This window comes from Verrucosispora sp. NA02020 (assembly GCF_013364215.1).
GTDB lineage: Bacteria > Actinomycetota > Actinomycetes > Mycobacteriales > Micromonosporaceae > Micromonospora.
Genome location: NZ_CP054923.1, coordinates 4,130,982 through 4,245,551 on the forward strand (window position 1 = coordinate 4,130,982; position 114,570 = coordinate 4,245,551).

Below are 114,570 nucleotides of genomic sequence, written 5' to 3' on the forward strand. Positions count from 1 at the left end.
CCGGAGATCTCGGACGAGGAGGACTTCACGGGTCTGTTGGCGCTGTCGGGTGCGGGGGTGCCGGAGGTGTACGGGTACTGGGGTGAGTTGGGTGGTGCGGCGCGGGCGCGTGAGTTGGGTGCGGTGGGTGCGGGTGGGGATCTGTTCGCGGACGGGGCGTTGGGGTCGCGGACGGCGCACGTGTCGGCGGCGTACGTGGACGGGGAGGGGTGTGGTCACGGGTATCTGACGGCGGAGCAGGTTCGTGATCATTTGTTGGACTGTGCGGCGCACGGGATGCAGGGCGGGTTCCATGCGATCGGGGATGCGGCGATCTCGACGGTGTTGGCGGGGTTCGCGGGGGCGGCGCAGAAGCTGGGTACGGAGCGGGTGCGTGCGGCGCGGCATCGGATCGAGCATGCGGAGATCGTGGATCGGCGGTTGATCGCGGGGTTCGTGGAGTTCGGGGTGGTGGCGTCGATGCAGCCGGCGTTCGACCGGTTGTGGGGTGGTGCGGGTCGGATGTACGAGGCGCGGTTGGGGTTGGCGCGGTCGTTGGCGTCGAATCCGATGGGGGCGATGCACGGGGTGGGGGTGGCGTTGGCGTTCGGGTCGGATTCGCCGGTGACGCCGTTGGATCCGTGGGGGTCGGTGCGGGCGGCGGTGGCGCATCACAACCCGGTGCAGCGGATGAGTGTGCGGGCGGCGTTCGCGGCGCATTCGCGGGGTGGTTGGCGGGCGGTGCATCGGGACAGCGAGGGGGTGTTGGCGTTGGGGGCGCCGGCGACGTTCGCGGTGTGGTCGTCGTCGGCGGGGGTGCAGCGGGGGTTGCCGGTGTTGGTGGCTGAGGATCCGCAGCAGGATCCGCTGCCGTTGCCGGTGTGCCGGGCGACGGTGTTGCGCGGTGAGGTGATCTATGAGGAAGGGTTGTCGTGACTGAGGTGGGTGGCTTCGCGGCCGGCAAGTTGGATCTGGACCCGGTGGTGGTGGCGCGGGCGCGGGAGTTGGCGCGGCGGGTCGGGCAGCCGGTGGTGGAGTTGGCGCGGGGGCACACCACGGTGTCGGTGGAGCGTGCGGTGTTGCGGTTGGCCGGGGTGACGGGGGCTGATCCGGACGGTATTCCGTGGGTGAACCGGTTGGTGGACGCGGTGGTGGCGGATGTGGGGTTGGGGCACGGGGTGGCGGTGCCGGTGTTCGAGGCGTTGGCGCGGGAGAAGGTCTCGGATGTGACGTTGCTGGCGCAGCAGGCGGCGGCGGGGTCGGTGCGGTTCGTGGTGCCGTCGGGCAGGTCGGCGTCGGTGGCGCGGCGGGCGGCGCGGCGGGCGGTGGCGGCGGGGGTGCGGCGTATCGATCGGCGGCGGGCGGAGCGGGACCGGTTGGTGCGGCGGTTCGGGGATCCGGTGCGGCGGCCGTGGGTGTATCTGATCGTGGCGACGGGGGACATCTACGAGGACATTCCGCAGGCGCAGGCGGCGGCGCGGGCGGGTGCGGACGTGATCGCGGTGATCCGGTCGACGGGTCAGTCGTTGTTGGACTACGTGCCGGAGGGGGCGACGCGGGAGGGGTTCGCGGGGACGTACGCGACGCAGGAGAACTTCCGGTTGATGCGGGCGGCGTTGGACGAGTCGTCGCGGGAGTTGGGTCGGTATGTGCGGTTGACGAATTACGCGTCGGGGTTGTGCATGCCGGAGATGGCGACGCTCGCGGGTCTGGAGCGGCTGGACATGATGCTCAACGACTCGATGTACGGGATTCTGTTCCGGGACATCAATCCGATCCGGACGTTCGTGGACCAGCGGTTCTCGCGGCAGGTGCACGCGCGGGCGGGGATCATCATCAACACCGGTGAGGACAACTATCTGACCACTGCGGATGCGGTGGACGAGGCGCACACGGTGACGGTGTCGCAGTTGTTGAACGAGTACTTCGCGCACGAGGCGGGGTTGGCGGACTGGCAGTTGGGGCTGGGGCACGCGTTCGAGATCAATCCGGAGGTGCCGGAGTCGTTCCGGTTGGAGTTGGCGCATGCGTTGTTGGCGCGGGAGTTGTTCCCGGATGCGCCGTTGAAGTGGATGCCGCCGACGAAGCACATGACCGGTGACGTGTTCCGGGGCAATCTGCTGGACGGGTTCTTCAACCTGGTGGGTGCCATGACGGGGCAGGGGATCCTGCTGGTGGGGATGATGACGGAGGCGGTGGTGACGCCGTGGTTGTCGGATCGGGACATCGCTCTGCAGAACGTGCGGTACGTGTTGGGTGCCGCCGGCGGGTTGCACGAGGACTTCGTGCCGGCGCCGGGTGGGTTCATCCAGCAGCGGGCGCATCGGGTGCTGGGTGAGGCGGTGGAGTTGTTGGAGCGGATCGGTGAGCGGTCGTTGTTGACGGCGATCGCCGAGGGCACGTTCGGGATCATGAAGCGGCCGGCGGATCGGGGTAAGGGGTTGGACGGGGTGGCGGCGCACGAGGCCGACTACTACAACCCGGCGACGGAGATCCTGGAGGCGGTGGCGTGACGGTGTCGCAGGGTCCGGTGGTGCGACCGTACGGGGACACCACGGGTGACGGCATGGTGCAGATGTCGTTCACGTTGCCGGTGCCGCATGACAAGCGGGCCGAGGGTGCGGCGGTCCAGTTGGCGAACCGGATGGGGATGGATCCGGCGTTGTTGGTGCACGCGAAGCAGATGGGTGACGGGTTCACGTTCTTCGTGGTGTACGGGCGGGTGAGTCATCTGGTGGACCTGTCGGCGGTGCAGGTGGTGGAGCGGGACTTTCCGCTGCTGTCGGCCAAGGAGGTCAACGCGGTGGTGAAGCGGCGGTTACGGCGCAAGTTGTCGGTGGTGGGGGCGTGTATCGGCACGGACGCGCACACGGTGGGCATCGACGCGATCCTGAACGTGAAGGGGATCGCGGGGGAGAAGGGTCTGGAGTACTACCGGGAGTTGTCGGTGACGAACCTGGGTGCGCAGGTGAGTGTGCCGGAGTTGGTGGAGGCGGCGCGGGTGGCGCGGGCGGATGCGGTGTTGGTGTCGCAGGTGGTGACGCAGCGGGACGCGCATCTGCACAACACGCGGGAGATGTCGGCGGCGTTCCGGGAGGCGTTGCCGGTGGGGCGGCGGCCGTTGTTGATCGTGGGTGGGCCGCGGTTCGACGAGTCGCAGGCGGCCGAGTTGGGGGTGGATCGGATCTTCGGTCGGGGCACCACGCCGGGTGAGGTGGCGTCGTATCTGGTGCACGCGTTGGTGACGGGTCGGAAGGTGGGGGCGGCATGACGGATCCTCGGGTGGGCCTGACGGTGACGCATCGGCGGTATGTGCCGTACGCGCATGCGCACTACGCGGGGAACCTGGTCGACGGGGCGTACGCGTTGGGTCTCTTCGGTGACGTGGCCACGGAGGTGTGTATCCGTACGGACGGGGACGAGGGGTTGTTCGCGTCGTACTCGGATGTGCAGTTCCGGGCGCCGTTGCGGGCCGGTGACGTGCTGGAGGTGGTGGCGACGGTGACGCGGGTGGGCACCCGCAGCCGCACGCTGGACTTCGAGGCGCGGGTGGTGTGTCGGGGGCGCCCGGATCGGGGTGAGTCGGCGGCGGAGGTGTTGGAGGTGCCGGTGGTGGCGGTGTCGGCGACCGGCACGGTGGTCGTGCCCGCGCCGGTATGAGTGTCGCGGTCTGCGCCGACGTCGGGTCGACGTTCACGAAGGTGGCGGTGGTGGACCTGGCCGGTGGCGGGTTGGTCGGTGCGGCGTCGGTGCCGACGACGGTGGGTACGGACGTGCTGCACGGTCTGGACGCGGCGGTGGCGGCGGCCGGGGTGGGTGGTCGGGACGTGCCGTGGTTCGTGTGTTCGTCGGCGGGTGGTGGGCTGCGGTTGGCGGTGGTGGGGTACGAGCCGTTGGTGACCGCGCAGGCGGGTCGGCGGGTGGGGTTGTCGGCGGGGGCCGATGTGGTGCATGTGGCCGCCGGGCGGCTGGGGCGGGCGGCGCTGGCCGCATTGCGGGCGGCGCGGCCGGACGTGGTGTTGCTGGTGGGTGGCACCGATGGTGGGGATGCCGAGACGTTGTCGCACAACGCGACGCGGTTGGCGCGGGCGCGGTGGCGGGTGCCGGTGGTGTTGGCGGGCAACGTGGACGTGCGCGGGGAGTTGGCGGCGGTGTTGGCCGGTGCGGGGGTGCCGGTGACGGTGGCCGACAACGTGTTGCCGCGTATCGGGGTGTTGGCGCCGCTGTCGGCGCGGGCGGCGATCCGGCAGGTGTTCCTGCGGCACGTGATCGGCGGTAAGCGGTTGTCGCGGGGGTCGCGGTTCGCGCGGTTGGTGCGGGCGGCGACGCCGGACGCGGTGCTGACCGGGGTGGAGGTGTTGGCGGACGCGGCCGGTGGTGACCTGGTGGTGGTGGACGTGGGGGGCGCCACCACGGACGTGTATTCGGTGTTGACGCCGGACGAGCGGGCCGACGGGCCGGGTCGGGAGGTGGCCGGGGCGTTGTGGCGGGCGCGGACGGTGGAGGGGGATCTGGGGATGCGGTGGAGCGCGCCGGGGGTGGTGCGGGCGGCCGTGGAGGAGCGGCTGGTCGGTGACGGCGAGCGGGACGCGTTGGCGGGCGCGGCGGCGGTGCGGGCCGCCGATCCGGGTTTCCTGCCGTCGGATGCGGCGGCGCGGGCGTCCGACGGCCGGTTGGCGGCGTTGGCGGCGACGGTGGCGGTGCGTCGGCACGCCCGGGGGGTGGGTACGGGTGAGCGGGCCGGTCGGGATCTGCGGGACGTGCGGTTGCTGGTGGGCTCGGGTGGGGTGTTGCGGCATGCCCGTGCCGGCGAGGTGACGCCGGTGTGGCAGGCGGTGTTGGGTGATCACGCGGGTGGGTGGGCGGTGCCGAGGGCGGCGCGGGCGGTGGTGGACTCCGACTACGTGTTGGCGGCGGCGGGGTTGTTGGCGGCGGAGCATCCGGGGGCGGCGCGGGCGTTGCTGGGGCCGTTGGTGTCGGCGTGACCGGTGTCGGGTCGACTGCGGACGGTGACGGTGAGCGCGACACGCCGTGCCGGTGTGGCGACTCGTCGGGGGTGGGTTGACAAGGCCGGGGGTGTGCCACGTACCGTCTTTGAGTCCTACCACGGGAAGCGGCTGTTGTTCGCTTCGTCCCTTCGTCCGCTGGCCGAGCGACGGTTGTCGCGGCGGCCAGGTCCAGCGGGCGGGGGTCGGCGGGGCGGCGCGAACCGGCCGCGGTTACCGGTGTACGGGCAGGGTGGGGTGCACGGCCAGTAGACAACGGCCCGACGGGGACAGCCAGTCACCGTCCGGTCGGTCCGAAGGTCGGCGTGCCTCATTCCCGCCGCACCGGCTGGGAAGGGCCTGGGAGCATCGGGGCGCGGCATACGCCGCGCCCCGATTTCGTGTGCTCAGTCGGCGGCGGGTCGGGCCCGCACGTGCAGGCGTTCGCCCTGGGGGCCGAAGAGGTTGAGGACTTCGGCGGGGGTCGGGTCGGGGTTGGCGACGGAGTGCGGCACGCGGGTGTCGAATTCGGCGACCTCGCCGGGGTTGAGGATCAGGTCGTGCTCGCCCAGGCGTAGCCGGATGCGGCCGGAGAGCACGTACAGCCATTCGTAGCCCTCGTGCGAGGAGGGTTGCGGGTCGGTGGGGGTGTGTGGCGGCAGGATCTGTTTGAACGCCTGGACGCCGCCGGGGCGGCGGGTCAGCGGCAGGAACGTCATGCCGTGGCGGACGATCGGTCGGGGGCGGACGCGGGGGTCGCCGACGGTGGGCGCGCCGACGAGTTCGTCCAGGGGCACCTGGTGGGCGCGGGCCAGCGGCAGGAGCAGTTCCAGGGTGGGGCGGCGGTGGCCGGATTCGAGTCGGGACAGGGTGCTGACGGAGATTCCGGTGGTGTCGGCGAGTTCGGTCAGGGTGGTGCCGCGTTGTTTGCGGAGCGCGCGGAGCCGGGGGCCGACCTCCGCGAGCACCGCCGCCTCGTCGTTTGCCATAACAGCAACATTACTTGTCGTTTTGGCGGGTCGGGTGCAGCGTGGGTGCCAGCGAAGGTCACGAGGGGGTACGCATGGACGACGAATACGACGTGGTGGTGGTCGGCGGTGGCGCGGCCGGGCTGGCCGGGGCGCTGGCCCTGGCGCGGGCCCGCCGCTCGGTGCTGGTGGTGGACGCGGGAGCGCCCCGCAACGCCCCCGCCGACCGGGTGCACAACTACCTGGGGCGGGAGGGTACGCCGCCGGCGGAGTTGACGGCGACGGGTCGCGCCGAGGTCACCGGGCACGGCGGGCACGTCGTGGACGGGCGCGTCGAGGCGGTGACCCGCGACGGGGACGACTTCGTGGTGGACGTCGACGGCGACCGGCGGGTACGGGCCCGGCGGCTGCTGGTGACCACCGGCCTGGTCGACGAACTGCCGCAGGTGCCGGGGTTGGCGCCGCGGTGGGGCCGGGACGTGCTGCACTGCCCGTACTGCCACGGGTGGGAGGTGCGCGACCGGCGCGTGGGGGTGCTGGCGACCGGGCCCCTGGCGGTGCATCAGGCGCTGCTGTGGCGGCAGTGGAGCCCACACGTGGTGTTCCTGGCCCATGAGGGGCCGGCACCCGACGCCGAGCAGGCCGAGCGGTTGGCCGCGCGCGGCATCGGCGTGGTGCCGGGTGCGGTGAGCGGTGTGACGGTGGCCGAGGACCGGCTGACCGGTGTGACGCTGGCCTCCGGTGCGGAGGTGCCGCTGGACGCGCTGGTGGTGGCGACGGCGATGACCGCCCGGTCGGCGCTGCTGGAGTCGCTCGGGCTGGTCCCGCAGGACGTGGAGATGTCCGGGCACGTGGTCGGTCGGCGCATCGCGGCCGACGCGACCGGCGCCACCGACGTGGCGGGGGTGTGGGTGGCGGGCAACGTCACCGATGTGTCCGCGCAGGTGATCCGGGCCGCCGGGGCGGGCCTGACGGCCGGGGCGGCGATCAACGCCGACCTGGTCGAGGAGGACACCCGGCGCGCGGTGGCCGCGCGTCGGCGGCAGCGCGAGGAGATGTTCACCGAGGCGGCCTGGGAGGAGCGGTACCGGTCGAGGGCGTCGATGTGGAGCGGCCGACCCAACCCGCAGCTCGTCGCCGAGGTGGCGGGCACCACGCCGGGCCGGGCGTTGGACGTGGGCAGCGGTGAGGGCGCCGACGCGGTGTGGCTGGCCGAACAGGGCTGGCAGGTCACCGGTGTGGACATCTCCGCCACCGCCCTGGAGCGGGCCGCCGCGCACGCCCGGGCCGCCGGTGCGCAGGTCGCCGACCGCATCGAGTTCACGCACGCGGACCTGTTGAGCTGGGCGCCGCCGGTGGGCGCGTACGACCTGGTGTCGGCGCAGTTCATGCAGCTTCCGCCGGAACCTCGGCGGGAGATGTTCGCGCGGCTGGCCGAGGCGGTGGCGCCCGGCGGGCGGCTGCTGATCGTCGGGCACGACCCGGGGGACACGCACGTCGGTGGTCACCGCGCCCACTACCCGGAGATGATGTTCACCGCCGAGCAGGTCGCCGCGGACCTGGACCCGCAGCGCTTCGAGGTGCTGGTGACGCAGAGCCGGCCCCGCTCGGCGGTGCACGACGGCCGGGAGGTGGTCATCCACGACGCGGTGCTGGTGGCCCGCCGCCGCTGAGACACCCGCCGCGAAACGGACACGCCGACGCGGTCAGCGGCCGGGCGGGAGGATCGCCCACCGCCGGTGACCGCGTCGGCGTCCGGGGACGCCGGGCGGGTAGCCTTCGGCGCGTGACCCCGCCTGACGCCCCCGTGACGACCACGGACCGCGCCGACGCGCCCGCCGACGTCCGCCGGCCCGACGGCGCACCCCGGCCGTTGCCCCTGCCGGTGGCGGTGGCGATGGCGGTCACCGCCGGGCTGGCGCTGCTGCTGGCGTTCCCGCCGTACGGGTGGTGGCCGCTGGCACCGGTCGGGGTGGCGCTGCTGGCCGCCGCGACGCACCGGCGTCGACTGCGGGCCGGCGCGGGTCTGGGTTTCCTCACCGGGTTGGCGCTGTTCGCGCCGCTGCTGTCCTGGACGAACCTGCACACCGGCTACCTGCCGTGGGTGCTGCTGTCGCTGTTGCAGGCGGGCTACCTGGCGCTGCTGGGTCTGGCCACCGCGTGGGTGTCGCCGCTGGCCGACCGGTATCCGGCGGTGTGGCCGGCGCTGACCGGTGTGCTGTGGGTGGGGCAGGAGGCGCTGCGGGACCGGACCCCGTTCGGGGGGTTCCCGTGGGGGCGGTTGGCCTTCGGTCAGGACGGCTCGCCGCTGCTGGGGCTGGCCGCCGTCGGCGGTGCCCCGCTGGTCACGTTCGCCGTCGCCACCGCCGGTGGGCTGCTGCTGACCGGCGTGTGGTGGACGCTGCGGGTCCGCCGGGCCGCCGGTGTGCGCTGGTGGACCCCGGCCGCCGGATGCGCGGCGGCGCTGGTGCTGTTGGTCGGCGGGGGGCTGCTGGTGCCGGTGAGCACCACGGTCACCGGTGACACGGTGACCGTCGCCATCGTGCAGGGCAACGTGCCGCGCCTCGGGTTGGACTTCAACGCCCAACGGCAGGCGGTGCTGAACAACCACGTGGACGCCACCATCGCCCTGGCCGGTGAGGTGGCCGCCGGCACCCGGGCCCGACCGGACCTGGTGGTGTGGCCGGAGAACTCCAGCGACATCGACCCGCTGCGCAACCAGTCGGCCAACATCCGCATCTCCGAGGCCGCCGACGCGATCGGCGTACCGATCCTGGTCGGTGCGGTGCTGACCGGCCCCGAGCAGGGCCAGGTGCGCAACGCGGGGCTGCTGTGGCGGCCGGGAAGCGGCCCCGACCTGGAGCAGCTCTACATCAAGCGGCATCCGGTGCCGTTCGCCGAATACGTGCCGTTGCGGCGGATCGCCCGGATGGTCAGCGACCAGGTCGACCGGGTCCGGGCCGACTTCGTGGCCGGCACCGCACCGGGGGTGGTGCGGACCCCGGCGGCGGTGCTCGGCGACGTGATCTGCTTCGAGGTGGCCTACGACGGGCTGGTCCGCGACACCGTCGTCGGTGGGGCGCAGCTGCTGGTGGTGCAGACCAACAACGCCACCTTCGACGTGGCCGAGGCCCGCCAGCAGTTGGCCATGGTCCGGTTGCGGGCCGTCGAGCACGGTCGGCCCGCGTTGATGGCCTCCACGGTCGGAGTGTCCGGGTTCGTCTCCCCGGACGGGCGGGTAAGCGACGCCACCGGGTTCAACACCCAGGCGGTCGTGGTGCGTGAGCTGCGACTGACCGAGGGGCGCACCCTCGCCACCCGGGTCGGGGTGCTGCCCGAGGTGGTGCTGGCCGGGCTGGCCGTGGCCGCGTTGGTCGGGGCGGCCCTGGTGCGGCGCCGGTGGGGCGGCCGAGCCGGATGACCGGCGGCTGCCCGGAGAGGGGCAGCGGTGATGCGCAGGACCGAGATCCGCCCGGCCGCGACCGGGGTGCCCGGCGTGGGTCGGGTGCTGGTGGTCATCCCGACCTTCAACGAGGCCGACAACGTCAGCGCGATCGTGCGGCGGGTCCGTGCCGCCGCGCCGCAGGTGGAGATCCTCGTCGCCGACGACAACAGTCCCGACGGCACCGGCCGTATCGCCGACGGGCTGGCGCGCGGCGACACCCACGTGCACGTGTTGCACCGGGAGGGCAAGCAGGGACTCGGCGCGGCGTACCTGGCGGGGTTCGCGTGGGCGCGGCACCGCGGCTACGACGCGGTGGTGGAGATGGACGCCGACGGTTCACACGCCCCGGAGGACCTGCCGGCGCTGTTGAACGCCGCCCGGCACGCCGACGTGGTGATCGGGTCGCGGTGGACCCGGGGTGCCCGGGTGCTGAACTGGCCGCTGCGGCGGCTGCTGCTGTCGCGGTGCGGCAACCTGTACGCGCGCCTGGCGCTGGGCATGCCGGTGGCCGACGCCACCGGCGGCTACCGCGTGTACCGGGCCGGTGTGCTCGACGCCCTGGACCTGGAGTCGGTGTGCTCGCAGGGGTACTCGTTCCAGGTGGAGCTGTCCCGGTTGGCGCACCGCGCCGGGGCGCGGATCGTCGAGGTGCCGATCACGTTCGCCGAGCGGGAACGCGGCGACAGCAAGATGAGTCCGCTGATCGTGGCCGAGGCGCTGTGGCGCATCACCGGCTGGGCGGTACGCGACCGGCGGACGGCGGCGCGGCAGGGTTGGCAGGCGGCGACGGTGGGGCGGGCCCGCTGGCCGTGAGCCGGAGCGTGTCATGCTGGACGGACGGGACGGCTGCGCCCCGCCGGGTGCGCCGTCCGATGACGAGCGCCGTGAGGCGGATGGGGTGAGATGCGCCGGACAGTGAAGTTCGTACCGTTGGCCCTGCTGCTGTCCCTGGCAGCGGAACTGGCCGTGTTCGTGGTGGTGGGCCGGGCGATCGGCTTCGGCGCGGCGACCCTGCTGGTGTTCGCGGCCTCGCTGCTGGGACTGGTCCTGCTACGCCGCGAGGGGATTCGGGCCTGGCGAGGCTTCCGGGACGCCGCACAGTCCGGCCGGCCGCCCGGAGGTCAGGTCACCGACGGGCTGATCGGACTGCTCGGCGCGCTGCTGCTGGCCACCCCGGGGCTGGTCAGCGGCGTGGTGGGGTTGGTGCTGCTGGTGCCGCCGGTGCGCCGCATCGCCCGGGGCGGCGTGCAGCGGTCCGCGGAGCGGCGGGTGTCGTCGATGGCCGCCGGTGACCTGTTCGGGCCGCGTCGGGTACACGTGTACCGGGGTGCGCCGCAGCAGCCGGCCGGCGAGCAGCCCGCCGGCGCACCGCAGCCCGCGCCGCCGCAGCAGCCGGTGACGCCGCCGCTGGTGGACGACGGCCGCGCCATCGAGGGCGAGATCGTGGAGCCGCGCTGAGAGCACGCCACCGCACGCACGACGGCGCCCCGGGAGATGATCTCCCGGGGCGCCGGTGGTGACTGGTCAGGCGCGACCGCGGCGGGTCCGGACCTCCTGGAGCCGCTCGGCGAGGATGTCCTCCAGCTCCGCGATGGAGCGCCGCTCCAGCAGCATGTCCCAGTGCGTACGCGGCGGCTTGGCCTTCTTCTGCTCCGGCTCGTTGCCGTCGACCAGCCGGGCCACGCTGCCGTCGAACTTGCACTCCCAGGTGGTGGGCACCTCGGCGTCGACGGCGAACGGCACCTCGAACTGGTGACCCTTGGCGCACAGGTACTCGCGGGTCTGCCGCGGCGCGAGCTCCGTGTTGCGATCGGATTCGTAGCTGACCGCGCCCAGTCGGCTACCGCGCAGCATGCGCTCGCCCATGATCGACTTCCCCTCTGTGGTGGTGCTGGTCCTATCGGTGTAACGGTCCGCCGGCGCCGCGCCATTCCCCGTGGCCGCGTCTCGGCGTCCCGCAGCACGGCGGGTACGGGGTCAAGGGTAGCGGGCCGTAGCGCGTACCCGGTCGGGTCCGCCCACCGGGTCGTCTCGGCGGACCGTCGCCGCCAGCGGGAATCGTAGCCGTCGCGCGCGCCCGGGCGGGCCCGGTGGGTGGCGGCGCGCCGTGATCAACCGGCCCGGGGCGTCGGCGGCAGGGGCAACGGCAGGCCGGGTAGGCCGTCGATGCTGGTGGCGACGTCGTCCTTGCCGGCGAAGTAGGCGTCCAGCGACGCGTCGTCCTCTCGGGCGAACCGGCGGCCGTGCAGGTCCCGGTCGGCGTCGTAGGTCATCAGCGGCACCGCGTAGCCGCAGGTGTCGCGGATCAACCCGGCGTGCACCACGATGATCGCCCGCAGCCCGTGGTCGGCGCTGTCGATGTCCGGGAAACGGGCTAGCAACTCCGGGAAACGCGGATCGTCGCGGAACACCGGCTCACCCCGCCCGTGCACCCGCACGATCGTCGGCGGACCGGAGAAGGCGCACCACATCAGCGTGATCCGGCCGTTCTCCCGCAGGTGGGCGATGGTCTCGGCGTTGCTGCCGGCGAAGTCCAGGTAGGCCACCGTCTGCTCGTCGAGCACCGCCAGGCACCCGCGCAGCCCCTTCGGCGACAGGTTGACCGTGCCGTCGCCGGCCAGCGGCGCGGTCGCGGTGAAGAACATCGGCTGGGCCTCGATGAAGTCCCGCAGTCGACCCTCGATGCGCGCGTACGTCTTCCCCATCCGCCCATCATCGGCGAGCCCCCACCCACCCCGCTGCCCCCATCCCAGCCCTCGACACCCCCCGACGCACGAACGGCCCACCTCGACAGCCCCCGCCCCCAGAACCCCACCCCCCACCGAGCCCCCACCGGCCCCACCGGCCCCGGCCCCGGGACCGCCGCGTTGATCAAGAAGTTTGCGCGCGAATGGTGGCCAGATCCCGCCGAAACCTCTTGATCAACAAGGGTGTGCGAGCGCCGAGGTCGTTCGGTGAGCGCAGGAGGGCGGGGGACAGGGGGCGGGAGGTCGGGGGCGGGACAGGGGTCAGGAGGGGGTGCGGCGGGTCAGGGCGGTGGCCAGGTCTGCCACCTGGGCGGCCAACTGGGCCACCCGCTGGCGGGCGTCGTCCCGGTCGGCCTCGGTGGCGCGCAGGCGTACCGTCACGTCGTCGAGCCCCCGCTCGGCGGTGCTCGCGGCGGCGCGGGCGGCGGCCAGGTCGGCGCGCAGCGTGCTGACGTCGGCGAGCGCGGCGGCCAGGTCCCCGGCGGCCTGCCGGGCCACCGCCTGCGCGCGGTCCCGGTCGGCGGTGGCCTGGGTACGAGTCCGCTCGATCTCGGCCCGCACCGCCGCCACCTCCGCCTGGGCCGCCGCGACCTGGGCGCGGTCGGCGTCGGAGGCGGCCCGCGCCTGCGCGGCCTCGGACCGGGCCTGTTCCAGGTCCGCGCGAGCCTGCTCCACGTCGGACCGGGCCTGGGCCAGGTGGGTCTGGGCCTGGTCGGCGGCGGCCCGTGCCCGATCCGCCTCGGTCCGCAGCCGCTCGGCCTCGACGCCGGCCTCGACGAGAGCACGGGTGCTCCGCTCGGCCTCGGCGCGGGCGGTGTCCCGCTCGACGGTGAGGTCGGCGACCCGCCGCGCGGCGGCGTCCAGGTCGGCCCGCAGGGTGGTGGCCTGCGCGCGGGCCGCGTCCCGGTCGGCCTCGGCCTGTGCCCGCAGCGCCTCGGCGGCCACCGCCGCGCGCCGTGCCTCGTCGCGGGCCGACTCGGCGGACTCCGCCCGCTCGTCGGCGGCGGCGGCCCGGGCGGTGGACTCGGCGGACTCGGCGCGGGCGGCGTCCCGGTCGACGGCGGCGGACTCGGCCGCCCGGCGGTCCCGTTCGGCGCGGGCGGCGGCGTCCTCGGCGGCCCGCAGCGCCTCGTCCCGCTCGGCCTGCGCCGCCGCGACCTCACCGGCGGTCTCGGCGCGGACCTGCGCCACCTGACGCTGCACCCCGGACGGGGACAGTTCGGCGTGCAGGGACTCGGTCAGCGTCTCGACGATCTGGTCGAGTCGGTCCACCGCCTCCCACGTGCGGGCCACCTGGCCGGGCAGACCGGGGGCGTTGCGGTGGCGCATCCGGTTGTTGCGGGAGGCCCGCTGGCAGGCACCGTCGTTGTCGCGGCAGTACCGGAACGGACGGCCCGCGCCGACGCGCTGCGGCACGTCGCGGCCGCAGTGGGCGCAGGGGCGGGTGTCGGCGGTGGGGGCGGGCTGGACGTCCATCGAACCGGCAGTCTAGTGAGCCGCCCCGGGCCGCCCCGCCGGCCCGTCACCGCACCGGCGCCGGACCGCCGTACGACGCCGTGTCGACCACCGGAGGGGCCGTGCTGTCCCGCACCGTCAGGCGGGGAGCCAGCAGCGTCGTCTCCGGCACCGGTTCCTCGGCCAGCTTGCGCATCAGCAACGCCACCGCCTGCCGGCCGATCTCCTCGGCGGGCACCGGCACCGACGTGAGCCGGGGACCGGCGTGCTCGGCGAACTGGTCCGGGCAGACCGCCACCATCGACACGTCGTGCGGCACCCGCCGCCCCAATCCGGCCAGCGCCGCCTGCACCGCAGAGACGGCCGCCTCGTTCTGCACCACCAGGCCGGACAGGTCGGGGTGCCGGGCGAACAGCTCCACCACCCGGCGGCGGACGTCGCTCGCGTTCTCCTCGCACGGCATCGTCACCGCCTCGACACCGTGCCGGGCCGCCGCCTCCACCACCCCGGCGCGGGTCCGGTGCGCGAACCCGGTGCCCCGGTCGTAGACGGCGGCCGGCGCGCCCAGCAGCGCCACCCGCCGGTGCCCGAGACCGGCCAGGTGCTCCACGCACACCTGACCGGCCCGGTGGAAGTCCAGGTCCACGCAGGTCAGGCCGACAGTGTCGGCGGGTACACCGATCAGGACACTGGGTCGGCCCAGGCCCCGCAGCAGCGGCACCCGCGCGTCGTGCAGCTCCACGTCCATCACCAGCACCCCGTCGACCAGCGCCCCGGCGGCGACCCGACGCAGCCCCTCCGGGCCCTCGTCGGAGGTCACCAGCAGCACGTCGTGGTCGTGGCGGCGGGCCGAGGTCACCACCGCCGTGGCGAACTGCATCACCACCGGCACCTGGATGCCCGAGCGCAGCGGCAGCACCAGGGCGATCACGTTGGAGCGACGGCTGGCCAACGCCCGTGCCCCGGCGTTCGGGTGGTAGCCGAGCACCCGGATGCTGGCCAGGACCCGGTTGCGGGTCAGCTCCGAGATGGCCCGTTTGCCGCTGAGCACGTACGACACGGTGCTCACCGCGACACCCGCGTGCCGGGCCACGTCGGCGATGGTGGGTTGGCCCGACGCGCGCCGGCTCACCGGGCCCCGCTCGCGCTGTGCAGCCGCGTCGACCGGGGCGCCGCGTCGCCGCGTACCGCCAGCGCGCCGACCAGCCGCACGTCGGTGGCGGAGCGTCCGACCAGCACGCTGTGCGTGGCGTCCTCCACCACGAGCGCGCCCCGGTCGGCGTCCCACCAGCCCAGCTCGGCGGTGTGCAGCCGCAGCGTGACGGTCCGGCTCTCCCCGGGGGCCAGGGTGATCCGGTCGAAGTCGCGCAGTTGCCGCAGCGGCTGCTTGACCCGTGAGCGGCGTTGCCGGGTGTAGAGCTGCACCACCTCCACGCCGGGCCGGGAGCCGCTGTTGGTGACGTCCACGCTCACCTCGACCGTCTCACCGACCGTCGCGGTGTCGACGCTCAACCGCAGGTCGGCGTAGTCGAAGTGGGCGTAGGACAGGCCGTGCCCGAACGGGTACAGCGGGTCGCCCCGGAAGTACAGGTAGGTGGAGTCGGCGCCGATCACGTCGTAGTCGAGCAGGTCGGGCAGGTCGGCGGTGTCGGCGTACCAGGTCTGGGTGAGCCGGCCGGCCGGGTCGGCGTCGCCGAGCAGCACGTCGGCCAGGGCCCGGCCGTGTTCCTGCCCGCCGTGGGCGGACCAGAGCACCGCCGGCAGGTGCTGCTGCGCCCACCCGATGGCGTACGGGTAACTGCTGGTCAGCACCAGCACCGTGCGCGGGTTGGCGGCGTGTACGGCACGCAGCATGGCCTCCTGCCGGGCGGGCAGGGCCAGGTCCACCCGGTCCTCGGTCTCACGGCCGTTGACCATCGGGTGGTTGCCCACCGTCACCACCGCGACGTCGGCGTCGGCGGCCAACGCGGCGGCCTCGGCCGCACCGTCGATCACCAGGTCGATGCCGAAGGCGGTGGCGGTCTGCCGGTCGTCGCCGTCGACCCGCAGCCGCCCCTGGTCGTCGACGGTGACGTACCGGTCGGTGGCCAGGTGCCGCAGCAGCACGGTGCCGGCGGGCAGCGGGTCGAACTGGAACGTCTCGCGCACCACCCAGCCGCCCGGGCCGGGCCGGTCGTTGCGCAGGGCGCCGTCGTCGTCGACGCCGACGTGCCGGCCGTTGCCGACGGCCCGCAGCGCCACCGTGTCGCGTCCCCAGTCGAACACGTCGAACCGGGCGGCGTCGGCGCCGAGGGTCAACGGGCCGCCGTCGGCGGTGTCCGGGCAGCCCACGTGCCGGTCGCCGACCCGCAGCGCGACCCGGTCGGTGCCCGGGTGCGTGGTGACCTGCGGCAGCCGCCCGGCCAGACCCTGGTAGGTGGTGACCGCGTACGGCAGGGTGCCGCTGTACCAGTCCTCGTGGACGGTGTCGGCCAGCGGGCCGAGCACGGCGACCCGCGTACCGGCGGGCAGGGGCAGCAGACCCGTGTTGTGCAGTAGCACCACGGAGTCGCGGGCGGCCTGTCGGGCCAGGTCGCGGTGCGCCGGGCAGTCGACGACGTTGGCGGGTGTCGCGGCGTACGGGTCGTCGTGCGGGGGATCCAGGTCACCCAGGCGCAGCCGTACGGACAGGATGCGCCGTACCGCCCGGTCCACGTCGGAGGCGGTGATCAGGCCCCGGTCGAGTGCCTCGGTCAGCCGCCGCCGGGTGGGGGCGCTGTCGGTGTGGTTCTCGGTGAAGCTGTCGATGCCGGCGCGCAGCGCGGCGGCGAACCCGTGCACGTGGTCGGGTGTCTGGCCCTGCAGGTCGGTGAGGTTGCCGATCGCGCCGGCGTCGCCGACCACCAGCAGTTCGTCCGGTGACCAGCTGCGCAACTCGTCGTCGATCAGCGGGCTCAGGTGCGCGGGCACGCCGTCGACCAGGTTGTACGACGCCATCGCGCCGAGGGCGGCACCGGCGGCGATCGGGGCGCGGAAGGCGGGCAGCTCGTATTCGTGCAGCACCCGGGGCGGCAGGTCGCTGGAGGTGGTGGCCCGGTCGGTCTCGTTGTTGTAGGCGAGGAAGTGCTTGACCGTGGGGGCGGTCCGCAGCCGGTCGGGATGGTCGCCGCTCAGTCCTCGCGCGTACGCGGTGGCGAGCCGCCCGGTCAGCCACGGGTCCTCCGACCAGCCTTCCTCGTTGCGGCCCCAGCGGGGGTCGCGCAGCGGGTTGACCACGGGGGCCCACACGTTGAGGCCGACGAGGTCGGGGTCGGCGTGGTTCTTGGCGCGTACCTCGGTGCCGGTGGCCGCGCCGACGGCCCGGATCAGGTCGGGGTTCCAACTGCTGGCCAGGCCGATGACCTGGGGGAACACGGTGGCCTGGCCGAGCCAGGCGACGCCGTGCAGCGCTTCGGTGCCGGTCTTGAAGGGGCGCAGGCCGAGCCGGGGGACCGGGGCCTGCCACTGGTGCAGCAGGCCGATCTTCTCGGGCATGGTGAGCCGGGCCAGCAGGTCATCGATCCGGTCCCGGGGTGCGGGCAGGGTGCGGTCGGTCATGGTGGATCGCCTTCCAGTGCCCGGCGCGCCGGAGGTCGAAGCGCTTCGACGGCGGATGGCCGAGCGGCATCGCAGGTGACGGTGGGGTGACGGTCGCCGTCCCGGACGCAGGTGAAGCGCTTCGACGAACCGCGGAAAGCAAGCCGCCCCGGGTGCCCGAGCGGAGCGGCTCGCTTCGAGGTTGGCACCATCGACCGGTCCGGTCAAGACTCGGGACGCGGCGCCCAGGTCAGCGGGTCGGCAGGCGTCCCGCCTCGATGACGGCCAGGGCCGCGGTGGCGCCGCCGAGCGCCGCGGCGGTGTCCAGGGTGGAGGCGTCGAGTCGGACGCCCCCGGCGCCGGGGGCGTGGGCCCGCGCGGCGAGTTCGGAGCGGGCCGCCGGCAGCAGCCAGGGCGCCAGCGTCGCGAAGTGGTCGCCGAGGACCACCGCCTCCGGGTTGAGCAGGTCGGCCAGGACGGCCACGCCACGACCGAGGTGCCGGCCGGTCTCGGCCAGGCCGCTGCACACGGTCGGGTCGTCCTGGCGGGCCAGCGCCACGATCCGGGTCAGCTCGGGCAGGTAGTCGGTGACCGGGCCGTCGGCCTCCGCGTCGGGCAGCAGCCGGCGTACCACGGCGGGCAGGCCGACCAGCGCGGTCAGGCAGCCCCGGCCGCCGCAGTCGCAGGGCGGCCCGGCCGGGTCCACGGGCAGGTGGCCGATGCCGCCGGCGAAGCCGCGTCCGCCGCGCAACAGCCGGCCTGCGGCGATGATCCCGGCGCCGACGGTGATGCCGCCACTGAGGTGCACCAGGTCGGCGGTGCCCGCATACGCGCCGTGGCGCTGCTCGGCCAGGGCCGCGAGGTTGGCGACGCTGTCCACGGTGACGGTGAAGGCCGGTTCCCGGAGGGCCGCGCGCAGGTCGGCGGCGACCGGCACGTCCCGCCAGCCGAGAGCGTCGGACAGCGGGACCGCCCCGGCGGGGTCGACCAGCCCGGGCACCCCGAGGGTGAGGCCGAGCATGGTGCGGCCCTGTGCGGTGACCCGGCCGATCGCGCGGCGGGCCAGGGCGGTCAGGGCACGCAGGGTCTCGGCGGGGGAGACCGTGTCGGCGGCGAAGGCCCGTCGCCAGGTGAGCAGCCGGTTGCCGCCGAGGTCGATGGCGACCGCCACCAGTTCGTCGGCGCCCAGTTGCAGACCGAGGGCGGCGTACGGTTCGCCGTCGAGCACCAGCATCGTCGCCGGGCGACCGACCCGGTTCTCGGTGAGGCCGGTCTCGCGGACCAGCCGCTGGTCGATGAGTTCGGTGACGAGGCTGGAGACGGTGGCCTTGTTCAGGCCGGTGCGGGCGGCGATGTCGGCGCGCGAGCAGGGGGCGTGCAGTCGGACGTGCCGCAGGACCACCGCGCGGTTGGCGACCCGCACGTCACCGAGGTCGGTCGGCTGCGGCTCGTTCTGGATGCTGATCACGATCTGCCCGCTCCCTGCGCCGGTGTCGTGGCGCGCGCGTCCATCATCGCGTACCGCCGTGGCGGGACCGACCACGCCGTCCGGGCCGCCGGCACGCCCTGTCTTGTGGGACGGGATAGCCGTCGATTAGTTTGTTCGGCTAGAACCCCAACTAATCCTAGCCGGAGTCCCTCGCTCCGCAAACCGTTATCGACGACGACGAAGGGAGTGCGCCGTGACGCCTCTTGCGCGCACATCCACCGACCGCCGGACCATGCTGCGGTTGGTCGGCCTCGGTGCCGCCGCGACCGTGGGCGGCGGCGCCCTGGCCGGATGCAGCAAGGAAGCCGGGAGCCAGGGCAGCGCCACCAGCGCCGACGCCATCAAGGCGGTGCTGCCCACCTACCAGCGGGCCGAGCTGCTCAAGCCGGACATCCCCGGCGAGGGCCCGATCCCGGACGGCTACCTCAGCTACCCGCGCGAGCTCGTCGACGCGGTCACCGAGCAGCCCGGCCGGGGCGGCCCGCCGATCCAGACGATGAGCCCGTGGTGGGGCCCGACGCCACCGCCGCTGGGCCGCAACTCCTACCTCGCCGCGGTCAACGGCAAGCTCGGCGTGGAGGTCAACCCGAGCCTGCAGGACGGCCTGACCTACGCCGACAAACTCAACGCGATGCTCGGCGCCCGCGACGTGCCGGAGCTGCTGTCCGCGCCGAACTGGGAGGTGGACAAGGTCGCCCGCTTCTCCGACGCGGTCAAGGCGTTGTTCACCGACCTGACCGACCACCTCCAGGGCGACAACGCGGCGAAGTACCCGTACCTGGCGGCGCTGCCCAGCGGCGCCTGGGAGTACTCGGTCTGGGCCGGCCGGCTCTACGCCGTGCCGTTCCCCACCGACGGCCCGTTCGCGTGGGCCATGTTCTATCGCAAGGACCTGCTCGACGCCGCCGGCCTGGCCGCCCCGGCCAGCCCCGACGAGCTGTACGAGTTCGGCAAGAAGGCCACCGACCCGGCCAAGGGCGTGTGGGCCTTCGGCAGTGTCTTCGAGATGGTGCAGCAGTACTTCGGCTGCCACCAGACCTGGCGCAAGAAGCCCGACGGCGGCCTGCAGCACAAGTTCGAGGACCCGGCCTTCGAGGCGGCGCTGGCGTTCACCGCGCGGTTGTTCGCCGAGGGTCTGGTGCACCCGGACACGGTGGCCAGCAAGGGCGCCGACGAGAAGCAGCTGTTCAACTCCGGCAAGATCCTGATGTACCGCGACGGCCTCGGCGCCTGGCAGGGCATGCAGAGCGAACGGGCCAAGGAGCTGCCCACCTTCAATATGCAGCCGCTGCCGGTCTTCGGCGCGCAGGGTGCCCAGCCGGTCATCTGGGGCAGCGAGAAGCCGATCTTCTACACCTTCCTCAAGAAGGACCTGTCCGCCGAGCGGGTCGACGAGGTGCTGCGGGTGCTCAACTGGTGTGCCGCCCCGTTCGGCAGCCGGGAGTTCGAGCTGCGCGAGTACGGCGTGGAGGGACAGCACTTCAGCCGGGGCGCCGACGGCACGCCGACGCTGACCGAGCGGGGACGGACCGAGCTGGGCGCGCAGTACACCCACATCGGCGGTCGGGTGCCGGTCAAGGTGCGCAGTGGCGACACGCCCAACTTCGTGCAGGACTACCTCGGCTACTACCGCACCAACATCGCCTCGATCGAGAAGGACCTGTTCGCCGGGATCAAGCTGGAACTGCCGGCGAACTGGTCGAAGATCATCCAGCCGACCGACGACAAGATCCGCGACATCCTGCGCGGCCGTCGCCCGGTCAGCGACCTGGCCCAGGTACGCAAGGAGTTCCTCGACACCGGCGGCGAGGAGGGCCGCGCGTTCCACGAGAAGGCGCTCGCCGACAACGGCCGATGAGCGGGCGGACAACCGTGCGCGCGAGCGGTGTCGGGGGACCGGCGTGAGCGCCCCCGGCACCGTCGAGGAGCGACCACCCGCCGGACGTACGCCGCCACCGCGGCGTCCCCGGCGCGGTGGGCGGCGCAGCCTGCGGGCCCGGCTGCGCCGCGACTGGCCGCTGCTGGCGATGGCCGCCCCGGCGGCGCTGCTGCTGCTGGTCTTCCACTACCTGCCCACGCTGGGCAACGTCATCGCCTTCCAGGACTACAACCCGTTCGTCGGCGACGACCCGCTGGACGCGTTCCTCAACAGCGAGTGGATCGGCTTCGGCAACTTCGAGGCACTCTTCCGCGACCCGCTGTTCTGGGACGCGGTCCGCAACACGCTGAGCATCACCGCCTTCCAGTTGGTGTTCTTCTTCCCGCTGCCGATCCTGCTGGCGCTCATCCTCAACAGCGTGGTCTCCGGGCGGCTGCGCGGATTCGTGCAGAGCGTCGTCTACCTGCCGCACTTCTTCAGCTGGGTGCTGGTGGTGACGTTCTTCGTGCAGATGTTCGGCGGGGCCGGGCTGCTGGCCCAGGAGATGCGCCAGGCCGGTATGCAGCCCTGGGAGATCATGACCAACCCGGACACGTTCATCGTGCTGGTCACCGCCGAGGCGGTCTGGAAGGACCTGGGTTGGGGCGCGATCGTCTTCCTGGCCGCGCTCTCCGCGATCGACCAGAACCTGTACGAGGCGGCGGCGGCCGACGGCGCCGGGCGGTGGCGGCGACTGTGGCACATCACCCTGCCCGGTCTGCGTCCGGTGATCGTGCTGCTGCTCATCATGCGGCTCGGCGACGCGCTCTCGGTCGGCTTCGAGCAGTTCATCCTGCAACGTGAGGCGGTCGGCCGGGAGGCCGCGGAAGTGCTCGACACCTTCGTCTACTACCAGGCGATCAGTACCCAGCAGTGGGGACTCGGCGCCGCGGCGGGCCTGTTCAAGGCGGTGGTCGGCCTGGCGCTGATCATCACCGCGAACAAGGTCGCGCACCGGCTCGGCGAGCAGGGGGTGTACGCGAAATCATGACCGCGCAGCTCAGTGGTGCCGGACCGGTGCCCGTGGCACCGACGACGGCGGGGCCACCCGGACCGCCGCCCCGGCGACGCCACCCCGGTCGTCCGGTGTGGGCGGGCCGCCCCTCGACGTCCCTGACCATCGGCAAGGGCGTCGTGCTCACCCTGCTGGTCGCGGCGGTGCTGGTGCCGCTCTGGGCGGTGCTGGTCACCAGTCTCGCCTCGCGCGGCACCATCGATGACGCGGGCGGCATGGTCGTCATCCCCCGGGAGATCGACCCGTCGGCGTACATCACCATCTTCAGCGGCGGTGACGTCACCCGGGCGGTGTGGATCAGCACCCTGGTGACCGTGCTCGGCACCACGGTCAGCCTGCTGCTCACCGTGCTGGCCGCGTACGGGCTGTCCCGGCCCGGTTCGGTCGGCCACCGTGGACTGCTGTTCTACTTCCTGCTGACGTTCCTGATCTTCCCGGGGCTGGTGCCGAGCTATCTGGTGGTGACCGGCCTGGGTCTCAAGGACAGCATCTGGTCACTGATCCTGCCCAGCGCGATCAGCGTGTTCAACCTGGTGGTGATCCGCGCGTTCTTCATGAACGTGCCGGCCGAACTGCTCGACAGCGCCCGCATCGACGGCGCGGGCGAAGTGCGCATCCTCACCCGGATCGTGCTGCCGCTGTCCAAGGCGGTGATCGCCGTGGTCGGCCTCTTCTACGCGGTCGGCTACTGGAACGCGTACTTCAACGCGGTGCTCTACATCGACTCCAACGACAAGTTCCCGATCCAGCGGGTGCTGCAGAGCTACATCCTGGCCGGACAGTCACCGAACGTCTCCGGCGCGTCGGTGAGCCTGCCCGGCGTGACCGCGTACCCGCCGACGCTCGCGGTCAAGATGGCCGTGGTGATCGTGACGGTCATCCCCGCCGTGATCATCTATCCGTTCGTGCAACGGCACTTCACCAAGGGTGTGATCACCGGCGCGGTGAAGGGCTGACCGGGCGCGGTGCGGCCGCCCGGCAGGGGCCGGACCCACCTCGGTGGGTCCGGCCCCGTCACGCGGGGGGCCCGACTCCGTCCAGCCGGGCCCCCCGCGCGACGGCCGGCCCTACGCGGGGAACAGACCCGCGAAGGGCACGACGGTCACCGCCGCACCGTTGAGCAGTGGCCGGGCCGGCAGGTCGGACTCGCCGACCCCGGCGAAGGCCAACTGCCCCACCAGCAGTGGCCCTCGCGTCCTGATCCGCAACTCGTCGCCGTCGCGGAACGCCTCGATGACGGTGTCGCCGTCGACGTCGTGCACCACCGTGCGCCCCTCGACGGCACCCCAGCTGACCAGCGTGACGTCGCGGAAGGGCCGGTCACCGACGGTCGGGTGCGGCGCGACCAGCGGCAACAGCGTGCCGTGACGCACGTACAGCGGGGTGCGCGACAGCGGCACGGTGACCCGCAGGTGCCGCCCGCCCGGGTGCCGCTCGCCGGTGGCCGCGTCGATCCAGTCGTCCCCGACGGGGAGATAGACGTCCCGCTGCCCGGTCGGGTCCAGCACCGGCGCCACCAGCAGGTCGGTGCCGAGGCGGTACTGCAGGTCGGTGGTCCAGGCCGTCGGGTCCTGCGGGGTGTCGACCAGCAGGGCACGCATCATCGGCGCGCCGGTACGGGCCGCCTGCACCGCCGCCGACCACAGGTACGGCATGAGCCGGTACCGCAGCCGCAGCGCGGCGACCGCGTGTCGTTCGGTCTCGGCGGGGAAGTCCCAGGGCAGCCGGCTGGTGGTGCCGTGCAGCCGCAGCAGCGGCGACAACGCCCCGAACTGCGACCAGCGGACGTACAGGTCGGGTTCCGGGGTGCCGTGGAAACCGCCGGTGTCGTGGCTCCAGAACGGCACCCCGGACAGGCCGTGCGACAACCCGCCGCGCAGCGTGCTGGCCAGCGCCGGCCAGGTGGCGTTGACGTCGCCGCTCCACTGTGCGCTGTGCCGCTGCCCGCCCAGGTACGACGAGCGCGCCCACACCGCCCGGTGACCGGCCACCTCCTGGGTGACCTGGGCGACCACGTCGTTGAAGAGCAGGCTGTAGACGTTGTGCAGTTCGACGCCGGTCATCCCGTTGTGGGCCACCGCGTCGGCCGGCACCCCCTCGGCGAAGTCCGTCTTGAACACGGCCACGCCCTGTTCCAGCAGTGGCCGCAGCAGGCCGGTGAACCAGTCGACGGCGGCCGGGTTGGTCAGGTCCACGATGGCGCTGACCGGGTAGCTGCCGTGCCACACGTCGGCGACGTACGTGCTGCCGTCGGGGCGGCGCAGGAAGTAGCCGGCCCGGTCCGCCTCGGCGTAGAGCGGGCTGCCGGTCATCAGGTACGGGTTCATCCAGAGGCAGACCTGGAAGCCCTGCTCGCCGAGGGTCCGCAGCATCCCGGCCGGGTCGGGGAACGCCTCGGCGTCCCACCGCAGGTCCGACCAGTTCCCGGCGACCTGCCAGTAGCAGTCCAGGTGCAGCACGTCGCAGGGGATGTCGCGCTCGCGGATGCGACGGGCCCGTTCCAGCACCTGGTCCTGCCTGTCCGGATAGAAGCCGGAGGAGATCCAGGCGCCGAACGCCCAGCGGGGCGGCAGGTACGGCCGACCGGTGAGCCGGTCGAACCGGTCCAGCACCTCGGCGGGGGTCGGTCCGGCCAGCACGTAGTAGTCCAGCAGGTCGTCGGGGACCAGGATCTGGACCGTGCTGTGGGTGGACTGGCAGACGTCGAACTGCACCGGCAGGCCGCTGTCGACCAGCAGCCCGTAGCCCCGGTTGGACAGATAGAACGGCACGTTCTTGTGCGACCGGTCGGACTCGCTGCCGAAGGCGTCGAAGTTCCACATCAACGCCCGCTGGCCGCGCTTGTCCAGCGGGGTGAACTTCTCCCCGAAGCCGACGAACCGTTCGTCACCGGGCGCGACGAAGCTCTCGTGCCAGGCGACGCGGACCCCGTCGACGGTGGAGCGGCCGAAGGGCAGGGTGCGCCGCCGGCCGCTGATGTCGACCGTGCCGGGGTCCTGTTCCAGCAGGACGGTGCCGTCGGGGCGCAGGAACCGGATCCGCCACGGGTCGAGGCTGATCTCGGCGACCACCGCCCCGGCGTCGACGCGTACCCACCGGTCGTCGCCGGTCACGGTGGCCGGCCGCACCTCCGGGCGGACCAGCGTCACCGCGCGCGCGGAGCGGGTCCGGGCCTGGGGGTCCTCAGCGAGCCGGACCCGGATCACGCCGTCACCGGCCGCCTCCACCCGGACCACCGCCGTCACCCCGTCGGTCAGCGCCGCCTTGAAGGTGGCCCCGGACGTGTCGCCGCCGACGAACTCGGCCCGGCCCACCACCGCGGTCCCACCCTCACCGGGGGAGCGGGCGGGCAGGTCGGGTGGGTCGGCCACGAACGTCTCGTACGGCACCAACGGCGGTCGGTACGGCATCGGCTCTCCTCAGCGACGGTACGGCGGTGCGGATAGTTTCTTTAATTACCCAACGAACTGTCAACGAGGATCATCGATGCCGAAACTATCGGCGCCGTTGACATGGGCAAACCGCCTCCATAGTTTGGACAGATCATCAACTAATCCGACGGATGGTGGACGATGTGGCACGACGGTCGGCTCTGCTACGGCGGTGACTACAACCCGGAGCAGTGGCCGGCGGAGGTCTGGGCCGAGGACGTCGCGCTGATGCGTCGGGCCGGGATCACCCTGGTCACCGTCGGCGTGTTCGCCTGGTCCCGCCTCGAACCGGCCCCCGGCCGGTACACCTTCGACTGGCTCGACCAGGTCCTCGACCTGCTGCACGACGGCGGCATCCGGGTCGCCCTGGCCACCCCCACCGCCTCCCCGCCACCCTGGTTCTCCCTCGCCCACCCGGGCGCACTGCCGGTCACCGCCGACGGCGTCCGCCTGCACCACGGCAGCCGCGACACCTACTGCGCCGCCGCCCCCGCCTACCGCTCCGCCGCCCGCCGCATCACCGCCGCCCTCGCCGACCGGTACGCCCACCACTCGGCCGTGGCGCTGTGGCGGGTGCACAACGAGTACGGCACCACCTGCCACTGCGAGCACACCGCCCGCGCCTTCCGACGGTGGCTGGCCGGACGCTACGGCGACCTGGCCGCCCTCAACGACGCCTGGGTCACCAGCTTCTGGAGCCAGCACTACTCCGACTGGGCGCAGATCAGCACCCCCCGCGCCACCCAGTACCTCGGCAACCCCGGCCAACTCCTGGACTTCCGCCGCTTCTGGTCCGACACGCTGCTCGCCGCGTACGCCGAACAGCGGGACCTGCTGCGCCTCGCCGCACCGCAGACCCCGGTCACCACCAACTACGTACTCGGCGACTGGGTGCCGGTCGACCACGCCCGCTGGGCCCGCGAGGTGGACCTGGTCGCCGTCGACCACTACCCGTCGGCCGTCGACGGCGGCGCCGAGGAACAGACCGCGCTCGTCGGCGACCTGGCCCGGGGCTGGGCCCGGCACACCACCGCCGACCCGACCTGGTTGCTGATGGAGAGCGCCGCCCAGCAGATCCACACCACCGGCCGGTCACACACCAAGGAGCCGGGACGGATGCTGCGCCACAGCCTGGCGCACGTGGCCCGCGGCTCGCACGGCGCGATGTTCTTCCAGTGGCGGGCACCCGCCGGTGGCGCCGAACGCTTCCACTCCGCCCTGGTGCCGCACGCCGGCCCGGACAGCCGGGCGTTCCGCGAGGCGGTCGAGCTCGGCGCGGCGCTGGAACGGCTCACCGAGGTACGCGGCCGGGTCGAGGCGTCCGTGGCGCTGGCCGTCGACGCCCCGAGTGGCTGGGCGCTACGCCACCCGGGCATGCCCTCGACCCGACTCGACCACCAGCAGGAACTCGCCGCCGCCCACCGGGCCCTGTGGCACACCGGCCACGGCTGCGACACGGTCGCCCCCGGCGACCCCCTCGACGGGTACAGGCTGCTCGTCCTGCCCGCGCTCTACCTCACCGACGACACCACCGCCGAGTGGATCGGCGAGTACGTCCACCACGGCGGTCACCTGCTGGCCACGTACCTCAGCGGCACCGCCGACGGGTACGCCCGGGTCCGGCTCGGCGGTTACCCGGGCGCCCTGCGCGACGTGCTCGGCGTACGGGTGGAGGAGTTCCACCCGCTCGCCGACGGCGACCACGTCCGACTCGGCGACGGCGGCACCGGCCGGATCTGGGCCGAGACGGTCCATCTGACCGGCGCGGAGACCATCACCGCGTACGTCGGCGGGGTGCTCGACGGGTCACCGGCGATCACGCGGCACCGGCACGGCGCCGGCACCGCCTGGTACGTCTCCACCCGCCCCGACGACGCCACCTACCGCCGGTTGCTGGACACCGCCGCCCGCGCCGCCGGTGTCACCCCGGTCTGTCCGGGCGCACCCGCCGGGGTCGAGGCGGTCCGTCGCCTCGGTGACGGGGTGAGCTGGCTGTTCCTGCTCAACCACACCGACCGCGCGCAGCGCGTACCGGCCTGCGGCCGGGACCTGCTCACCGACGCCGAGGTCGACGAGGCGGTGACTCTGTCCCCCGGCGGGGTGGCCGTGCTGCGCGAGGAGCTGACCGGAACTGCCCAGGCGGAGACTACGACCTGATCGGTCCCAGCAAGCGTGGCGTCCAGCCCGAAGCGGTAACACACTTCGCCGTGGGCGAGGCGGTCTCAAACCTGCTGGATCTGGGCGTACTGCGGTGCTCACCCGGAGGCTTGACTTCACCTGAGGTTGAAGGTCGAGCATGGCCGACATGGATCGTCGCGCACGTGTCATCGGCCTGGTGCTCGCCCTCGGTGGGCTGATGGTCACCGTCGACACCACCGTCACTCTGGTGGCGGTCCCCGCGATCGTCGCGGACCTCGATTCGACCCTGCCTGCGGTGCAGTGGGTCACCAGCGGCTACCTGCTCGGCGTCGTCGCGGTGACACCGCTCGCCGGCTGGGCGGCGAACCGCTACGGTGCCCGCCGCGTGTACGTGACCGCGCTGGCGATCTTCACCGTCTCCTCGGCTCTGGCCGGCCTGGCCTGGGACGCCGGGTCGCTCACCGTGTTCCGGATCCTGCAAGGGCTCGGCGGCGGCCTGCTCAACCCCGTGGGTACGGCCATCGGCCTGCGCGCCGTGCCCCGCGAATTCCGCGGTCGATTGATGAGCCTGCTGGGCCTGCCCGTCGTCATCGGTCCCGTCCTCGGCCCACCACTTGCCGGCTGGCTCGTCGACGCCGCCTCCTGGCGCTGGATCTTCCTTCTCAACGTGCCGATCGGCGCCGCCGCCGTGCTGCTGTGCACGCGGCTGCTGCCACCCCAACCCGCCGACCCGGCCCCGCCCGCGCGGATGGACTGGACCGGCCTGGCGCAGGTGTCCGGCGGCGCCGTGCTGCTCGTGCTGGGGTGCACCCTCATCGGAGAGACCGGCGAGATGACCATCGAGGTAGCCGCCGCGCTCGGCGCGGGGATGTCGCTCCTGGCCGCGTTCGTCGTCCGCGCCCTGCGGACGGATGCCCCGCTGGTGGACCTGCGGCTGCTGCGACACCGCCCCCTCGCCGCCGGCCTGGCGGTGCTGGTGTGTTTCGGTGCCGCCTACTTCGGAGCGATGTCGATCCTGCCGATCTACGTCCAAGGTGTCCGTGGCGACCCCGCCGCCCTGGCCGGCACCATCACCATCCCGATGGCTCTCGCCGTCGGAGTGACCCTGCAGATCGCCACCCGACTGGTCGACCGAGTGCGACCGGCACGCATCGTGTTCACCGGCGTCACGTTGGGCCTGCTCGGCAGCATCGCACTCCTGATCACGACGACGAGCGGCGCGTCGTACCCGATGATCGCCGCCGCGGCGGCCGTTCTCGGCGTCGGATCCGGCGCCACCCTGATGCCGACCATGACCGTGGCCGTACGCGACCTGGAACACGAGGACACCCCACGCGGTACGACGCTGCTCGCGCTTGTCCAGCAGATGGCCAGCGCGGTCGGTGTCGCCCTCGTGGCCACCACCCTCACCGTGGTGGTGTCCGCCCGGGTGCCCGAACTGGCCACCACCGACACCGGTGGGCTCGCGGCGATGCTCGCCCTCGACCTGTCCGCCCGTGCCGAGCTCGAACCCCAGCTTGCCGGAGCGGTCGGCAGTAGCTACGCCGTCGCCGCAGTCCTCATGGTGCTGAGCGCACTGGCGGCAGTCGTGGGCCTGCGTACGAGTCGCGGTGAGCGTCGTCAGGGGCGGCGCAGCCGCAGGGCCACGAAGCTCGGGCGCTCGGTCAGTCGCGCGTAGCGCTCCGGGTCGGTGGTGCGCAGCGTCTCGACCGCCCTCGGCTCGACCAGCCGCTCCAGCACGAACCCCGCGTCGAGCACCTCGGTTATCAGGGACTCAAGGGTCATCCGCTGCAAGCGCATGGTGATCCCGTCCGCCATCGGGAACTCGACCCAGCTCTCGTCGAAGTACGATCCGCCGTAGTACCGCCAGTCCGACGCCGGATGTGTCGTCGACAGCAGGAACCAACCGCCCGGCCGCAGCACTCGCCGCACCTCGCCGAGGAACCGGACGCGGTCGGTCAGGTGGTGCAGGACCAGCGCGCAGACGGCCCCGTCGAACGACGCGTCGGCCGCGAATTCCAGCGGGGAGTCCAAGTCGTGCTGGCGGACGTCGGCGCGATCGCCGAGCACGGCCCGGGCGTGCTCGACCAGCGTGGCGCTGCCGTCGACCGCCACCACCTCGGCTCCCCGGGCGACAAACTCGGCCGCGTAGTGGCCGCCACCACAGCCGGCGTCCAGGACCCGCAGACCGGCCACGTCACCGGCGAGCGTGAGCATGGCCGGCCGGTCCGTGTAGGCATTGTGCGGACTGTCAGCGGCGTGCGCCGCGAAGACGTCACCGGCCTGGTCGTGGTACGCGTGGGCTGCGGGCATCCGGGAAGCTTGCCGAGGTGGTGACGCGGGACGCAAGTCGTCGAGCAGGAAGAACGCTTCCACCGCCCCGGTACCCTGGGGGAACGGGGAGGTGGAACGCGTGGACAGGATGTGGGAGGCGTCGGTCGAGGCGCAGATCCGCTCGGCGCAGGAACGCGGGGAGTTCGACGACCTGCCCGGCGCGGGCCGCCCGATCCCGGGCCGGGGGATGCCCTACGACGAGTCCTGGTGGATCAAGAGCTTCATGGAACGCGAGAAGCTCCCCACCGACCTGCTGCTACCCACCCCGCTGCTGCTGCGCCGCCGCATCGAGCGCCTGCCCGACGAGGTCCGCGACCTCCCCACCGAGCAGGCCGTACGCTCCTGCGTCGCCGACCTGAACGCCGAGGTGATGGCCTGGCTGCGCAACCCGTCCGGCCCTCGCGTCGTGGTGCGCCCGGTCGACGCCGACACCGTGGTGTCGACGTGGCGGGCCGCGCGTCGCGCCGCCGCCGACCCAGCGGTCCCCCTGGCCGCCCCGCCGTCCGCACCCCGGTGGTCCTGGTTCCCGTTCCGCCGACGCCGCGCCGCCTGATCCGTCCCGTGGCGATCCTGCTCGACGGTGTCGAGGGCCTCCGCGCGGCAGGCTGTCACCGCGCCGACCCGAACCACCGGGGCAGGTGGTCCCGCAGACTCTGCCGCTCGGCACCGACCCACACCACGTGGCCGTCCGGCCGCAGCAGCACGGCCGGCACGTCCAGTTCCTCGCTCACGTCGACGACATGGTCGACGCGGTCCGCCCAACCGTCGACCGAGAGCCGGCCGGTCTGGTCGAGCAGGAGTCCGCGTCCGGTGCGCGTCAGCTCGTAGAGACGCCCCCGGCCCAGGCGTACGTCCCGCATCCGGCGGCCGAGCAGTTCGTGGCCCGCACCGACGTCGTACCGGATCGAGATCGCGGTGATCTTCTCGATCAGGTACCGATTGACCTCCTCGAACTCCATCAGGTGCGACAGCAGCCGTCGCACCGCGAGCGGACCCGGCTCGGTGGAGAGCAGCTCCATCTGCGCGCGGGTGCTGTCGAGGACGTCGGCGGCCACCGGGTGCCGTTCCGTGTGGTAACTGTCCAACAGCCCTTCCGGCGCCCAGCCACCCACCTCTGCGGCCAGCTTCCAACCGAGGTTGACGGCGTCCTGGATGCCGAGGTTGAGGCCCTGCCCGCCGACGGGCGGGTGGATGTGCGCGGCGTCGCCGGCCAGCAGCACCCGCCCGGTCCGGTACCGCGTGACCAGCCGGGTGGCGTCGCCGAAGCGCGACATCCAGCGGGGCGAGTGCACGCCGAAGTCGGTGCCGGCGTACTTGCGCAGTTGACGCCGGAAGTCGTCGAGGGTCGGCGGGACGGCCCGATCTTCGGCCACCTTCTCGGCGGGTACGACGACGCGGCACATGCCGTCCCCGACCGGGCCGACACCGAACCGCTTCTGGGTCCTGCGTACGTCGGCCACGACAGCGGCCAGCGTCTCCGTCGGTGTGGTCACCCGCATCTCGCCCAGCAGCGTGTCGACCCGGCTCGGTTCACCGGGGAAGTCCACACCGAGCAGTCTGCGGACGCTGCTGCGTCCACCGTCGCAGCCGACCAGGTAGCGCGAGCGCAGTCGGGTGCCGTCGGCCAGTTCGACGGTGACACCCTGCTCGTCCTGGCTCAGCCCGACCAGTTCGCCGCCGCGCCGGATCTCGGCACCGAGTTCCGTGGCGCGTTCGGCCAGCAACCGGTCGGTGACGGGCTGCGGGATGCCGAGAACGTAGGGATGTGCGGTGTCCAGCCGTACGGGTGCGGGCGTGTCGAGGCCGGCGAAGAACCCTGTGAGCGGGCGCCGCCGGCCGTACGCGAGGAAGCGTTCCAGCAGGCCCCGCTGGTCCAGCACCTCGATGCTGCGGACGTGCAGGCCGAGTGCGCGTACGAAGGCGGGCGGCTCGGGTTCCTTCTCCACCACGAGTACGCGCACGCCGTGCAGTCGTAGTTCGGCGGCCAGCATCAGGCCGGTCGGTCCGGCCCCGGCGACGATCACGTCGACCATGACATTCCCCTTGTTTCCGCAGCTCCTGGCTTCGGCGCCCGATTGTGCGCCCCGGCCGGGGTCTTGCCGCAAGCCCCGGGGTGAGCTGTACGGTGAAGGTGGCGGCACGGGATGCCCTTGCGCTTCGCGCTCCCACCGGCCCGCCGCCTCACACGCCGGCACTCTGCGCCATCGCGCGACACACCCCGGCCCACGCCACTCGACAGACGCCTGCCGTCTTTGCACGGCCGTCGGGTGTTCTCCTCGACCCGCACACCTCTCCGCTCGGGAGCTGTCCCACCGAACCCGGAGAGGGTGGCGAGTAATTAATGGATAACCAGTAACAGCAATCCAATAATTAATCGCCACAAATCGGGCAAAGAGGCGACGCATCATAATGACTGTTAAGGTGCGTAAGGACTTACGCTGGTGTAGTCCACGTACTGTGCCGCCTGGTCAGGACTCTCGGGGCGTCAGGAGGGCGTCGGCTGGTACGTCGCGCGGGCTGCGGCGACCTCGGCGGCCTGGCGCTCGCGCCAACGCTTCTGCGCCTCGCGGTTGCAGGTCCGGCAGACGCGTCGGTAGCGGCCGGTCGCCGGCTCGATCTCCCGCTCGTGCCCGTTGCGGCACAGCGGGGCCTGGCGGCGTTCTCGGCAGGTGTCCGCGTGGCGGAGTTGGCGCAGGTGCGTCGGCTCGATGCAGTCCGGCACTGCACAGTCGTGGTGGATCTCCAGCGCCGGGTCGTAGTCCCCGACGAAGACCACGTAGGCCGCAATGTGTGCCCAGGCCCGGCCCGCCAACTTCTGGTGTACGCCCCGCCGGGTGCCGTAGCCACGGACGACGAGGCATCCGCTGTCGGTGCGGGTCGAACGGCTCAGCAGGTACGCCCGCAGCGTGTCCTCGGTGAAGTGTCGGGACAGGCCGGTGATCTGGGACAGCACCCGGTCAGGGTACGGCGGCGGTCACCAGCGGGGGACCGGCGATCCGTGGGCCGGGGTGTCAGCGGGACGGCGACGGCAGGCAGTAGATGTCGCCGGAGTTGGCCTCGTGCGGCAACTCGGTCAGGTACGCCGCCATCTCCTCGGCGGTGGCCCAGCGGCCGAGGGTCAGCTCCTTGTGGTCGCCGAGCGCCACGTCGAAGCCGCCGAAACCGAGCGCGGTCAACCGGTCCAGGCAGCGCAGCGCCACCTCGCGTTCGATCGTGGTGAACTCGAACGACAGCGCGGGCAGCGTGCCGCTCAGCCCGGCCAGCACGGCGTCCTCGAAGCCCTCCACATCGATCTTGGCAAAGGCTGGCGTGCCGTGTTCGGCGATGAGGGCGTCCACGGTGGTGACCGGGACCTCGATCTGACCGTCCCAGACCTGCCCCTCCCAGCCGCCGGCCCCGGCCGCCGCACTGACGAAGTCGGTGGAGGCGGTGGAGACGGTGGGGTTGGCGGAGTTGACCAGGAAACCGATCCGTCCCGGTTGTGCCCCGCAGGCCGCCTCGACCAGGGTGACCTGGTCGTCGTCGGCGTAGATGGTGCGCAGCGCCCGCAGGCACAGCGGCTGCGGTTCGACCGCGACGACCCGGGCGCCGAGGCGGCGGAAGCTGCCGATGTGGTCGCCGACGTGGGAGCCGATGTCGAAGACCAGGTCGCCGGGTCGGACGAAGCGGGCGTAGAAGGCGTCCATCGCCGCGTCCCGCCCGGGGTCGCCGTAGTAGACCTCCAGCGACCGGCGTAGCCCGGCGGTCGCCGGGTCGGCCTTGAGCGCCTCGACCGCAGCGGTGTGTGTACCCATCGCAGCACCCTAACCCGCGCGCTCCGCCGAGGTGGCTCGGCTCGATGACGCCCGTCACCCGGCGTGAACGCGGGCGCCGAGAGGACACGTCGGTCGTCGCCTGCTGGCCGCCTTCGACGACCACCGCACGGGAGTTGACGACGCGCGCCCGGCGCGCTAAATAAGAAGACAGAAAGTTGAGTCGCCAAGGCTCAACTACTTCCGAACCTTCGGCGCAGAGGACCCGAGGAGGCACGAGATGCTGATGCGCACCGACCCGTTCCGTGAGATCGACCGGCTCGCCGAGCAGTTCTTCGGCACCACCAGCCGCCCGGCGGTCATGCACATGGACGCCTACCGCGACGGCGACCACTTCTACGCCGCCTTCGACCTGCCGGGAGTGGACCCGGACAGCATCGACTGCACCGTCCAGCGCAACGTCCTGACCGTCCGGGCCGAGCGTCGCCGGCCCGCCGGTGACACCGTCGAACTCGTCGCCGCCGAGCGCCCGATGGGCGTGTTCAGCCGGCAGCTCTTCCTCGGCGACACGCTCGACACGGACAAGCTGGAGGCCGGGTACGAGAACGGCGTGTTGACGTTGCGGATCCCGGTGGCCGAGCGGGCCAAGCCGCGCAAGGTCACCGTCAGCGCGACCGGCACCGGCCGACGGCAGATCAACGCCTGACACCCGTGACGGCCGGGCGGGAGGTGTTCCCGCCCGGCCGCGTGCGGCGGCCGTACGGTCCGGCGGTGTGCGATCATGACGCGTCGGCGCGCCTGTTCGTCATCCTGAAACACGACTGAGAACATTTTTCGCATGCGTTCGACCGAGACCCCGGTGTTGTACCGCCCGCCGGCCCATCCCGCCCTGCCCGGGGGGCCGATGGCCGTCACCGACGCGTGGCTGCGTAACCGGCGGTTGAGTGAACACACCCGTGACGCGTACCGGCGGGACGTCGCCGGCTGGTTGAGCTGGTGCGACGCCCGCCACCTGGACCCGCTGCGGGCGAACTTTCTGCACGTCAACGAGTACGCGCGAACGCTGGAGAGCACCCTGGCCGCGCGGACCGGCAAGCCGCTGACCCCGGCGACCGTGGCCCGCAAGCTGTCCGCGATGTCCAGCTGGTACGACTTCCTGGTCAAGCTCCAGGCGGTGCACGCCAACCCGGTGTCCGACGCCGACCGGCCCCGCATCGACCGCGACCATTCGAGCACGGTGGGCCTGGCCCCCGACGAGGTGGACGCGCTGCTCGCCGCCGTCGAGACCGACACCGGGCCGACCGCCGCCCGCAACCGCGCCGCCGTCACCCTCCTGGCCGACCTCGGTCTGCGGGTGGGGGAACTGGTCTCCCTGGACGTCGCCGACCTCGGCACCGAACGCGGACACCGCAGCGTGCGCTTCACCGGCAAGGGCGGCAAGTCCCGCCGCCGGGCCCTCACCCCCTCCACCGCCTACGCCGTGGACGCCTACCTGACCCAGCGCGCCGCCGAGCAGGGCGTGGCGGCACACCAGCTCACCGGGGCACTGCTGGTCACCGCCAGCGGCGCCCGACTCGACCGGCACTCGGTGTTCCGGCTGATCCGGCGGCTCGCCCGGGACGCGGGCATCCCGGCGTGGGCCCGCCTGTCGCCGCACTCGCTGCGGCACGCGTTCGCCACCACCGCCCGCGCCGAGGGCGTACCGCTGGAGGACGTGCAGGACGCGATGGGGCACGCCGACCCGCGTACCACCCGACGCTACGACCGCGACCGGCACAACCTCGACCGCGATCCCGCGTACGCCATCTGGGCCGCCCGGGCCCGCCGCCGGACCTGACGCGGCACCGGACGGCTTTCCGCCCGCCGACGCGCCCGATTCTCTACGGTCGGATGGTGTGGGCGAGGCGCAGCCGTGGAGCAGGCCGGCCCGGCGACGCCACCCGGTCCGGGTCGGACTCGTCTTCGCCGGCGCCGGTGTGGCGCTGTGCTGCATCGGTGTCGCCGGTCTCGGCGCCTGGAACGTGCAGGTGGTCACCCAGGCCGCCGGCCCGGTGCGGGAGACCGCCGAGGGGTTCCTGCGGGAGGTGACCACGGGCGACACCGACAGCGCGTACGAGCGGCTCTGCGCCGACTCGCGCAGCAGGTGGAGCGAGCTGGGCTTCACCAGTTGGGTCCGCACCCCGCCGACCGTGCGCGACTACGAGATCGTCGACGTGTCGGTCGCCACCGACCGGGGCAAACCGCACGGCACCGTCACTGTCCGGCTGACCCGCGAGAGCGGCGCCACCGAGCAACGTGAACTGTCGGTGGTGCGGGAGGACGGGTGGCGGGTCTGCGGCGACCCGTACTGATCTCATACCCCCGCCGGCTCGACCAGCCGACCGTCGCGCAGCACCAGCACCCGGTCGGCCATCTCCACCAGCGTCGGATCGTGCGTGGCCACCAGCGCGGTCATTCCCCGCGCGTGCACCAGCGCCCGCAGCAGGTCCATCACCGCCCGGCCGGTCTCCGAGTCCAACTGGCCGGTGGGTTCGTCGGCGATCAGCAGCTCGGGGTCGTTGGCCAACGCGCGGGCGATCGCCACCCGCTGCTGCTGTCCACCGGACATCTCGTACGGGCGTTGCGTGGCCTGCCCGCCCAGCCCGACCAGTTCCAGCAGCACCGACACCCGTTCCTCGCGTTGCGCGGCCGGGGTCTTCGCCAACCGCATCGGCACCCCGACGTTCTCGGCGGCGGAGAGGATCGGGATCAGCCCGAAGGACTGGAAGACGAACCCGACGGTGTCCCGGCGCAGCCGCAGCAGTTCCTGCTCACCGGCGGCGGTCACCTCGCGACCGGCCACCCACACCCGTCCCGACGTGGGCCGGTCCAGGCCGCCGATCAGGTTCAGCAGCGTGGTCTTGCCGGCACCCGAGCGGCCCCGCACCGCGACCAGCTCACCGCGACCGGCCCGCAACGACACGTCCCGTACCGCGTGGACCATCCGGTCGCCGCTGCCGTAGTCGCGGCACAACCCCTCGACGCGTACCAGGTCCTCGCTCACGTCGCGTCCCTCCCGTCGCCCGCGCGGACCTGCACGTGGTCCGGCTCCAGGGTCAGCTTCACCCGGTCCTTCAGCGCCAACGCGTCGACGAACCCGGCGGGCAGCTGCATCCGCCCGGCCCGGTCCAGCACCGCGTACTCCTCGGTGACCAGTTCCTCCACACCGTCGACGCCGACCCGCGCGGTGCGGTGCACCTCCGAGGCGGTCCGCCCGTCGCGGATCGAGACGGTCCGACGGACCTGCGTGGCGACCTGCGGGTCGTGGGTGACCACCACCACCGTCACGCCCAACTCGGCGTTGATGGTGCGCAGCGCCCCGAACACCTCCGCCGCCGTCGCCTCGTCCAGCTCACCGGTCGGCTCGTCGGCGAAGAGGACCTCCGGGTCGTTGGCGACCGCCACCGCGACCGCGCACCGCTGCTGCTCACCGCCGCTCATCTGCCCCGGCCGACGGTCCGCGCAGGAGCCGACGCCGACCATGTCCAGCAGCTCCGTCGCGCGGCGCCGACCGGCCCGGCCACCCCGACCGGCCAACCGCATCGGCAGTTCCACGTTCTCCCGCGCCGACAGGTACGGCAGCAGGTTGCGGCCGGTCTGCTGCCACACGAACCCGACCGTGTGCCGCCGGTACCGCAGCCGCCTGCGGGCCGACATGGTCAACAGGTCGTAGCCGGCCACCCGGGCGATCCCGGCGGTCGGGGTGTCCAGCCCGGACAGGATGTTGAGCACGGTGGACTTGCCGGACCCGGAGGCACCCACGATCGCCACCAGCTCGCCCCGGTCCACGACCAGGTCGAGCCCCTGCAACGCGACGACCTCCACGCCCTCACTGGTGAAGATCCGCACCAGGCCGTCGCAGACGATGTGCCCGCGCAGCCGGTCCGCGCCACCGGCGCGGGCGGCGGCACGCTCCGCCGCCCGACGCTGCAACGTCGCCAGATCCGGCCCCGGCTCCACCACGGTCATGCCGGCTCTCCGCTCCGCCGCGCGCCGGCGTGGGACACCGGTCCACGATCCGCTCGCTGACGCTCGCTCACGGGTTCTCCTCTCCCAGGCGCAGCACCTCACCGAGGCGCATCCGCCGGTTCACCAGGTTCTCCACCACCAGACCGGCCAGCAGGCCGAGCACCACCAGCACCAGCACCCCGCCCACGACCAGCGGATCCAGATGGTCGCGGATCGGGACCCCGGGGGCGAACGCGGCCAGCCCCAGGGTCGGACCGAGCAGCCGGGGCAGGGCGACCCCCACCGCCGCGCCGGTCGACGCCGCGACCACCACCAGCGGCACCAGCTCGTACACGAGAAGCCGCCGACCGCCCGCCGCCGACAGTCCCAGGGTGCGCAGCCGCGACAGCGTCCGCCCCCGACCGGCGGCGTCGGCGACCACCGCGAACCCGACGGCCAGGACCGCCAGCGCGGTGCCACCGGCCGCACCCACGGTGAACGCCAGGGTCAACACCTCGTTGGCCCCGGTACGCTCCAACCCCTCCCGGTACGCCTGCCGGGTCTGGAGGGCCGCCGGCACCTGGGTCCGCGTGACCTCCCTGCCGAGCACGTCGGACTGCCGCCGCCGCTGCGTCTCGTCGGCCACCGCCAGCAACCGCGCCTCGTCCACGCCGTCGGTGGCGAGCAGGTACCGGTTGGGCACGATCGGGGTGTACTCGTACTCGGGCAGCGCCTGCCACGGCAGCACCACGAACCGCTCGACGCCGAGCCCCACGCCGGGGAAGGCGTCGGCGATGCCGGCGACCTGGAAGGCGTACCACCGGCTCTGCACGTCGGCCACCGCGCCGTCGCCGATCTCCGCCGCCACCCGGGGCGAGACCACCGCCGGCACCGGCCCGTCCCCACGGGCCGCGTCGCGCAACGCGGCCGGCACGTCGACGTCCACCCCGCTGCGCGCCACGACCTCGGCGAACGCCGGGGCGTCCACCACCAGCACCCGGGCCTGACCGAGCTGACGTGCCCCCGGGCCGCTCTCGGAGAGCAGCCGCCGGTTCGACTCCACCCAGACCCGGGCCGCCGCCTGCACCCCGGGCACCGTCCCGATCTCGTCGGCGGCGTCCGGGGCGAAGGTGTAGCCCGTCAACCAGGCGTCGGCCGGGATGCTCAGGGTCGCCGCCCGGTCCCGGGCGTCGGCCACCGTGGTCGTCACCACGCCGCCGAAGACGCCGGTGCTGACCGCGACGATCAGCACCGCCAACGGCCCCCACGCCACCGGCGCACCCCGACCGGCGCGGGCCACGCCGAGGAACAGCATCGCGCCCCGGGACCGCGTGGCGAAGCGGCCGACCAACCGCAGCGGCCACGGCAGCAACCGGATCGCCACCAGCGCGGCGGCGACCGCGACCAGCACCGGCACCGCACTGAGGTACGCGTCGACGCCGCCGGCCACGTCCAGGCCCCGACGGCGCAGCAGCACCACGCCGAGACCGGCGAGCACCAGCACGCCCGCCTCCAGCGTGAGCCGGCGTGCGCTCGGGCGCTGCGCCACCACGTCCGCGCGGCCGGCGACCACACCGACCCGCCGGTACGCGAGCACCGCCAGCACCGGCACCACGACGGTGGTGAGTACCGCCAGCACCGGCACCAGCCAGGGCACCCCGGTCGAGCGGCCCGGCACCGCCGCCCCGGCCAGGGCACCCAGCAGCACCGCGAGCGGCTGCACCGGCACCGCCTCGGCGAGCAGCCGGCGACCGATCGTGGCCAGCGAGGCACCCCGCGCCCGCAGCAGCGTGAGTTCCGCCCGTCGGCGCCGGACCGCGAGCCGGGCCGCCAGCACGATCAGCCCGAGCAGGCTGGCGAGCAGCCCGGTCTGCACGACGGCCAGCAACGCCCGCACCGACCGCAGCGCGTCGGCGAAGCGCACCAGCGCGGTGTCCAGCGAGGTCTGCACCAGCGCGCCCGGGACCGTCTCGGAGCGGCGGGTCTCGGCCACCGCCGCGGTGACCGCGTCGAGCACCCCGGTGTCCAACCGCCGTTCGTCGAGCCGGTACCGCCAGCCGCTCACCGCCGGCACCCCGGCACCGGCCGAGACCACGTCCATCCCGGCCCAGTCGGTCACACCCGCCACCACGTACGGGTCGCCGTCGAGCAGTGGCACGGTCGGGCTCAGTGCCTGCCGCAGGTCGTCCCAGACCGGGTCGGCGGCGTCGCGCGGCGTGAACACCCCGACGACGCGTACCCGGGCCTGCCGGTTCCCGCCCCCGAACCGCAGGTCGGTGCCGGGCCGCAGGGACAGCGTCTCGGCCACCTCCACCGACACCGCCAACTCCGCCGGGCCGCCCGCCTGCGTACGCGGCCACCGCCCGGCGGTCACCTCGACCGCCTCCTCGACGCCGGTCTGGGCGCGTACCCCGAACAGCTTCCGCGCCCCGCCGTCCATGGGTGGTGCGTCGCCGTACGCGAGCAGGTGCTCCGGGTCGATCGAGGACGCGTACCACCGGCGGTCCACCAGGCCGGGCAGTGGCTGCGGCAGCGCGGCGGCGTACCGGTCCAGCTCGGCCTGCCCGGCGGCGGCCGGTGCGGGACGCGCCACGCCGAAGGAGATGTCACGGACCAGGTGCGGCAGGTGCGCGACGTCGGCGCGCAGCCCCCGGTCGGCGTACCCGTCGGCGAGGCGCGGCGCGGCGGTCACCAGCATCGCCGCGACCAGGCCCAACAGCGCCAGCAGCGCCACCTGGCCCGCGTACACCCTGATCCGGCCCGTCATCGGGTCGCTCCGTCCGTGACGGTCAGGCGACGGCGCATGCCGGTGGAGACGGCGGCGCTGAACGCCAGTGCCAGGGCGAGCAGGCCCACGCCGGTGGCGAGCACCGGTGGCCAGTCGACGCTCAGCAGCGGTGGTGGATGGGGGCGTTCGGCGGACGGGGTCAGGATGACCAGGGGTGCCATGGTCGCGGCCACCCCGACGCCCACCAGCAGGCCGACCAGCACCCCCATCCCGGCAAGGAAGGCCTGCTCGGCCAGCAGGGAGCGGGCCACCAGGCGCTGACCGGCGCCGAGGGTGTGCAGCACCGCCAGTTCGGTGGCCCGCCGCCGCGCGGTGGCGCTGACGTCCACGGCCACGCCCACGGCGGCCAGCAGCACCGCGGCCAGCGCGGCGGCGAAGAGGGCACCTCGCGCGCCCACCCCGAACGGGTCGCGGGCCAACTCGGCGGCGACGTCCTCGCGGGCCAGCACGGTCAGGCCGCCGAGCGCGACGGCGGCCTCGGCCACGCTCTCCGTCGCACCGGGCCTTACCGCCAGCCACCACTCCTGCGGTGACCGGACGAGACCGTGGTCGTGGAAGAGCCGGGCACCCAGTGAGGGCAGGTCCACCAGCAACGCGGCGGCCTCGGTGTCACCGGGCAGCGCCGCCACGGCGTCGACGACCACCACGTCCACCTCGGCCCCGCCCAGGAACAGCCGGGTCTGCGCACCCACGTCCAGGCGCAACGCGTCGAGGGCCGCCGTGGTGGCCACCACCGGCACCCGGGTCGGGGCGGCGGTGCGTGCCACGGCCAGTTGCACCGGCGTACTGCGGGCGAACCAGCCGCCCGGCACGTCCCGCGCGTAACGGGCGGTCAGTCCGGCGTCGGAGGCGGTCGACCCGGTGGCGGCACCAGTCCGGTCGACCAGGTGCCAGGCGCCGTCCCCGGTCAGCACGACCGGGGTGCCGGGGGATCCGTCCGGGCTGGCCCGCAGGTCGGACAGCCGCCAGTCGAGGCTCATCCGTGGCGCCCCGAGGGTCTCCGTGGCGAAACCGGCCAACCGCCACGGGCCGGGACCGGTCGGCAGGTCGACGGCGAACCGCAGCGGCGTGCCGTCCCGGTCGCCGGAGCCCAGTGCCAGCCTGCGGTGCGTGCCGTGCGGGTCGAGCAGCACCACGTGGTGGCGCACCGGGGAGTTCGTCTCGGTGTCGGCGATCCGGGTGCTCACCTGGCCGGTCAACCGCCGGGTGCCCGCCGGCAGCACCGTGCCGGGAGCCTCGACCCGGCCGGCGGTGAGCGTGTCGAGCAGGTCGGCGGTGGAGCCGCCGGCCAGGTCGGCCCGCAGCCGCACCACCGGGCCGGCGGCGTCGGCGTCGACCGCCAGCATGGTGGCCGGGGCGGCGGCCGGCCCGAGTCGTACCGTGTCGCGCCAGGCCGGCAGCGGCACCTGCACGCCCGGCAGCCCGGCGAGTCGGTCGGCCCGCTCGGCGGCGGCTGCGCCGTTGACCTCGGTGAGGCGCAGATCGGCGCCGACCAGGTGCGCTGCCTGGTCGTCCAGCGACCGGCGGGAGGTGCCGGCCAGGGACCAGGCGAGGGTGCCGACCGCGACGGCGAGGGCCAGCAGCAGCACCGGGCCGGCGTGCGGCCGTCGCCCGGCCTGCCAGGTGCCGAGCATGACGGCGGTCCACGGTTTGCGGTCCACCCACCGTTCGGCGAGCCGGACCAGCGGCGGCAGCAGACGCAGCGCCAGCACCGCGCCGGCCAGGACCCCGAGCGTGGGTGCGGCGGCCAGCAGCGGATCCACCCCCAGGTCACCGCCCCGGGACCGGGACAACGGTGAGGAGTAGCGGCTGAGCTGATACCAGGCGAGCAGGGCCAGCCCGACCAGCAGCACGTCCAGGCCGGCCCGCTGCACCATGCCGCGACGGCGGGGCCGGGACCGGCTGGCCAGGTCGGCGACGTAGCTGTCGCCCCGGCGCAGGCTCGGCCCGATCATCGCCAGCGCGCAGCCGGCCGCTGCCGCCCCGGCGACCAACCACACCGTCGCGCCGGGCACGACGTCCGGCCGCAGCGACACCGCGCTGAGCCACGGCAGGCGGCCGGCGAGCCCGAGCACCTGCCCGGCGAGCAGCGGCGCGAGCACCGCAGCCGGCAGCACGACCAGGGTGGCCTCCCGGGCGGTCAGCCCGGCCAGTTGCCGCCGGGCGGCACCCCGGGCCCGCAGCAGCGCGGTCTCGCCCCGGCGGTGCTCGGTGAGCAGCACGGCGACGAGCAGCAACGCGTACCCGCCGAGTACCACCACCAGCAGCATCGGGGTGACCAACGCCGACCGGCCGACGAGGGTGGCCTGTTGCAGCCGGCGTACCAGGGTGGCGAGGTCGCTGGTGGCCATCGCCGACTCGCCCAGTCCGGCCTCGGCCGGAGTGCTGGTGGTGATCCGGCCGGCGGCCTCGGCCACCTGGTCCAGGGCGGCGGGGCCGACCGCGGTCAGGTCGGGTTCGACCAGCCAGCCGGCGGAGGCGTTGGGCAGGAAGTGGGTGACGAAGTCCTCGCGCGCCACCGTCATCGGCCCGTACGTGGCCGACTGCGGCAACGCGCCGGTGGCAGTCTCGGGTGCCAGCCGCCAGTACGCGGCGTCCGGGTCCAGCGGCGTGAACAGCCCGGTGACGGTCACCTCGGTGATCTGTCCGGTGAGCCCGTCGGTGATCGGGACGCGGTCACCGACGTCGACCCGGAGGGTGCGGGCCGCCGCCTCGGCGAGGGCGGTCTGCACCGGGTCCGCTCCGGCCTGCGGCCAGGTCCCGGCGGCCAGCCGGGCGTGCGCGGGCAGGTCGTCGAGGAACATCACCGACGCGTACGTGGTGCCGGTGCGGTCGGCGACGGCGTTCCCGGTGTCGCCGCGCAACTGCCGTCCGGCCGCGTACCCGGCGGCGGTGACCTGCGCGGGCAACCCGCCCAGGTCGGTGTCGACCTGGGCGCGCAGTGCGGCGTCGCGGTCGCGCAGCGCGTCGGCGGTGCGGCCGGCGGAGGCCCGGACCAGCAGCGACCGTTCCGCCGCGGTGGCCTCGGCGAGCACGTTGCGGGTGCCCGAGTCGACCACGTCCCGGTTGTAGGCGGCCAGGCCGGTCAGGGCGAGGGTCGCCACCAGTGCCGCTCCGGCCGCGGCGAGCAGCAGGCCCCTCGTGCCCCGGGCACGCCGCCACGCGAACCTCATCCGTCCTGCACCCCCGCCGGTACGCGGGCCGGTGCGGCCCGTGTGCGCTTCTCGTCACGCACCAGAAGCGGCAGGCCCCCGGAAAAGGTTCGCAGCAGTGATCGTTTCGTTATCCGACGCCTCGGCGGCGGTTCAGGAGTCGGCGCAGGCGGTGGCGCGTGGACCGAGGTCGCCGTTGCGGTGGTGGCGGCGGCACAGCACCTGGTATCGCACGTCGGCGTCGTCGACGGTGTCGCCGATCACCACCTGCTCGCCCTCGCGGACGATCCGCCCGCCCGCGACCCGGGCGTTGAGCAGACCCTCCCGGCCGCACCAGCAGAGCACCTCGACCTGGATCCGGGCCACCGAGTCGGCCAGTTCGAACAGCCGTCGGGCGGCCGGGAAGAGGCAGGACCGGAAGTCGGTGGCCAGTCCGAAGGCGTACACGTCGACGTCGTAGCTGTCGACCAGGTCGGCCATCTGCTCGACGTGCTCGACGGAGTAGAAGCTGGCCTCGTCGCAGATCAGGTAGTCCACCCGTACCCCGTCGGCCCAGGCGTCGCGGACCAGGGCGCGCAGGTCGAGCGCATCGGTGACCTCGATCGCCTCGTGCGCCAGCCCGATGCGGGTGGTGACCTGCGGGCCCAGGGAACGGTCGATGCGGGTGGTGACCAGTCCCCGGCGGCCCTGCCGGGAGTGGTTGTAGTTCATCTGCAACGCCATCGTGGACTTGCCGCAGTCCATCGGACCCCAGTAGAAGCGCAGCGCGGCGGCGTGTGCCGGCCGCCCGTCGACGCCACGGGCGGCCACGCACCCGGCCGACGGATCGCCCGGACCGGCCATCCGGGGGCGGGCCAGGCAGGTGGGTACGGGGTCTCCGGCGCTCGTCACGGACCGGCAGCCTAGCCGATCGACGGCGCCCACCGGTCCACCGACGGCCCGCCGGTGTGCCTCACAGCACCCGTGGCGGCGTGTTGCCGGCGGCCACGATCGCCCGCCGGATCGGCACCGCCAGCAGCAGCAGGAACCCGACCACGAAGAAGATCAGCAAGGAGACCAGGCCCACCCGGTAGGAGTTGGTGAGCTGGAACACCAGACCGAACGCGAGCGGCCCCAACCAACTGGTGCCCTTGTCGCTGATCTCGTAGAAGCCGTAGTACTCGCCCTCCTTGCCGGCGGGGATGAGCTGGCTGAACAGCGATCGGCTCAGCGCCTGGCTGCCGCCGAGGACCAGGCCGATGGCGGCGCCGAGCACCATGAACGGCACCGGTGCCTCGGCCGGCAGCCGGAACGCGCCGAGGATCACCGCGGTCCACAGCACCAGGCTCAGCAGGATCGTCTTCCACGCGCCGATCCGCCCGGCCAGCCAGCCGAGGCCGAGCGCGCCCCCGAACGCCAGGAACTGCACCAGCAGGATCGTCACGATCAGGGTGCTCTGGTCCAGCCGCAGTTCCTCGGTGCCGTACTGGCTGGCCAGGGTGATGACGGTCTGGATGCCGTCGTTGTAGACCAGGAACGCCAGCAGGAAGAACAGCGTCAGCGGGTACGCCTTGATCTCCCGCAGGGTGCGGCCCAGTTGCCGGAAGCCGTCGGTGAGCACGTTGCCGCCGGGACCGGCGGCGACCGCGGCGGCGGTGGGACGCTCGCGCAGCCAGCGCAGCGGCACCAGGGTGAACACCGCCCACCACACGCCCGCCGACACGATGGACCAGCGGGCCAGGTCGAGGGTGCGTTCCGGGGTGCCGTTGTCGAACGACTGCACCGCGACCAGGTTGAACGCCAGCAGCAGGCCACCGCCGAGGTAGCCCAGCGCCCAGCCGCGACTGGAGATGCCGTCGCGTTCGTCCGGCCCGCCCAACTGCGGCAGGAACGAGTTGTAGACCACGATCGCCGCACCGAAGCTGATGTTGGCGATCATGAACAGGGCGCCGCCGAGGAGGTACCGGTCGCCGGTGACGAAGAGCATCCCGATGGTCGCGCCGGCGCCGGTGAACGCGGTGGCGGCCAGCAGCCGCTTCTTGTGCAGCGACCGGTCGGCGATCGCGCCGATCACCGGCAGCACGAAGACGGTCAGCAGCACCGACAGCGAGATCAGGTACGGGTAGTACGAGCCGGCGGCCACCTTGATGCCCAGCGGGTAGACGTACCCGCTGCAGTCGTCGGCGCCGAGTTCGCACCCGGCGGCCATCTTGGCCACGCTGGTCAGGAACGGCCCGAGGAACACCGTGATGACGGTGGTCTGAAAGGCCGAGTTGGCCCAGTCGTAGATGTACCAGCCGGTGCGCTCGCGACGCGTACTGGCGGGTTGCGGGGTGTCGTCCTGCGCGGCAGGAGTCGCCGTCTCGGCCATGTGGGGTCCTTTGCCCGGGGTGTTCAGGCGGCCCAGTGGCCGCGGCTGCGGTAGACGTCGCGCAGCACGCCGACGTGGTCGGTCATGATGCCATCCACACCGAGATCAAGTAACTCGTGCATCTCGTCAGGTTCGTCGATCGTCCAGACGTGCACCTGCACGCCGAGTCGATGGGCGGTGCGCAGCAGGCGGCGGTCCACCACCGGGATCCGGCCGAAGCGCACCGGCACCTGGGCGGCCACCACCGACGGCGGTAGCCGCAGCGGCCGACCGGTCAGCGAGGACCAGCGCAGCCGGGCCACTCCGCGTACGCCGAGGCTGGTGGCGACCCGACCGTGGGTGAGGGCGCGCAGCCGGGTCAGCCGGGCGTCGCTGAACGAGGCCAGCAGCACCCGGTCACCGGCGCCGGCCCGCGCCACGGTGGACACCGTCGGCGCCACGCCCAGGTCGGACTTCACGTCGATGTTGAAGCGCACCTGCGGCCAGGCGTCGAGCACCTCGTCCAGGCGGGGCACGGCGGCGGCCCCGCCGACGCGTACCGTGGCCAGGTCGGCCCAGCGCAGCGCGGAGAGCCGGCCGCGCTGCCCGGTGAGCCGTTCGAGGGTGTGGTCGTGGAACACCACCGCGACGCCGTCGGCGGTGCCGTGCACGTCGGTCTCCACGTACCGGTAGCCCAGCTCGACGGCGCGGGCGAAGGCGGCCGTGGTGTTCTCGTCGCCGTCGCCGGCACCGCCCCGGTGCGCGAAGGCCAGCGGCGTCGGGGCGTCGAGGTACGGGTGACCGGAGGGCACGCAGCGCAGTATGCCCGCCGCCGGTGGCCTGCGGACGACCGACCGGTGACCGACGGGTGCCCGTCGCCGGTGCCGGATTCCGGACAGCGATCATCCTAACGCGCTGCGCGACGGTCACCATGGGGCAGTGATGCCGTGGCAGCCGTTCCCACAGCCCGGGCCGCCGACGGCGCCCCGGTCGACGCTGACCGCGCACCCGGTCGATCCGCTGCCGCCCCGGGTCACCCCGCCGGACCAGTCGCCGCAGCCGCGCCGGACACCCGCCGGCGCCTGGTTGTTCGTGGCGGTGGCGGTGGCCGGCGGGAGCCGGTGGGGCGCCGGACTGGTCCGAGGGTGGGCCGCCGACCTACCCACCGCCGACGGGGTGCCGGGGCTGGCGGCGGAGCTGCTTCGCGTCCTGCTCTGGGCGGTGACCTGGCCCCGGTGGGAGCTGGCACCGGCGCAGCCTCCGATGGTCGGTTACTGGATCTCGGAGAACCTGCGCACGCTGCTGTTCGTCGCCGGCACGGTGTGGCTGCTGCGCTGGCTGGCGGACCGACCCGCGCCGTCTGCGGTCTACCGGATGTGCGCGGTCGTCGGCGTGGTCGGCGTGGCCACGGTGCTCGCCGCGTTCGGCGGGGCGCTCGTCGGCATGCTGCTCGTGCCCGACGATCTCGTGTTGTCCAGCGACCCGCAGCGGTGGATGAGCGTGACGGTGACCGACGCGCTGCAGGCCGGGCTGTTCTACGGCCCGCTGCTGGCGGTGGCCGCGACACGATCCGAGGCGCGTCCGCGCCGGGTGGACGGGGGTTGGCCGGGATGACCGCACGGACGGATCCGCTGGTGCCGGGGCAACGCCCGTCGCCGCCGCCGGTGCACAGTGAGGCGACCCGCTACCTGTGCGTGGCCGCGCACACCGACGAGCGGTTCGCCGAACGGGTGCTCGACGAGGTGCTCGGCGACGAGTTGCGGGCGGTGGCGCCCTCGGTGGGCTTCGACGTCTCGCCGGTGCTGCGGCACTGCCTGGTGGCCCGCCACCGGCGTCGTCGCCGGGACCTGCGGCTGTTGGTCTTCGGTGGCCTGGCGGTGCTGCTCGCCCCGCTGTGGACCCTGTTGGTGATCGGCGCGATGCGGGTCGGCACCTCCCTGACTCCGTTCCGCCCGACCCGGGAGCGGATGCTCGGTCCGCTGCTGGGCATGATCGTCGTCGCGCTGAGCGCCCTGGTGCTGCTGATCCAGTTCCACCTGGTCACCGTCGTGGAGTCCAGCCCGGCCGGGTGGCTGGTCGGGCGACCGTGGCTGGCGTTGCCGGCCGGGATCGCCGCGTTCCTGGCACTCGCGATCCATCTGCACGGCACCCGCTGGCTGCTGCTGACCCGGTTGCGGCGGGACCGGTTCCTGGCGACGGCGCCCGACGAGGTGTCCCTGCCGTCCCGCTACGCCGACCGGCTGGCCGCCGTCGACGAGGCCCAGCACGGCAACGTCACCGTCTACGGCGGGTACGTGCCGTTCGTCGGGCACGGCACACCGGTGGCCGGATGGTCGTTCGCCCTGCCGATCCGCCCGGCCGAGCACGTCACCGGGCTGAGCCGACCGGAGCCGGCGCCGTTCACCGTGCTGGAGCTGATCGACCACGTACGCGGGCGGCTGGCCTCGCTCGACGCCGGCCTGGGGGCGGACCGGCTGGCCGGGCTGACGCTGGAGGACCGGGTCTTCGTCGGCGGCCACCTGCTGACCGGGGACCACCGGTTGCTGCCGGACCAGGAACGGGCGCCGCGTCAGCGCTTCACCCCGGAGGAGATCCGCCAGGTGGCGGCGAACCCGCAGGGCGCGGCCCGGCACTACCTCTGCGCGCTGGTGCCGTCCTGGGGCGCGGAGGTGGTGGCGGGCACGTTCCTGCACTTCTCCACCGACGGGAAGCTGCTCTATCTGGAGTGCGCCCGCACGGTGCTGGAGCCGCCCCGGTGGGCGTACCACGAGGTGGACCGGCTGACCGACTGGATGTCGGCGCGGCAGTTGGTGCAGATGCTCGCGGTCGCCACCGACCGGCTGGTGCCGACCGCCGTCGGTGCCGCCGGCCGGTTGCTGACCGACCTGGGTCACGCGCTGCGGCACCGGGCGCGACAGGCGCGGCTGCGGCGGTTGGCCCGTGAGGACCTCGGGTACGACCACGGCGCCCGGGTCGGGGTGCGGGAGTTGGCGACCGGCACCGACTACCACAACTACTTCCAGGTGCTCGACGCGGCGAAGCACCTGAAGGTGGTGGAGCGGCACGTTCTCGCCGCGATCGTGGATTTCCTCGACGAGCGGGGCCTGGACACCGCCGAGTTCCGCAGCCGCCAGACGATGATCCTCAACCAGGGCATCGTCCAGACCGGCGGCCTCAGCGTGGTCGGCAACCAGGCGGTGGGGTCCGGTGCCCGGGCCGAACAGCACGGCCAGCCGCCACCGGCCGGTGGCGGTGAGCGGCCACGGCCGGTGTGAGACACAGGGGAGAGGCGCATGTCGGAGACGTCGGCGAACTACGGCATCCAGCAGTCCGGCGGGGTCAGTCAGGTCGGTAACCAGGCCGTCGGCCCGGGTGCGTCGGCGGTCGGCGGCGCGCTCTGGGCCACCGCGCCCGGCGTGGACGTCCCGGCGCTGGTGACCCGGCTGGTGGAGGTGCTCGACCGGCACCGGGACGAGTTGGACGAACCGGCCCGCGCGGTCGCCACGGAGCTGCGGGCGCAACTGGCCCGGCCGCATCCGGAACCGGCGCGGGTGACGGCGTTGCTGCAGCGCCTGGCGGCGCTGGCGACGCCGGTCGCGCCGGTGGCCTCGGCGGTCACCGAGGTGTTGCGCGCGATCCAGCAGGCCGGCTGATCCGGCCTCGCCACCCGCCGGACAGCGGCGCGCACCGGGCGGTGGCGGTCAGCCGGGGGCGGGGCGGCGTCGGTGGGAGCGGCTGGTGTCCACCGGGCGGCCCGGGTCGACGTGCCGGGGCCGGTCGGGTTCGTCCCGGCGCAGCGGCACGAGGGTGTCGGTGAGGGCGTCGATGATCCGGTCGGTGGCCAGGCGGGCGACGCCGGGCGTACCCGGACGCAGGTCGGTCAGGTCGACCGGGTCGCCGAAGTGCACCCGGACGGTGGGACGGCGGACCAGCGCGCGGGCGACGCCGCCGAGCAGACCCTTGGGCGCCTGGTACGGCAGCACCTCGTGCGAGCCCCACTGCGCCACCGGCACGACGGGCGCGCCGCAGGTCAGCGCCAGACGGGCGGTGCCGGTCTTGCCGCGTTCGGGCCACAGGCCCGGGTCGAGGCCGATCCGTCCCTCTGGGTAGACCAGGATCGGCGCGCCTGCGGCGACCGCGGCGGCGGCGTCGTCCAGGGCCCGGTGGACGCCGGTGGTGCCCCGGTCGACCCGGATGTGCCCGGCGCGGCGCATGGCGGCGCCGATCACCGGGGCGCGGAACAGCCCCCCGGTGGCCATGATCCGGGGCGCCACCCGCCGGCTGCGGCAGGCGGCGGCGAGCACGATCGGGTCGAACGGGCTGAGGTGGTTGGCGGCCAGGATCAGCGGCCCGTCGCGCAGGTGCGCGGGGATGGCGCCGGTGACCTCCAGCCGGGCCAGCGCGCCGACCACGACGCGGGCGAGCAACTGGGCGGTACGCCAGATCAGTGGCGGCTGCCAGGGGGAGTGGGCGTGGTCCACAGCCGGTGATGGTCGCACGGCGGGAGCCACCGGTGCCGGACAGGGGGGTCGCACGGCAGAGGTGATCAGGGTCATTGGTCCCGGGACGGTTCGGGTCGCCAGCCCCTACCTTACGTCGTACGACGGGCTGTAGTATTTACTACGTCTCGTAGTATCAGCAGCCCTGGGGGTCGCAGGTGGACGCGTTGGACGTCGCCCGCTGGCAGTTCGGTGTCACCACCGTCTACCACTTTCTCTTCGTACCGCTGACCATCGGACTCTCCGTCCTGGTCGCCATCCTGCAGACCCTCTGGCACCGCACCGGGGACGAGAAGTACCTCAAGCTCACCAAGTTCTACGGCAAGCTGTTCCTGATCAACTTCGCGATGGGCGTGGTCACCGGCATCGTGCAGGAGTTCCAGTTCGGCATGAACTGGAGCGACTACTCCCGCTTCGTCGGCGACATCTTCGGCGCCCCGCTCGCCATCGAGGCACTGGTCGCCTTCTTCCTCGAATCCACCTTCATCGGCCTGTGGATCTTCGGCTGGGACCGGCTGCCGAAACGCCTGCACCTGGCCAGCATCTGGGCCGCCGCGATCGGCACCAACCTGTCGGCGTACTTCATCCTCGCCGCCAACTCGTTCATGCAGAACCCGGTCGGCTACTGGATCAACCCGGAGACCGGGCGCGCCGAACTGACCGACTTCGTCGCCGTGCTCACCAACAAGGTCGCCCTGATCACCTTCCCGCACACCATCGCCGGTGCATTCCTGGTCGCCGGATCGCTGCTGGTGGCGGTCGCCCTGTGGCACCTGATCCGCCGCCCCGACAGCGAGGACACCCCGGCGTACCGGTTCGCGGCCCGCTTCGGCTCCTGGGTCACCCTGGTCGCCGCCGCCGTCGTGGTGATCACCGGCGACATCCAGGGCAAGATCATGACCGAGGTGCAGCCGATGAAGATGGCCGCCGCCGAGGGCCTCTACGACACCGAGAGCCCCGCCTCGTTCTCCGTGCTCACCATCGGCAGCCTCGACGGCAGCCGGGAACTGTTCGCCATCAAGATCCCGCACCTGCTGTCGTACCTGGGCACCGGCGACCCCAACGGCACCGTGCACGGCATCAACGACCTCCAGGCTCTCTACACCGCCCAGTACGGCCCCGGCAGCTACACGCCGATCATCCCGGTCACCTACTGGAGCTTCCGATTCATGATCGGCTTCGGGCTCGCCGCCGCCGCCATCGCGCTGCTCGTGCTCTGGTCGCAGCGCAGGGGGCGTACGCCGCGCGGCAGGTGGCTGCTCCGCGCCGGCCTGGTCATGCCGGTCCTGCCGCTGCTGGCCAACTCCTTCGGCTGGATCTTCACCGAGATGGGCCGCCAGCCCTGGATCGTCTTCGGCGAGATGCTCACCCGCGACGGCGTGTCCCGCAGCGTCTCCCTGGGTGAGGTGCTCACCAGCTTCGCCGCCTTCACGATCATCTACGCCGTCCTCGCCGTGGTCGAGGTGAAACTGCTGATCCGGTACGCGAAGGCCGGCGTCCCCGACGTCACGCCCGACCCGGAACCCGACGACACCGACGACGACGCGGACCGCCCGCTCGCGTTCGCCTACTGACCCGGAGCCCCACCGTGGAACTGACCACCATCTGGTTTCTCCTCGTCGCCGTGCTGTTCACCGGCTACTTCATCCTGGAGGGCTTCGACTTCGGCGTCGGCATGCTGCTACCCGTCCTGGGACGCGACGACCGCGAACGCCGCGTCATGATCAACACGATCGGGCCGGTCTGGGACGGCAACGAGGTCTGGCTGATCACCGCCGGTGGCGCGATGTTCGCCGCCTTCCCCGAGTGGTACGCCACCCTCTTCTCCGGTTTCTATCTGCCGCTGCTGCTCATCCTGCTGGCCCTGATCGCCCGGGGCGTCGCCTTCGAGTACCGCCACAAACGCCCCGAGGCGTCCTGGAAGCGCCGCTGGGACAACGCCATCGTCTTCGGCTCGCTCATCCCGGCGATCCTGTGGGGCGTGGCCTTCGCCAACATCCTGCGCGGCGTACCCCTCGACGCCGACCACGAGTTCGTCGGCGGACTGGTCGACCTGCTGCACCCGTACGCGCTGCTCGGCGGCGCGACCACCGCGGCGCTGTTCGCCACCCACGGCGCCGTCTTCATCGCCCTCAAGACCGTCGGCGACATCCGGGGCCGTGCCGCCACCCTCGCCGTACGCCTCGGCGTGGTCAGCGCCGTGCTGGCGGTCGCGTTCCTCACCTGGACCCTGACCATCCGCTCCAGCCCCACCGCCGTGGTGCTCGCCACCGGCGCCGCCCTGGCGCTGCTCGGCGGTCTCGCCGCCGCCCGCGTCCGTCGTGAGGGCTGGGCCTTCACCGGCACCGCGCTGGCCATCGGCCTGGCCGTGGCGACCCTGTTCGCCGCCCTGTTCCCCATCGTGATGCCCTCCACGCTGGACCCGGCCGGCACGCTGACCGCCACCAACGCCGCCTCGACCCCCTACACGCTGAGGATCATGACCTGGGTGGCGGTGTTCTTCACCCCGATCGTGCTCGCCTACCAGGGCTGGACGTACTGGGTCTTCCGCAAGCGCATCGGCGTCACGCACATCCCGCAGCACTGACCGGATCGGCCCGGGACCCCGCGTCCCGGGCCGATCCGGCACCATGACCTGATGCCACACCAGCACACCTACCGCACCACCGTCACCTGGACTGGCAACCTCGGCACCGGCACCAGCGGCTACCGCGCCTACCGACGCGACCACGACGTCACCGCCGACGGCCCGCCCCCGATCGCCGGCAGCTCCGACCCGACCTTCCGTGGCGACCGCACCCGGTGGAACCCCGAGCAGCTCCTGCTGGCCGCGCTGTCCCAGTGTCACATGCTGGCCTACCTGCACCTATGCGCCGACAACGGCATCGTCGTCACCGACTACGTCGACACCGCAACCGGCAGCATGACCACCGACAACGCCACGGGCAGCGGCCACTTCACCGAGGCCGTCCTGCGTCCCCGGGTCACCCTCGCCGACCCCGCCGACACCGACACCGCGACCGCACTGCACGACCACGCGCACCGGGTCTGTTTCATCGCCAACTCGGTGAACTTCCCGGTCCGGCACGAGCCGAGCACCGTCACCGCCTGACCCGGCCGAGCAGACACGTGGGGCCCGGGACGACCGCTGTCCCGGGCCCCACGTTCACCTGTGCCGGACTCAGCCCGCCTCGCGCAGTTCCGCCAGCCGGGCCTCGATCTCGGCCAGCTCGGCCCGCAGCTTCTCGGCCTGCCGCTCGGCCTCGGACCGCTCCGACGTCAGGATCTGCTCCACCGCCTCGTGCACACCGGGCACGTCGACCAGCGCCACCATCCGCAGCGCCTCTGCCGGCTTGAGCACGTACGGCTTGGCCAGCACCTTGCCGCCCTGTTGCGCGGCCACCGTCCACTCGCCCTCGGCGTACGCCAGGGTGACCGTCAATCCGGCCGGTCCCTTCGGCTTGGCCGCCTTGACCGGCCGCCGCGCAGCGGGCTTGGACTCGACCGTCTCCACCTTCGGCTCCTCCTGTCGACCCGGCTCCTCGCGCCGGGGCTGCGGCACCCGGTCCAGCACGAACTCCGGCTCCGCCACCGGCGGCTCGACCGGCGCCGGCTCCACCTTCGGCTCGGCCGGTCGGCGGCCGGCACCCCGGGGCGCCACCGCCACGTCGGCGGGGGAGAAGGGCAACTCGTCGCGGCCGAAGCGCACCACCACGTACTCGTCGGACACCGCCGGGTCGGTCAGCTCGACCACCTGGCCGATCTGCCCGGCGATCTGACCGGCCGAGGCCGTGAACACCACCTTCGGCTTGCGTCCCGCGGCCAACGCCTCTCGGATGCCGCGCACCTCGTCATCGGACAAACCCTGGCCAGCGACACCCATCGCGCTCCCTCATCCGTCGTACACGTGTTCAGTCGCCTGCTTTGATACCAGTCCCCGGCGACAACCTGAAGATCAGCCCCCCAACGCCTTCAGCGCCCGGTCCGCGTGCTGGTTCATGTCCAGTTCACTGTGCACCACCTCGACGACACGTCGATCGGTGCCGATCACGAAGGTCATCCGTCGGGTGCTCAACGCGCCCAACGGCAGCCGCCGTCGTACCCCGAACCGGTCCGCCACCGCGCCGTCGGGGTCGGACAGCAGGGGAAAGTCGAGATCGTTGCGGCGGGAGAACTCGGCCTGCCGCTGCACCGGGTCCCGGCTGATGCCCACCCGTTGCGCGCCCACCGCGGCGAACTCCGCCGCCAGGTCACGGAAGTGGCAGCTCTGCGCGGTGCAGCCGCGCGTCATCGCGGCCGGGTAGAAGAACAGCACCACCGGCCCGTCCGCCAGGAACTCCGACAGCCGTCGGAGGCGGCCGGTCTCGTCCGGCAGCGCGAAGTCCTCGACCAGTTCCCCGACACTCACACCCGCCATGTGCGCTCCTCACTCGACACCGTCGTCGGCGAGAGCGTATGCCACGCCCGATCACCGGCCGTGTCCTCGGCCACACCCGGCTACCGGCGCCGGTCAGCGCCCCGGTAACGTCGCCGACACCGGCTCGGGGCAGGGGAGACGATCAATGGCACCGGTCACCGTCATCACCGGCGGCGGTCGCGGCATCGGCGCGGCCACCGCCCGGCGGCTGGCCCGCGCGGGCCACCACCTCGCTCTCGGTTACCGTCGCGACCACGCCGCCGCCGACGCCGTCGTGACCGAGCTGCACGCCACCGGGGTACGTGCCGTCGCGGTGCCCGCCGACACCCGCGAGCCCGACCAGGTGGCCGCCCTGTTCGACGCCGCCGAGGCCCTCGGCCCGCTCACCGGCCTGGTGAACAACGCCGGCGTCACCAGCCCGATCGGCCCCTTCACCGAGCTGCGCCTGGACGACCTGCGGGAGGTGGTCGACGTCAACCTGGTCGGCTACGTGCTCTGCGCGCAGCAGGCCGCCCGGCGGATGGCGGCCGGCGGCGCGATCGTCAACATCTCCTCGGTCGCCGCCACCCTCGGCGGTCCCGGCGAGTACGTCCACTACGCCGCGGTCAAGGCCGGCACCGACGCGCTCACCGTCGGCCTGGCCAAGGAGTTGGCCCCCCGGGGCATCCGCGTCAACGCGGTGGCGCCGGGCATCATCCGCACCGACATCCACGCCCTCTCCGGGCAACCGGACCGGCCCGAGCGTGCCGCCGGCCGGATCCCGCTGGGTCGTCCCGGGGAACCCGACGAGGTCGCCGCCGCCATCGCCTGGCTGCTCGGCCCGGACGCCTCCTACACCAGCGGCGCGGTGCTGCGCGTCGGCGGCGGTCTCTGACCTCTCCCCGTCCTCACCCCTGCTCTGGCGTGCGCGGACGCGCCCGTCGGGTGGGTTGACCACGTCCCGCCGCACCCCCTATCGTTCCAGTGCGTCGAACGGCGTACGGCTCAGTCGAACATTCTGATGGGGGTGTCGTGGTCGAGACCGCTCTGGGCGTCATCGTCCCGCCGGCCAACCCGACCGTCGAGCCCGAACTGCGCCGCCTGCTGCCGCCACGGCTGCGCTACCACGTGGCCCGGCTCCCGGTCGTCGACGGTTCCCTCGCCGACCGGCTCGACCGGTACGCCGACCTGCTGCCGGAGACCGCCGCCACGCTGCGGGGACTGGACCTGCGGGCCACCTACGTCGCCTGCACCGGCTGCTACTACCGGCCCCGGCACGCCGACGCCGACCACGTCGACCGGGCCGCCGGCGACCGGCTCGGCAGCCCGGTCGTCGGTGCCGCGAGCGCCGTGCGGCAGGTGCTCGACCGTCTCGCCGTACGGTCACTGACCCTGGTGTCGCCGTACCCGGACTGGCTCGCCGCCCAGGCGGCGGCGTTCTGGCGGACGACCGGCCGCACGGTCACCGAGGTGGTGGCCGTGCCCGGCACGGGCGCCATCTACGACCTCTCCTCGACGACGGTCGGCGACACCGTGCACCGCGTGCTGGACACGCTCGGCGCGACCGCCGCCGACGGGCACGCGGTGCTGCTGACCGGCACCGGCGCGCCGAGCCTGGACGTACTCGACGACGTCGTGCCGCGCTCGCCCGTGCCGGTGCTCTCCTCGAACCTGGCCGGTGCCTGGCAGTCGTTGCGGACCGCTGGGGCCGCGCACCTGGCGGCGCAGTCGCCGAGTCCGGCGCTGCGGCACCTGGCCGCCGTCCTGGACGGCACCGCCCCGACGCAGATCGCCGGCGGTCCCGCCGGCCGGAAGGAGTGAACGTGCCGCCAAGCCACTCGGTGCAGGCACCGGTCGTCGTCCTCGGCGGCGGACCGGTGGGCATGGTGACCGCCCTCGCGCTGGCCCGCTACGACATCGGTGTGGTCGTGCTGGAACAGGGCCACGACGAGGTGCGCTCGGAGTGGCGCGGCTCGACGGTGCACCCGCCGACGCTCGAACTGCTCGACGAGCTGGACCTGGCCGCGCCGGTGCTCGCCGAGGCCGTGCGGGTACGCCGGCTGGACTACCGCGACCTCGAACTGACCGAGTCCGCCCAGTTCTCCTACGACCTGCTGGAGGGCGAGACACGCTACCCGTTCCGGCTCCAGTACGAGCAGTACAAGCTGGTCCGGCAGTTGCGTCGGGCGGTCGCCGAGACACCGAACGTGGACCTGCGTTTCGGCCACGAGGTGGTCGGGCTGCGCCAGGACGACACCGGCGTCGAGCTGGAGGTGGCCGTCGACGGCGGGCGGCGTACCGTGTCGTGCCACTGGGCGGTGGCCGCCGACGGGGCGCACAGCATCGCCCGCAAGCTGCTCGACGTGCCGTTCCCCGGTTTCACGTACCCGTCGATGAGCCTGGTGGTGGCCACGCCGTTCCGGTTCGAGGACGCGGTGCCCGACCTGAGCGAGGTCGGCTACTGGTCCGGCCCGCGCGGCCGGTTCTCGCTGATCCGCACCCCGGACATCTGGCGCGCCGCGCTGTCGACGAACACCGGGGTCGACGACGAACCGCCGACCGGCACGCACCCGGACTTCCTGGCCGCCGTGGAGCTGCTGCTGGGCTCGCCGACCCCGCCGGACGGGTTGCTGCCGCTGCACCAGCACCAGATGTACCGCAGCCACCAACGGCTGGCCGACTCGTTCCGGATCGGTCGGGTCCTGCTGGCCGGCGACGCCGCCCACCTGAGCAGCACGACCGGGGGCATGGGCCTGAACTCCGGCATCCACGACGCGATGGCGGTGGCCGCCGCGCTGGCCGAGTCCGACCAGGAGACCGCGACCACCGCGTACGCGCAGCGACGCCGCTCGATCGCCGAGCGCTTCGTGCAGCCGACCACCACCGAGAACCGCACCTCGGCGGACGCGGCCGACCTGGCCGGGCGCCGGGAGCGGCTGGTCCGGCTGCGGGCGGTGGCCGACAACGCCGAGGAGGCCCGAGCGTATCTGCGGCGGGTCAGTATGCTCGGGATCCAGCACTAGGTGCCGCACGCCGGTGCCCGCCCGACGGCACGCACGAGAGGTCACTGTCGAATGGAGTCAGCGGTGCCGGTGAGTGAGCCGGCGGACGGCCACCGTTACACCGCGAGCGGCCTGGGTCGCGCGCTGGCCGTGATCGACCTGCTCGCCGAACGCAGCCCCGAGATGGTCGGGGTCTCCACCGTCGCGCGGGACCTGAGTCTGCCCAAGGCGGTGGCCCACCGCATCCTCAAGGAGCTCACGGCCAACCAGTTCGTCACCTTCGACGAGGAGACCCGGCGCTACCGCCTGGGACCGGGGGCGCTGGCCGCCGGTCTGGCCGCGCTGCGCGCCATCGACGTGCAGGCGACCACCAACCGGCACATGCGACGGTTGGTGGAGATCACCGGGGAGACGGCCACGCTGTCGATGCGGCAGGGCTGGGTGCGCGTCTACACCGACCAGGTGCTCTCGCCGCACGAGATCCGGATGTCGGTCACGCTCGGTTCCCGGCACTCGCTGGTCGCCGGCTCGTCGTCCAAGGCGATCCTGGCGGCGTTGCCCGACGCCGAGGTGTCCGAGTATCTGTCCACGCATGAGCTGGTGTCGATGACGTCGGCCACCATCACCTCCGTCGAGCAGCTCTGGGAGGACCTGCGGGCGGTACGCGGGCAGGGCTACGCGGTGAGCCGGGGTGAACGGCAGGCGGGTGCGGCGAGCGTGGCGGCGGCCATCCGGCTCGCCTCCGGCGAGGTCTACGGGTCGTTGTCGCTCTGCGGCCCGCAGGACCGTTTCTCCTCGCGCCTGCTGACCGAGTACGGCGATCTGGTGGCCGACGCGGCCCGCCAGGTCAGCGCCGAGCTGGGTTACCAGTCCGCCCCGGAGTCGGCCGAGGCCGCGCCACCGGCCAAGCGTCGCAGTCCTCGCCGTCAGGTGGCCCGTGCCTCGGCCGACCAGCCCGACAGCAGCTCGGCCGAGGTCGTGGTCTCGCAGAAGTAGAACCCGAGGTTGCGGATCGCCGGCTCGGCCAGGTCCGGGCGGGTCCAGCCGACCATGTCCGTCGGCAGGGTGACGGCCAGGTCGGCCATGTACGCCTCGCGCACGGTCGAGTCGACGCAGACGTTGGCCGCCGTGCCGACCACCACCACGTGGTCGCGTTCGTGTGCCCGCAGCAGGTTGTGCAGGGGCGTGCCGACGAAGGCGCTGTAGCGCGTCTTCTCCAGGTGGCAGTCGCCGGGCGCGGGGCGTAGCCCGTCGGCCAGTTCGGCGCCCCAGGAGCCCGCCTCGCAGACGCTGAGCGGGCTGCGGCCCATCGCCTCGGCGCGGGCCCGGCGGGCCGGTGACACGAGCTGGTCGTGGGCGGCCTGCCGGACCCAGACGACGAGGCAGCCGGCGGTCCGCGCCGGGTCCAGGAATCCGGGCAGCCGGCGGGCCAGATCGGCGTTGACACCGACGTCGGCGCCGAGCGTCGCCATGGCCCCGGCGGGGGAGCAGAAGTCGTTCTGCATGTCGATGACCAGCACCGCGGTCCGCCACGGGGGGTACTTCATGAGGTTTTCTCCCAAATCAGGGGATTGATCCGGATCGATGATGCCGAGTCGGGTCCTACAGGCCATTGACCTTGCCGCCGAACATAGCTTACGTTCGCACCAACAGAACGGCGTACTGCACAAGCGAACAATCTCGCGATCAAACGCGGGCCGGTCGGTGACAGGGGTAGCCCATGAGTGCGATCAAAGTGGAGGGCGTCAGCAAGGTCTTCGCCGGCGCCGGCGGGCAGTCGATGCTCGCCCTGAGCGACGTCTCGCTCGACATCGCCGACGGCGAGTTCGTCGTGCTGCTCGGGCCCTCCGGGTGCGGCAAGACCACCCTGCTGCGCATCATCGGTCAGTTGGAGAGCCCGACCGTCGGCCGGGTGAGCCTCGACCACGGCACGCGGTCCGACGGCGACCGCCCTCTGGGCTTCGTCTTCCAGGAGGCCACCCTGATGCCCTGGCGGACCGCCGCCGCCAACGTGGCCCTGCCGCTGGAGATGGCCGGCGTCGGCCGCCGGGAACGCACCGCGCGGGTCCGCGAGATGCTCGAACTCGTCGGCCTGCCGGAGGCCGAGGGAAAGCACCCGCACCAGTTGTCGGGCGGCATGCGCCAGCGGGTCTCCATCGCCCGCGCGTTGGCACACGACCCGCAGGTGCTGCTCATGGACGAGCCGTTCGGCGCGCTCGACGCGCAGACCCGCGACATGATGAACTCCGAGCTGCAGCGCATCTGGCTGGAGAACCGCAAGACGGTCGTCTTCGTGACGCACTCCGTCTCCGAGGCGGTGTTCCTCGCCGACCGCATCGTGATGCTGGGGACCAAGCCCGGCCACATCCACTCCATCACCGAGGTGACGCTGCCCCGGCCGCGCACCATCGACATGACCGAGACCGCCGAGTTCCGCCATCTCGCCGCCGAGCTGCGTCGACAGATCGGCGCGGTGCAGGACCCCGACAACCGATCCGCCGTCTCGGCCTGACCGCATACCGAGGTGCCGCACAGTGACTGCCACTCAAGAGCGCCAGCCGGCGCCGACACCCTCCGCCGAAGAGTTGCTGAAGCCACCACCGCCGACCTGGAAAGAGCGGCTGCGCAACAACCGGTGGCTGTCCTTCTACACCAGCCCCCTGCTGATCGCGCTGTTCCTCGTGGCGTGGAAGATCTACGTCGAGGTCACCGACCTGTCCCGCTTCGTGCTGCCGCCGCCGGAGGCGGTGTTCAAGGCGTTCAGCGAGCAGATCGTCGACCCGTTCGTCTGGCGGACCCACATCTGGACGACCTTCTACGAGGTCATGATGGGTCTGGCGCTGGCGATCGTGCTGGGCGTCGGGCTCGGCCTGATGATCGGCAAGTCGCCGCTGTTCGACCGGATCGTCCGGCCGTTCATCGTCGCCACCCAGGTGGTGCCGAAAGTCGCGCTGGTGCCGCTGTTCATCCTCTGGCTCGGCTTCGGCCCCTCCTCCAAGGTGGTCATCGCCGCGCTGCTGGCCTTCTTCCCGCTGCTGATCAACACCTCGTTCGGTGTCCGGTCGGTGCCGGGCTCCATGCACGACCTGATGACGACGCTCAAGGCGTCGCGGTGGACACGGTTCTGGAAGGCCGACCTGCCGTACACGATGCCCTTCATCCTGGCCGGCATGGAGCTGGCGGTCGTCCAGGCGACCATCGGCGCGATCGTCGGCGAGTACCTCGGCGGTGACAAGGGCCTCGGCCGGTACGCGGTCAACCTGCAGAACAACCTCCAGGTCGACAAGCTGTTCGGCGCGATCCTGATCATGGCCCTGTTCGGCTTCACCCTCTACAGCATCGTCACCGGCGCTCGCCGGTTGCTGATCCCCTGGCACGAGTCCGTGCAGCCGCGCCGCCGCCCCTGACCGACGGCCCGGCTCTCACCTGACACACCACACGACCCGGTCGGCGCCGCGACGCGGCACTGGCGGACCTCTCCTTGCCCGAATCCGTCACCCATTCGTACCTTCCTCGCCCCGGGAGTCCTCCGTGACACATAACCCCTCCTTCGGCGCGCCGGTCTCCCGGCGCTCGCTCCTGCGGTTCGGCGCCTCCGCCGGGCTGCTGCTGCCCACCGCCGGCGGCATGACCCTGATGCTCAGCGGCTGCGGCGGCGACGACAACCAGGTCAACGCCGACGGCAGCCTGAACGGCTCGTACATGACCGCCTCCGGCCTGACGTTGAGCTTCGTGGAGACGATGGTCGCCAAGGAGCGCGGCTACTTCGCCGAGCACGGCCTCAACCTGGACATCAAGGGCGGGCAGGGCACCGCCACCGCCATCCAGGCCGTCCTCGGCGGCTCGGCGGACATGACCCGCGCCAACGGCATCAACGCGATCATCGCGGTGGCCAACGAGGACGCGCCGTTCGTCAGCATCGCCAGCGTCCGGCAGAAGTCGCAGTTCGAGGTGGTGTCCCTGCCCGACGACCCGATCCGCAGCCCGGCCCAGCTCGCCGGACGCACCTGCGGCATCGTCTCCACCGGCGGCGCCACCGAGAACCTGCTCGACGTCATGCTGATCAACGCGGGCATCGACCCCGGGTCGGTGCAGCGTCCGGTCACCGGTGTCGGCACCGCCGCGTACGAGTTGGCGCGCCGGGGCGAGGTGGACGCCTGGATCTGCGTCAACACCGACCGGGCCACCATCCAGAAGGAGATCGGCGAGGTCGTCTTCTTCAGCACCGACGAGCACGCGCCGATGCCCTCGGACTCGTACAACACCAGCCTCAAGATGGTCGAGTCGGACAGCGACATGCCGGTGCGGTTCCTGGCCGGTGTACTCAAGGCCATCGACTACGCCAGCAAGGAGGAGAACTGGGAGCAGGTCATCAACGACCTGCGCAAGTACAACCCGGAGGCGGACGCCGCCCAGGCCCGCGCCGAGCTGCCCCTGCTGGTGGAGAGCTGGCAGGCCGCCGGCCCGGAGAACACCCTGCAGATGAACCCGCAGACCTGGCTCACCGGCCAGGAGAGCCTGGTCAAGGCCAAGCTGGTCAACTCCGCCGCGCCGATCGAGAAGCTCATCTACCCGGACTACCTCGCCCGCGCGAGGGAGCTGTGACGGCCGACCCGGCCGCCGTCGGTGGCGCCGCCGCGGTCCTCGCGGCGGCGGCCGCCAGCGGCGTACGCCGGCTCTGGTTCAACAGCGGCTCCGAGCTGACCTCCTTCCAGGAGGCCGGCGCGCAGGCACGCCAGAAGGGCGAGCCGACCCCGGAGATCATCACCTGTCCGCACGAGCACGTCGCGCTGACCGCGGCGATGGGCGAGACCATGGTCTCCGGTGGACCCAGCATGACGGCCGCCCACGCCGACCTCGGTCTGCTGCACCACGGCGGCGCGATCCACAACGCCATGTGGGGCGACCACCCCATCATGATCATGTCGGGGTATCCGCCGACCCGCGCGGAATCGCGTACCTCGCCGGTGTTCTGGAAGCAGCAGCGCTGGGACCAGGGCGCGATCGTGCGCCAGTACGTCAAGTGGGACTACAAGCTCTCCGCCCTCGACGACGCCGCCCTGGTCGTGGCGCGTGGCCTGCAGGTCGCGCTGGCACCCCGACGCGGGCCGGTCTATCTGGCGATGCCGGAGGAGGTGGGACGCCACCCGGTGCCCGTCGGCGACCGGGTGCCCAGCGCCCAGGCGCTCGGCGTGCCGACCCTGGGTCCCGGCGACCCCGGCGTGGTCAGCGAGGTGGCCCGCCGCCTGCGGACCGCCCGCCGCCCGGTGGTGGTCACCGACCGGGTCGGCGAGAACCCCCGCGCGGTGCGGCTGCTCGCCGAACTGGCCGACACCCTGGGCGTGGAGGTGCGCGCCTCCCGCTACCGGGTCAACCTGCCCGACGACAACCCGTGGCACACCAGCGCGCCGCTGGACCAGTTCGACGTCGTCGTCGTACTGGACCACCCGGTGCCGTGGATACCCGCACTGGAACAGCCCGCCGAGGACGCGTGGATCGGCTGGGTGGGACCCGACCCGATCGAGAGCCGGGTCCCGCTGTACGAGTTGCGGGCCGACGCCCGCACGACCGCCGACCCGGCGGCGTTCCTCGCCGCGGTGCTCGGCGAGGTCGGCTCGGGCGACGCCGACACGGTGCGGCAGCGCCGCGAGCGCCCCCCGGGCGTCGGCACCAAGCGGCACACCGCCGGCAGGGGAGCGGCCGGCGGTGTGCCCACCCCCTCGTTGATCGCGGCGGCACTGGACGCCCACCTGCACCCCGACGACCTGCTCACCTGGGAGGTCTTCGACACCACGGCGGTGCGCCGCACGAAGCCGGGCACCCTGTTCGAGAAGGGCGGCTCCAGCCTCGGCTGGTCGGTGGCCGCGGCCACCGGCGCCAGCATCGCCGCCGGTGGCGCGCACGCCGTCGCGGTCACCGGGGACGGCTCCTACCTGTTCGGCTCGCCGGACTCGTGCCTGTGGTTGCAGCAGCAGCACGACGCCCCGATCGTCACCGTCGTGGTCAACAACGGCGGGTACCGCACCGGCACCACCACGCTGGCCGCGCACTACCCGGACGGTCTGGCCGTCGCCGAACCCACGGTCCTCGGCGGTCACCTCACCCCGTCGCCGGACTTCGCCGCGCACGCCCGCGCGCAGGGCTGCTACGGCGAGCGCGTGGTGCGCGCGGCCGATCTGAGCGCCGCCCTGGACCGGGCCCGTGCCGCCGTGCAGCGCGACCGGGTACCGGCCGTGCTGGACGTCTGGGTGCCCGAACACCTCACCGGGTCGATGGACCCGGATCGCCGGGCGCGCACCCCGGCCGCTGACGAAGGGACCAGTGATGGCTGAGGTCGTCTCCCCGATCGACGCCCGGGTCCTGGCCCGGGTGGCGCCTGCCTCGCCGGACGAGGTGCACGCCGCGGTCCGCGCGGCGCGGGCCGCGCAACCGGCCTGGGCCCGGCGCACCGGCAGCGAACGCGGCCGGATCCTGCACGCCGTCGCCGACCTCATCGAGGCCGCCGTCGAGGAACTGGCCGAGATCGAGACCCGCAACACCGGCAAGATCCTCAGTGACACGCGGCGGGAGGTACGCCGGGCGGCCGGCAGCTTCCGCTACTATGCCGGCTGGGCCGAGCAGGTACGCGGGGAGACCATCCCGGTCGGCGTGGAGTACCACACGTACACGGTGCCGGAGCCGCACGGCGTGGTCGCCGGGGTCATCCCGTGGAACGTGCCGTTCTTCTTCGCCGCCAAGAAGATCGCCCCGGCGCTGGCGTTCGGCAACGCCTGCCTGCTCAAGCCGGCCGAGGAGACCCCGCTGACCGCCCTGCGGCTGGCCGGGCTGCTGACCGAGGCCGGCGTACCCGAGGATCTGGTGTCGGTGCTGCCCGGCGGTCGGGAGACCGGCGCGGCGCTGGTGTCGCATCCGGACGTGGACCTGATCGTGTTCACCGGGCACCACGACACCGGTAAGGCGATCGCCCGCGCGGCGGCGGAGCACCTGACGCCGGTCGCCCTGGAACTGGGCGGCAAGTCGCCGCAGGTCATCTTCGGCGACGCCGACCTGGACCGGGCGGTCGACGCGGTGGTGCTGGGCGTCTTCGCCTCCTGCGGCCAGATGTGCATCGCCGGTTCCCGGCTCGTGGTGCACGAGTCGGTCTACGACGAGGTCCTCGACCGGATCGCGGAGCGGGTACGCGGACTGCGCGTCGGTGACCCGTTCGACGACGACACCGACCTGGGTCCGCAGATCACCTCGGCGCAGCGGGACAAGACGGCGCAGTTCATCGCCGAGACCCGTGCCGCCGGACGGCTGGTGGCGCAGGCCGCCCTGCCCGACGACGAGCGGCTGCGCGACGGCTTCTACGTGCCGCCGACGGTGTTCGACCGGTTGGACGCGCAGGCGCGGCTGCTGCGCGAGGAGGTCTTCGGCCCGGTCCTGGCGGTGTCGTCGTTCCGCGACGACGCCGAGGCGCTGCGGCTGGCCGACGACACCGACTTCGGTCTGGCCGCCGGGGTGTGGACCGCCGACATCGCCCGGGCGCACCGGTTCGCCGGGCAGGTCCGCGCCGGCACGGTCTGGATCAACACGTACCGGGTGCTGTCGGACCTGGTGCCCTTCGGCGGGGTGGGCCTGTCCGGGTACGGGCGGGAGAACGGCACCGAGGCGGCCCGGCTGTACCTGCGGCCGAAGTCGGTGTGGACCTCGCTGACGGCCGGCACACCGCAGGGGTACGGCCTGGGTGGCGCGGGTGCCGCAGGCTGACCGCCCGCCCGACGCGGCGACCGAGGAGGTGGGTCGCGGCGGGCTCGCGTTGCTGCGGGACCGCCGCTTCGGCCCGTACTTCTTCGGGTCGCTGGCGTCCAACACCGGCACCTGGTTCCAGAACGTCGCGGCGATCCTGACCATCTTCGCGTTGACCCGCTCCGCCTTCATGGTGGGGCTGGTCACCGCGTTGCAGTTCGCGATGCAGTTGGTCCTGGCGCCGGTGATCGGGGCGGTGGCCGACCGGGTCGACCGGCGGCTGCTGATCATCGTCGGGCAGACGCTGGGCGGGACCGCCGCCGCGGTGCTCGCGGTGCTGGCGTTCCTGGACCTCCTCAACGCCCCGCTGCTGTTGACGTTCGTGGCGCTGTCCGGGGTGGGGCAGGCGATCACCGGGCCGGCGGCCCAGGCGCTGGTGCCCAACATCGTCGGACGTGCCGACGTCCCGCAGGCCATCGCGTTGCACTCGCTCACCTTCAACCTGTCCCGGGCGATCGGCCCGGTGGCCGGGGCGGCCACGTACGCGCTGGCCGGTGCCGGTGCCGCGTTCGCCGTCAACGCCGCCAGTTTCCTGGTGTTCGCGCTGGCACTGGCCGGCGTACGGCTGCCCCGGGCGCAGCCCGGGGCCGGCAAGCGCCGGCTGGGCGTGTTCGACGGGGTGGCCTACGTCCGTTCCCGGCCGGAACTGGTGCGCTGCCTGGTGGCGGTGGCCCTGATCGGGTTGGCGATGGAGCCGATCAACACGCTGTCACCGCTGTTCGCCGAGGGCTTCGGCGGCGGTGAGCTGATGGTGGGCATCTTCATCACCTGTTTCGGGCTCGGTTCGGCGTTGATCGCCGGCTGGGTGGGCCGGTTGCGGCGGGTGATGGGCAGTGGCCGTACCGGTGCGGTCGGGGTGGCCGCCCTGGGCGTCGGGATGGCGGTGCTGGCGGTCAGTCCGGGGCCGGTGATGGCCACGGTGGGCATCGCCGTGGGCGGCGCCGGTTACCTGCTGGCGGTCAGCGACGTCAACGCCACCATGCAGCACGGCCTGGCCGACGAGGTGCGGGGCCGGGTGATGGCGCTGTGGTCGATGTGTTTCCTGGGCATCCGTCCGGCGGCGGCGATCCTGCACGGCTGGCTGGGCGACGCGTTCTCGGCGCGTACCGGCGCGGTCGTGGCGGTGGTGGCCGCCGTGGCCGCCGCGGTGGTGCTGCGCGCCCGACGGGCGCTGCGCGCCGCCGGGGGGTGAGGGGCGTGCGTTGACCCCACACCTGACAACAAACTATTCTGCTGAGCGAAACACCGTTCGCTTGATGCGAACGATAGGAATGGGGGCTCCCGTGCACGACGGACCGCTGACCGGCCTGCGCGTCATCGACGCCTCGACGATCCTGGCCGGACCGCTGTGCTGCCAGATCCTCGGCGACTACGGCGCCGACGTCATCAAGGTCGAACACCCCGTCGCCGGCGACAGCATGCGCGGACACGGCCACGCCAAGGACGGCGTACCGCTGTGGTGGAAGGAGATCTCCCGCAACAAGCGCACGCTCGGGCTCAAGCTGTCCACCCCGGAGGGCGCCGACCTGCTGCGCCGCCTCGCCGCCACCGCCGACGTGCTGGTGGAGAACTTCCGACCCGGCACCCTGGAACGGTGGGGGATCGGCCCCGACACGCTCCTGGAGATCAACCCGGCGCTGGTCGTCGTCCGCATCTCCGGCTTCGGCCAACGCGGCCCCTACGCGCACCGGCCCGGCTTCGGCACCCTCGCCGAGGCGATGAGCGGCTTCGCCCACCTCACCGGCGACGAGAACGGCCCACCCACCCTGCCCGCGTTCGGCCTGGCCGACAGCATCTGCGGCATCGCCGCCTCCTCCGCCACCATGGTCGCGCTCTGGGCCCGCCAACAGAACGGCGGCAAAGGCCAGGTCGTCGACCTCAGCCTGCTCGAACCGATCATGATGGCCGTCGGTCCCGGACCCACCGTCTACGACCAGCTCGGCATCATCGGCCACCGGCACGGCAACCGCTCCACCAACAACTCGCCCCGCAACACCTACCGCACCCGCGACGGCTCCTGGGTGGCGATCTCCACCAGCGCCCAGTCCATCGCCGAACGGGTGCTGCGCCTCGTCGGACACCCCGAGGTCATCGACGAACCGTGGTTCGCCTCCGGACGCCAACGCGCCGAACACGCCGACCTGCTCGACTCCTACGTCGGCGGCTGGATCGCCGAGCGCACCCGCGACGAGGTCATGCGGGCCTTCGACGAGGCCGGCGCCGCCGTCGCGCCCGTCTACGACGCCCGCGACATCGTCACCGACGACCACGTCCGCGCCGCCGAGATGGTCGTCGACGTCCCCGACCCCGACTTCGGTCAGATCCTGATGCACAACGTCCTGTGGCGGATGTCCGAGACCCCCGGCCGGATCCGCTTCACCGGCCGGGCCCTCGGCGCCGACACCGACGATCTCCTCGTCAACGAACTCGGCTGCACCCCCGACACCGTCGCCGACCTGCGCGACCGGGAGATCGTGGCCTGACGGCCACCACCACGAAGGTAAGGATTGCCGTGACCACCATGAGCACCACCACCAACCCGGCGAGCGGAACCCAGGCGCTGCTGGCCGCCGTCGCCGCCGGCACCCGGGTGTACGACCTGGGCCGTCGCCTGAGCATCGGCATGCCCCAGTCGCCCAACCACCCGCCGTTCTGGCACGCCCTGCCACGTCGGCACGGCGACGCGGTCCGCGTCGACGGCGGCTCCGCCGCCAACGACATCATCACCATGGGCACCCACGTCGGCACCCACATCGACGCCTTCTCGCACGTCTCCCAGGACGGCCGGCTGTTCGACGGCTCCGACGCCGCCGCCGCCGGACGCGGCGGACGCTTCGCCGACCTGGGCGCACACACCATCGCCCCGATGGTGCGCCGTGGAGTGCTGCTCGACGTGCCGGCCGCGCTGGGCACCCCGCAGGGCTGCGCCGCCGGCTACGAGATCACCCCGCAGGACCTCACCCACACCGCCGAGCAGCAGGGCACCCCGCTGCGCCCCGGCGACGTGGCACTGATCCGCAGCGGCTGGGGCCGACTGTTCAGCGACGACGACCGCACCCGCTTCGTCGGCCACGACAGCGGCGTACCCGGCGTCGGCGAGGCCGGCGCCACCTGGCTGGCCGACCAGGGCATCCACGCCGCCGGCGCGGACACCATCGCCTTCGAGTGCCTGCGCCCCGGCGCCGGCCACAGCGTCCTGCCCGCGCACCGGGTGCTGCTGGTCGAACGCGGCGTCTACATCATCGAGACCATGGCACTGGAGGAACTGGCCGCCGCCGGAGTGCACGAGTTCCTGTTCGTGCTCTCGCCACTGGCCATCTTCGGCGCCACCGGCTCGCCCGTACGCCCGCTGGCGGTGGTCGTCGATGCCTGACCAGACCCTCGCCCGGCAGCTCGCCGCGTTCGCCGCCCACGCCCGCACCACGCCCCTGCCCGCACCGGTCGTCACCAGCGTGCGCCAGCGGGTCCTGGACATCCTCGGCCTGTGCGTCGCCGCGCACCGGCTCCCCACCAGCCACGCCGCCCTCGACCACGTCGCCGAGCAGGGTGGACGCCCCCAGGCGTACGTCGTCGGTCTACCCGAGGCGGTACCCGCCGCGCAGGCCGCGTTCGGCAACGGCGTCCTGGCCCACTCGCTGGACTACGACGACACCCACCTACCCTCGGTGCTGCACCCCAGCGCCGCCGTGGTGCCGGCCGCCCTGGCCGCCGCGCAGGCCGCCGGCGCCGACGGCGCCGCCCTCACCACCGCCGTCGCGGTCGGCATCGAGGTCACCGTCCGCCTCGGCATGGCCGGCTACGACCCGGAACTGAACAACTCGGTCTTCTTCGAACACGGCCAGCACGCCACCTCCATCTGCGGGGCGATGGGCGCCGCCGTGGCCGCCGGCATGCTCGTCGGCCTCGACGAAGACGGCCTGCTGGACGTGCTCGGCGTGACCGCGTCGATGGCCGCCGGAGTGATCGAGGCCAACCGCACCGGCGGCACCGTCAAACGGCTGCACTGCGGATGGGCCGCACACAGCGCCGTCACCGCCGCCGACCTGGTCCGACGCGGCTTCACCGGACCACCCACCGTGCTGGAGGGCCGGTTCGGGTTCTTCACCGCCTTCCTGCGCGGCGAAGCCGACCACGCCCAGGTCACCGACGGACTCGGTGAACGCTGGGCGGTGCCGGACATCTTCTTCAAGCCCTACCCGGCCAACCACTTCACCCACGCCGCCATCGACGCCGGACTGGCGCTGCGCGCCCAGGACGTGCCGCTGGACCGCATCGACCACATCGAACTGCGGGTACCCGCCGCCGTGATCCGCACCATCGGGCAGCCCATCGACACCAAACGCACCCCGGACACCGGCTACCAGGCCCAGTTCAGCGGCCCGTACGCGGTGGTCGCCGGCCTCTTCGGCGGCGGCGGCCTGGGCCTCGGGCTCGGTGACTTCACCGACGACCTGGCCCGCGACCCGGCCCGCCGGGCCCTGATGGCCCGCGTCGACGTGGTCGCCGACGACGAGTGCACCAAGATCTTCCCCTACCAGTTCCCGGCCGTCGTGACCGTCCGCACCGACGACGGCCGGACCTGGCGCGAGGAGGTCCTGACCAACCGGGGCGGCCCACAACGACCGCTGTCCGACGCGGAACTGGCCATGAAGTTCCGCGACAACGTCGCCGGTCGCCTCGACCCGGACACCACCGACCAGGTGGTGGCCGCCGTCGCCGGCCTCGCCGACGTCACCGACGTGGCCGACCTGCTGCGCCCACTGACCCGGCTGCGCACCGCCACCGACTGACCCACCCGCGACCCGTCGCCCGCCGACCATCAGGAGCACATCATGCAACCCTTCGATCTCGTAGTGCGCAACGTCCGCGTGGTACGACACGACCAGGCGGAGCCGACGGCGCTGGACATCGGCGTACGCGACGGCCGGGTGGCCCACCTCGCCCCGCACATCGACACCACCGAGGCGACCACGGTCGTCGACGGCGGCGGCAAGCTCGCCTTCCCCGGCGTCGTCGACGCCCACCAGCACTGGGGCATCTACCACCCGCTGGCGCAGGACACCGCCACCGAGAGCCGCGCCTGCGCGCAGGGCGGCGTCACCTCCGCCATCAACTACATCCGCACCGGCCAGTACTACCTCAACCGGGGCGGACCGTACGGCGAGTTCTTCCCCGAGGTCCGCGCCGCCACCGACGACCGCTCTTTCGTCGACTACGCCTTCCACGTGGCGCCGATGACCGCCGAACACATCGACGAGATCCCCGACCTGGTCCGCGACCACGGCGTCACCTCGTTCAAGATCTTCATGTTCTACGGCGGTCACGGCCTGCACGGACGCTCCGCCGACCAGAGCTCGTTCCTGATGATCCCGCCCGACGCCCGCTACGACTACGCGCACTTCGAGTTCGTCATGCGCGGCGTGCAGGCCGCCCGCGAACAGTTCCCCGAACTGGCCGACGAGATCTCCCTGTCCCTGCACTGCGAGACCGCCGAGATCATGTCCGCGTACACCCGGATGGTCGAGCAGGACGGCACCCTGACCGGCCTCGCCGCGTACAGCGCCTCCCGCCCACCGCACTCCGAGGGCCTGGCGGTCAGCATCGCCGCCTACCTCGCCCACGAGACCGGCCTACCCACCATCAACCTGCTGCACCTCTCCTCGGCCAAGGCCGTCGACGCGGCGATCCGCATGGCCCAGGCGTTCCCGCACGTCGACTTCCGCCGCGAGGTCACCATCGGTCACCTGCTGGCCGACATCGACACCGCCTACGGCCTCGGCGGCAAAGTCAACCCGCCGCTGCGTCCCCGCGAGGACGTCGAGGCGCTCTGGGCACACCTGCTCGACGGCCAACTCGACTGGGTCGTCAGCGACCACGCCTGCTGCCGCGCCGAGGTCAAGTTCGGCGAACCCGACGACGACATCTTCGTCGCCAAATCCGGCTTCGGCGGCGCCGAATACCTGCTGCCCGGCCTGATCAGCGAAGGCACCAAACGCGGCCTGTCCTACGCCCGCGTCGCCGAACTGACCTCGTGGGCGCCGGCCCGCCGCTTCGGCCTGGCCACCAAGGGCGCCATCGCCGAGGGCCTGGACGCCGACTTCTGCCTGGTCGACGCCGAACACACCTGGACCGTCCGCGCCGACGAGTCACTGTCCGCGCAGGACTACACCCCGTTCGAGGGCATGGAACTGACCGCCCGCGTCACCGACACCTTCCTGCGCGGCGAGCAGATCCTCCGCGACGGCACCGTGGTCGGGCAGCCACGCGGCCGCTACCTGTCCCGCCCGACCCGCCCGTGACCGCCGTCGGCACGTCCCCCGCGATCGCCCGCAGCTACCTGTACGTGCCGGGGGACCAGCCCGACAAGCTGACCCGGGCCGCGACACGCGGCGCCGACGCCTGCATCCTCGACCTGGAGGACGCGGTCGCACCCGCCCACAAGAGCACCGCCCGGGACACCGTCGCGACATTCCTCGCCGACGCACCCGCCGGCCCCCAATGGTGGGTACGCGTCAACGCCGACACCCCCGCCGCCGACATCGGCGCGGTGGCCGGGGTACACCTCACCGGCATCGTGGTGCCCAAGGCCGACGTCGACCTGCTGACCGAGGTGGACGCGCTGCTCGGCGACGCCGAACACGCCCACCGCCTGCCAGCCGGTTCGCTGGTCGTCTTCGCCCTGCTGGAAACCGCCGGGGGAGTGTGGCGGGCCGACGCGGTCGCCGCCGCCCGCCGGGTGGTCCGGCTCGGTCTCGGCGAGGCCGACCTCGCCGCCGAACTGCGCCTGCAACCCGGACCGGACAAGGCCGAGCTGTGGCCGATGCGGTCCCGTCTGGTGCTCGCCGGCGCCGCCGCCGGCCTCGCCCCGCCCGTCGGCCCCACCGAGACCGCCCTGCGCGACCCGGACCGCCTCGAACAGAGCAGCCGGCTGCTGCTGCGGCAGGGTTTCCGGGGCCGCACCGCCATCCACCCCGCCCAGGTGGCGGTCGTCAACCGGGTCTTCGCACCGACCGACGAGGAGGTGGCCGCCGCCCGCGACGTCGTCGACCGGCTGGCCGCCGCCGAACGCGACGGCTCCGGCGTGACGGTCACCGCCGACGGGCGGCTCGTCGACGCGGCCGTGGCGCGCAGCGCCCGCGAGATCCTCGACCGCGCCGCCGCAGGCGGATAACCCTGCGCCACCGGCCCCGGGGTGCGCGACGCCCCGGGGCCGAACCCTGCCATCAACAACCCCATGGGCACCCGCGCCTCGACCAGCCCACCGAACCCGACCCGCCCACCGACCGACCCCGCCCACCTCACCGCGCCGACTCCCGTAACGCCACCAGACCCGCCGCCAACCGCCGCACCTCCGCCGCGTCCAGCCCGACCACCGACCCACTCCACGGCAACTCCGCCCGCACCGCCTCCGCCGACGACCCCGCACCCAACAGACCACCCACCAACGCCGCCACCGTGTCCGTGTCCCCACCACCGCGCACCGCCGCCACCAACCCACCCCGCACCGAATCCGCGCCCCGCACACTGTGCAGCACCGCCGCGACCGTCTCCGCCGCGTCCAGCCCGACCCCCGACTGCGGGGGAGACCACCCACCCGCCGCCACCGCACCCACCAACCTGGCCAACCGTGGCGCGTCCCCACACACCGGCCGCGCCACCTCCACCCACTCCACCGCCCGCGCCACCACCACCGCCATCGGCGCACCCGCCACCGACCACGACGCACACCCGGCCATCACCACCGCCGACGCCAACGCCTCCGGCGCCCGATGCGTCGCCCGCGTCACCTCCACCGTCCGCGCCACCAGCAGATCCACCCGCTCCGGCGGCACCGACCACCCCACCGGCAACGCCCGCATCGGCGCGCCGTTCGTGCCACCCTCCCGATCGGCGGGCACCGCCCCGGTCGCCCGGAACGCCGCCAGCGCCGCCCGCGTCGACGGCCCCGCACCCGGCACCGGCGGATCCTGCGCCGCCATCCGCGACAGGAACGTCACCGCGTCCACGGCACCGCCACCGTCCACCAGACACCGCGCCACGAGCAGCGTCAACGCGGTGTCGTCCGAGGTCGCCCCGGCCGCCCACCGGTCACTGGCCTGAGGCGTCTCGATCACCTCGTCACCGTCCCGCGTCGGCGGACGCCCCTCGTACGGCACCCCCAACGCGTCCCCACAGGCGTACGCCGTCAGCGCCCCCGCCACCCGCCGCACCGCCACCCCATCCACGACACTCGACACACCCGCAGCCTAGGCGCACCGAACGAGGGGAGTGGTCGACTACTGAGCGTGACCGGAGCGGGCGAGGCGGAATCCCACGTCGTCGATCGCGTAGCTGGGGTGACTGCGCCGCCGCACCGACGCACGGCAACTCCACTTCTCGTCGAACCAGCCGCCGCCCCGCAACACCCGGTAGGTGCCGTACACCTCGGGGTCGTACACGTCCCAGCACCAGTCCCAGACGTTGCCCAACATGTCGAACAGACCCCAGGCGTTGGGCCGCCTACCGCCCACGTCGCGCAGCCGTTCACCGGAGTTGCCGCGATACCAGGCGATCTCGTCCAACGGCCCGTAGCGAGGACCAGCGGTGCCGGCCCGGCAGGCATGCTCCCACTCGGCCTCGGTGGGCAGCCGGTACCCGTCGGCCCCGGTGTCCCACTCGACGTCCTCACCGTCGACCCGGTACGCCGGCCGCAGCCCGTCGGCCTCGGACAGGGCGTTGCAGAACCGCACCGTGTCCCACCAGGACACCGTCTCCATCGGACGACGGCGCTCGTCGGTCGCACAGGGGACACCGACGACCGCGGCGTACCGGGCCCGGGTCACCGGATACGCGGCGAGGCGGTACGGCCCGACGTCGACCGGCCAGCTGCGCTGCGTACGCCGATCCGTCAGCACCACACGTCCCGCCGGAACGTTCACCATCACGCTGTCGGAGTCCACGAGGAGCAGATGCTACCGATCCAGGCCCACCATCGGTCCTTCCGGCCGGTCAGCCTACGTTCGATAATTGGCATTATGTAAAGCTGACGTTCCGACGCGCCCCCCGAGAGGGGGCACCACCACAGCCCGGGATGTAAGGAAGGGTCCCCTGCTATACACCAGGCGTTAGCAAGGGACCCTTCCTTACATCCCGGCGCGGTGCGGTGCGTCGACGATCATTCATCCGGCGGTGCACGCCGACCGGTCGGTGCCGGTCGCTCGCAGCCGGCACCGACCGGCACGTCCGGGCGGCCCCACCCCTATCGCGCGCGCCACGTCGTCGCCGCCTGGGAACCCCTCAATCCGGGCGCAGCCGAGGAACCAGCCCCGTGGCGCCTTTCCGACGCCCGGCACGGCTCGCGCCGGAAACCGCCCCGCTCCCCTGGGTCGGCCATGAACCCGAAAATCATGCATAATATCCCTTATGCATGACAAAAGGGATGAAGCGGTCCAGGTGCTGATCGAGGAGTTCCTGACGTCGCGGGCGACGCGCAAGCCCTCCCCGCACACGCAGGCGGCGTACCGGCGGGATCTGATCGCGGTGGCCGCGCTCGCGGCGGAGCTGGCCACCCCTCCCCTCCCCCTCGACGCCCTGTCGATCGAGGCGCTCTCCCCCAGGCTGATGCGGGCGGCGTTCGCCCGCTTCGCCGCCGACCGGGCCGCCGCCTCGGTCGGTCGTGCCTGGTCGACCTGGAACGGCTTCTTCTCGTTCCTGGTGGCCGAGCAGGTGGTGGCCGGCAATCCGATGCCGGCCGTGGGGCGACCCCGGGCGCCGCTGCCGGTGCCGAAGCCGCTGCGGGGTGAGGACACTCCCGAGCGGCTGCTCGCGGCGGCGGCGCAGGCGCGAGGTCGGCAGCGCGATCCGTGGCCGGAGCGGGACGTGGCGGTGTTGGCGCTGGCGTTGTGTGCCGGGCTGCGGTTGTCGGAGCTGCTGGCGTTGCGGGTCGGTTCGCTCGCGGGTCGGCCGGGTGAGCGCCGGCTGGAGGTGGCCGGTAAGGGTGGGCGGCCTCGGGTGTTGCCGGTGGAGCCGGATCTGGACGCGCTGCTGGCGGACTATCTGGACAGTCGGGTGCGGCGGTTCGGTGCGCGGTCGGTGCGGCCGGGGTCGCCGCTGCTGGTGGATCGGGAGGGTGAGGCGTTGCGGCGGGGTGGTCTGCAGTATCTGGTGGAGTCCTGTTACCGGCGTGCGGGGATCGGTGACCGGGTGCCGCGTGGGGCGCGGTTGCACGCGTTGCGGCACACGTTCGCGACGCGGTTGGCCGAGGACGGGGCGGGTGCGGCGGAGATCATGCGGTTGTTGGGGCATGCGTCGTTGGCGTCGTCGCAGACGTACATCGAGGTGACGTCGGGGCAGCAGCGGGAGGCGGCGCGGGTGAATCGCACGTACCGGGCGTTGGTGGGGTTGGTGCGGTCTCAGGCGGGGTGAGCGTCGAGGACTGCCGGGAGGACGGCGGCGATGGCGGCGGTGGGGTCGAAGTCGGGGTCGGGGTTGGCGAGTTGGTTGTTGAGGAGGCCGTCGAGGAGGGCGAGCAGGAGCCGTAGGGCGGTGGTGGGGTGGCGGGCGCCGAGTGCGGCGAGCAGGGGTGTGGCCCAGGCGGCGAGGTCGTGTTGGCGTTGGGCGATCTGGTGTTGCAGGGCGGGGTGGTGGGCGGCTTCGGCGAAGATCGCGAGGCGGGCGAGGGTGAGGGCGCGGTGGGTGGTGGTGAGGTCGTGGGCGAGGGCGCCGAGGGCGGTGGTGAAGGTGTCGGGGTCGATGTGGTCGAGGGTGCCGGCGAGGTGGTTCCAGCCGGTGGTTTCGAGGTCGAGGATGCGGGTGAGGACGCCGGCGATGAGGGCTTCGCGGGTGCGGTAGCGGTTGGAGGTGGAGCCGGTGGGGAGTTCGGCCTGGTCGTCGACGGCGCGGTGGGTGAGATGGCGGGGGCCGCGGGTGCCGAGGACGGCGATGGCGGCGTCGAGGAGGCGTTGTTGGCGGGCGTCCACGGAGGTGAGACTACAGCAGTAGTGGCTGCGACTACATCTGTAGTACGGTCGGGTGATGCGAGGATCAGCGGCTGTCATCGGAGGCGGCGTGGGTGGGCTGGCGGTGGCGGTGGGACTGCTGCGCGCCGGGTGGACGGTGTCGGTGTTCGAGCGGGCGGCGGGGCTGCCCGGGACGGGTACCGGGTTGGGGATCTGGCCGTCGGCGTTGCGGGCGTTGGATCGGCTCGGTGTGGGTGCGCTCGCGCGGGAACGGGGTCGGGAGCAGCCGGACGGGGCGATGCGTCGCCCGGACGGGACGGTGATCGCCCGGTTGGACGTGGGGCGGATCCGTCGGCGGCACGGTGAGGGGGTGCTGCTGCTGTCCCGGCCGGCGTTGCTGGGTCTGTTGGCGGAGGCGTTGCCGGCGGGCACGGTGCGTTTCGGGGCGCCGGTGGCGGGTCCGGCCGAGCTGGGTGACGGGTACGACGTGGTGGTGGGCGCGGACGGGATCCGCAGCGCGACCCGGGTGGCGATGTTCGGTGATCGGTTCCCGCTGCGGTACTCGGGGGTGACGGCGTGGCGTGGCACGGTGCCGTTGGAGGTGGCCTCCGGTGGGGAGACGTGGGGTCCGGGGCGCAAGTTCGGGGTGACGCCGCAGGGTCCCGGGGTGGCGAACTGGTACGCGGCGGTGGCGGCGCCGGAGGGTTTCCGGCCGCCGGAGGGTGATCTGGCGGCGTTGCGGGGGTGGTTCGGTGACTGGCACGACCCGGTGCCGGCGGTGCTGGATCGCGTCGACGTGGCCGGGATGTTGCATCACGACGTGCACTATCTGTCGCCGGTGCCGACGTACGTGCGGGGGCGGTGGGTGTTGCTGGGCGACGCGGCGCACGCGATGACGCCGGATCTGGGGCAGGGTGCCTGTCAGGCGTTGATCGACGCGGTGGCGTTGTCGGAGGCGTTGGCGGTGGAGTCGGACGTGTCGGCGGCGTTGGCCCGCTACGACGGGGTGCGGCGGGTGCCGACGCAGCGGATGGCGGCGATGGCGGTGCGGGCGGGACGGTTGGCGCAGGTGCGGCGGTTCACCGGGGTGCGGGACGTGGCGTTGCGGTGGGCGTTGGCGTTCGGTCCCCCGGGCTGACGGTGGTGGTCGCGGCGTCGGGTGTGGAAGGCTACGGGTGACGCGACTGGCGGCACCGGGGATGGATAGGACCATCGGGGAGCTCGTCGTGGGGGTCGTCCGCCTGGGCCTCCACGATCGAGGTGAGCCATGTCCACGACGTCGACGACGGCCCGGTTGTTGCCTGGTGGGCCGGTGGCGGAGCAGGTTCTGGTCGAGGTGGCCGAGGGTGTGGCGGCGTTGCGGGCGGCGGGGGTGACTCCGGCGTTGGCGACGGTGCTGGTGGGTGACGACAAGGCGAGCGCCGGTTACATCCGGATCAAGCAGCGGCAGGCGGCGGAGTTGGGCTTCGCGTCGCCGCACGTGCGGTTGCCGGGGTCGGCGTCGCAGGCGGATCTGCACGCGGTGGTGGCGGATCTGAACGCGGACCGGGGTGTGCACGGGGTGGTGGTGCAGCATCCGGTGCCGGGTGGGTTGGACTACGACCGGGCGTTGCAGGTGCTGGACCCGGAGAAGGACGTGGACGGGATGCATCCGGTGAACGTGGGGCGGTTGGCGCTCGGGCTGCCGGGGCCGGTGCCGTGTACGCCGGCGGGTGTGGAGGCGTTGTTGGCGTTCCACGGGGTGCCGGTGGCGGGTCGGGAGGTGGTGGTGTTGGGGCGCGGGGCGACGTTGGGGCGTCCGTTGGCGCTGTTGTTGGCGCAGAAGCGGCCGACGGCGAACGCGGCGGTGACGGTGGTGCACACGGGGGTGCCGGACTGGCCTCGGTATACGCGGCGGGCGGAGATCCTGGTGGCGGCGGCGGGGGTGCCCGGGATCGTGCGGCCGGATCATGTGCGGCCGGGTGCGGTGGTGGTGGGTGGTGGGGTGCGGTATGCGGGGCGCCGGTTGTTGCCGGATGTGGATCCGTCGTGTGGGCGGGTGGCGGGGGCGATCACGCCGCGGGTCGGTGGGGTGGGTCCGGTGACGGTGGCGATGCTGTTCCGTAACGCGGTGCGGGCGGCGGCGAGGTCAGCCGAGGTCGACCAGGAGGGGTCGGTGGTCGGAGATGGTGGCCAGCGGGGTCTGCACGGCGGTGACCGGTGGTAGGCGGTGCAGGTCCTGTCGGTCGGCGAGGATGTGGTCGAGTTGGACGCGGGGTTGCCCGGCGGGGTAGGTGGGGCGGCGGCCCAGGGGGTGCCAGCGGGACACCAGGCGGGTGGCCCAGGTGGGCAGGTTGAGGTCGCCGAGCAGGATGCGGGGTGCGGGCAGGGCGCGTAGGACGCGGACGGCCTGGCGGAGTTGGCGGATGTTCCAGCCGGGCACGAAGGACAGGTGGGTGGCGGCGACGGTGAGGGGCCCGTGCGGGGTGTCCAGGACGGCGGCGAGGACGACGCGGGGTTCGTCGTGCAGCAGGATGAGGCCGCCGCGGGGGCCGGGTGCGTAGACCGGGGACCGTACGGGTGCCGGGCGTAGGCGGGTGACGTGCCAGCTGCTGACGGGGTGGCGGGAGATCAGGCCGACGCCGTAGCAGGGTTCGCCGTGGCCGTCGCCGTCGTGGGTGAGGGGGCGGAACGCTTCGCCGGGGGTGCCGACGACGGCGGCGGCGAAGCGGTGTTCGGTGGCGCCGAGGGCCTGGGCGGCGATGGCGGTGAGGTCGTGGTTGCCGCTGCGGGACTGGTCGCGGTCGACTTCCTGGAGGGCGAGGACGTCGGCGTCGAGGGCGGTGACGGCGGCGGCGAGGCGGGCGGGGTCGACGAGGCCGTCGGTCAGGGACCGGCCGTGCAGCAGGTTGAACGTGGCCAGGCGCACCGTGTCACCTTATCGACGCCGTGGCACAGTTGCCCGATGCTGCGGGTGTTGTTCTGTTCGGTGCTGGTGTTCGTGGCGGTGGGTGCGGTCGGGGTGTGGTTGCGGCGGCGTCGGGGCCGGTGAGGCTGGCCACAGGTGGCGGCGTCGGTCGTCTCGGGGTGGGAAGAATGCCGCCGTGGATCTGGATCCGTCGACTGTCGCGCTGCTGCTGACCGCTGCCGTGTTGGCCGGTTGGGTGGACGCGGTGGTGGGTGGCGGCGGGTTGTTGTTGTTGCCGGCGTTGTTGGTGGCGGCGCCGGGGATGCCGCCGGCGACGGCGTTGGGCACGAACAAGTTGGCGGCGATCGCGGGGACGTCGGCGGCGGCGGTGACGTATGCGCGGCGTACTCGTGTCGACTGGGCGGTGGTGGGGCCGGCGGCGGTTCTGGCGGTGTTGTGCGCGGGGGTGGGTGCGGCGTTGGCGGGGGCGGTGCCGCCGTCGGCGTACCGGCCGGTGGTGTTGGTGGTGTTGGTGGCGGTGGCGGTGTTCGTGGTGGCGCGGCCGAGGTTGGGGGTGTCGGCGTCGCCGGGGCGGCGTACCCGGGTGCGGGTCGTGGTGGCGGTGCTGGTGGCGGGGGTGGGTATCGCGTTGTACGACGGGTTGATCGGGCCGGGTACGGGCACGTTCCTGGTGGTGGCGTTCACGGCCCTGGTGGGGGCGGATTTTCTGCACGGGTCGGCGATGGCGAAGGTGGTGAACGCGGGGACGAACGCGGGGGCGTTGGCGGTGTTCGCGGTGACGGGGCATGTGTGGTGGCTGTTGGGTGCGGCGATGGCGGTGTGCAACGTCGTGGGCGCGATGGTGGGTGCGCGGATGGCGTTGCGGCGGGGTGCGGGGTTCGTGCGGGGGGTGTTGTTGCTGGTGGTGGTGGCGTTGGTGGCGAAGTTGGGCTACGACCAGTGGCGGGCGGGGTGAGCGGCGCGACGCGGCGCGTGTGATCATCGGCGGGTGTCGGTGCGCGCGGAACACGACCGGGCCGTCCTGGCGGGTCTGTTGGGGCGGGATCCTCGGCTGCACGCGTACGAGTTGGGTGATCTGGACGATTTCTTCTGGCCGTACACGTCGTGGTTTCGGCGTGGGGACGCGGTGGTGTTGCTGTATCACGGTGCGGTGTCGCCGACGTTGGTGGCGTTGACGCGGCCGGGCGGGGTGGCGGCGGTGTCGGCGTTGCTGGGTGAGGTGGTGCCGGTGTTGCCGGCCCGGTTGGAGGCGCACCTGTCCCCCGGTGTGGAGGTGGCGTTGGCGGGGGCGTTCGAGGTGACGTCGTCGGGGACGCATCTGAAGATGGCGTGGACGGATCCTTCCCGCGCGGTGGGGGTGTCGCCGGCGGGGGTGGTGTTGGGGCGGGCGGATCTGCCTCGGCTGCGGGAGTTGTACGCGGTCGCGTATCCGGGGAACTGGTTCGACGCGCGGATGGTGGACACCGGCCGGTACGTGGGGGTCAGTGACGGTGAGCTGTTGGTGGCGGTGGCGGGGGTGCATGTCTTCTCCCCCACGTATCGGGTCGCGGCGATCGGGAACGTGACGACGCGGCCGGGGTGGCGGGGTCGGGGGTTGGCGGCGGCGGTGGTGACGCGGCTGTGCGAGGTGTTACGGGCCGACGTGGACCATGTGACGTTGAACGTGAAGGCCGACAACGGGGCGGCGGTGCGGTTGTACGGGCGGTTGGGGTTCACCCGGGTGGCCGAGTACGGCGAGTTCCGGCTGCGCGCCGGTGGCCGCTGATTGTCGGTGGCGGTGGTGCCCGGTGGCCGGGATGATGACGCGCGTGTCTCAGGTGATTCTGCGTACCGCGCGGTTGGTGTTGGCGCCGTTGGCGGATGTGCATCTGCCTGATGAGGTGGCGTTGGACGCCGACGCGGAGGTGATGCGGTTCCTGGGGCCGGTGCGGTCGGCGGCGGAGGTGGCGCGGTGGCACCGGGAGCGGTTGGCGGTGGCGCGGCGGTCGCCGGGGTTGGGGTTCTGGGCGGGGTCGGTGGACGGTGAGTTCGTCGGGTGGTGGCTGTTGGAGCCGCCGTCGCGGGCCGATCAGGGGCCGGTGACGGGTCAGGCCGAGTTGGGGTACCGGTTGGCGCGGCGGTTCTGGCGTCGGGGTCTGGCGTCGGAGGGGGCCCGGGAGTTGATTCGGTACGGTTTCGCCGACCTGGGGTTGTCGCGGATCTTCGCCGAGACGATGGCGGTCAACGTGGGGTCGCGGGCGACGATGGCGGCGGTGGGGATGCGTCACGTGCGGACGTTGCACCTGCCGTGGCCGGATCCGTTGCCGGGTGCGCAGGCCGGTGAGGTGGAGTATGCGATCACCCGGGACGAGTGGGTGGCGGGTGGGTCAGGCGCGGCGGGGTGAGTCGAAGCGGCCGGCGCGGATCTCCCGCAGGGCGCGGCGGCGGACGTCGCCGCGCAGGGTGTCGACGTAGAGGCGGCCGGCGAGGTGGTCGGTCTCGTGTTGCAGGGCGCGGGCGAGGAATCCGCTGCCGGCGATGGTGAGGGGTTCGCCGTGCTGGTCGTAGCCGTGTGCGGTGGCGTGCAGGGCGCGGGGGGTCGGGAAGTACAGGCCGGGGATGGACAGGCAGCCCTCGTCGTCGTCCTGTAGGTCGTCGGAGAGTTCGAGGGTGGGGTTGATCATGTGGCCGCGGTGGCCGTCGGCGTCGTAGACGAACACCTGGGCGTTGACGCCGATCTGGGGTGCGGCGACGCCGGCGCGGCCGGGTGCGCCGAGCAGGGTGTCCATCAGGTCGGTGACCAGGGCGCGTAGGTCGGCGTCGAAGCTGGTGACGGGTTCGCTGGGGGTGCGTAGCACCGGGTCGCCGATGATTCGGATGTCCCGCATGGTCATGTCGGCAAGGTTATCGGTCGGTGGTGCCGGTGGTGGGGCGGCCGGGGCGGTCGGGTCGGGGCGGGTCGAGGGTGGCGCGGACCGGGGCGGTCTTGGCGGCGGCTTCGGCGACTTCGGCGTGCGGGTCGCTGTCCCAGGTGATGCCGCCGCCGGCCCAGACGTGCAGGGCGTGGCGGTCGGTGGCGGCGGTGCGGATGGTCAGGCCGAGGTCGAGGTGGTCGGGGCCGATCCAGCCGAGGGCGCCCATGCCGGCGCCGCGGCCGACGGGTTCGAGGGCGGCGATGTGGTGCAGGGCGGCGAGTTTGGGGGCGCCGGTGACGGAGCCGCCGGGGCAGACGGCGCGGAGCAGGTCGGCCAGGCCGAGTCCGTCGGCGACGTCGGCGCGGACGGTGGATTCGGCCTGCCACAGGTCGCACCAGCGGCGTACGGCGAACAGGTCGTCGACGCGGACGGTGCCGGTGCGGGCGACGCGGGCCAGGTCGTTGCGTTCCAGGTCGACGATCATGATGTGTTCGGCGCGTTCCTTGGCGGAGGTGAGCAGGTCGGCGCGGCCGGCGGCGGTGGCGGGGCGGGTGCCTTTGATAGGGCGGGTGGTCAGGGTGCCGGCGCGGACCTCGACGAGGGTTTCGGGGCTGGCGCAGCCGATGGCCCAGCCGTCGCCGGTGAGGACGCCGCCGTAGCGGGCGCCGGGGAGGCGGCCGAGGCGGGCCAGGGCGGGCCGGGGGTCGCCGCGGTAGGGGGCGGCGGCGTGGCCGACGACGTTGACCTGGTAGACGTCGCCGTGGCCGATGGCGGTGCGGACGGCGCGGACGGCGTCGGCGTGTTCCTCGGGGGTCCAGCTCTCGGTCCACGGGCCGCGCCACCACGTCCCGCTGGTGGTGGGGGTGGTGGGGGTGTCGGTGTGGCCGTAGACGACGACGGCGATCTCGGGCAGGTCGGCGGGGTTGGCGGCGCCGGGGGTGCCGCCGGCGAGCAGGGCGCCGGCGGCGGCGGAGACGTAGAGGGCGGCGCCGCAGACGGGGTCGTCGGGGTGGTGGGGGCGGGTGGGGCGGGCCAGGTCGTGTCGGGGCAGGCCGTGGGCGGCGAGGAAGTCCTCGACGGCGGTGGCGGGGTCGCCGCCGTCGGTGGGGTGCCACTGCCAGCGGGCGCGTTCGACGCGGCGGCCCCGGCAGGGTGGGGGCGCGGCCGGGGGGTCGTACGGTGACGGATCGACCACCGTCTGTGGGAGCGCTTCCACAACGTCTGGTTGGTGGTGGCTCATCCGTTCAGCGGATTTCCCACGGACCACGCACACTTCCGCTCGATGCACCATGCGTTTGCTTGGTACTGTGCGTCACTGGTCATGTGAACCATGACACAGTGCCCCCACAGTCCGGAGAACCCGATGTGCCAGCACCAACCCACCTGTCCCTCCGCCGAAGCCACCGACCGGGAAGCTGCCAAGGTCATCGCCTGCTTCCGTGAACAGGGCTGGAGCCTGCTCTGCAACGGCGTCATCGTTTTCGAGGACACCGGCGAGCTGCTGCCCGACGGCAGCAGCATCGCACCGCACCGCGGCCCCGCCCGACACGCCCTCGCCGCCTGACCTGGTCACGATCCGTCACGACTCTTCCCGCGTCGACCCAGGCTAGTCCCCACCAGGGGGGCCGTCACGACCAGGTCGACGCGACGCCGGGGCGGCAGCGACCGCCCCGGCGCGGCTGCCGTCAGCTCTCGTACGCCTGCGGCGACGGACATGAGCAGACCAGATTCCGGTCGCCGTACCCGCCGTCGACCCGACGCACCGGCGGCCAGTACTTCCCCGCCCGGTCCACGCCGCCCGGGTAGCCGGCCACCGACCTCGGGTACGCGTGCGGCCACTCGTCACCGGCCACCATCGCCGCCGTGTGCGGCGCGTTCGCCAGGGGGTTGTCCCCGGCCGGCCAGCGTCCCGCCGCCACCTCGTCGATCTCCGCCCGGATGGCGATCATCGCGTCGCAGAACCGGTCCAGCTCGGCCAGGTCCTCGCTCTCGGTCGGCTCCACCATCAGCGTCCCCGCCACCGGGAACGACATCGTCGGCGCGTGGAACCCGTAGTCGATCAACCGCTTGGCCACGTCGTCGACACTCACACCGGTCGTCTTCGTCAACGGCCGCAGGTCCAGGATGCACTCGTGGGCCACCAGGCCCTTGTTGCCCGCGTACAGCACCGGGAAGTGCTCCCGCAGCCGCACCGCCACGTAGTTGGCCGCCAGCACCGCCACCCCGGTGGCGCGGGCCAGCCCGTCGGCACCCATCATCCGCAGGTACACCCACGGGATCGGCAGGATGCCCGCCGACCCGTACCGGGCCGCCGAGATCGCCGGCCGCCCGTCCACCGGCGCGCCACCGGGGTCACCGGGCAGGAACGGCGCCAGGTGCGCGCGCACCGCCACCGGACCCACCCCGGGGCCACCGCCGCCGTGCGGGATGCAGAACGTCTTGTGCAGGTTCAGGTGCGACACGTCGGCCCCGAACCGGCCCGGCTTGGCGAACCCGACCAGCGCGTTGAGGTTCGCGCCGTCGACGTACACCTGACCGCCGGCGTCGTGCACCTTCGCGCACAGCGACGCGATGCCCGTCTCGTACACGCCGTGCGTCGACGGGTACGTCACCATGATCGCCGCCAGGGCGTCCCGGTGCCGGTCGATCTTGGCGTCCAGGTCGACCAGGTCGACGTTGCCGTCGTCGTCGCAGCCGACCACCACCACCCGCATCCCGGCCATCACCGCGCTCGCGGCGTTCGTGCCGTGCGCCGACGACGGGATCAGACACACGTCCCGGTGCCCCTCACCCCGGTCACGGTGGTACGCGCGGATCGCCAGCAGCCCGGCCAACTCCCCCTGCGACCCGGCGTTGGGCTGCACACTGACCGCGTCGTAGCCGGTCACCTCGGCCAGCCACCCCTCCAACTGGCCGATCATCTCCCGGTAGCCGGCGGTCTGCTCCGCCGGGGCGAACGGGTGGATGTGGGCGAACTCCGCCCAGCTCACCGGCTCCATCTCGGTGGTGGCGTTGAGTTTCATCGTGCACGACCCCAGCGGGATCATGCCCCGGTCCAGCGCGTAGTCGAAGTCGGCCAGCCGCCGCAGGTACCGCAGCATCGCCGTCTCCGAGTGGTGCGACCGGAACACCGGGTGGGTGAGGACCTCGTCGGTACGCCGCAACGCGTCCGGTAGCGCCGCCGTCACCGCGCCGTCGACACCGTCGACGCCGAACGCCGCCCACACCGCCGCCACGTGCTCCCGCGTGGTGGTCTCGTCGCACGAGATCCCCACCCGGTCGTCGTCGACCAGCCGCAGGTTCACCCCGCGCGCCGCCGCGTCGGCCACCACCTGAGCGGCGCGCCCCGGCACCGTCGCCGTGACCGTGTCGAAGAACGGCACGTCGGCCACGTCCACACCACCGGCCCGCAGGCCCGCGGCCAGCCGCACCGCCGTCTCGTGGGTGCGCGTCGCGATCGCCCGCAACCCGTCCGGACCGTGGTAGACGGCGTACATGCCGGCCATCACCGCCAGCAGCACCTGCGCGGTGCAGATGTTGCTGGTCGCCTTCTCCCGCCGGATGTGCTGCTCACGGGTCTGCAACGCCAACCGGTACGCCGGGTCGCCGGCGGTGTCGCGGGACACCCCGACCAGCCGGCCGGGCAGCATCCGCTCCAACCCGGCCCGCACCGCCAGGTAGCCGGCGTGCGGCCCCCCGAAACCCATCGGCACCCCGAACCGTTGGGTGGTGCCGGCGGCGATGTCCGCGCCGATCTGCCCCGGCGACCGCAGCAGCGTCAACGCCAGCAGGTCCGCCGCCACCGTCACCAACGCGCCGACCTCGTGCGCCGCCGCCGCCAGCGGCGCCTGGTCGTGGACCGCCCCGGACGCCCCCGGGTACTGCAGGTGCAGGCCGAAGAACTCCGCCGGCAACTCCTGCACGGTCAGGTCCAGCACCCGCACCTCGATGCCGAGCGGCTCGGCCCGACCGGCGATCACCGCGATGGTCTGCGGCAGGGCGTCGGCGTCGACCACGTACACCGGGCTGCTGCTCTTCGACGCCCGCCGCGCCAACGTCATCGCCTCGGCCGCGGCGGTACCCTCGTCGAGCATCGACGCGTTCGCGGTCGCCAGACCGGTCAGGTCCGACACCATGGTCTGGAAGTTCAGCAGCGCCTCCAACCGGCCCTGGCTGATCTCCGGCTGGTACGGCGTGTACGCCGTGTACCAGGCCGGGTTCTCCAGCACGTTACGGCGGATCACCGCCGGGGTGTACGTGCCGTGGTAGCCGAGACCGATCATCGACACGGCGACGGTGTTGCGGGCGGCGAGGGCCCGCAACTCGGTCAGGGTCTCGTGCTCACCGGTGGGCTCCGGCAGGTCCAGGCGACCGTGCCAGCGGATCACCTCGGGGATCGCCGCGTCCATCAGCTCGTCGATCGAGGCGTACCCGACCGTGGCCAACATCCGGCGTTCGTCGTCCGGGCCGGGACCGATGTGACGGTCGGCGAACTCTGAGGTCATGAGGGGCGCTCCTGCGGGGCGGGGTCGACAGGTCGGCCCTCCCCCTCTGTCACACCCACGGGCGCTCCACAGTGCCTGACCCACGCGGTCCTTTTGCCTGAGAGGTTCCGGGGAGGATTTGCCCCTTCGGCGCCGCCCCGGCTGCCGCCAGGCGGTCTCTCCCACGCGGGTGCTACCGGCACGATCAACGCTACCAGCGTCCCCGACGGCCCACACCGAAGCCCCGGCCCCCTGCTCAGGAGGCGACGGTCACCACCGGATCCGCGCCGGCCGGGCAGAGCCGGTCGGCCAGCGCCGGCACCAGACGGCCCAGCGGGGCGTCGACGCGCAGCCGCGCGTACCCGTCACCGCGCGTGGCCCCCTGATTGACGATCACCACCGGCACGTCCTGCCGGGCCGCCGCCGACACGAACCGCCGCCCCGACATCACCGTCAGCGACGACCCCAGCACCAGCAGCAGCCGCGCCTGCCGCACCATCGCGTAACACCGCGCCACCCGGGGCGCCGGCACCGTCTCGCCGAAGAACACCACGTCCGGTTTGAGCATCCCGCCGCACGCCCCGCAGTCGACCACCCGGAACCCGGCCACCTGGTCGTCGTCGAGATCCACGTCACCGTCCGGGTTGATCGCGACGGCGTGCGCGTCGAACCCCGGGTTGGCCCGCCGCAGCCGCCCGTCCAGGTCCTCCCGCGTCGTCCGCCGACCGCAGCCCAGACACACCACCTCGTCGAGGCGGCCGTGCAACTCCACCACCCCGGCGCTGCCGGCGGCCGTGTGCAGCCCGTCCACGTTCTGCGTAATGATCCCCGTCACCACACCGGCCCGCTGCAACCGGGCCACCGCCCGATGCCCGTCGTTGGGGTCCGCCCGCGCGATCCACCGCCACCCCAGGTGGCTGCGCGCCCAGTAGCGGCGACGGGCCGCCACGTCACCGGTGAACGTCTGGTACGTCATGGGGGTGTGCCGGCGCGCCACCCCGCTGGGCCCCCGATAGTCGGGGATACCCGACTCGGTGGACAGGCCGGCGCCGCTGAGCACCACCACCGCACCACCGGCGGCCAAACCCGCCACCTGCTCGATCACGTCCTCCACCCGCACCATGCTGCCCCAACCGGCGGCCGTCGGCGAGCCAGCGGCGGACGCGACAACCCCGCACCGGCCCGACCGGCCGCCCCGCAGCACCGTCAGGGTTGCTGGCGACGCGGCAACGACCGGTCCGCCGCCGCGTTCACCTCCACCGGCCCACCGATGCGCTCCATCGTGCGGGCCAACTGCGCGCGACCGTCGTCGAGATGCCGCGCCGCCGCCTGCATGTGCGAGATCATCATCTCGCCGTAGATCCGCAGCGCCTCCCGCGCGGCCACCCCGTCGTCGAAGGTGGGCCCCGCCGACGCCCGGTAGTCCTGCACCGCCCGCTCCGCCTGCTGCCGGGCCTCCTCCACCGCCGCCCGCACGTAACTCTCGTACTGGGTCCGGGCGTACTCGGCGACCCGCCGCGCGTAGTCGTGCGCCTGCGCGATGATCTGCTCGGCCTCCCGCTGCGCCGCCGACAGCAGGTTCACCTCCTTGGCCGCCGGGGCCTGCGGCGTCGGACCCGAAGTCGGGAACACCCCGTGCCGGTGCAACTCCACATGGCCGGTGAGCATCTCGTTCTCCGCCCGCAGGTCCGCCACCCGCGTCGAGAGCCGATCCAACTCGTCGGCCACCTGCATCCGGAACCGGTCCACCCCGGACTGGTCGTAGCCACGCCGGGCGAACGACGCCGACCCGAACTCCCACCGCCGCACCCGGTCGGCGGTCAACCGCACCGGCACCCCACCGGACACCGGGGTGCCGTCGTACCGGCCGATCGGGGCCGTACCCAGCGAACCGGCCCGCCACTGGTCATCACTCACCGGACACCTCCGGAATCGTCGGGGACGGAAGGACTCTGCATCGCCGTACGCCACGCGGGGCCGTACCACTGCGCAGCCGGACCCTCGTGGTGCACCCGCCCGGGATGGAAACCGGCGCGGGTCAACGCCGTCACCGCGTACGTCACCATGTCGTCGGACCCGCACACGTACACGTGACGGGACCGCCAGTCGCCGTCGGCCAGCGCCCGATCCACCGGATGCACGAACTCCCCCGGCCGGTCCAGGTCCACCCCCACCACCTGGGTCACCCGCAACCACGGATACGACGACGCCCACTTCTCCAGCAGGTCACCGTCGTAGAACTCGGTCCGCGACCGCGCCCCCACGTACAGGTCGACCTGCCGACCCGACCCCTCCGCGGACACCTGCTCCACCAACGCCCGCACCGGCGCCCACCCGGTCCCACCGGCCAGCAGCAACAGATCCGCCGACCCGGACGACCGCAACGTCAACGACTCCCCCACCGCCGCCGACAGGTGCAGCTGATCGCCCACCGCGCACCCGTACACCAGCCGCGACGACACCGCGCCACCCGGCGCCGCCCGCACGTGCAACTCCAGAGTGCCGTCCTGACGGGGCGCGTTCGCCGGCGAGTAGTACCGCCACGCCCGCACCGCCGGATGCGACACCCCGATCGACTGCCCCGCCGTGAACGGCAGAAGATACTGCGGACGCACCGTCAGCACCGCCACGTCGAAACCCCGCCGCTCATGGCCGACGATCTCCGCCACCCACCACGGTGGATTCACCGCCTCGGCGGCCTGCGCCGCCTCGACCATCACCTGCGCCACCAACCCGTACGCCGCCGCCCAGTCCTGCGCCAGCTCCTCGGTCCACTGGTCACCGAGGAAGTGCCGCAGCGTCGCCAGCAACGCCTCACCCACCGCCGGATAGTGCTCCGCGCGCACCGCGAACTTGCGATGGTCGGCACCGAGGTCCTGCAGGAAACCCACCAGCCGGTCCACCTGGTCCACCTGGGACACGATGTGACCGAGCGCGGTCACCAGCCGGTCCCGCTGCCCCGCCATGTTCGTCGGGAACATCTGCCGGGTCTCGGGATGCGCCAGGAACAACGTCGAGTAGAAGTACAGCGGAACCTGGTCACCGTGCGCGGCGACCGACGCCCAACTCCGCTTCAGACGAGAGACGTCCACAGCTCAGGCGTCCGCCCGGCCGTCGCCGGCCACCACCTGGTCCTGCACCGCCGCCAGCACCGCCTGCACGTCGGTGATGGCGTCGCCGGGCACCCCCAACTGCGTCAACGTCGCCGTCAGGTGCTCACCCACCCGCACGTAGTGCGCCACCGGGATCTGCAACGGCCGGTGCGCGGTAGCCAGGTCCCGGCCCGCGTACTCGTTCGGGCCACCCAGCACCACGGTCAGCATCAACGCCATGTGGCGACGCTGGACCGCCATGTCCACCTCGGTGAAGTAGCCGGCCAGCTCCGCGTCGGCCAACACCCGGTCGTAGAACAGCTCGACGGCGGCCCGCACCGCGGCGGCCCCGCCGATCCGCTCGAAGTGCGACACGGGGATGGTCTCGTCGGTGACCGTCACAGGTCAGTCCTTCCGCAGGGGAGAGAGTGCACAGACGCGCGGCAATCGGCGCGACGCCCGCCACCGGCACCCCCCGCCGTCGCGGCGAGGTGTCAGGCGGACCGGATCGGACGATAGCGTGCCGCGCCGCGCCCGTCTGTCCCGCACGGATCTCCACCGCCAGCACGCGGACACACACCGTGACAGATCAGAGGAAGATGACCACACATCGTAGCGGCGTAATCACCGACGGCGATCGAGGCGAGCCGTACACGCGTCACCGCACACGCTGCTCAGCGGGCACTGGTGTCGGCCCCGCCGCACCGCACCACCGCTACACCCACGACCCGACCCGAGACACAGCGTGATCGACAAAAACGTCCGCAGAAAACCACGCCCACACCGGCGGGCGGACGACCCTCAGCCGGCCCGCCGCCGCGCCCGACGCGCCGCCAACTCGTCACCCAGATCCCCGCCCGCGGGAACCTCCGGCTCCGGCTCCACCACGCCCCCCACCGGCTCCGCCGGCAGATGCGACAACGACCCCTGGATCTCCTTGAACGCGCCACCGATCGCGATACCGAACACCCCCTGGCCGCCCTGCAACAGGTCGACCACCTCCTCCGGGGAACGACACTCGTACACCGTCGTCCCGTCGGAGATCAGCGTGATGCCCGCCAGATCCTCCACCCCACGCGACCGCAACGCCTCGATCGCCTTACGGATGTTCTGCAACGACACCCCGGCGTCCAGCAACCGCTTCACGACCTTCAACACCACCAGGTCCCGGAACGAGTACAACCGCTGCGTACCCGAACCCGAAGCGTCCCGCACACTCGGCACCACCAGCGCCGTCCGCGCCCAGTAGTCCAACTGGCGGTAACTGATCCCCACCGCATGGCAGGCCGTCACACCCCGGTACCCCACCGCACCGTCACCGTCAGTCGCCGAACCAGGCATCCCACCCGACTCGTCCCACCCCGTAACCGGATCGGAATCTCGCGGCTCGTGCATCCGGACAACCTCCCCGTCAGTGCGGTGACACGTCGCTTCCGGGACGCGTACCCCTCGACACGGCAACCCTATAGCGACCGCCCAGGGTTACCACGGAGAAACCGCCGCGACACGCCGCGCATCGACAGCGACGACCATCACCATCACCGACCGTAACGCCACGATGGTGGTCCGCACCCGCACACCGGCCCGGGCCCACAGCCCGGACCACCGATCAACCGGCGAAGTCCTCCGGCCGCACCTGCTCCAGGAACTCCCGGAACTTCTCCACCTCGTCCTCCTGCTCATCGGGAATCACGATCCCCGCCTCACTGAGGACCTGCTCGGCACAACGAATCGGCGCACCGACCCGCAACGCCAACGCGATCGAATCACTCGGCCGCGCCGAGACCCGCACCCCGTCACCGATCAACAGATCGGCGAAGAACACGTTCTCCTTCAGCTCGGTGATCTCCACCGCCCGCAACGGCGCCTTCAACGCCGCCAACACATCCCGCAGAAGATCATGGGTCAACGGCCGGGCCGGCTTGACACCCTGCTGCTCGTAAGCGATCGCCGTCGCCTCGACCGCGCCGATCCAAATCGGCAGATAGCGGTCACCCTCGACCTCCCTGAGCAGGACGATCGGCTGGTTACTGGGCAACTCCACCCGAACCCCGACCACGCTCAGCTCGCGCACCGCCGCCTCCGTGTCGTTGTCACCTACGCCGCACCGCGCCCTTCACTGCACGGTACACGGACCGCGACACGGCCATCTCACGCGCTCCGCGCACCACGCCCGTGCCCAGAAGGGGTTACCCCCGCAAGCCTACGCCACTCACCAACCCGCCGATCAGCGCGCACACGCACCTCACCGACCCAACGTCGACCGCAACCCCACCCGCACCAACGCCGCATGCAACTGCTGCGACAACGCCACCAACTCCCGCGCCGTCTCCGCCGCCCGCGCCCGCGCCGCCGGATCACTCTGCCGCGCCAACGGCGCCACCAACTGCGCGAACAGACCCACCTCCCGATCCGCCGCCGTCCGGTAACCCCGCAGATGCCGAGGCTGGAACCCGTACGCCGCCAGACCGGCCACCGCCTTCGCGATGATCAACGCATCGCCGTCGTACCAGCCCGGCGGATCCGACACCACCAACCCGAGCCGCTCCAACTCGCCCAACGTCGACTCGTCCAGCCCACTGCGCGCCACCAACTGCGTACGATCCAGCCGCACCTGACCCGACTCGACCGACGACGCCGCACCACGCCCCGGCACCTCACCGTCCGGGCCCACCGCCACCAACGCCGGCCGCGACCGCTCCGGCGCCGCACCGTCGGCATCCCACTGCGCCAACTGCTCACGAATCACCCGCAACGGCAGATACTGATCCCGCTGCGCAGTCAACACGAACCGCAACCGCGACACATCGTCCCAGCTGTACTTCCGATAACCAGCCGCCGTGCGCTGCGGCTCCACCAGACCCTCGGCCTCGAGGAACCGCAGCTTCGAAATCGTCACGTCAGGAAAATCCACCCGCAACTGGGCCAGCACCTCGCCGATACTCATCAACGGCTGGGCGCGACCCACCCCGGACGGCGGAGAAGCCGCAGGCTCGTTCACCCCCGGCCGGCCTCCCCCTCCGGGCGCGGACCGGCGATGAACACGACCCGGAACTTACCGATCTGCACCTCGTCACCATTGCTCAACGTGGCGGCCTCGACCCGCTCCCGATTCACGTACGTGCCGTTCAAACTGCCCACGTCACGCACCGTGAACGTCCCACCGTCCCGGTGGAACTCCGCGTGCCGACGCGACACCGTCACGTCGTCGAGGAAGATGTCACTGTCCGGATGCCGCCCACTGGTTGTCACGTCGTGATCCAGCAGGAACCGCGCACCCGCGTTCGGACCCCGACGAACCACCAGCAGCGCCATCCCCGGCGGCAGCGAACCGGACATCCGGCTCGGCACCACATCGGTGTCCGGCCCCTCCAGCGCTTCCTCGAGCGAACCGAGATTGAGCGTCGACGTGACGTCGAGCGGGGGGAACTCGTCGCCTGGGCGAGTCATGGGGACCACCTCACGGATCTGTTTCGGTCGGCGTCGGGAGACGGCGGGTCCGGCCGCCGGGTACACATCACCCGGCGGCTGGCTCTCCGTGCCCGGAAAGGCTGTCCGCGACGCACAACTAATTGGGTTCTCGGTCGACTGGGCGAGCCTAGCCAGCGCCGAAAAACAGGGCAACCGGACGCGCGGCACACACACCGACCGCCCGCCCGGAAAACGAATCAGCTCTCGGTCAACTCGCGATACGCGTCCGCCGACAGCAAACCCTCCACCGCCGCCGGATCCGCCGGAGAGATCTCCACCAACCAACCCGCACCGTACGGGTCCGTGTTGATCACCTCAGGCGTGTCGACCAGCGCCTCGTTGCGCGCCGACACCGTACCGCCCACCGGGGCGTAGATCTCCGACACACTCTTGGTCGACTCGATCTCACCCAACGACTCACCAGCCGCCACCACCGCACCGGACTCCGGCAACTGCACATACACGATGTCGCCCAACGCGTCCTGCGCGAAATGAGTGATGCCCACCCGCACGGCACCACCGTCGACAGGCGCCACCCACTCGTGCTCAGCGGAGTACCGCAGTTCCTCAGGAATCACCAGCAGCGTCCTCATCCATCGGTGGCACCGGTCCGACCGGTGCCGGCCCCACCCGGCCTCACGAGACCGGACGGGCGTGTTCCAGCGTGCTCGGCACGTGCAGCGCCGAAACCTCGGCAACCTCACGATCCTCAACGATCACGTTACCGCCGTTGCCCGCCACCACCGCCACCACCCCGCCAGGAATGTTGAGCGCCGTACGCATCGTCGCCGGATCCCCGATCACCGTGATCGTGAACGGACCCGTCAACCGACGCCCGTCCACGATCAACGACCCGTTCTCCCCGTCCAGGAAATACGTCGACGCCACGACCCGCACCGACGCGCGGTCACCACCGGAGATCTGCATCGCCTCCGCCCCCGCACCCCGCAACTCCTGCACCGCGTCCAGCACCCCGCTCGCCGAGATCGGCTTCGACCGCCCCGCCTCGAACCGCACCGCCAACCCCGGACCCCGCGCCGGCAACGTACCCGCCAGAATGCCCAACTCGTCCGCCCGCCGGGTCGCCTCCTCCAACGCCGCCTGGCGCCCCTGCTCACCCGACCGCAACTGGCGCTGGCTCTCCTCCAACGTGGTGATGTCCTGCCGCAGACGCGACTCCCGCGCCTCCAGGTCGTACAGGATCCGGACCAGGTCCTCCTGCCGCGCCGCCGCCAACGACGAATCCGTCGACGTCGTCTTCAACTGCACCGCCAGCGTGAACCCCAACAACACCAGCAGCACACCGATCATCACCGCCGCCGAACTGAACCGCCGCAACGGACTGACCGCTCCCGCCGCAGGCGCGCTCCCCGCCGACTCGTCCTCGGTGCGCCCACCGGAACCCGCACGCTCGCCGGAACCGTCAGGGTCGACGACCGGCTCACCGTCACCCGGCTCCGGACGCCCCTGCGGCGACAACGGACTCAACTCGTCGGGATCCGGCGCGTCCGGACGCGGATCCGGCTCCCCCGCCGGCCCACCCGGCCGGGCCGGACCCGCCGGCTTCGGCCACCCCGTACCCGTCTCGGTGTGCTCGTCACTCACGACACCAACCTACGCCCGGAACAGGTGCCGGCGGATCGCCGCCACATTGCCGAAGATGCGGACCCCCAACACGACCACCACACCGGTGGACAACTGACCACCCACACCCAACTGGTCACCCAGATACACGATCAAGGCCGCGACCAGCACGTTCGAGATGAACGACACGACGAACTGCTTGTCGTCGAAGATCCGGTCCAACTTGGCCCGCACCCCACCGAAGACCGCGTCCAACGCCGCCACCACCGCGATCGGCAGGTACGGCTGCAACGCCGCCGGCACCGTCGGATCCAGCCACAACCCGAGCACCACACCGGCCAGCAGAGCCAGCACCGCGATCATCGACCACCTCCGGAAGGGCTGGGTGACGTACCCGAGTCGGACGACTCGTCACCGCCCGACGGCGACGCACTCGGACTCACCGCGGGCTCCGCGTAGCGTAGCCGCGACTCCGGCGCCGCCGGCAACGTGAGGCGGTCCGCGTCGCGCACCTCGAACGACAACCCGTTCACCTGCGACACCCGGCGCATCGTCAATGCACTCCGGCTGCCCTCGTACGCCTCACGCATCGATCCCGGACCGATCGCCGACACCTCGTACGGCCCGGTCACCGGCCGGAAGTCCACCAGGATCGCCTCACCCGCCGACCGGATCGTCGACGTCGCCGTCAACCGCTGGCCGTTGATCGCCACCGCCTCCGCCCCCGCACCCCACAGGTCGTTCGCCACCGCCTGCAGGTCGCTGTAGAGCACCCACGACGGACCCGCCTTCGTCCCGCCCAACTGCTCCCCCGCCTTCGGACCGTCCGCCAACCGCACCACCACACCGTCACCGCGCACGCGACCCAGCCCCGTCCGCGCCTCCAGGTCCCGCAACCGCGCCGCCTGCGAACCACCCAACGCGGCCTCCCGCTGCCGGGTCACCTCCTCGCGCAACTGGTCGGCGCGCACGGACAGGTTGTCCGTCTCACCCTGCCGCTGCTTGATCTGCCCGACCAGCCCCGACCGGGCCTGCGCGCGCCCCGGCTCCTCGGCCATCGTCTGCCGGTACGCCACCGCGCAGAGGAAACCCAGAAGCAACACGACCACCACCGTGACCGGTCCCACCGACCATCCCGGACGCGCCGGCTTCCCGTTCCTCGCCCGACGGGCCGCCGCGTCGGCGTACCCCGGATCCAGCGGGTTCTGGAACAGCTCGGTGAGGAAGTCCGGGGTGAACCCCCGGTTCCGCTCGCTCATGCCGACACTCCGCTTCGCTGCGCGCCGGCATCACCACGGCACCGCTGACTCGCTCGCCGACGCTCGCTCATGCCGTCTCTCCTCGACCAGCCGCCCGGACCAGGTGACGCGCCTGGACCACGTAGAGCGCCCCGGCCACCCAGTAGAGCACCAGCCCCCACCAGGCCAGCGCCCAGCCCACCGCACCGGCCACCGCCGACGCGGCCGGCACCGAGGCGGCCACCAGCAACGTCGGGAACGCCGCCAGCAGCAGGAACGTGGCCGTCTTGCCGACGTAGTGCACCGGCGGCGGTCCGTAGCCGTAGCGGCGTAGCACCACCAGCGAACCGGCCAGCAGCAGCTCCCGGGCCAGTAGCGCGGCGGTGAACTGCCACGGCACCACGTCGCGCGCGGTGAACGCCACCAGCGTGGCGAGGATGTAGAGCCGGTCGGCGAGCGGGTCGAGCAACTCGCCGAGGCGACTGACCTGACGCAGCCGTCGGGCGATCCACCCGTCCACCCAGTCGCTGGTGCCGCCGACAGCGAGCACCACGATCGCGGCCACGTCGGCGCGGGCCACGAGGAACAGGTACAGGAAGACCGGAACGCCCAGCAGTCGGACGAAGCTGATCAGGTTCGGCAGGGTGAGGACCCGGTCGCCGGCACCTCGCGCGTCGACCTCGGGGGCCTGTGGTTGCTCTGCCCGAGCCGGTCGACGCGCCACCGAACCTCCTCCGCGGCACGCGACCCACCTCGGCCCCTGGGTCCGCCATGGAACGCCGTGCGCGCTGTCGTGCCGGCTGGCGCCGGCACCCCCCTGTGATCCCGATCCGGGATCTCCCCTGGCCCACCGCCCACCGTTGATGATCACAGGTCGGTCGGATGCGCTGCCACTATAGCGGGCTGTCGTCGCGCCCAGCCCCGCTCGACCGGTGTCGTCGGTGGTGTTCGTGCGGTACTGGTGTGAGGACCGTCACCACCGCTAAGGCATCCTAGGATGACAGGTGGGCGGGGGGTCAGGCGCTGCGGGCCGAGGAGTCCGGCGGCTGCGCCGTCGCGGCCTGACCGAAGGCCTTCAGCGCCCGCAGCAGGTCCTGCTGCACCCGCGCCGGCATCCGCTCCAGGACCGTCCGCACGGCGTCGTGACGGCGCGACCGCACCTCCCCCAGCAGGACCTCCGCCGCGGCCGTGGGCGTCAGGCGGACCTCACGCCGATCCCTCGGGTCGGTCTCCCGGCGCACCAGGCCGATCGCCTCCAGCCGGTCGCAGAGCCGACTGGCCGAGGAGGGTACGACGTCCAGCAGCTCCGCCAGGCCGTTGATGTTGGTCTCCGGCCGGCTGCTGAGCAGCGACAGCACCCGTAACTGGGTGGGCGAGACGGCCATCCGGTGCCGGACGGCGGCCGAGTCGAGCACACCCACCAACGACTCAGCGGCTGCGTCGATCGCCGCGGCGAGATTCGGTCGCTCCACCCGATGTCCCCTGCGATTGTCCCGCTCATACCACCCGAGGCCGTCAGTCCTGCGTCCGGCCGTCGGCACCACGCCAGTCCAGGCAGACCACCACGGCGTCGTCGCGGAGGTCGGCGTCCGCGTGGAATGCCTGCAACTCGCGCATCACCGTACCAACCGCCTCCGGCGGTGGCTGCAACCGCGTGGCCCGCATGGACCGTGCCATCGCCCGTTCCCCGTACGTCTCGCGTCCGCTGGGATCCGCGCCCCACACCCCGTCGGAGACCACGAACAACCGGTCCCCCGGGTCCAGGTCGAACTCCTGGAGCGCGTACCGGGTCTCGGCGAACATGCCCAACGGCAGCTGCTGCTCCAACGGAACCCGGGACACGGTGCCGCCGCGCAGCCGCAGCAGGTGCGGTGACCCGGCGTCCACCGCCTGCACCCGGCCGGTGGCGCAGTCCAGTTCAAGCAGGACAGTGGCCACGTGCCGGTGACCCCGGTGCTGGTAGTAGACCGTGTCGGAGGCCAGCTCGGCCTGCTCCACCAGGCCGCCGCCGGACCGGCGGGCGTTGCGCATCGCGTTCACCGTCACCGCCGTCAGCAGGGCGGCGGTGAGCCCGATCCCGTCGCCGTTGAGCACGGTCACGGTGAGCCGGCCGTCATCCACCGACCAGTCGAAGTGGTCACCACCCACCGTGTACGCCGGCTCCAGCTGACCGGCCAACTGGAACGAGCCGTGGCTGACACTGCGCCCCGGGAGCAGCTCCCACTGCAACTCGGCGGCCATGCTCAGGCGTTCCTGCCGACGCGCCCGCCGGTAACGGTCGGTCTCCCGGTCGGCGGCGTGCATCGCCAGCGCGACCTCACCGGCGATGTCCGCGGCGAGGCGCACCACGCTCTCCGACGGCTCCTCGGGCATCTCCACCATCAGCACACCGAGCCGCTCGCCCCACACCGACAACGGCAGATAGAGCTGGCACCGGCCGTCGGTCCCGCCGGCCCGGACCGGTTGCTGACTGCTGAAGCAGCGTTGCAGCGATCCCTGGAGGGCGTGGGCGGCGGCGTCCGGCCGCCGCGCGTCGAGCACCGGCCACAGGCCGCTGATCCGGTAGTCGGCGACGAACACGACGGTGCCCGACGCTCCCAGGACCGACTGGATGGCCCGGTCGGCGGCCTCGACCACGCGATCGGGCGGGGCCTCGCGCAGGGCGCGCGAAACCCCCGTGGGCCCATCCGGCATGTCGCTCCTCCGAAGATACTTGCTCTGGGGCAAGCATCATACGGAGGCGGTTCCATTCATGGTCACCCGGCCGACCGCACCGCCACCGCGCCGTGGAACGCGTCCGGCACCGCCTCCGGCGGGCCCTGCGGCCGCCAGTGGGTCACCGGCACGATGCCGTCCTCGGTCGGCGTCCAACGCCCCAGCAGCGGCCCGAACGCCGCCGGCGCCCGCATCCGGAACGCCGGACCCATCATGGCCAGCGCCTCCGGATGACCGGCGAGCTCCTCGGTGTCGAAGTCGATCGCCAGGTGGCTGCCGGGTGCGGCAGCCGTGTAGAGCTCGTCGAGGGTCCGGGCGAGCGTCTCGTCGTCGAGGAAGGCGGCGAGGCCGAGGAACACCACCCCCACCGGCCGCCGGCCCCACCCGGGCACGAACCGGTGCAGCAACGCCGGATCGATCGTGCCGACGTCCGTGGCGTCACCGAAGCCGTACCCGGCCCGGTCGCTGCCGGCCAGGATCTGCTGCCCCGACCGGATGGTCACCGGGTCCACGTCGGTGTAGAGGACGGTGGCGTCGGGCGCGGCCTCGTGCACGTTGCCCATCGTCGGCACACCGGCACCGAAGACCAGGAAGCCGTCCACACCGGCGGCGGCGATCGCGCGGACCGAGCGGCCCAGGAAGGCGCGCAGCGCCCGGAAGACCGGGGCACAGGGCCCGTACGCCTGCTCGAAGGCGCGGGCGGCCGCCACGTCGACCGGGTGGTGGTGCTCCCCGCCGAGCCAGAAATCGATCATCCGTGCGGTGCTCGGCTGGTCGGGCTCCACCATCGACGACGCTCCCTCCCCGGCAGTCGCCGTCAGCGTACCGACCCGGTGCCGCTCACCGGTATCGCCCCGCCGGGCCCGCCACGGCCGCGATACTTGGCTCCGGACGACGACCGGCGGCGGGAAGGTGCTCGTGGACCCGATCAACGGCGCGGCGGTGGTGGTCGGTGTGGACGGCTCCGAGCCGGCCCGCGCCGCGATCCGGCTCGCCGCCACCGAGGCGGCCCGACAGGACCTGCCGCTGCGGGTCCGGCACGCCTTCATCTGGCCGCTGCTGCGGACGCCGGTCACCGCGGTCACCGACGACCGACCCGGCACCGGACTGCGGGAGCAGGCCGAGCAGGTGGTGGCCGACGCGGTCGACGAGGCCGGCGCGGTCGCGCCCGGCCTGCGGGTCACCGGCGAGATCGTCGACGGCGAGGCCGCCGCGGTGCTGCTGGACGCCGCCCCCACCGCCGCGATGATCGTCCTCGGCCATCAGGGCCTCGGTGGGCTCGGCGCCCTCGTGGTGGGCTCCGTCACGGCCACGGTGGCCGCGTCGGCCGGCTGCCCGGTGCTGGTGGCCCGCGGCACCGCGCAGACCGACGGGCCGGTCGTGGTCGGCGTGGACGGCACCGGGGCGTCCCGGACCGCGATCGAGTTCGCGGTCCGGACCGCCGCCCTGCGCGGCGCCTCCGTCGTCGCAACCCACGCCTACCGGCATCCGGTCTCCACCGGCCCCGGTGACATGCAGCCGCTGGTGTACGACGAGTCCGAACTGCGCGCCGACGAGGACCGGCTGCTCGCCGAGTCGCTCGCCGGTCTGGCCGAGCGGTACCCGGAGGTGCCGGTCACCCGAGAGTCGGTACGCGGACGGGCCGGCACCGTGCTCACCGACGCCTCCCGCCGCGCCCAGCTGCTCGTCGTCGGCGGCACCGGTCACGGTCCGGTCGGCGGCCTGCTGCGCGGTTCCGTGAGCCAGGCGGCGCTGCGCCACAGCCACTGCCCGGTCGCGGTGGTCCACACGCCGGGGGTTGGCGGCGGTCCACGCGGGTAGACGGGCGCGTCCGTCACCGTGACGACCGGAGGAGACAGCGATGCCAGGACCGCGTCCGGGTAGCAACGCCTACGACAAGCAGCGCGCCCGCATCCGCAACGCCGTCGACGACTCGGGTCGGCGCACCTCGGACGAGAAGGCCGACGAGACCGCCAACCGGATCCTCCAGGAGGATCGGGGACAACGCGGCGTGGTCCGGGGTGACCGCACCTACGGTCCGAAGGGCAACCGCGAACCGGGCGACCCGAAGAAGTGAGGGGCGGGTACCTCGCCGACGGGCTCATCGCCGGGGCGGTCGGCACGCTGGCGCTGAACACGGTGACCTACCTGGACATCGTGGTGCGGGCCCGGGCGGCCAGCCAGACCCCGGAGGAGAGCGCCGGCAGGGTGGCCGACGCGGCCCACCTGGACCTGGGCGCGCCGCCGCAGGCCGCCCACCGGCGCGCCGGGCTCGGCGCGTTGATGGGGTACGGGCTCGGGGTGGCCGCCGCCGTCGGCTTCGCCGCGCTGACCCGTGGGCGGCGGCAGCCGATCCTGCGCGCCGCCGCGCTGCTCGGCGGCGGGGCGATGACGCTCTCCGACGGGTCGTTGACGCTGCTCGGTGTCACCGACCCGCGCACCTGGCGGCGCGTCGACTGGCTGGCCGACCTCGTGCCGCACCTCGCGTACGGGGTGACGGCCGCCGCCACGTGGAACCGGCTGCGGCGATCGGGCTAGTCCGGGCCACAACGGGTACTCCCGCGAGATGGGCGATCACCGCGAGATGGCACGGGCCCTGCTCACCCGGCGCACGTACGCCGAGGAGGCGGGGATCACCCTCGCCGACCGGCCCGCGCCGCTGTACCAGCTGCTGGTGCTCGTCACGCTGTTGAGCACCCGGATCCGGGCCGGTGTGGCGGTGGCGGCGGCCCGGGAACTCTTCGCCGCCGGCTACCGCACCCCGCAGGCGATGGAGGCGGCGCGGTGGCAGCAGCGCGTCGACGCGCTCGGGCGGGGCCACTACCGCCGCTACGACGAGCGGACCGCGACGATGCTCGGCACCGGCGCCCGGCTCTGCCTGGACCGGTGGCACGGCGACCTGCGACGGCTGCACCGGGAGGCCGACGGTGACCCGACGGCGCTGCGGCGGCTGCTCACCGAGTTCCCCGGCATCGGGCCCACCGGGGCGGACATCTTCCTGCGCGAGGTGCAGAGTGTCTGGCCGGAGCTGCGCCCGTACGCCGACCGGCGGGCGGTCGCCGGGGCCAAGCGGCTCGGGTTGCCGGCCACCCCCGACCGGCTGGCCGGGCTGGTCGACGACGACGACTTCGGCCGGTTCGCCTCGGCGCTGGTGCGGGTGGCGCTCGGCGAGGAGTCGGTGGGGCAGCTCAACCGGAGCGTGGCGGCCCGCTGACCGGCGTGACTAGGCGTCGCCGGGTTTGGTCAGGTGCCACACCAGCAGGGCGGCGAGCAGAGCCAGCACCACCAGTCCCCCGGAGATCCCGCTGCCTTCGGTCTCCGATCGGCCGGTGGTGCCGAAGTAGATCACCGCGAGGCCGGCCAGCACCGCGACGACCTTGCGGATGCCTCGGTCCTTCATCCGTCGCACGATAGAGCCGAACAGGCTTGGATGCCGGTTTTCGTCCGGTCTGTCCCCCTACTGGGCGATCAGTCGGTCTCCAGGTCGTCCAGTGAGATCTTGTGGCTCATCAGCCAGCGGGCCAGCGCCGACATCCCGAACAACCACAGCGGCGCCGACTCGGTGGTGCCGTTGGTGGCAAAGATGGCGAACCTCAGGTCCGGTGCCCGGTACGCCTCGATCCGCCAGCGGTGCTGCCGGTCCCGCCAGACCGCGGAGGGGTCCATGGCGTCACGGTAGGCGTCCGGGACGCCCGGCTGCCGGCCGATCGGTGGAATCCGCGTCGACCACCGTCCGGGCGTCGTCCGGCAACCGGCGGGTCCGGCCCTGCCGGTCCAGCAGCTCCAGCAGCGGCACCGCCACCCGGCGGGTGGTGTCCAGGGCCTGCCGGGCGGCACTGAGCGTGAACGGCTGCGGCAACGCGGCGAGCACCCGCACCGCCTGCTGCGGCGCGCCGGGCAGCAGCAGCACGTTGCCGGTCAGGCGCAGCAGCGCGCCGGCCCGTACCGCCGCGCCGATCTCGCGGACCCCGAGCCCGACGGCGGCCAGCCGGTCGGCGTCCGGAGCCCGGAACGGGTACGCCGCGAAGTCGTCGCGGACCAACGCCACCGCGCGGGCCACCGGCTCCGGCAGCGGATCAGCCCCGGCCGCGCCGACCCGACCGGCGGCCAGCCGCAGCGGCGCCCGCACCAGCGCCTCGACCAGCACCCGGTCGGGCAGGTCGAGCTGCCGGCGCAGCACCTCCACCGGGGCGCCCGCCTCCAGGGGATGCTCCCGGGAGTACCGGGTCACCGCCTCGGTGAGCCGCGCGGTCAGCCGCGCCCAGTGCTCCGGATCGGCCAGCCAGTCCCCCGCCACCGGGGCGACGTGCACCGGCACACCCGCGCGGGCCAGGTCCCCGGCCCGCACCAGGCCGCGTCGCCGCAGTTCACCGGCGAGGTCCGGCCGACCGTCCAGGGTGGCCAACACCGCCGCCCGGGCCGCCGCCGCGCCCCGCCGCCGCAACGGCGGCGGCAGCACGTCCAGGACGGTCACCCCACCGACGACGTGGTGGCGGCCCGGGTCGCGCAGCAACGCCCGGTCGCCGACGAGCAGCGGCACCGGACGCCCCAACCGCAACCGGACGGTGTCGCCGCCCAGCGGACGCACCCGCACCGGCACGGCCGCCGCACCCACGTGCAGGGTCAGCGTGGCCGGCAGCTCGGCCACCGGGTCGCCGGCCAGCCGCACGTCGACCAGGTCGGTGGACCGGAACCGACCCGGGGTGAGCAACGCGTCGCCGCGCGCGACCCGGTCCCGGGACACCCCGCGCAGGTTGACCGCCACCCGGGCCACCGGGTCGACGGCGTCGCGGGCCTCGCCCAGGCGGTGCAGGCCCCGTACCCGCACCAGGTCACCGGTGCCGGCCAGTTCCAGCTCGTCACCGACCCGCAACCGGCCCACGCCGAGGGTGCCGGTGACCACCGTGCCGCTGCCGCGCACCGTGAAATGACGGTCGACCCAGAGCCGCACCGGCGCCGCGTGGTCGGCGGACGGCACGCGGGCAGCCAACCGGTCCAACGCGGCACGCAGCTCGGGCAGGCCGACACCGGTGACCCCGCTGACCACCACCGACTCCACCGCGCCCAGGGTGGTGGAGGCCAGCTCGGCCCGGGCGCGCGCCAGCGCCGGACCCGGATCGGCCAGGTCCGCGCGGGTCACCACGAGCAGGCCGTACGCGACGCCGAGCGCGTCCAGGGCGGCCAGGTGCTCGGCGGACTGGGGCATCCAACCCTCGTCGGCGGCGACGACCATCACGGCGGCGGGCACCGGGCCCACCCCGGCCAGCATGTTCGGCACGAACCGTTCGTGCCCGGGTACGTCCACGAAGGCGACGACGGCCCCGGACGGCAACGTGGTCCAGGCGAAGCCCAGGTCGATGGTCATGCCCCGACGGCGTTCCTCCGCCCACCGGTCCGGTTCCATCCCGGTCAACGCCCGCACCAGCGTCGACTTGCCGTGGTCGACGTGCCCGGCGGTGGCCACCACCAGCATGGTCAGTCGCCGCCCGGGACGGCGAGCACGGCGGCGCGGACCGTCGGGTCGGCGTGCTCCGGCACGCACCGCAGGTCCAACAGCAGCCGGCCCCGCGCCACCCGGCCGAGCACCGGCGGCTCACCGGTGCGCAGCGGTGCGGCGTAGCGCTCCGGCAGGCTCAACGCCCACGAGTCCAGCTCCACGCCGGGAGCACCGCCACCGCCCACCACCGCCGCCGACGGCACCACGTCGGCCTTACGACCCTCGGCGGCCAGGGCGTCCCGCAGCCGCTCGGTCCGGGCCCGCAGCAGCGCCGCGTCGGCGTGCAGGGCCGTCCGGGTGGGCGTGGCCGGATCGCCGAGGGTGGCGGCGAGCGCGGCCAGCGTCAGCTTGTCCACCCGCAGCGCCCGGGCCAGCGGAGACCGCCGCAGCCGCTCCACCAGTGCGGCCGAGCCCAGCAGCAGCCCGGCCTGCGGGCCACCCAGCAGCTTGTCGCCGCTGGCGGTGACCAGGTCCGCCCCGGCCCGCAGGGTCGTCGCCGCGTCCGGCTCGTCGGGCAGCAGCGGGTCGGGCGCGAGCAGCCCCGACCCGATGTCCACCACCACCGGTACGCCGAGCGCGGCCAACCGCCGGACCGGCACCGCCGACGTGAAACCGGTGACCCGGAAGTTCGACGGGTGCACCTTGAGCACGAAACCGGTGCGGGGACCGATCGCGGCGGCGTAGTCGGCCGGCGTGGTGCGGTTGGTGGTGCCGACCTCCCGTAGCCGCGCCCCGGTGCTGGTCAACAGGTCCGGCAGGCGGAACCCGTCCCCGATCTCGACCAGCTCGCCCCGGCTCACCACGATCTCGGCGTCGGCGGCCAGCACGGTGGCGGCCAGCACCAGAGCGGCGGCACCGTTGTTGACCACGTGCACCGCCTCGGCCTCCGGCACGGCGGCGGCGAGCGCGTCGACGGCGTCGCGACCCCGCCGGGCACGTCGGCCCGTACCCAGATCCATCTCGACGTCGGTGTGCCCGGCGGCGGCGACCACGGCGGCCACCGCCGCGTCGGAGAGGGCGGCCCGCCCGAGGTTGGTGTGCAGCAGCACACCGGTGGCGTTGAGCACGGCACGCGGGGCCGCCGACGGCAGCGCGGCCAGCGCCTCGACGGCGACCGCCTCGGGGGTGATCTCACCGCGCCGGGCCCGGTCCTGCGCCTGCCGGACGGCGACCTTCACCCGCTCCCGACCCAGGGCGGCGGCGGCCACGACCAGCCGGGGATCGGCCAGCAGCGCGTCGGTACGCGGCACCCGGCGGCGCGGGTCGGCGACGCCGTCGCCCATCGCGTCATCTCCTCACCGTGTGGCGGAGACGGACGGGAATCGAACCCGCCTGGCCCGGATCCCGGACCACACCGGTGTTGAAGACCGGGAGGGGCACCAGCCGCCTGAACGCCTCCACCCAGCATTGGATCACAGCACCCACCCGGCCGTACGGCCGAGTCGGCACCCGATCACCGCCCGGCCGTCGCCTCACCGGCGCGCCGTGCCAGACGCTCCCGCTGCGGCAGCACCGTGTACTTCGGATCCCGGGCCGAGGCCACCCCCGCGTGGAACACCCCGAAGCGGGTCGCCACCGACGCGGCCAGCAACGCCGCGCCGGAGGCCGCCGACAGCACCCGGCTGCGGGCACCCACCAGCGCCCCGGCCACCCCGGCCACGGTCAACGCCCGCCCGACCCGCAGCAACCGGCCGCCGCGACCCGTGCGGTACGGCTCGCCGAGCAACCCCGACCGGGTCTCCAACCGGTGCGCGCCGACCAACTCCAGAGCGGCACCGGCCACCGCCATCCGCCGCGCCGGACCCGCCTGCGCGGGCGGCACGGCGAGCAGCCCCACCCCGGCACCGCTGGCCAGGGCGCTGCCGGCGAAGACGAACGGCAGGTGCGGGTACGCCTCGTGCCACGACGGCACGGCCGTGTCCGCCAGCAGCACCGCCGTGTACGTGCCCAGGGCCGGTGCGGTCGCCGCGGCGGCCAGCCCGGCGGCGTGCCCCACCGGCGGCAGCACCCGACGGACCAGCCCCAGCGGACCGCGCTCGGGCAGCAGCGGTGCCGCCTCGGCGATCGCGGCCAACCCGGCGGCCGGACCGTACGCGCTCAGGATCCAGGTCCCCACCGACATCGGCGACGTCGGCTTCGCCACCCGCAGCATGTGGTGGAACCGCTCCGGCCGTCCCAGGTCCTTGACCAGCAGGCCCGCGCTGGCGGTGACCGCGACCAGCGCGGCGACCCGGCCGACGCGCCGCAGCGCCGGCCGACCGGTCACCTGCCCGCCCGCCGCCAGCAGCGACGAACCGGCGGCCAGCCCACCGGTGAACAGGTACGCGGCGATCTCCCAGGTCCACACCGGCGGTTTCAGGATCGGTCGGCCGTAGTAGGAGCGGAACTCCGCCCGGGGCACCGCCAACTCCTCGCCGCCACGTCCGCCGCGGCGACCGCCGGTGCGGTCGTCGGTGCGGCCGTCGGCCGCCTGGTCGCGGAAGCGACGGAACCGGTCACCCACCTCCGGCTCGCGGGGGGTCACCGCCGACCACCGAGGAACGCGCCCACCGCCACCGCCGCCATCGCCAGCGCGGCGACCCCGGCACGCTGCCACATTCTCGGCAGATCCCGGGTCGTGACCTGCGGATCCGGTGGCAGGCCGTACACCTCCGGTTCGTCCAGAAGCAGGAAGAACGCGCCGTCACCACCGACGCCGTCGGCCGGGTCGTGACCGTAGAGCCGTGCCTCGGGAGTCCCCCGCTCGTGCAGCGTGGCGACCCGGGCGGCGGCCCGTTCCCGCAACTCGTCGAGCGGACCGTACTGGATCGACTCCGTCGGGCACGCCTGCGCGCAGGCCGGTGTCAGGCCGGCACCGATCCGGTCGTAGCACAGCGTGCACTTCCACACCCGGCCGTCGTCGACCCGCCGGTCGATGACGCCGTACGGGCAGGCCGAGACGCAGTACCCGCAGCCGTTGCAGATGTCCTCCTGGACCACCACCGTGCCGAACTCGGTGCGGAACAGCGACCCGGTCGGACAGACGTCCAGGCAGGCCGCGTGGGTGCAGTGCTTGCACACGTCGGACATCATCAGCCAGCGGAAGTCCGACCGGCCCTCCGCACTGCCGGTACGCCCCGGCGGCCCGGCGGCGGGCATGCCCAGGAACTCGGTCATCCGGGCGGCGACCGCCGGATCACCCGGCGGCAGCCCCGGATCGGTGCCGGTCGCGTGGCTCGTGTCGGTCGGGCTGCCGGTGCCGGCGGCGGTCGCCGCCGAGGCGGCGCTGACCGGGTCGCCGGTCGGCGTGCCGGCGAAGGGCGCGTCGTGGTGCCCGGCCGGACGAGGCTGCTCCACGAAGGCCACGTGCCGCCAGGAGTTCGCGGTCAACGCGCCGGTGTTGTCGTAGGACATGCCGAGCAGGTCCAGGCCGGAGGCCGGCACCCCGTTCCACTCCTTGCAGGCCACCTCGCACGCCTTGCAGCCGATGCAGACGCTGGTGTCGGTGAAGAAACCCATCCGTGGGGGCGCGTCGACCCAGCCGGACGCCGACGCCGGCTGGTACTCCTGCCCCGACGTCGCGGACGGGCCCGCCCGGTGCTGCGGGTCGACCATCAGTGCGTCCCCTCCTCGTCGTCGGCCCCGGCGGACGTGGTCGGCACGCCGGGGGTGACCGCCGGCGGGGTACGGCCCGGCACGATGCCGGCCCGGTCACCGTAGTCGCGGACCAGCTCGCGCAGGGCCGCTCCGGTGGGACGCCGCCCCGGACGCACGTCACACGTGCCGATCTTGCTCTCCTGGATCAGCACGTTCGGGTCCAGGGTGATGCCGAACAGGTCGTTGGCCGAGTCCCCGGTGACCAGCCCCTCGTACCCGAAGTGGTACGGCAGCCAGAGCTGGTGGATCACCCGCCCGTCCACCCGCAACGGCACGATGCGGTCGGTGACCAGCACCTTCGCCTCGATCACCGCACGGGAGGTGACCAGGTGCGCCCACCCCAGATGGGTCAGCCCGACCAGGTCGGCCAACTCCGGCGACACCTCCACGAACATCTCCGGCTGCAACTCCGCAAGCGGCCGTACGGTGCGGCTCATCCCACCCGCCGTGTGGTGCTCGGTCAGCCGGCTGACCGTGAACACGTACGGGAAGACCTGACTGTGCGGCGCGGGTGGACTCGGGTTCGTCGGGTTGACCGGATGCGCGTACGTCTTGCGGGTCGGGTTGGCCTGCTGCGCGTAGAGCGGATTACGCACCGGCGACTCGGCCGGCTCGTAGTGGGTCGGCAACGGCCCGTCCAGCACACCGCTCGGCGCGTACAACCAGCCCTTCCCGTCGGACTGCATGACGAACGGGTCGTCCCCGGCCAACGCCTCCGGACCGGTGGCGCCCTCCGGCGGCTGGTACGACGGCGGTTTCGTCACCTCGAAGTCCGGCACGTCGCGACCGGTCCAGCGGCCCGCCTCGGCGTCCCACCACACGTAGCGCTTCCGCTCGCTCCACGGTCGCCCCTGCGGATCCGCCGACGCCCGGTTGTAGAGCAGACGCCGGTTCGCCGGCCACGCCCACCCCCACTCGGCGGCCACCCAGTCCTGCTCGTGACCGGGCCGCCGCCGCGCCGCCTGGTTCACCCCGTCGGCGTACACACCGGTGTAGATCCAACAGCCCACCGCGGTCGTACCGTCGTCGCGGGCCTCGGTGAACGCGGACAGCGGGCGGCCCGTCGTGGTGTCGTACCCGTTGATCTCCCGCAGCACCGCCTCGGCGTCCGGCTCGTCGCGCGGGCCGTGCGTGGGGTAGTCCCACGCCAGGTCCAGCAGCGCCCGGTCGCGCGGCAACGACGACCCGGCCAGCTTCTCCCGCAACCGACGCCCCAGGTGATAGAAGAACCACAGCTCGGAGCGGGCGTCGTCGGGCGGCTCGACCGCCTTTTCCCGCCACTGCACCAGCCGCTGGGTCTGGGTGAACGTGCCCTCCTTCTCCACGTGCGAGGCGGCGGGCAGGAAGAACACCTCGGTGCGGCACTCCTGCGGCACGATCTCCCCGGTGGCGACCTCCGGACCCCGCTGCCAGAAGGTCGCACTCTCGATCATGAAGAGGTCGCGGACCACCAGCCAGTCCAGGTTCGCCATGCCGAGCCGCTGCGCCCGCCCGTGTGCCGACCCGACCGCCGGGTTCTGCCCGAGCAGGAAGTACCCCTTGATCTTGCCGTCGATCATGTCGAGCACCTGCTGGTAGGTGCCGTGGTCCCCGGTCAGCCGAGGCAGGTAGCCGTAACAGAAGTCGTTCTCCGGCGTCGCCGCGTCCCCCCAGTACGCCTTCAGCAGACTCGCCGCGTACGCGCGGGCGTTGCCCCAGAAGCCCTTCTGCCCCGGATGCCGGATGCCGTCCACCCAGTCGTCGAACGTCACGTGCTTGGCGTGGTGCGGCATCGGCAGATAGCCCGGCAGCAGGTTGAACAACGTCGGGATGTCCGTCGACCCCTGGATGCTGGCGTGCCCACGCAACGCCAGCACCCCGCCGCCTGGACGGCCCACGTTGCCCAGCAGCAACTGGATGATCGCCCCGGTGCGGATGTACTGCACGCCGACGGTGTGCTGGGTCCACCCCACCGAGTAGATCAGGCACCCGGTCCGCTCCCGGCCCGAGTTCTCCGTCCACGCCCGCGCCAACTCCAGGAACCTCTCCCGGGGCAGGCCACACACCCGCTCCACCATCTCCGGGGTGTATCGGGCGAAGTGCCGCCTGAGGATCTGGTAGACGCAGCGCGGATGACGCAACGTCTCGTCCCGCTCCGACCGACCCGCCACCGGCGCACCGTGCGACTCGTGGCGCAGGCCGGCGGCGGTGTCCCGCTCGTCGGCGGTGCCGCCGCTGCCCGAGTCCTGCTCGTGGCCCGCGTACTGCCAACTGTCCTGCACGTAGCTGCCGCTCTCCGGGTCCCACCCGGAGAACAACCCCTCGGCGTCCTCGGCGTCGACGAAGTCGTCACTGACGATCGTCGCCGCGTTGGTGTACGCCAGCACGTACTCCCGGAAGTCCAACTCGTTGGCGAGGATGTGGTTGACCACCGCACCCAGCAGCACGATGTCCGTACCCGCCCGGATCGGCAGGTACGCGTCGGCCACCGCGCTGGTCCGGGTGAACCGAGGATCGACGTGGAAGACCTTCGCCCCGCGCTTCTTCGCCTCCATCACCCACTGGAAGCCCACCGGATGGGCCTCGGCCATGTTCGAGCCCTGGATGACGATGACGTCAGCGTTCGCCACGTCCTGTTGGAAGACCGTCGCACCACCGCGACCGAAACTGGCCCCCAGACCGGGGACCGTGGCGGAGTGTCAAATCCGGGCCTGGTTCTCGATCTGCAACGCGCCCGCCGCGGTGAACAACTTCTTGATGAGGTAGTTCTCCTCGTTGTCCAACGTCGCCCCACCCAGGCTGGCGAAGCCCAGTGTGCGGTTCAACGGACGCCCCTGCGGGTCGACGTCCTCCCACGTCTGCGCCCGCGCCGCCAACACCCGGTCGGCGATCATGTCCAGCGCGGTGTCGAGGTCCAGGTCCTCCCACTCGGTCCCGTACGGCCGGCGGTACCGCACCGTCGTCTGCCGCAGCGGACTGGTCACCAGGCTCTTGCTGGCCGCGCCCTTCGGACAGAGCCGCCCCCGGGAGATCGGGCTGTCCGGGTCGCCCTCGATCTGCGTCACCCGGCCGTCACGGACGAAGACACGCTGACCACACCCCACCGCGCAGTACGGGCAGACCGACCTGGCCACCTCGTCGGCGTCCTCGGTGCGGGCGGTGAGCCCGGCGCTGCGCGCCGACTGGGCGGCGGCACCACGGCCCAGCGGGTCGGTGCCGGTGAGCTGCCGGAACACCGGCCACCCCAGCAACACGTCCCGCAGTCCCACGTCCGCCTCCTCGGTGCCCGCTCAGTCCTGACCTTAGGGCAGCGCCGGCGGGGCGGCGAGCGGGGCGGCAGAACCGGCCCGAACGGACGCCGCCCCCGGCCCGTCACGGGCCGGGGGCGGCGGTGGGTGTCGGTGTGCAGGTCGCCTCTCGGCGAGTGGCGCGACGCGGCTCCAGCCGAACGGTATTCCGCGACGGCATTTTAGGTGAGGCCCGGGGACACTGGATCACACCGACGCTCGGTACAACCGACCCACACCCTCCCTTGTTCCCCCTCCCCCACATCCCAACCCTGCTGTGTGTGTAAGGAAGGGCCCCCTGCTATCGCCTGGTGTATAGGAAGGGTCCCTTCCTCACATCTCTTCACGGAGAAGACGCTGCCGGCCGGTACCCGTGGTGGGTACCGGCCGGCGGCGTTCTTGCTCCCCCTTGTGCGAGGAAAGTCTGTTCGGTGTGGGGTCAGCTGTTCCAGTGCTCGGCGACCAGATCAGCGGCCTGCTGCTCCCACTGGGCGTAGTGATCCGGGAACGCCGACACCTGCACCGTCTGGGCGGCGACGGTCAACGGCATGTCCTCCCAGCCGTCGACCTGCTTCAAACCCTTCAGAAACGCCAGGGTCGAGTACTCGGGGTCGGTGATCTGCTCCACCGTGCCCCAACCACTGGACGGACGCTGCTGGAACAAACCCTGCGAATCATGATCGTTGCGGTCACCCAGATGACCCAGGTTCTCCAACTTCGACTCCTGAAACGCCGTACCGATCGCGATCACCGCGGCACGCTCGTCCATACCAGCCTTCTTCGTCGCCGCGATGATCGCCTTCGCGTTGCCGACCTGCTCATCGTCCAGATCGATACGCGACTGGGCACCCTGCACACCATGCGGAATCAGCTTGCCGCTGTCGGGCTTGTCCGCCTGCACCGCCACCAACGAACCAGCCGTGACGGGGGTGGCGTCCACCTGCCCGATCGGACCAGCGAACACACCACCGGCAAACGCGAGACCGGCAACACCGAGAACACTCTTACGCAACAGCTTCGAGTTCATCACAAGCTCCATTCGGGGGTAGACGCCACCCACAGGGGGATCGAGAGTGACGCGAACGCCGTCAGGCGCTAGAAGAAAGGGGAACCGACGCACCAGATCCGAGGGGGATTCACCGGACCAGGCTCACGGCGCCGGGTCGATACACAACCACCTGCGGAGCCGGACCATTCCCGGGGGGCGTATCCGGGAGGACCTCGCGGCGTCGGGATCACAACCACCGACCCGGCCGCATCATTCCCGGGGATGTCCGCGAGCCTCGCGGCGCCGGGACCAGATACAACGACCGACCGAGCCAGGACATTCCGGCATCCGCCCGCCACCCGCGACGGGGTGGGATCCTGCTCTGTCAGCCAGCGGGTTACAACGCCACCGGCCCCACCCCGATTCCGCCCAGGCGTACCCGATATTCAGACATTCTGCGCGCCCTGGCTGAGATTGGCACACCGAGCAACGGCCTGCGTACCGCCTTGCCGCCCGTACACCTGGCTTTCTTGAGTGCGCCGCGCGGGCCGGGTGAGCGGCGTTGCGGCAGGTGGACGAAAGTCGCGGGTCCGGTATGGGATGGGCTGGGGTTACCCTGACAGCATGCAGGCGGTCTCCCCCACCACGTCCGGCGTGGCCTTTCTGGCCCGACCCGGGCGCCCCACGCTGGTGACCGGGACGTTGACCGAGCTGCGCGGGCCCACCCGGGGCGTGGTCGAGCTACCGGTACGCCTGATGTGGTGCGCCGACCGCGCCTTCGACCTGGCCGACCCCGACCAGGTGCTCTGGATGTACGAGAACGTCCTGCGGGAGACCACCAACGTCGACGACCTGCGCAGTCTCGTCGACGGCCGGACGTTGCGGCGCGTGTGGCGACAGTTGAACCTGCCACGGGGCGTACGGCTGGCCTGGGAGACCCGGCATCGAGGTCTCCGATCGGCGTGACCGGCCCGCACCCGCACGAGTTCTATCGCGAGGTGGCCCGGGTGGCGCTGGACGTAGCCGGGCCGCACCGCTTCGTCCTCGGCGGCGGGGTCGCGTGGGCGGCGTACGGGCTGGTCACCCGACCCACCGAGGACGTCGACCTGTTCGCGGACGTGGAGGGCGCGGCGGCGGCGGCTGCGGCCGGGGTACGGGCGGCGCTGGAGGCGGCCGGGTTCGAGGTGGTCGACGCGGACCCGGACAGTGACCTCGGCGGCCTTTTCGAGGGCTTCGACCGGGACATGCGGGACTTCGTGGTCGCCCGGGACGGCCGGCAGATCCGGCTCAGCCTGGCCCGGCTGGACCGGCACCGCAGTCCGGTGGTGATGGAGTTCGGGCCGGTGATGGACGTGCGCGATCTGATCGCCAACAAGACCGCCGCCCTGGTCAACCGGCGGGAGGTACGCGACTACATCGACGTCGCCTCCGCGTTGGAGCACCGGTCCGTCGGCGAACTGTTGGCGTTGGCCCGGCAACTCGACCCGGCCCTCGACGACGAGGACGTACGCGAGGCCGGGCACTACCTCGACCGGATCCCGGACGGGCGGTTCGCCCGGTACGGGCTCGGCCCGGCCGACATCGCCCGGATCCGCCGACACCTGGCCGCCTGGCCCCGCTGACCCACCCGGCGGCGGCGCGCCCACGCCCAGCGGGGCGGACGGGCGGGCACCGCCGCGCGACCGTGCCAGCGGGGCGACGGCGCCGGCGGCTTGTGCGTTAGGAAGGGTCCCCTGCTATGCACGAGGCGTTAGCAGGGGACCCTTCCTTGCGTCCTCACTTGGTGAAGCGACCACCCGTGACGCCGAGGATCTCGCCGGTGACGTAGCTCGACTCCTGCGAGGCGAAGAAGACGAACGCGGGCGCCAACTCGGCGGGCTGACCGGCCCGGCCGACCGGCGTGTCCTGACCGAACTGCTCCACCTTCTCCTTCGGCATGGTCGCCGGGATCAACGGGGTCCAGATCGGGCCCGGCGCGACCGCGTTTACCCGGATGCCCCGGTCCACCACGTCGGCGGCGAGCGCCTTGGTGAAGTTCGCGATCGCCGCCTTGGTGGTGGCGTAGTCCAGCAACTGCGGCGACGGGTCGAACGCCTGGATCGACGAGGTGTTGATGATCGTCGCGCCGTCGCCCATGTGCGGCAGGGCCGCCTTGCACAGCCAGAACATCGCGTACACGTTGGTCTTGAAGACCCGGTCGAACTGCTCGGTGCTGATGCCCGCGATGCCCTTCTCCTGGGCCATCTGGTACGCCGCGTTGTTGACCAGGATGTCGATGCCGCCGAGGTCGCTCACCGCCCGCTCGATCAACGTCTCGCAGTTGCGTTCGTCGGCGATGTCGCCGCGGATCGCGATCCCCCTCCGGCCGGCGGCCTCGATCAGCCGTACGGTCTCCTGCGCGTCGGCGTCCTCCTCCTCGCCGAGGTACGAGATCAGCACGTCCGCGCCCTCCCGGGCGTAGGCGATCGCCACCGCTCGGCCGATGCCGGAGTCACCGCCGGTGATCAGCGCCTTCTTGCCGTCGAGCTTGCCGGTCCCCCGGTACGTCTTCTCGCCGTGGTCCGGCTCGGGGGCCATGTCGTCGGTCCGCCCCGGCGGCGACTGCTGCTGGCGTGGCTGACCCGACTGCTGGCCGTACTGCTCGGTCGGGTCCTGCGGGGTGTGCTGGTTCTCGCTCACGGGTGTCTCCTCGGTGCGCCGGCTGTTG

Annotated in this window: 107 protein-coding genes, 1 tRNA gene and 2 riboswitches (1 of these 110 cut by a window edge); of the genes, 52 read left to right on the top strand and 56 right to left on the bottom strand. The window is 72.8% G+C overall.

Annotated elements, in window-relative coordinates:
* The 5 genes in view from HUT12_RS17875 to HUT12_RS17895 are tightly spaced (at most 5 nt apart) and all read left to right on the top strand, a layout consistent with a single transcriptional unit that may run on beyond the window.
* Positions 1-915, top strand: partial view of an amidohydrolase gene (locus tag HUT12_RS17875; protein ID WP_176094107.1) — the 3' portion only. Its footprint begins 642 nt before the window's first position; only the last 915 of its 1,557 coding nucleotides appear in the window; its start codon lies beyond the left edge, outside the window; it ends in the stop codon at positions 913-915.
* A 5-nt stretch (positions 916-920) separates the two neighbouring features.
* Positions 921-2,492 carry a lysine 5,6-aminomutase subunit alpha gene (locus HUT12_RS17880; protein ID WP_176095842.1) on the top strand — a complete coding sequence of 524 codons (1,572 nt, stop codon included), beginning with the start codon at positions 921-923 and terminating at the stop codon, positions 2,490-2,492.
* Between the two features lie 2 nt (positions 2,493-2,494).
* On the top strand, positions 2,495-3,250 hold the full coding sequence (locus tag HUT12_RS17885) for an OAM dimerization domain-containing protein (RefSeq protein ID WP_176095843.1): 756 nt from the start codon (positions 2,495-2,497) through the stop codon (positions 3,248-3,250).
* Positions 3,247-3,639, top strand: a complete 393-nt coding sequence (locus tag HUT12_RS17890) for a hotdog domain-containing protein (RefSeq protein WP_176094108.1) — start codon at positions 3,247-3,249, stop codon at positions 3,637-3,639. The genes HUT12_RS17885 and HUT12_RS17890 overlap by 4 nt, the downstream gene beginning before the upstream one ends.
* Positions 3,636-4,964 carry a glutamate mutase L gene (locus HUT12_RS17895; RefSeq protein WP_176094109.1) on the top strand — a complete coding sequence of 443 codons (1,329 nt, stop codon included), beginning with the start codon at positions 3,636-3,638 and terminating at the stop codon, positions 4,962-4,964. The genes HUT12_RS17890 and HUT12_RS17895 overlap by 4 nt, the downstream gene beginning before the upstream one ends.
* Before the next feature lie 407 nt (positions 4,965-5,371).
* On the opposite strand, the gene HUT12_RS17900 is transcribed toward HUT12_RS17895, so the two are convergent.
* A complete protein-coding gene (locus HUT12_RS17900; protein ID WP_176094110.1) occupies positions 5,372-5,953 on the bottom strand; it encodes a helix-turn-helix domain-containing protein in 582 nt (193 codons plus the stop codon).
* Positions 5,954-6,027: 74 nt separating this feature from the next.
* Here HUT12_RS17900 and HUT12_RS17905 point away from each other — a divergent pair, with 74 nt between their 5' ends.
* The 4 genes from HUT12_RS17905 (at position 6,028) to HUT12_RS17920 (ending at position 10,835) form a co-directional block, all read left to right on the top strand.
* The gene (locus tag HUT12_RS17905; protein ID WP_176094111.1) at positions 6,028-7,605 is read left to right on the top strand and encodes a bifunctional NAD(P)/FAD-dependent oxidoreductase/class I SAM-dependent methyltransferase; all 1,578 of its coding nucleotides are present in this window, start codon (positions 6,028-6,030) and stop codon (positions 7,603-7,605) included.
* 134 nt (positions 7,606-7,739) lie between these two features.
* On the top strand, positions 7,740-9,353 hold the full coding sequence (gene lnt / locus HUT12_RS17910) for an apolipoprotein N-acyltransferase (protein WP_254877062.1): 1,614 nt from the start codon (positions 7,740-7,742) through the stop codon (positions 9,351-9,353).
* A 30-nt stretch (positions 9,354-9,383) separates the two neighbouring features.
* Positions 9,384-10,190, top strand: a complete 807-nt coding sequence (locus HUT12_RS17915; protein ID WP_176095845.1) for a polyprenol monophosphomannose synthase — start codon at positions 9,384-9,386, stop codon at positions 10,188-10,190.
* 90 nt (positions 10,191-10,280) lie between these two features.
* The gene (locus HUT12_RS17920; protein WP_176094112.1) at positions 10,281-10,835 is read left to right on the top strand and encodes an FxsA family protein; all 555 of its coding nucleotides are present in this window, start codon (positions 10,281-10,283) and stop codon (positions 10,833-10,835) included.
* A 66-nt stretch (positions 10,836-10,901) separates the two neighbouring features.
* Here the strand turns inward: HUT12_RS17920 and HUT12_RS17925 are convergent, their stop codons facing one another.
* From HUT12_RS17925 to HUT12_RS17950, 6 genes are all read right to left on the bottom strand, one after another.
* Positions 10,902-11,243 carry an RNA polymerase-binding protein RbpA gene (locus HUT12_RS17925; RefSeq protein WP_007460094.1) on the bottom strand — a complete coding sequence of 114 codons (342 nt, stop codon included), beginning with the start codon at positions 11,241-11,243 and terminating at the stop codon, positions 10,902-10,904.
* A 245-nt stretch (positions 11,244-11,488) separates the two neighbouring features.
* Positions 11,489-12,082 carry a pyridoxamine 5'-phosphate oxidase family protein gene (locus HUT12_RS17930; RefSeq protein ID WP_131057836.1) on the bottom strand — a complete coding sequence of 198 codons (594 nt, stop codon included), beginning with the start codon at positions 12,080-12,082 and terminating at the stop codon, positions 11,489-11,491.
* A gap of 303 nt (positions 12,083-12,385) precedes the next feature.
* Positions 12,386-13,600, bottom strand: coding sequence for a hypothetical protein (locus tag HUT12_RS17935; protein ID WP_176094113.1), 1,215 nt, complete (start codon positions 13,598-13,600; stop codon positions 12,386-12,388).
* Positions 13,601-13,646: 46 nt separating this feature from the next.
* The gene (locus HUT12_RS17940; protein ID WP_176094114.1) at positions 13,647-14,711 is read right to left on the bottom strand and encodes a LacI family DNA-binding transcriptional regulator; all 1,065 of its coding nucleotides are present in this window, start codon (positions 14,709-14,711) and stop codon (positions 13,647-13,649) included.
* The gene (locus HUT12_RS17945) at positions 14,708-17,155 is read right to left on the bottom strand and encodes a beta-glucosidase (RefSeq protein ID WP_176094115.1); all 2,448 of its coding nucleotides are present in this window, start codon (positions 17,153-17,155) and stop codon (positions 14,708-14,710) included. The genes HUT12_RS17940 and HUT12_RS17945 overlap by 4 nt, the downstream gene beginning before the upstream one ends.
* A gap of 229 nt (positions 17,156-17,384) precedes the next feature.
* Positions 17,385-18,602: an ROK family transcriptional regulator gene (locus HUT12_RS17950; RefSeq protein WP_176094116.1), complete on the bottom strand. Its 1,218-nt coding sequence runs from the start codon at positions 18,600-18,602 to the stop codon at positions 17,385-17,387.
* A 214-nt stretch (positions 18,603-18,816) separates the two neighbouring features.
* On the opposite strand from HUT12_RS17950, the gene HUT12_RS17955 reads away from it, so the two are divergent.
* Genes HUT12_RS17955 through HUT12_RS17965 form a run of 3 tightly spaced genes read left to right on the top strand, consistent with a single transcriptional unit; the run spans position 18,817 to position 22,512 of the window.
* A complete protein-coding gene (locus tag HUT12_RS17955) occupies positions 18,817-20,481 on the top strand; it encodes an extracellular solute-binding protein (RefSeq protein WP_236146043.1) in 1,665 nt (554 codons plus the stop codon).
* A gap of 43 nt (positions 20,482-20,524) precedes the next feature.
* Positions 20,525-21,532: a sugar ABC transporter permease gene (locus HUT12_RS17960; RefSeq protein ID WP_176094117.1), complete on the top strand. Its 1,008-nt coding sequence runs from the start codon at positions 20,525-20,527 to the stop codon at positions 21,530-21,532.
* Positions 21,529-22,512, top strand: a complete 984-nt coding sequence (locus HUT12_RS17965) for a carbohydrate ABC transporter permease (protein WP_176094118.1) — start codon at positions 21,529-21,531, stop codon at positions 22,510-22,512. Before HUT12_RS17960 ends, HUT12_RS17965 begins: the two co-directional genes overlap by 4 nt.
* A 111-nt stretch (positions 22,513-22,623) precedes the next feature.
* Here the strand turns inward: HUT12_RS17965 and HUT12_RS17970 are convergent, their stop codons facing one another.
* Positions 22,624-24,966, bottom strand: a complete 2,343-nt coding sequence (locus HUT12_RS17970) for a TIM-barrel domain-containing protein (protein ID WP_176094119.1) — start codon at positions 24,964-24,966, stop codon at positions 22,624-22,626.
* Between the two features lie 162 nt (positions 24,967-25,128).
* Between HUT12_RS17970 and HUT12_RS17975 the strand changes: the two genes are divergently transcribed.
* The gene (locus HUT12_RS17975) at positions 25,129-27,144 is read left to right on the top strand and encodes a beta-galactosidase (protein WP_176094120.1); all 2,016 of its coding nucleotides are present in this window, start codon (positions 25,129-25,131) and stop codon (positions 27,142-27,144) included.
* A gap of 148 nt (positions 27,145-27,292) precedes the next feature.
* Positions 27,293-28,804: a DHA2 family efflux MFS transporter permease subunit gene (locus HUT12_RS17980; protein ID WP_176094121.1), complete on the top strand. Its 1,512-nt coding sequence runs from the start codon at positions 27,293-27,295 to the stop codon at positions 28,802-28,804.
* Here the strand turns inward: HUT12_RS17980 and HUT12_RS17985 are convergent.
* Positions 28,747-29,439: a class I SAM-dependent methyltransferase gene (locus HUT12_RS17985; protein WP_176094122.1), complete on the bottom strand. Its 693-nt coding sequence runs from the start codon at positions 29,437-29,439 to the stop codon at positions 28,747-28,749. The genes HUT12_RS17980 and HUT12_RS17985 overlap by 58 nt on opposite strands.
* 109 nt (positions 29,440-29,548) lie before the next feature.
* Here HUT12_RS17985 and HUT12_RS17990 point away from each other — a divergent pair, with 109 nt between their 5' ends.
* Positions 29,549-30,013, top strand: a complete 465-nt coding sequence (locus HUT12_RS17990; RefSeq protein WP_176095846.1) for a DUF1992 domain-containing protein — start codon at positions 29,549-29,551, stop codon at positions 30,011-30,013.
* 55 nt (positions 30,014-30,068) lie between these two features.
* On the opposite strand, the gene rox is transcribed toward HUT12_RS17990, so the two are convergent.
* The 3 genes from rox to HUT12_RS18005 form a co-directional block, all read right to left on the bottom strand.
* Positions 30,069-31,493: a rifampin monooxygenase gene (rox, locus tag HUT12_RS17995; protein WP_176094123.1), complete on the bottom strand. Its 1,425-nt coding sequence runs from the start codon at positions 31,491-31,493 to the stop codon at positions 30,069-30,071.
* 452 nt (positions 31,494-31,945) lie between these two features.
* A complete protein-coding gene (locus tag HUT12_RS18000) occupies positions 31,946-32,413 on the bottom strand; it encodes an HNH endonuclease (protein WP_176094124.1) in 468 nt (155 codons plus the stop codon).
* 58 nt (positions 32,414-32,471) lie between these two features.
* Positions 32,472-33,254 (bottom strand): FkbM family methyltransferase, encoded by a 783-nt coding sequence (locus HUT12_RS18005; RefSeq protein ID WP_176094125.1) that lies wholly within the window; start codon positions 33,252-33,254, stop codon positions 32,472-32,474.
* A gap of 238 nt (positions 33,255-33,492) precedes the next feature.
* Between HUT12_RS18005 and HUT12_RS18010 the strand changes: the two genes are divergently transcribed.
* The 3 genes from HUT12_RS18010 (at position 33,493) to HUT12_RS18020 (ending at position 35,563) form a co-directional block, all read left to right on the top strand.
* Positions 33,493-33,918, top strand: a complete 426-nt coding sequence (locus HUT12_RS18010) for an Hsp20/alpha crystallin family protein (protein WP_131054182.1) — start codon at positions 33,493-33,495, stop codon at positions 33,916-33,918.
* Positions 33,919-34,050: 132 nt separating this feature from the next.
* Entirely contained in the window at positions 34,051-35,049 is a 999-nt protein-coding gene (locus HUT12_RS18015) for a tyrosine-type recombinase/integrase (protein ID WP_131054181.1), read from the top strand.
* 58 nt (positions 35,050-35,107) lie between these two features.
* Positions 35,108-35,563 (top strand): hypothetical protein, encoded by a 456-nt coding sequence (locus HUT12_RS18020; RefSeq protein WP_176094126.1) that lies wholly within the window; start codon positions 35,108-35,110, stop codon positions 35,561-35,563.
* Between the two features lie 2 nt (positions 35,564-35,565).
* Here the strand turns inward: HUT12_RS18020 and HUT12_RS18025 are convergent, their stop codons facing one another.
* The 7 genes from HUT12_RS18025 to HUT12_RS18055 all read right to left on the bottom strand — a co-directional run bounded on the left by HUT12_RS18025 (position 35,566) and on the right by HUT12_RS18055 (position 46,280).
* Complete coding sequence (locus HUT12_RS18025; protein WP_176094127.1) at positions 35,566-36,255, bottom strand: ABC transporter ATP-binding protein; 690 nt, start codon at positions 36,253-36,255, stop codon at positions 35,566-35,568.
* Positions 36,252-37,220 (bottom strand): ABC transporter ATP-binding protein, encoded by a 969-nt coding sequence (locus HUT12_RS18030; protein ID WP_131054178.1) that lies wholly within the window; start codon positions 37,218-37,220, stop codon positions 36,252-36,254. Before HUT12_RS18030 ends, HUT12_RS18025 begins: the two co-directional genes overlap by 4 nt.
* Positions 37,221-37,287: 67 nt before the next feature.
* Entirely contained in the window at positions 37,288-39,966 is a 2,679-nt protein-coding gene (locus HUT12_RS18035) for an ABC transporter permease (RefSeq protein ID WP_176094128.1), read from the bottom strand.
* Entirely contained in the window at positions 39,963-43,160 is a 3,198-nt protein-coding gene (locus tag HUT12_RS18040) for an FtsX-like permease family protein (protein WP_176094129.1), read from the bottom strand. Before HUT12_RS18040 ends, HUT12_RS18035 begins: the two co-directional genes overlap by 4 nt.
* Before the next feature lie 132 nt (positions 43,161-43,292).
* Positions 43,293-43,982: a thymidine kinase gene (locus HUT12_RS18045; RefSeq protein WP_176095847.1), complete on the bottom strand. Its 690-nt coding sequence runs from the start codon at positions 43,980-43,982 to the stop codon at positions 43,293-43,295.
* Between the two features lie 109 nt (positions 43,983-44,091).
* A complete protein-coding gene (locus tag HUT12_RS18050; RefSeq protein ID WP_176094130.1) occupies positions 44,092-45,489 on the bottom strand; it encodes an MFS transporter in 1,398 nt (465 codons plus the stop codon).
* Positions 45,490-45,512: 23 nt separating this feature from the next.
* Positions 45,513-46,280, bottom strand: a complete 768-nt coding sequence (locus HUT12_RS18055; protein ID WP_176094131.1) for a glycerophosphodiester phosphodiesterase — start codon at positions 46,278-46,280, stop codon at positions 45,513-45,515.
* Between the two features lie 130 nt (positions 46,281-46,410).
* Here HUT12_RS18055 and HUT12_RS18060 point away from each other — a divergent pair, with 130 nt between their 5' ends.
* From HUT12_RS18060 to HUT12_RS18070, 3 genes are read left to right on the top strand one after another with little or no spacing between them, the layout of a single operon-like run.
* Positions 46,411-47,082, top strand: a complete 672-nt coding sequence (locus tag HUT12_RS18060; protein WP_176094132.1) for a hypothetical protein — start codon at positions 46,411-46,413, stop codon at positions 47,080-47,082.
* The gene (locus HUT12_RS18065; RefSeq protein ID WP_176094133.1) at positions 47,079-48,743 is read left to right on the top strand and encodes a hypothetical protein; all 1,665 of its coding nucleotides are present in this window, start codon (positions 47,079-47,081) and stop codon (positions 48,741-48,743) included. Before HUT12_RS18060 ends, HUT12_RS18065 begins: the two co-directional genes overlap by 4 nt.
* Positions 48,744-48,761: 18 nt before the next feature.
* On the top strand, positions 48,762-49,121 hold the full coding sequence (locus tag HUT12_RS18070) for a hypothetical protein (protein ID WP_176094134.1): 360 nt from the start codon (positions 48,762-48,764) through the stop codon (positions 49,119-49,121).
* Between the two features lie 48 nt (positions 49,122-49,169).
* On the opposite strand, the gene HUT12_RS18075 is transcribed toward HUT12_RS18070, so the two are convergent.
* A complete protein-coding gene (locus HUT12_RS18075; RefSeq protein WP_254876871.1) occupies positions 49,170-49,949 on the bottom strand; it encodes a lysophospholipid acyltransferase family protein in 780 nt (259 codons plus the stop codon).
* Between the two features lie 176 nt (positions 49,950-50,125).
* Here HUT12_RS18075 and HUT12_RS18080 point away from each other — a divergent pair, with 176 nt between their 5' ends.
* From HUT12_RS18080 to HUT12_RS18090, 3 genes are read left to right on the top strand one after another with little or no spacing between them, the layout of a single operon-like run.
* Complete coding sequence (locus tag HUT12_RS18080; protein ID WP_176094136.1) at positions 50,126-51,541, top strand: cytochrome ubiquinol oxidase subunit I; 1,416 nt, start codon at positions 50,126-50,128, stop codon at positions 51,539-51,541.
* 14 nt (positions 51,542-51,555) lie between these two features.
* Positions 51,556-52,554, top strand: coding sequence for a cytochrome d ubiquinol oxidase subunit II (gene cydB / locus HUT12_RS18085; RefSeq protein WP_176094137.1), 999 nt, complete (start codon positions 51,556-51,558; stop codon positions 52,552-52,554).
* Positions 52,555-52,605: 51 nt separating this feature from the next.
* Complete coding sequence (locus tag HUT12_RS18090; protein ID WP_176094138.1) at positions 52,606-53,079, top strand: OsmC family protein; 474 nt, start codon at positions 52,606-52,608, stop codon at positions 53,077-53,079.
* Positions 53,080-53,148: 69 nt separating this feature from the next.
* Here HUT12_RS18090 and HUT12_RS18095 read toward each other — a convergent pair whose 3' ends face one another.
* A complete protein-coding gene (locus HUT12_RS18095) occupies positions 53,149-53,850 on the bottom strand; it encodes a hypothetical protein (RefSeq protein ID WP_131052278.1) in 702 nt (233 codons plus the stop codon).
* A gap of 72 nt (positions 53,851-53,922) precedes the next feature.
* Positions 53,923-54,384: a peroxiredoxin gene (locus tag HUT12_RS18100; protein WP_303393492.1), complete on the bottom strand. Its 462-nt coding sequence runs from the start codon at positions 54,382-54,384 to the stop codon at positions 53,923-53,925.
* A 145-nt stretch (positions 54,385-54,529) separates the two neighbouring features.
* Here HUT12_RS18100 and HUT12_RS18105 point away from each other — a divergent pair, with 145 nt between their 5' ends.
* From HUT12_RS18105 to HUT12_RS18120, 4 genes are all read left to right on the top strand, one after another.
* A complete protein-coding gene (locus HUT12_RS18105; RefSeq protein ID WP_176094139.1) occupies positions 54,530-55,258 on the top strand; it encodes an SDR family oxidoreductase in 729 nt (242 codons plus the stop codon).
* Positions 55,259-55,395: 137 nt separating this feature from the next.
* Positions 55,396-56,184, top strand: a complete 789-nt coding sequence (locus HUT12_RS18110; protein WP_176094140.1) for a hypothetical protein — start codon at positions 55,396-55,398, stop codon at positions 56,182-56,184.
* A 2-nt stretch (positions 56,185-56,186) separates the two neighbouring features.
* A complete protein-coding gene (locus tag HUT12_RS18115; RefSeq protein WP_176094141.1) occupies positions 56,187-57,386 on the top strand; it encodes an NAD(P)/FAD-dependent oxidoreductase in 1,200 nt (399 codons plus the stop codon).
* Between the two features lie 63 nt (positions 57,387-57,449).
* Positions 57,450-58,361: an IclR family transcriptional regulator gene (locus tag HUT12_RS18120; RefSeq protein WP_236145642.1), complete on the top strand. Its 912-nt coding sequence runs from the start codon at positions 57,450-57,452 to the stop codon at positions 58,359-58,361.
* Here HUT12_RS18120 and HUT12_RS18125 read toward each other — a convergent pair.
* Positions 58,292-58,912 carry a cysteine hydrolase family protein gene (locus tag HUT12_RS18125; protein WP_161594922.1) on the bottom strand — a complete coding sequence of 207 codons (621 nt, stop codon included), beginning with the start codon at positions 58,910-58,912 and terminating at the stop codon, positions 58,292-58,294. The two genes, HUT12_RS18120 and HUT12_RS18125, sit on opposite strands and share 70 nt — an antisense overlap.
* A 173-nt stretch (positions 58,913-59,085) precedes the next feature.
* Here HUT12_RS18125 and HUT12_RS18130 point away from each other — a divergent pair, with 173 nt between their 5' ends.
* From HUT12_RS18130 to HUT12_RS18180, 11 genes are all read left to right on the top strand, one after another.
* Entirely contained in the window at positions 59,086-59,877 is a 792-nt protein-coding gene (locus HUT12_RS18130; RefSeq protein WP_176094142.1) for an ABC transporter ATP-binding protein, read from the top strand.
* A gap of 22 nt (positions 59,878-59,899) precedes the next feature.
* A complete protein-coding gene (locus HUT12_RS18135; RefSeq protein WP_176094143.1) occupies positions 59,900-60,772 on the top strand; it encodes an ABC transporter permease in 873 nt (290 codons plus the stop codon).
* Positions 60,773-60,896: 124 nt separating this feature from the next.
* Positions 60,897-61,970, top strand: a complete 1,074-nt coding sequence (locus tag HUT12_RS18140; protein WP_176094144.1) for an ABC transporter substrate-binding protein — start codon at positions 60,897-60,899, stop codon at positions 61,968-61,970.
* On the top strand, positions 61,967-63,697 hold the full coding sequence (locus HUT12_RS18145; RefSeq protein ID WP_176094145.1) for a thiamine pyrophosphate-dependent enzyme: 1,731 nt from the start codon (positions 61,967-61,969) through the stop codon (positions 63,695-63,697). Before HUT12_RS18140 ends, HUT12_RS18145 begins: the two co-directional genes overlap by 4 nt.
* Entirely contained in the window at positions 63,690-65,114 is a 1,425-nt protein-coding gene (locus HUT12_RS18150) for an aldehyde dehydrogenase family protein (RefSeq protein ID WP_176094146.1), read from the top strand. The genes HUT12_RS18145 and HUT12_RS18150 overlap by 8 nt, the downstream gene beginning before the upstream one ends.
* On the top strand, positions 65,101-66,345 hold the full coding sequence (locus HUT12_RS18155; RefSeq protein WP_176094147.1) for an MFS transporter: 1,245 nt from the start codon (positions 65,101-65,103) through the stop codon (positions 66,343-66,345). Before HUT12_RS18150 ends, HUT12_RS18155 begins: the two co-directional genes overlap by 14 nt.
* Before the next feature lie 64 nt (positions 66,346-66,409).
* Entirely contained in the window at positions 66,410-67,636 is a 1,227-nt protein-coding gene (locus tag HUT12_RS18160) for a CoA transferase (RefSeq protein ID WP_254876872.1), read from the top strand.
* 38 nt (positions 67,637-67,674) lie between these two features.
* Positions 67,675-68,526 carry a cyclase family protein gene (locus HUT12_RS18165; protein WP_176095850.1) on the top strand — a complete coding sequence of 284 codons (852 nt, stop codon included), beginning with the start codon at positions 67,675-67,677 and terminating at the stop codon, positions 68,524-68,526.
* Positions 68,519-69,943, top strand: coding sequence for an MmgE/PrpD family protein (locus tag HUT12_RS18170; RefSeq protein ID WP_176094148.1), 1,425 nt, complete (start codon positions 68,519-68,521; stop codon positions 69,941-69,943). The genes HUT12_RS18165 and HUT12_RS18170 overlap by 8 nt, the downstream gene beginning before the upstream one ends.
* 42 nt (positions 69,944-69,985) lie before the next feature.
* A complete protein-coding gene (locus HUT12_RS18175; RefSeq protein ID WP_176094149.1) occupies positions 69,986-71,452 on the top strand; it encodes a dihydroorotase family protein in 1,467 nt (488 codons plus the stop codon).
* Complete coding sequence (locus tag HUT12_RS18180; protein ID WP_176094150.1) at positions 71,449-72,324, top strand: CoA ester lyase; 876 nt, start codon at positions 71,449-71,451, stop codon at positions 72,322-72,324. The genes HUT12_RS18175 and HUT12_RS18180 overlap by 4 nt, the downstream gene beginning before the upstream one ends.
* A 127-nt stretch (positions 72,325-72,451) precedes the next feature.
* On the opposite strand, the gene HUT12_RS18185 is transcribed toward HUT12_RS18180, so the two are convergent.
* Positions 72,452-73,390, bottom strand: a complete 939-nt coding sequence (locus tag HUT12_RS18185) for an ADP-ribosylglycohydrolase family protein (RefSeq protein ID WP_176094151.1) — start codon at positions 73,388-73,390, stop codon at positions 72,452-72,454.
* A 39-nt stretch (positions 73,391-73,429) separates the two neighbouring features.
* On the bottom strand, positions 73,430-74,074 hold the full coding sequence (locus HUT12_RS18190) for a formylglycine-generating enzyme family protein (protein ID WP_176095851.1): 645 nt from the start codon (positions 74,072-74,074) through the stop codon (positions 73,430-73,432).
* Positions 74,075-74,555: 481 nt separating this feature from the next.
* Here HUT12_RS18190 and HUT12_RS18195 point away from each other — a divergent pair, with 481 nt between their 5' ends.
* On the top strand, positions 74,556-75,557 hold the full coding sequence (locus HUT12_RS18195) for a tyrosine-type recombinase/integrase (protein ID WP_176094152.1): 1,002 nt from the start codon (positions 74,556-74,558) through the stop codon (positions 75,555-75,557).
* Here HUT12_RS18195 and HUT12_RS18200 read toward each other — a convergent pair.
* Entirely contained in the window at positions 75,545-76,111 is a 567-nt protein-coding gene (locus HUT12_RS18200) for a TetR/AcrR family transcriptional regulator (RefSeq protein WP_131054956.1), read from the bottom strand. The genes HUT12_RS18195 and HUT12_RS18200 overlap by 13 nt on opposite strands.
* Positions 76,112-76,166: 55 nt before the next feature.
* On the opposite strand from HUT12_RS18200, the gene HUT12_RS18205 reads away from it, so the two are divergent.
* Together HUT12_RS18205 and HUT12_RS18210 are read left to right on the top strand one after the other, a co-directional pair.
* On the top strand, positions 76,167-77,228 hold the full coding sequence (locus tag HUT12_RS18205; protein ID WP_176094153.1) for an FAD-dependent monooxygenase: 1,062 nt from the start codon (positions 76,167-76,169) through the stop codon (positions 77,226-77,228).
* 32 nt (positions 77,229-77,260) lie between these two features.
* A riboswitch (ZMP/ZTP riboswitch) is annotated at positions 77,261-77,344 on the top strand.
* 13 nt (positions 77,345-77,357) lie between these two features.
* On the top strand, positions 77,358-78,296 hold the full coding sequence (locus tag HUT12_RS18210; protein WP_176094154.1) for a bifunctional 5,10-methylenetetrahydrofolate dehydrogenase/5,10-methenyltetrahydrofolate cyclohydrolase: 939 nt from the start codon (positions 77,358-77,360) through the stop codon (positions 78,294-78,296).
* Here the strand turns inward: HUT12_RS18210 and HUT12_RS18215 are convergent.
* Positions 78,219-78,998 carry an endonuclease/exonuclease/phosphatase family protein gene (locus HUT12_RS18215; protein ID WP_176094155.1) on the bottom strand — a complete coding sequence of 260 codons (780 nt, stop codon included), beginning with the start codon at positions 78,996-78,998 and terminating at the stop codon, positions 78,219-78,221. The genes HUT12_RS18210 and HUT12_RS18215 overlap by 78 nt on opposite strands.
* A gap of 175 nt (positions 78,999-79,173) precedes the next feature.
* Between HUT12_RS18215 and HUT12_RS18220 the strand changes: the two genes are divergently transcribed.
* The 3 genes from HUT12_RS18220 to HUT12_RS18230 are packed head-to-tail and all read left to right on the top strand — an operon-like array spanning position 79,174 to position 81,382.
* The gene (locus tag HUT12_RS18220) at positions 79,174-79,953 is read left to right on the top strand and encodes a TSUP family transporter (protein ID WP_303393493.1); all 780 of its coding nucleotides are present in this window, start codon (positions 79,174-79,176) and stop codon (positions 79,951-79,953) included.
* A 33-nt stretch (positions 79,954-79,986) separates the two neighbouring features.
* Positions 79,987-80,763, top strand: a complete 777-nt coding sequence (locus HUT12_RS18225; protein WP_131054959.1) for a GNAT family N-acetyltransferase — start codon at positions 79,987-79,989, stop codon at positions 80,761-80,763.
* Positions 80,764-80,797: 34 nt separating this feature from the next.
* Entirely contained in the window at positions 80,798-81,382 is a 585-nt protein-coding gene (locus tag HUT12_RS18230; RefSeq protein WP_176095853.1) for a GNAT family N-acetyltransferase, read from the top strand.
* On the opposite strand, the gene def is transcribed toward HUT12_RS18230, so the two are convergent.
* Both def and HUT12_RS18240 read right to left on the bottom strand, forming a co-directional pair.
* A complete protein-coding gene (gene def / locus HUT12_RS18235; protein ID WP_131054961.1) occupies positions 81,365-81,871 on the bottom strand; it encodes a peptide deformylase in 507 nt (168 codons plus the stop codon). The genes HUT12_RS18230 and def overlap by 18 nt on opposite strands.
* A 10-nt stretch (positions 81,872-81,881) precedes the next feature.
* Entirely contained in the window at positions 81,882-83,159 is a 1,278-nt protein-coding gene (locus HUT12_RS18240) for a chorismate-binding protein (protein WP_176094156.1), read from the bottom strand.
* Positions 83,160-83,255: 96 nt separating this feature from the next.
* Here HUT12_RS18240 and HUT12_RS18245 point away from each other — a divergent pair, with 96 nt between their 5' ends.
* A complete protein-coding gene (locus tag HUT12_RS18245; RefSeq protein WP_131057861.1) occupies positions 83,256-83,456 on the top strand; it encodes a DUF5999 family protein in 201 nt (66 codons plus the stop codon).
* Between the two features lie 121 nt (positions 83,457-83,577).
* Here HUT12_RS18245 and gcvP read toward each other — a convergent pair whose 3' ends face one another.
* The 17 genes from gcvP to HUT12_RS18330 form a co-directional block, all read right to left on the bottom strand.
* Positions 83,578-86,397: an aminomethyl-transferring glycine dehydrogenase gene (gene gcvP / locus HUT12_RS18250; RefSeq protein WP_176094157.1), complete on the bottom strand. Its 2,820-nt coding sequence runs from the start codon at positions 86,395-86,397 to the stop codon at positions 83,578-83,580.
* Between the two features lie 75 nt (positions 86,398-86,472).
* Positions 86,473-86,571, bottom strand: a riboswitch (glycine riboswitch).
* 61 nt (positions 86,572-86,632) lie between these two features.
* Positions 86,633-87,499, bottom strand: a complete 867-nt coding sequence (locus HUT12_RS18255; RefSeq protein ID WP_176094158.1) for an NAD-dependent protein deacetylase — start codon at positions 87,497-87,499, stop codon at positions 86,633-86,635.
* Between the two features lie 83 nt (positions 87,500-87,582).
* Positions 87,583-88,293, bottom strand: a complete 711-nt coding sequence (locus HUT12_RS18260) for a DivIVA domain-containing protein (protein ID WP_254876873.1) — start codon at positions 88,291-88,293, stop codon at positions 87,583-87,585.
* Positions 88,290-89,468 (bottom strand): globin domain-containing protein, encoded by a 1,179-nt coding sequence (locus HUT12_RS18265; RefSeq protein ID WP_176094159.1) that lies wholly within the window; start codon positions 89,466-89,468, stop codon positions 88,290-88,292. Before HUT12_RS18265 ends, HUT12_RS18260 begins: the two co-directional genes overlap by 4 nt.
* A gap of 3 nt (positions 89,469-89,471) precedes the next feature.
* Positions 89,472-89,870, bottom strand: coding sequence for a group 1 truncated hemoglobin (locus HUT12_RS18270; protein WP_176094160.1), 399 nt, complete (start codon positions 89,868-89,870; stop codon positions 89,472-89,474).
* A 399-nt stretch (positions 89,871-90,269) separates the two neighbouring features.
* Positions 90,270-90,809 carry a MerR family transcriptional regulator gene (locus HUT12_RS18275; RefSeq protein ID WP_131053828.1) on the bottom strand — a complete coding sequence of 180 codons (540 nt, stop codon included), beginning with the start codon at positions 90,807-90,809 and terminating at the stop codon, positions 90,270-90,272.
* 268 nt (positions 90,810-91,077) lie between these two features.
* Entirely contained in the window at positions 91,078-91,542 is a 465-nt protein-coding gene (locus tag HUT12_RS18280; protein ID WP_013733914.1) for a bifunctional nuclease family protein, read from the bottom strand.
* A 171-nt stretch (positions 91,543-91,713) separates the two neighbouring features.
* Positions 91,714-92,415: a MerR family transcriptional regulator gene (locus HUT12_RS18285; protein ID WP_176095855.1), complete on the bottom strand. Its 702-nt coding sequence runs from the start codon at positions 92,413-92,415 to the stop codon at positions 91,714-91,716.
* A gap of 50 nt (positions 92,416-92,465) precedes the next feature.
* Complete coding sequence (locus HUT12_RS18290) at positions 92,466-92,918, bottom strand: FHA domain-containing protein (protein ID WP_093402417.1); 453 nt, start codon at positions 92,916-92,918, stop codon at positions 92,466-92,468.
* 218 nt (positions 92,919-93,136) lie between these two features.
* Positions 93,137-93,517, bottom strand: a complete 381-nt coding sequence (gcvH, locus tag HUT12_RS18295) for a glycine cleavage system protein GcvH (RefSeq protein ID WP_131053838.1) — start codon at positions 93,515-93,517, stop codon at positions 93,137-93,139.
* A gap of 58 nt (positions 93,518-93,575) precedes the next feature.
* The gene (locus tag HUT12_RS18300; RefSeq protein WP_176094161.1) at positions 93,576-94,544 is read right to left on the bottom strand and encodes a DUF881 domain-containing protein; all 969 of its coding nucleotides are present in this window, start codon (positions 94,542-94,544) and stop codon (positions 93,576-93,578) included.
* A gap of 9 nt (positions 94,545-94,553) precedes the next feature.
* Entirely contained in the window at positions 94,554-94,886 is a 333-nt protein-coding gene (locus HUT12_RS18305) for a small basic family protein (RefSeq protein WP_013733919.1), read from the bottom strand.
* A complete protein-coding gene (locus HUT12_RS18310; protein ID WP_131053832.1) occupies positions 94,883-95,782 on the bottom strand; it encodes a DUF881 domain-containing protein in 900 nt (299 codons plus the stop codon). The genes HUT12_RS18305 and HUT12_RS18310 overlap by 4 nt, the downstream gene beginning before the upstream one ends.
* Before the next feature lie 67 nt (positions 95,783-95,849).
* Positions 95,850-96,485, bottom strand: a complete 636-nt coding sequence (locus HUT12_RS18315) for a CDP-alcohol phosphatidyltransferase family protein (RefSeq protein ID WP_131053833.1) — start codon at positions 96,483-96,485, stop codon at positions 95,850-95,852.
* Between the two features lie 292 nt (positions 96,486-96,777).
* Positions 96,778-97,233 carry a MarR family winged helix-turn-helix transcriptional regulator gene (locus tag HUT12_RS18320; protein WP_131053834.1) on the bottom strand — a complete coding sequence of 152 codons (456 nt, stop codon included), beginning with the start codon at positions 97,231-97,233 and terminating at the stop codon, positions 96,778-96,780.
* Positions 97,234-97,276: 43 nt separating this feature from the next.
* A complete protein-coding gene (locus tag HUT12_RS18325; RefSeq protein ID WP_176094162.1) occupies positions 97,277-98,455 on the bottom strand; it encodes a PP2C family protein-serine/threonine phosphatase in 1,179 nt (392 codons plus the stop codon).
* A 62-nt stretch (positions 98,456-98,517) separates the two neighbouring features.
* Positions 98,518-99,264 (bottom strand): SAM-dependent methyltransferase, encoded by a 747-nt coding sequence (locus HUT12_RS18330; protein WP_176094163.1) that lies wholly within the window; start codon positions 99,262-99,264, stop codon positions 98,518-98,520.
* Positions 99,265-99,394: 130 nt separating this feature from the next.
* On the opposite strand from HUT12_RS18330, the gene HUT12_RS18335 reads away from it, so the two are divergent.
* Genes HUT12_RS18335 through HUT12_RS18350 form a run of 4 tightly spaced genes read left to right on the top strand, consistent with a single transcriptional unit; the run spans position 99,395 to position 101,690 of the window.
* Complete coding sequence (locus HUT12_RS18335) at positions 99,395-100,297, top strand: universal stress protein (protein ID WP_176094164.1); 903 nt, start codon at positions 99,395-99,397, stop codon at positions 100,295-100,297.
* A gap of 40 nt (positions 100,298-100,337) precedes the next feature.
* Positions 100,338-100,553: a phosphatidylethanolamine-binding protein gene (locus HUT12_RS18340; RefSeq protein WP_176094165.1), complete on the top strand. Its 216-nt coding sequence runs from the start codon at positions 100,338-100,340 to the stop codon at positions 100,551-100,553.
* Positions 100,550-101,014, top strand: coding sequence for a hypothetical protein (locus tag HUT12_RS18345; protein ID WP_176094166.1), 465 nt, complete (start codon positions 100,550-100,552; stop codon positions 101,012-101,014). The genes HUT12_RS18340 and HUT12_RS18345 overlap by 4 nt, the downstream gene beginning before the upstream one ends.
* A gap of 28 nt (positions 101,015-101,042) precedes the next feature.
* A complete protein-coding gene (locus HUT12_RS18350) occupies positions 101,043-101,690 on the top strand; it encodes a hypothetical protein (protein ID WP_131057745.1) in 648 nt (215 codons plus the stop codon).
* A 9-nt stretch (positions 101,691-101,699) separates the two neighbouring features.
* On the opposite strand, the gene HUT12_RS18355 is transcribed toward HUT12_RS18350, so the two are convergent.
* The 9 genes from HUT12_RS18355 to HUT12_RS18395 all read right to left on the bottom strand — a co-directional run bounded on the left by HUT12_RS18355 (position 101,700) and on the right by HUT12_RS18395 (position 111,902).
* A complete protein-coding gene (locus tag HUT12_RS18355; RefSeq protein WP_162854401.1) occupies positions 101,700-101,876 on the bottom strand; it encodes a hypothetical protein in 177 nt (58 codons plus the stop codon).
* A 68-nt stretch (positions 101,877-101,944) separates the two neighbouring features.
* The gene (locus HUT12_RS18360; protein WP_013733930.1) at positions 101,945-102,142 is read right to left on the bottom strand and encodes a hypothetical protein; all 198 of its coding nucleotides are present in this window, start codon (positions 102,140-102,142) and stop codon (positions 101,945-101,947) included.
* 4 nt (positions 102,143-102,146) lie between these two features.
* On the bottom strand, positions 102,147-103,949 hold the full coding sequence (gene selB, locus HUT12_RS18365) for a selenocysteine-specific translation elongation factor (RefSeq protein WP_176095856.1): 1,803 nt from the start codon (positions 103,947-103,949) through the stop codon (positions 102,147-102,149).
* A 2-nt stretch (positions 103,950-103,951) separates the two neighbouring features.
* Positions 103,952-105,256 (bottom strand): L-seryl-tRNA(Sec) selenium transferase, encoded by a 1,305-nt coding sequence (gene selA / locus HUT12_RS18370; RefSeq protein ID WP_176094167.1) that lies wholly within the window; start codon positions 105,254-105,256, stop codon positions 103,952-103,954.
* A 20-nt stretch (positions 105,257-105,276) separates the two neighbouring features.
* Positions 105,277-105,372, bottom strand: a tRNA-Sec gene (locus HUT12_RS18375).
* 54 nt (positions 105,373-105,426) lie between these two features.
* A complete protein-coding gene (nrfD, locus tag HUT12_RS18380) occupies positions 105,427-106,497 on the bottom strand; it encodes an NrfD/PsrC family molybdoenzyme membrane anchor subunit (protein ID WP_176094168.1) in 1,071 nt (356 codons plus the stop codon).
* Positions 106,494-107,471: a 4Fe-4S dicluster domain-containing protein gene (locus HUT12_RS18385; RefSeq protein WP_303393515.1), complete on the bottom strand. Its 978-nt coding sequence runs from the start codon at positions 107,469-107,471 to the stop codon at positions 106,494-106,496. The genes nrfD and HUT12_RS18385 overlap by 4 nt, the downstream gene beginning before the upstream one ends.
* A 95-nt stretch (positions 107,472-107,566) precedes the next feature.
* Complete coding sequence (gene fdh / locus HUT12_RS18390) at positions 107,567-110,857, bottom strand: formate dehydrogenase (RefSeq protein WP_176094170.1); 3,291 nt, start codon at positions 110,855-110,857, stop codon at positions 107,567-107,569.
* Positions 110,858-111,314: 457 nt separating this feature from the next.
* The gene (locus tag HUT12_RS18395; RefSeq protein WP_176094171.1) at positions 111,315-111,902 is read right to left on the bottom strand and encodes a hypothetical protein; all 588 of its coding nucleotides are present in this window, start codon (positions 111,900-111,902) and stop codon (positions 111,315-111,317) included.
* Between the two features lie 585 nt (positions 111,903-112,487).
* On the opposite strand from HUT12_RS18395, the gene HUT12_RS18400 reads away from it, so the two are divergent.
* Positions 112,488-112,829, top strand: a complete 342-nt coding sequence (locus HUT12_RS18400; protein ID WP_176094172.1) for a hypothetical protein — start codon at positions 112,488-112,490, stop codon at positions 112,827-112,829.
* Complete coding sequence (locus HUT12_RS18405) at positions 112,826-113,485, top strand: nucleotidyl transferase AbiEii/AbiGii toxin family protein (protein WP_236146007.1); 660 nt, start codon at positions 112,826-112,828, stop codon at positions 113,483-113,485. Before HUT12_RS18400 ends, HUT12_RS18405 begins: the two co-directional genes overlap by 4 nt.
* A gap of 154 nt (positions 113,486-113,639) precedes the next feature.
* On the opposite strand, the gene HUT12_RS18410 is transcribed toward HUT12_RS18405, so the two are convergent.
* Positions 113,640-114,542: an SDR family oxidoreductase gene (locus tag HUT12_RS18410; RefSeq protein ID WP_131057014.1), complete on the bottom strand. Its 903-nt coding sequence runs from the start codon at positions 114,540-114,542 to the stop codon at positions 113,640-113,642.
* Between the last annotated feature and the right edge of the window lie 28 nt (positions 114,543-114,570).

What these genes read in the sequence shown, in the direction of transcription:
- HUT12_RS18165 (WP_176095850.1), top strand. Translation starts at nt 67,675, where the DNA reads ATGAGCACCACCACCAACCCGGCGAGCGGAACCCAGGCGCTGCTGGCC.
- HUT12_RS18030 (WP_131054178.1), bottom strand. Translation starts at nt 37,220, where the DNA reads ATGACCGTGGTGGAGCCGGGGCCGGATCTGGCGACGTTGCAGCGTCGG.
- HUT12_RS17980 (WP_176094121.1), top strand. Translation starts at nt 27,293, where the DNA reads ATGGATCGTCGCGCACGTGTCATCGGCCTGGTGCTCGCCCTCGGTGGG.
- gcvP (WP_176094157.1), bottom strand. Translation starts at nt 86,397, where the DNA reads ATGACCTCAGAGTTCGCCGACCGTCACATCGGTCCCGGCCCGGACGAC.
- HUT12_RS17990 (WP_176095846.1), top strand. Translation starts at nt 29,549, where the DNA reads ATGTGGGAGGCGTCGGTCGAGGCGCAGATCCGCTCGGCGCAGGAACGC.
- HUT12_RS17935 (WP_176094113.1), bottom strand. Translation starts at nt 13,600, where the DNA reads ATGGACGTCCAGCCCGCCCCCACCGCCGACACCCGCCCCTGCGCCCAC.
- HUT12_RS18360 (WP_013733930.1), bottom strand. Translation starts at nt 102,142, where the DNA reads ATGGACCCCTCCGCGGTCTGGCGGGACCGGCAGCACCGCTGGCGGATC.
- HUT12_RS18045 (WP_176095847.1), bottom strand. Translation starts at nt 43,982, where the DNA reads ATGGCCGGTCCGGGCGATCCGTCGGCCGGGTGCGTGGCCGCCCGTGGC.
- HUT12_RS18340 (WP_176094165.1), top strand. Translation starts at nt 100,338, where the DNA reads ATGCCAGGACCGCGTCCGGGTAGCAACGCCTACGACAAGCAGCGCGCC.
- HUT12_RS17945 (WP_176094115.1), bottom strand. Translation starts at nt 17,155, where the DNA reads ATGACCGACCGCACCCTGCCCGCACCCCGGGACCGGATCGATGACCTG.
- HUT12_RS18160 (WP_254876872.1), top strand. Translation starts at nt 66,410, where the DNA reads ATGCGAACGATAGGAATGGGGGCTCCCGTGCACGACGGACCGCTGACC.
- HUT12_RS17915 (WP_176095845.1), top strand. Translation starts at nt 9,384, where the DNA reads ATGCGCAGGACCGAGATCCGCCCGGCCGCGACCGGGGTGCCCGGCGTG.
- HUT12_RS18060 (WP_176094132.1), top strand. Translation starts at nt 46,411, where the DNA reads ATGCCGTGGCAGCCGTTCCCACAGCCCGGGCCGCCGACGGCGCCCCGG.
- HUT12_RS18400 (WP_176094172.1), top strand. Translation starts at nt 112,488, where the DNA reads ATGCAGGCGGTCTCCCCCACCACGTCCGGCGTGGCCTTTCTGGCCCGA.
- HUT12_RS18015 (WP_131054181.1), top strand. Translation starts at nt 34,051, where the DNA reads ATGCGTTCGACCGAGACCCCGGTGTTGTACCGCCCGCCGGCCCATCCC.
- HUT12_RS18290 (WP_093402417.1), bottom strand. Translation starts at nt 92,918, where the DNA reads ATGACTCGCCCAGGCGACGAGTTCCCCCCGCTCGACGTCACGTCGACG.
- HUT12_RS18385 (WP_303393515.1), bottom strand. Translation starts at nt 107,471, where the DNA reads ATGGGTTTCTTCACCGACACCAGCGTCTGCATCGGCTGCAAGGCGTGC.
- HUT12_RS18305 (WP_013733919.1), bottom strand. Translation starts at nt 94,886, where the DNA reads ATGATCGCGGTGCTGGCTCTGCTGGCCGGTGTGGTGCTCGGGTTGTGG.
- HUT12_RS18330 (WP_176094163.1), bottom strand. Translation starts at nt 99,264, where the DNA reads ATGGTGGAGCCCGACCAGCCGAGCACCGCACGGATGATCGATTTCTGG.
- def (WP_131054961.1), bottom strand. Translation starts at nt 81,871, where the DNA reads ATGACCATGCGGGACATCCGAATCATCGGCGACCCGGTGCTACGCACC.
- selA (WP_176094167.1), bottom strand. Translation starts at nt 105,256, where the DNA reads ATGGGCGACGGCGTCGCCGACCCGCGCCGCCGGGTGCCGCGTACCGAC.
- HUT12_RS18010 (WP_131054182.1), top strand. Translation starts at nt 33,493, where the DNA reads ATGCTGATGCGCACCGACCCGTTCCGTGAGATCGACCGGCTCGCCGAG.
- HUT12_RS18100 (WP_303393492.1), bottom strand. Translation starts at nt 54,384, where the DNA reads ATGGCGGGTGTGAGTGTCGGGGAACTGGTCGAGGACTTCGCGCTGCCG.
- HUT12_RS18170 (WP_176094148.1), top strand. Translation starts at nt 68,519, where the DNA reads ATGCCTGACCAGACCCTCGCCCGGCAGCTCGCCGCGTTCGCCGCCCAC.
- HUT12_RS18125 (WP_161594922.1), bottom strand. Translation starts at nt 58,912, where the DNA reads ATGAAGTACCCCCCGTGGCGGACCGCGGTGCTGGTCATCGACATGCAG.
- HUT12_RS17930 (WP_131057836.1), bottom strand. Translation starts at nt 12,082, where the DNA reads ATGGGGAAGACGTACGCGCGCATCGAGGGTCGACTGCGGGACTTCATC.
- HUT12_RS18285 (WP_176095855.1), bottom strand. Translation starts at nt 92,415, where the DNA reads ATGAGTATCGGCGAGGTGCTGGCCCAGTTGCGGGTGGATTTTCCTGAC.
- HUT12_RS18130 (WP_176094142.1), top strand. Translation starts at nt 59,086, where the DNA reads ATGAGTGCGATCAAAGTGGAGGGCGTCAGCAAGGTCTTCGCCGGCGCC.
- HUT12_RS17985 (WP_176094122.1), bottom strand. Translation starts at nt 29,439, where the DNA reads ATGCCCGCAGCCCACGCGTACCACGACCAGGCCGGTGACGTCTTCGCG.
- HUT12_RS18070 (WP_176094134.1), top strand. Translation starts at nt 48,762, where the DNA reads ATGTCGGAGACGTCGGCGAACTACGGCATCCAGCAGTCCGGCGGGGTC.
- HUT12_RS18065 (WP_176094133.1), top strand. Translation starts at nt 47,079, where the DNA reads ATGACCGCACGGACGGATCCGCTGGTGCCGGGGCAACGCCCGTCGCCG.
- HUT12_RS18205 (WP_176094153.1), top strand. Translation starts at nt 76,167, where the DNA reads ATGCGAGGATCAGCGGCTGTCATCGGAGGCGGCGTGGGTGGGCTGGCG.
- HUT12_RS18090 (WP_176094138.1), top strand. Translation starts at nt 52,606, where the DNA reads ATGCCACACCAGCACACCTACCGCACCACCGTCACCTGGACTGGCAAC.
- HUT12_RS18190 (WP_176095851.1), bottom strand. Translation starts at nt 74,074, where the DNA reads ATGGTGAACGTTCCGGCGGGACGTGTGGTGCTGACGGATCGGCGTACG.
- HUT12_RS18350 (WP_131057745.1), top strand. Translation starts at nt 101,043, where the DNA reads ATGGGCGATCACCGCGAGATGGCACGGGCCCTGCTCACCCGGCGCACG.
- HUT12_RS18230 (WP_176095853.1), top strand. Translation starts at nt 80,798, where the DNA reads ATGACGCGCGTGTCTCAGGTGATTCTGCGTACCGCGCGGTTGGTGTTG.
- HUT12_RS18255 (WP_176094158.1), bottom strand. Translation starts at nt 87,499, where the DNA reads ATGGTGCGGGTGGAGGACGTGATCGAGCAGGTGGCGGGTTTGGCCGCC.
- HUT12_RS18395 (WP_176094171.1), bottom strand. Translation starts at nt 111,902, where the DNA reads ATGAACTCGAAGCTGTTGCGTAAGAGTGTTCTCGGTGTTGCCGGTCTC.
- HUT12_RS18040 (WP_176094129.1), bottom strand. Translation starts at nt 43,160, where the DNA reads ATGAGGTTCGCGTGGCGGCGTGCCCGGGGCACGAGGGGCCTGCTGCTC.
- HUT12_RS18005 (WP_176094125.1), bottom strand. Translation starts at nt 33,254, where the DNA reads ATGGGTACACACACCGCTGCGGTCGAGGCGCTCAAGGCCGACCCGGCG.
- HUT12_RS18210 (WP_176094154.1), top strand. Translation starts at nt 77,358, where the DNA reads ATGTCCACGACGTCGACGACGGCCCGGTTGTTGCCTGGTGGGCCGGTG.
- HUT12_RS17895 (WP_176094109.1), top strand. Translation starts at nt 3,636, where the DNA reads ATGAGTGTCGCGGTCTGCGCCGACGTCGGGTCGACGTTCACGAAGGTG.
- HUT12_RS18355 (WP_162854401.1), bottom strand. Translation starts at nt 101,876, where the DNA reads ATGAAGGACCGAGGCATCCGCAAGGTCGTCGCGGTGCTGGCCGGCCTC.
- HUT12_RS18275 (WP_131053828.1), bottom strand. Translation starts at nt 90,809, where the DNA reads ATGCCTGGTTCGGCGACTGACGGTGACGGTGCGGTGGGGTACCGGGGT.
- HUT12_RS18050 (WP_176094130.1), bottom strand. Translation starts at nt 45,489, where the DNA reads ATGGCCGAGACGGCGACTCCTGCCGCGCAGGACGACACCCCGCAACCC.
- HUT12_RS18150 (WP_176094146.1), top strand. Translation starts at nt 63,690, where the DNA reads ATGGCTGAGGTCGTCTCCCCGATCGACGCCCGGGTCCTGGCCCGGGTG.
- HUT12_RS17890 (WP_176094108.1), top strand. Translation starts at nt 3,247, where the DNA reads ATGACGGATCCTCGGGTGGGCCTGACGGTGACGCATCGGCGGTATGTG.
- HUT12_RS18310 (WP_131053832.1), bottom strand. Translation starts at nt 95,782, where the DNA reads ATGAGCGAGCGGAACCGGGGGTTCACCCCGGACTTCCTCACCGAGCTG.
- HUT12_RS17925 (WP_007460094.1), bottom strand. Translation starts at nt 11,243, where the DNA reads ATGGGCGAGCGCATGCTGCGCGGTAGCCGACTGGGCGCGGTCAGCTAC.
- HUT12_RS17975 (WP_176094120.1), top strand. Translation starts at nt 25,129, where the DNA reads ATGTGGCACGACGGTCGGCTCTGCTACGGCGGTGACTACAACCCGGAG.
- HUT12_RS18035 (WP_176094128.1), bottom strand. Translation starts at nt 39,966, where the DNA reads ATGACGGGCCGGATCAGGGTGTACGCGGGCCAGGTGGCGCTGCTGGCG.
- HUT12_RS18325 (WP_176094162.1), bottom strand. Translation starts at nt 98,455, where the DNA reads ATGCCGGATGGGCCCACGGGGGTTTCGCGCGCCCTGCGCGAGGCCCCG.
- HUT12_RS18195 (WP_176094152.1), top strand. Translation starts at nt 74,556, where the DNA reads ATGCATGACAAAAGGGATGAAGCGGTCCAGGTGCTGATCGAGGAGTTC.
- HUT12_RS18095 (WP_131052278.1), bottom strand. Translation starts at nt 53,850, where the DNA reads ATGGGTGTCGCTGGCCAGGGTTTGTCCGATGACGAGGTGCGCGGCATC.
- rox (WP_176094123.1), bottom strand. Translation starts at nt 31,493, where the DNA reads ATGGTCGACGTGATCGTCGCCGGGGCCGGACCGACCGGCCTGATGCTG.
- HUT12_RS17920 (WP_176094112.1), top strand. Translation starts at nt 10,281, where the DNA reads ATGCGCCGGACAGTGAAGTTCGTACCGTTGGCCCTGCTGCTGTCCCTG.
- selB (WP_176095856.1), bottom strand. Translation starts at nt 103,949, where the DNA reads ATGCTGGTGGTGGCCACCGCCGGGCACGTCGACCACGGCAAGTCGACG.
- HUT12_RS17900 (WP_176094110.1), bottom strand. Translation starts at nt 5,953, where the DNA reads ATGGCAAACGACGAGGCGGCGGTGCTCGCGGAGGTCGGCCCCCGGCTC.
- HUT12_RS18175 (WP_176094149.1), top strand. Translation starts at nt 69,986, where the DNA reads ATGCAACCCTTCGATCTCGTAGTGCGCAACGTCCGCGTGGTACGACAC.
- HUT12_RS18105 (WP_176094139.1), top strand. Translation starts at nt 54,530, where the DNA reads ATGGCACCGGTCACCGTCATCACCGGCGGCGGTCGCGGCATCGGCGCG.
- HUT12_RS17970 (WP_176094119.1), bottom strand. Translation starts at nt 24,966, where the DNA reads ATGCCGTACCGACCGCCGTTGGTGCCGTACGAGACGTTCGTGGCCGAC.
- HUT12_RS18245 (WP_131057861.1), top strand. Translation starts at nt 83,256, where the DNA reads ATGTGCCAGCACCAACCCACCTGTCCCTCCGCCGAAGCCACCGACCGG.
- HUT12_RS17905 (WP_176094111.1), top strand. Translation starts at nt 6,028, where the DNA reads ATGGACGACGAATACGACGTGGTGGTGGTCGGCGGTGGCGCGGCCGGG.
- HUT12_RS17965 (WP_176094118.1), top strand. Translation starts at nt 21,529, where the DNA reads ATGACCGCGCAGCTCAGTGGTGCCGGACCGGTGCCCGTGGCACCGACG.